This is a genomic window from Streptomyces aquilus, from assembly GCF_003955715.1.
In the GTDB taxonomy this organism is placed as follows: Bacteria; Actinomycetota; Actinomycetes; order Streptomycetales; family Streptomycetaceae; genus Streptomyces; species Streptomyces aquilus.
This window is the reverse complement of the sequence record NZ_CP034463.1, coordinates 9,505,340-9,617,814: the sequence shown is the minus strand read 5'-3', so window position 1 is coordinate 9,617,814 and position 112,475 is coordinate 9,505,340. Positions and strand designations below refer to the sequence as shown.

At 71.0% G+C, this 112,475-nt stretch carries 105 protein-coding genes, 3 pseudogenes and 1 riboswitch (2 of these 109 running past the window's edge); of the genes and pseudogenes, 67 read left to right on the top strand and 41 right to left on the bottom strand.

What is annotated here, in order from left to right; genetic code table 11:
• The 6 genes from EJC51_RS44095 to EJC51_RS44070 all read left to right on the top strand — a co-directional run.
• Positions 1–399: the end of a carbohydrate ABC transporter permease gene (locus EJC51_RS44095; protein ID WP_126276255.1), read on the top strand. The gene continues 582 nt to the left of window position 1, outside the view; the window shows 399 of its 981 coding nt (coding positions 583–981); its start codon lies off the left edge, out of view; it ends in the stop codon at positions 397–399.
• Positions 396–1,283, top strand: coding sequence for a carbohydrate ABC transporter permease (locus EJC51_RS44090; RefSeq protein WP_126276254.1), 888 nt, complete (start codon positions 396–398; stop codon positions 1,281–1,283). Before EJC51_RS44095 ends, EJC51_RS44090 begins: the two co-directional genes overlap by 4 nt.
• A gap of 570 nt (positions 1,284–1,853) precedes the next feature.
• Positions 1,854–3,275 (top strand): non-reducing end alpha-L-arabinofuranosidase family hydrolase, encoded by a 1,422-nt coding sequence (locus EJC51_RS44085; RefSeq protein WP_126276253.1) that lies wholly within the window; start codon positions 1,854–1,856, stop codon positions 3,273–3,275.
• A gap of 147 nt (positions 3,276–3,422) precedes the next feature.
• Entirely contained in the window at positions 3,423–4,304 is an 882-nt protein-coding gene (locus EJC51_RS44080; protein ID WP_126276252.1) for a TIGR03619 family F420-dependent LLM class oxidoreductase, read from the top strand.
• 112 nt (positions 4,305–4,416) lie between these two features.
• Positions 4,417–7,131 carry an ATP-binding protein gene (locus EJC51_RS44075; RefSeq protein ID WP_126276251.1) on the top strand — a complete coding sequence of 905 codons (2,715 nt, stop codon included), beginning with the start codon at positions 4,417–4,419 and terminating at the stop codon, positions 7,129–7,131.
• Between the two features lie 83 nt (positions 7,132–7,214).
• Positions 7,215–10,001, top strand: a complete 2,787-nt coding sequence (locus EJC51_RS44070) for a helix-turn-helix transcriptional regulator (RefSeq protein WP_126276250.1) — start codon at positions 7,215–7,217, stop codon at positions 9,999–10,001.
• Positions 10,002–10,019: 18 nt separating this feature from the next.
• Here the strand turns inward: EJC51_RS44070 and EJC51_RS44065 are convergent, their stop codons facing one another.
• The 3 genes from EJC51_RS44065 to EJC51_RS44055 form a co-directional block, all read right to left on the bottom strand.
• Positions 10,020–10,853, bottom strand: coding sequence for an alpha/beta fold hydrolase (locus EJC51_RS44065; RefSeq protein WP_126276249.1), 834 nt, complete (start codon positions 10,851–10,853; stop codon positions 10,020–10,022).
• Positions 10,854–10,936: 83 nt separating this feature from the next.
• Positions 10,937–11,764, bottom strand: coding sequence for an SDR family NAD(P)-dependent oxidoreductase (locus tag EJC51_RS44060; RefSeq protein ID WP_126277391.1), 828 nt, complete (start codon positions 11,762–11,764; stop codon positions 10,937–10,939).
• Positions 11,761–12,570 carry an alpha/beta hydrolase gene (locus EJC51_RS44055; protein WP_126276248.1) on the bottom strand — a complete coding sequence of 270 codons (810 nt, stop codon included), beginning with the start codon at positions 12,568–12,570 and terminating at the stop codon, positions 11,761–11,763. The genes EJC51_RS44060 and EJC51_RS44055 overlap by 4 nt, the downstream gene beginning before the upstream one ends.
• A gap of 214 nt (positions 12,571–12,784) precedes the next feature.
• On the opposite strand from EJC51_RS44055, the gene EJC51_RS44050 reads away from it, so the two are divergent.
• Both EJC51_RS44050 and EJC51_RS44045 read left to right on the top strand, forming a co-directional pair.
• Positions 12,785–13,615 (top strand): PP2C family protein-serine/threonine phosphatase, encoded by an 831-nt coding sequence (locus EJC51_RS44050; protein WP_126276247.1) that lies wholly within the window; start codon positions 12,785–12,787, stop codon positions 13,613–13,615.
• 59 nt (positions 13,616–13,674) lie between these two features.
• Positions 13,675–14,691, top strand: a complete 1,017-nt coding sequence (locus EJC51_RS44045) for an MASE1 domain-containing protein (RefSeq protein WP_126276246.1) — start codon at positions 13,675–13,677, stop codon at positions 14,689–14,691.
• Between the two features lie 75 nt (positions 14,692–14,766).
• On the opposite strand, the gene EJC51_RS44040 is transcribed toward EJC51_RS44045, so the two are convergent.
• On the bottom strand, positions 14,767–15,471 hold the full coding sequence (locus EJC51_RS44040) for a GntR family transcriptional regulator (protein ID WP_126276245.1): 705 nt from the start codon (positions 15,469–15,471) through the stop codon (positions 14,767–14,769).
• Positions 15,472–15,581: 110 nt separating this feature from the next.
• Here EJC51_RS44040 and EJC51_RS44035 point away from each other — a divergent pair, with 110 nt between their 5' ends.
• Positions 15,582–16,121 (top strand): YbhB/YbcL family Raf kinase inhibitor-like protein, encoded by a 540-nt coding sequence (locus EJC51_RS44035; RefSeq protein ID WP_126276244.1) that lies wholly within the window; start codon positions 15,582–15,584, stop codon positions 16,119–16,121.
• A gap of 8 nt (positions 16,122–16,129) precedes the next feature.
• Positions 16,130–16,828: an iron-dependent transcriptional repressor DtxR gene (locus EJC51_RS44030; RefSeq protein ID WP_126276243.1), complete on the top strand. Its 699-nt coding sequence runs from the start codon at positions 16,130–16,132 to the stop codon at positions 16,826–16,828.
• 88 nt (positions 16,829–16,916) lie between these two features.
• On the opposite strand, the gene EJC51_RS44025 is transcribed toward EJC51_RS44030, so the two are convergent.
• A complete protein-coding gene (locus EJC51_RS44025) occupies positions 16,917–17,384 on the bottom strand; it encodes an MFS transporter (protein WP_126276242.1) in 468 nt (155 codons plus the stop codon).
• A gap of 26 nt (positions 17,385–17,410) precedes the next feature.
• On the opposite strand from EJC51_RS44025, the gene EJC51_RS44020 reads away from it, so the two are divergent.
• The gene (locus EJC51_RS44020) at positions 17,411–18,136 is read left to right on the top strand and encodes an IS5 family transposase (protein WP_425276827.1); all 726 of its coding nucleotides are present in this window, start codon (positions 17,411–17,413) and stop codon (positions 18,134–18,136) included.
• A gap of 149 nt (positions 18,137–18,285) precedes the next feature.
• Here EJC51_RS44020 and EJC51_RS44015 read toward each other — a convergent pair whose 3' ends face one another.
• Positions 18,286–19,533, bottom strand: coding sequence for a hydroxymethylcytosylglucuronate/cytosylglucuronate synthase (locus EJC51_RS44015; RefSeq protein WP_126276241.1), 1,248 nt, complete (start codon positions 19,531–19,533; stop codon positions 18,286–18,288).
• A 262-nt stretch (positions 19,534–19,795) separates the two neighbouring features.
• On the opposite strand from EJC51_RS44015, the gene EJC51_RS44010 reads away from it, so the two are divergent.
• On the top strand, positions 19,796–21,340 hold the full coding sequence (locus tag EJC51_RS44010; protein ID WP_244363168.1) for a TIGR00730 family Rossman fold protein: 1,545 nt from the start codon (positions 19,796–19,798) through the stop codon (positions 21,338–21,340).
• A 241-nt stretch (positions 21,341–21,581) separates the two neighbouring features.
• On the opposite strand, the gene EJC51_RS44005 is transcribed toward EJC51_RS44010, so the two are convergent.
• Complete coding sequence (locus tag EJC51_RS44005) at positions 21,582–23,849, bottom strand: M4 family metallopeptidase (RefSeq protein WP_126276239.1); 2,268 nt, start codon at positions 23,847–23,849, stop codon at positions 21,582–21,584.
• A gap of 379 nt (positions 23,850–24,228) precedes the next feature.
• Here EJC51_RS44005 and EJC51_RS49300 point away from each other — a divergent pair, with 379 nt between their 5' ends.
• Positions 24,229–24,360: a hypothetical protein gene (locus tag EJC51_RS49300; protein WP_279631405.1), complete on the top strand. Its 132-nt coding sequence runs from the start codon at positions 24,229–24,231 to the stop codon at positions 24,358–24,360.
• A 145-nt stretch (positions 24,361–24,505) separates the two neighbouring features.
• Here the strand turns inward: EJC51_RS49300 and EJC51_RS43995 are convergent, their stop codons facing one another.
• Positions 24,506–26,266 (bottom strand): S8 family peptidase, encoded by a 1,761-nt coding sequence (locus tag EJC51_RS43995; protein WP_126276238.1) that lies wholly within the window; start codon positions 26,264–26,266, stop codon positions 24,506–24,508.
• A 412-nt stretch (positions 26,267–26,678) separates the two neighbouring features.
• Between EJC51_RS43995 and EJC51_RS43990 the strand changes: the two genes are divergently transcribed.
• Complete coding sequence (locus EJC51_RS43990; RefSeq protein WP_126276237.1) at positions 26,679–27,446, top strand: GNAT family N-acetyltransferase; 768 nt, start codon at positions 26,679–26,681, stop codon at positions 27,444–27,446.
• A 77-nt stretch (positions 27,447–27,523) separates the two neighbouring features.
• Here EJC51_RS43990 and EJC51_RS43985 read toward each other — a convergent pair whose 3' ends face one another.
• Positions 27,524–28,327, bottom strand: coding sequence for a DUF427 domain-containing protein (locus EJC51_RS43985; RefSeq protein WP_126276236.1), 804 nt, complete (start codon positions 28,325–28,327; stop codon positions 27,524–27,526).
• 22 nt (positions 28,328–28,349) lie between these two features.
• Positions 28,350–28,547, bottom strand: a complete 198-nt coding sequence (locus tag EJC51_RS43980; protein WP_126276235.1) for a hypothetical protein — start codon at positions 28,545–28,547, stop codon at positions 28,350–28,352.
• A 108-nt stretch (positions 28,548–28,655) separates the two neighbouring features.
• Between EJC51_RS43980 and EJC51_RS43975 the strand changes: the two genes are divergently transcribed.
• The 7 genes from EJC51_RS43975 (at position 28,656) to EJC51_RS43950 (ending at position 36,538) form a co-directional block, all read left to right on the top strand.
• A complete protein-coding gene (locus tag EJC51_RS43975) occupies positions 28,656–29,579 on the top strand; it encodes an LLM class F420-dependent oxidoreductase (protein WP_126276234.1) in 924 nt (307 codons plus the stop codon).
• Between the two features lie 219 nt (positions 29,580–29,798).
• Positions 29,799–29,912: riboswitch (SAM riboswitch) on the top strand.
• Positions 29,913–29,946: 34 nt separating this feature from the next.
• Positions 29,947–30,066: a putative leader peptide gene (locus EJC51_RS49450; RefSeq protein ID WP_341870712.1), complete on the top strand. Its 120-nt coding sequence runs from the start codon at positions 29,947–29,949 to the stop codon at positions 30,064–30,066.
• Between the two features lie 221 nt (positions 30,067–30,287).
• Positions 30,288–31,913, top strand: coding sequence for an ABC transporter substrate-binding protein (locus EJC51_RS43970; protein ID WP_126276233.1), 1,626 nt, complete (start codon positions 30,288–30,290; stop codon positions 31,911–31,913).
• A gap of 3 nt (positions 31,914–31,916) precedes the next feature.
• Entirely contained in the window at positions 31,917–32,876 is a 960-nt protein-coding gene (locus tag EJC51_RS43965) for an ABC transporter permease (RefSeq protein ID WP_126276232.1), read from the top strand.
• Complete coding sequence (locus EJC51_RS43960) at positions 32,873–33,802, top strand: ABC transporter permease (protein WP_126276231.1); 930 nt, start codon at positions 32,873–32,875, stop codon at positions 33,800–33,802. The genes EJC51_RS43965 and EJC51_RS43960 overlap by 4 nt, the downstream gene beginning before the upstream one ends.
• Positions 33,799–35,481, top strand: coding sequence for a dipeptide ABC transporter ATP-binding protein (locus EJC51_RS43955; RefSeq protein ID WP_126276230.1), 1,683 nt, complete (start codon positions 33,799–33,801; stop codon positions 35,479–35,481). The genes EJC51_RS43960 and EJC51_RS43955 overlap by 4 nt, the downstream gene beginning before the upstream one ends.
• Before the next feature lie 7 nt (positions 35,482–35,488).
• Positions 35,489–36,538: an LLM class flavin-dependent oxidoreductase gene (locus EJC51_RS43950; protein ID WP_126276229.1), complete on the top strand. Its 1,050-nt coding sequence runs from the start codon at positions 35,489–35,491 to the stop codon at positions 36,536–36,538.
• A gap of 91 nt (positions 36,539–36,629) precedes the next feature.
• Here EJC51_RS43950 and EJC51_RS43945 read toward each other — a convergent pair whose 3' ends face one another.
• A complete protein-coding gene (locus tag EJC51_RS43945; RefSeq protein WP_126276228.1) occupies positions 36,630–37,598 on the bottom strand; it encodes an SDR family oxidoreductase in 969 nt (322 codons plus the stop codon).
• 199 nt (positions 37,599–37,797) lie between these two features.
• Here EJC51_RS43945 and EJC51_RS43940 point away from each other — a divergent pair, with 199 nt between their 5' ends.
• Positions 37,798–38,643 (top strand): helix-turn-helix transcriptional regulator, encoded by an 846-nt coding sequence (locus tag EJC51_RS43940; protein WP_126276227.1) that lies wholly within the window; start codon positions 37,798–37,800, stop codon positions 38,641–38,643.
• On the opposite strand, the gene EJC51_RS43935 is transcribed toward EJC51_RS43940, so the two are convergent.
• Positions 38,612–39,547, bottom strand: coding sequence for an alpha/beta hydrolase (locus EJC51_RS43935; RefSeq protein WP_126276226.1), 936 nt, complete (start codon positions 39,545–39,547; stop codon positions 38,612–38,614). The two genes, EJC51_RS43940 and EJC51_RS43935, sit on opposite strands and share 32 nt — an antisense overlap.
• 67 nt (positions 39,548–39,614) lie before the next feature.
• On the opposite strand from EJC51_RS43935, the gene EJC51_RS43930 reads away from it, so the two are divergent.
• Positions 39,615–40,091 (top strand): MarR family winged helix-turn-helix transcriptional regulator, encoded by a 477-nt coding sequence (locus tag EJC51_RS43930; protein ID WP_126276225.1) that lies wholly within the window; start codon positions 39,615–39,617, stop codon positions 40,089–40,091.
• A 63-nt stretch (positions 40,092–40,154) separates the two neighbouring features.
• On the opposite strand, the gene EJC51_RS43925 is transcribed toward EJC51_RS43930, so the two are convergent.
• Complete coding sequence (locus EJC51_RS43925; protein WP_126276224.1) at positions 40,155–40,847, bottom strand: response regulator; 693 nt, start codon at positions 40,845–40,847, stop codon at positions 40,155–40,157.
• Complete coding sequence (locus EJC51_RS43920; RefSeq protein WP_126276223.1) at positions 40,844–42,493, bottom strand: sensor histidine kinase; 1,650 nt, start codon at positions 42,491–42,493, stop codon at positions 40,844–40,846. Before EJC51_RS43920 ends, EJC51_RS43925 begins: the two co-directional genes overlap by 4 nt.
• A 98-nt stretch (positions 42,494–42,591) precedes the next feature.
• On the opposite strand from EJC51_RS43920, the gene EJC51_RS43915 reads away from it, so the two are divergent.
• The 3 genes and pseudogenes from EJC51_RS43915 to EJC51_RS48315 form a co-directional block, all read left to right on the top strand.
• On the top strand, positions 42,592–43,578 hold the full coding sequence (locus EJC51_RS43915) for a Bug family tripartite tricarboxylate transporter substrate binding protein (protein ID WP_126276222.1): 987 nt from the start codon (positions 42,592–42,594) through the stop codon (positions 43,576–43,578).
• 102 nt (positions 43,579–43,680) lie between these two features.
• The gene (locus EJC51_RS43910) at positions 43,681–45,126 is read left to right on the top strand and encodes a GntP family permease (RefSeq protein ID WP_126276221.1); all 1,446 of its coding nucleotides are present in this window, start codon (positions 43,681–43,683) and stop codon (positions 45,124–45,126) included.
• 326 nt (positions 45,127–45,452) lie between these two features.
• Positions 45,453–46,226: pseudogene (locus EJC51_RS48315) on the top strand (helix-turn-helix transcriptional regulator); the annotation flags it as partial.
• 90 nt (positions 46,227–46,316) lie between these two features.
• Here the strand turns inward: EJC51_RS48315 and EJC51_RS48965 are convergent.
• Genes EJC51_RS48965 through EJC51_RS43890 form a run of 3 tightly spaced genes read right to left on the bottom strand, consistent with a single transcriptional unit; the run spans position 46,317 to position 49,835 of the window.
• Positions 46,317–47,828 carry an FAD-binding oxidoreductase gene (locus EJC51_RS48965; protein ID WP_244363165.1) on the bottom strand — a complete coding sequence of 504 codons (1,512 nt, stop codon included), beginning with the start codon at positions 47,826–47,828 and terminating at the stop codon, positions 46,317–46,319.
• 16 nt (positions 47,829–47,844) lie between these two features.
• Positions 47,845–49,113, bottom strand: coding sequence for an MFS transporter (locus tag EJC51_RS43895; protein WP_126276219.1), 1,269 nt, complete (start codon positions 49,111–49,113; stop codon positions 47,845–47,847).
• Positions 49,110–49,835 (bottom strand): SDR family oxidoreductase, encoded by a 726-nt coding sequence (locus tag EJC51_RS43890; protein WP_132796408.1) that lies wholly within the window; start codon positions 49,833–49,835, stop codon positions 49,110–49,112. The genes EJC51_RS43895 and EJC51_RS43890 overlap by 4 nt, the downstream gene beginning before the upstream one ends.
• 234 nt (positions 49,836–50,069) lie before the next feature.
• Between EJC51_RS43890 and EJC51_RS43885 the strand changes: the two genes are divergently transcribed.
• Genes EJC51_RS43885 through EJC51_RS43875 form a run of 3 tightly spaced genes read left to right on the top strand, consistent with a single transcriptional unit; the run spans position 50,070 to position 52,298 of the window.
• A complete protein-coding gene (locus EJC51_RS43885) occupies positions 50,070–51,104 on the top strand; it encodes a phosphotriesterase family protein (RefSeq protein ID WP_165951080.1) in 1,035 nt (344 codons plus the stop codon).
• A complete protein-coding gene (locus EJC51_RS43880; RefSeq protein ID WP_126276216.1) occupies positions 51,094–51,435 on the top strand; it encodes a cupin domain-containing protein in 342 nt (113 codons plus the stop codon). Before EJC51_RS43885 ends, EJC51_RS43880 begins: the two co-directional genes overlap by 11 nt.
• Positions 51,432–52,298 (top strand): SDR family NAD(P)-dependent oxidoreductase, encoded by an 867-nt coding sequence (locus EJC51_RS43875; RefSeq protein WP_126276215.1) that lies wholly within the window; start codon positions 51,432–51,434, stop codon positions 52,296–52,298. Before EJC51_RS43880 ends, EJC51_RS43875 begins: the two co-directional genes overlap by 4 nt.
• A gap of 63 nt (positions 52,299–52,361) precedes the next feature.
• Here the strand turns inward: EJC51_RS43875 and EJC51_RS43870 are convergent, their stop codons facing one another.
• Complete coding sequence (locus EJC51_RS43870) at positions 52,362–53,360, bottom strand: aldo/keto reductase (RefSeq protein WP_126276214.1); 999 nt, start codon at positions 53,358–53,360, stop codon at positions 52,362–52,364.
• A gap of 16 nt (positions 53,361–53,376) precedes the next feature.
• Positions 53,377–54,867, bottom strand: a complete 1,491-nt coding sequence (locus EJC51_RS43865; RefSeq protein WP_126276213.1) for an FAD-dependent monooxygenase — start codon at positions 54,865–54,867, stop codon at positions 53,377–53,379.
• A 433-nt stretch (positions 54,868–55,300) separates the two neighbouring features.
• On the opposite strand from EJC51_RS43865, the gene EJC51_RS43860 reads away from it, so the two are divergent.
• The 16 genes from EJC51_RS43860 (at position 55,301) to EJC51_RS43785 (ending at position 72,407) form a co-directional block, all read left to right on the top strand.
• Positions 55,301–56,269, top strand: coding sequence for an AfsA-related hotdog domain-containing protein (locus EJC51_RS43860; protein WP_126276212.1), 969 nt, complete (start codon positions 55,301–55,303; stop codon positions 56,267–56,269).
• Entirely contained in the window at positions 56,269–56,970 is a 702-nt protein-coding gene (locus EJC51_RS43855) for an HAD family hydrolase (RefSeq protein WP_166682963.1), read from the top strand. Before EJC51_RS43860 ends, EJC51_RS43855 begins: the two co-directional genes overlap by 1 nt.
• On the top strand, positions 56,967–57,965 hold the full coding sequence (locus EJC51_RS43850) for a beta-ketoacyl-ACP synthase III (protein ID WP_279631404.1): 999 nt from the start codon (positions 56,967–56,969) through the stop codon (positions 57,963–57,965). The genes EJC51_RS43855 and EJC51_RS43850 overlap by 4 nt, the downstream gene beginning before the upstream one ends.
• Positions 57,966–58,159: 194 nt before the next feature.
• A complete protein-coding gene (locus EJC51_RS43845) occupies positions 58,160–58,411 on the top strand; it encodes an acyl carrier protein (protein WP_126276211.1) in 252 nt (83 codons plus the stop codon).
• A complete protein-coding gene (locus EJC51_RS43840; RefSeq protein ID WP_207924673.1) occupies positions 58,411–59,658 on the top strand; it encodes a beta-ketoacyl-[acyl-carrier-protein] synthase family protein in 1,248 nt (415 codons plus the stop codon). The genes EJC51_RS43845 and EJC51_RS43840 overlap by 1 nt, the downstream gene beginning before the upstream one ends.
• A complete protein-coding gene (locus tag EJC51_RS43835; RefSeq protein ID WP_126276210.1) occupies positions 59,655–60,365 on the top strand; it encodes an SDR family oxidoreductase in 711 nt (236 codons plus the stop codon). Before EJC51_RS43840 ends, EJC51_RS43835 begins: the two co-directional genes overlap by 4 nt.
• Positions 60,362–61,201 (top strand): enoyl-ACP reductase FabI, encoded by an 840-nt coding sequence (gene fabI / locus EJC51_RS43830; protein ID WP_126276209.1) that lies wholly within the window; start codon positions 60,362–60,364, stop codon positions 61,199–61,201. Before EJC51_RS43835 ends, fabI begins: the two co-directional genes overlap by 4 nt.
• Before the next feature lie 224 nt (positions 61,202–61,425).
• A complete protein-coding gene (locus tag EJC51_RS43825; RefSeq protein ID WP_126276208.1) occupies positions 61,426–62,724 on the top strand; it encodes an extracellular solute-binding protein in 1,299 nt (432 codons plus the stop codon).
• Between the two features lie 7 nt (positions 62,725–62,731).
• Positions 62,732–63,649, top strand: a complete 918-nt coding sequence (locus EJC51_RS43820; protein WP_126276207.1) for a carbohydrate ABC transporter permease — start codon at positions 62,732–62,734, stop codon at positions 63,647–63,649.
• A complete protein-coding gene (locus tag EJC51_RS43815) occupies positions 63,646–64,545 on the top strand; it encodes a carbohydrate ABC transporter permease (RefSeq protein ID WP_399577427.1) in 900 nt (299 codons plus the stop codon). Before EJC51_RS43820 ends, EJC51_RS43815 begins: the two co-directional genes overlap by 4 nt.
• Positions 64,542–65,978, top strand: a complete 1,437-nt coding sequence (locus EJC51_RS43810; protein ID WP_126276206.1) for a carboxylesterase family protein — start codon at positions 64,542–64,544, stop codon at positions 65,976–65,978. Before EJC51_RS43815 ends, EJC51_RS43810 begins: the two co-directional genes overlap by 4 nt.
• Positions 65,975–67,141, top strand: coding sequence for an ROK family transcriptional regulator (locus tag EJC51_RS43805; protein ID WP_244363162.1), 1,167 nt, complete (start codon positions 65,975–65,977; stop codon positions 67,139–67,141). The genes EJC51_RS43810 and EJC51_RS43805 overlap by 4 nt, the downstream gene beginning before the upstream one ends.
• A gap of 46 nt (positions 67,142–67,187) precedes the next feature.
• On the top strand, positions 67,188–68,762 hold the full coding sequence (locus tag EJC51_RS43800; RefSeq protein WP_126276205.1) for a GMC oxidoreductase: 1,575 nt from the start codon (positions 67,188–67,190) through the stop codon (positions 68,760–68,762).
• Positions 68,763–68,778: 16 nt separating this feature from the next.
• On the top strand, positions 68,779–69,387 hold the full coding sequence (locus EJC51_RS43795) for a nucleoside deaminase (RefSeq protein ID WP_126276204.1): 609 nt from the start codon (positions 68,779–68,781) through the stop codon (positions 69,385–69,387).
• Positions 69,384–70,340, top strand: a complete 957-nt coding sequence (locus EJC51_RS43790) for a sugar phosphate isomerase/epimerase family protein (RefSeq protein WP_126276203.1) — start codon at positions 69,384–69,386, stop codon at positions 70,338–70,340. Before EJC51_RS43795 ends, EJC51_RS43790 begins: the two co-directional genes overlap by 4 nt.
• Positions 70,341–70,796: 456 nt before the next feature.
• Positions 70,797–72,407 (top strand): flavin monoamine oxidase family protein, encoded by a 1,611-nt coding sequence (locus EJC51_RS43785; protein ID WP_126276202.1) that lies wholly within the window; start codon positions 70,797–70,799, stop codon positions 72,405–72,407.
• Positions 72,408–72,512: 105 nt separating this feature from the next.
• Here EJC51_RS43785 and EJC51_RS43780 read toward each other — a convergent pair whose 3' ends face one another.
• Complete coding sequence (locus tag EJC51_RS43780; protein WP_126276201.1) at positions 72,513–73,403, bottom strand: NAD(P)-dependent oxidoreductase; 891 nt, start codon at positions 73,401–73,403, stop codon at positions 72,513–72,515.
• A 169-nt stretch (positions 73,404–73,572) separates the two neighbouring features.
• Here EJC51_RS43780 and EJC51_RS43775 point away from each other — a divergent pair, with 169 nt between their 5' ends.
• The 3 genes from EJC51_RS43775 (at position 73,573) to EJC51_RS43765 (ending at position 74,944) form a co-directional block, all read left to right on the top strand.
• Entirely contained in the window at positions 73,573–73,947 is a 375-nt protein-coding gene (locus EJC51_RS43775) for a winged helix-turn-helix transcriptional regulator (protein WP_126276200.1), read from the top strand.
• Between the two features lie 180 nt (positions 73,948–74,127).
• The gene (locus EJC51_RS43770) at positions 74,128–74,553 is read left to right on the top strand and encodes a DUF6325 family protein (protein WP_126277384.1); all 426 of its coding nucleotides are present in this window, start codon (positions 74,128–74,130) and stop codon (positions 74,551–74,553) included.
• Positions 74,554–74,641: 88 nt separating this feature from the next.
• Entirely contained in the window at positions 74,642–74,944 is a 303-nt protein-coding gene (locus EJC51_RS43765; protein WP_126276199.1) for an SHOCT domain-containing protein, read from the top strand.
• A 67-nt stretch (positions 74,945–75,011) separates the two neighbouring features.
• Here the strand turns inward: EJC51_RS43765 and EJC51_RS43760 are convergent, their stop codons facing one another.
• A complete protein-coding gene (locus EJC51_RS43760; RefSeq protein ID WP_126276198.1) occupies positions 75,012–75,266 on the bottom strand; it encodes an amphi-Trp domain-containing protein in 255 nt (84 codons plus the stop codon).
• A gap of 301 nt (positions 75,267–75,567) precedes the next feature.
• Here EJC51_RS43760 and EJC51_RS43755 point away from each other — a divergent pair, with 301 nt between their 5' ends.
• Positions 75,568–76,173: a dihydrofolate reductase family protein gene (locus tag EJC51_RS43755; protein ID WP_126276197.1), complete on the top strand. Its 606-nt coding sequence runs from the start codon at positions 75,568–75,570 to the stop codon at positions 76,171–76,173.
• Positions 76,170–77,051 carry an alpha/beta hydrolase gene (locus tag EJC51_RS43750; RefSeq protein ID WP_244363159.1) on the top strand — a complete coding sequence of 294 codons (882 nt, stop codon included), beginning with the start codon at positions 76,170–76,172 and terminating at the stop codon, positions 77,049–77,051. Before EJC51_RS43755 ends, EJC51_RS43750 begins: the two co-directional genes overlap by 4 nt.
• Positions 77,052–77,081: 30 nt before the next feature.
• On the opposite strand, the gene EJC51_RS43745 is transcribed toward EJC51_RS43750, so the two are convergent.
• Both EJC51_RS43745 and EJC51_RS43740 read right to left on the bottom strand, forming a co-directional pair.
• Positions 77,082–77,618 (bottom strand): hypothetical protein, encoded by a 537-nt coding sequence (locus EJC51_RS43745; RefSeq protein ID WP_126276196.1) that lies wholly within the window; start codon positions 77,616–77,618, stop codon positions 77,082–77,084.
• A gap of 393 nt (positions 77,619–78,011) precedes the next feature.
• Positions 78,012–78,749 (bottom strand): SDR family oxidoreductase, encoded by a 738-nt coding sequence (locus EJC51_RS43740; RefSeq protein WP_126276195.1) that lies wholly within the window; start codon positions 78,747–78,749, stop codon positions 78,012–78,014.
• Positions 78,750–78,842: 93 nt separating this feature from the next.
• Here EJC51_RS43740 and EJC51_RS43735 point away from each other — a divergent pair, with 93 nt between their 5' ends.
• Positions 78,843–79,706, top strand: coding sequence for a LysR family transcriptional regulator (locus EJC51_RS43735; protein ID WP_126276194.1), 864 nt, complete (start codon positions 78,843–78,845; stop codon positions 79,704–79,706).
• Positions 79,707–79,915: 209 nt separating this feature from the next.
• Here EJC51_RS43735 and EJC51_RS43730 read toward each other — a convergent pair whose 3' ends face one another.
• The 3 genes and pseudogenes from EJC51_RS43730 to EJC51_RS43720 form a co-directional block, all read right to left on the bottom strand.
• Positions 79,916–80,389, bottom strand: a complete 474-nt coding sequence (locus EJC51_RS43730; RefSeq protein ID WP_126277382.1) for a GNAT family N-acetyltransferase — start codon at positions 80,387–80,389, stop codon at positions 79,916–79,918.
• 26 nt (positions 80,390–80,415) lie between these two features.
• A pseudogene (locus EJC51_RS43725) lies at positions 80,416–80,634 on the bottom strand (low molecular weight phosphatase family protein); the annotation flags it as partial.
• 71 nt (positions 80,635–80,705) lie between these two features.
• Positions 80,706–81,092 (bottom strand): ArsR/SmtB family transcription factor, encoded by a 387-nt coding sequence (locus EJC51_RS43720; RefSeq protein WP_126276193.1) that lies wholly within the window; start codon positions 81,090–81,092, stop codon positions 80,706–80,708.
• A 109-nt stretch (positions 81,093–81,201) separates the two neighbouring features.
• On the opposite strand from EJC51_RS43720, the gene EJC51_RS43715 reads away from it, so the two are divergent.
• The 6 genes from EJC51_RS43715 to EJC51_RS43690 all read left to right on the top strand — a co-directional run bounded on the left by EJC51_RS43715 (position 81,202) and on the right by EJC51_RS43690 (position 88,997).
• Positions 81,202–81,657: an ArsI/CadI family heavy metal resistance metalloenzyme gene (locus tag EJC51_RS43715; RefSeq protein ID WP_126276192.1), complete on the top strand. Its 456-nt coding sequence runs from the start codon at positions 81,202–81,204 to the stop codon at positions 81,655–81,657.
• Positions 81,658–81,990: 333 nt separating this feature from the next.
• Entirely contained in the window at positions 81,991–82,692 is a 702-nt protein-coding gene (locus EJC51_RS43710) for a DUF4232 domain-containing protein (RefSeq protein WP_208870786.1), read from the top strand.
• Between the two features lie 190 nt (positions 82,693–82,882).
• A complete protein-coding gene (locus tag EJC51_RS43705) occupies positions 82,883–83,272 on the top strand; it encodes a hypothetical protein (RefSeq protein WP_126276191.1) in 390 nt (129 codons plus the stop codon).
• A gap of 225 nt (positions 83,273–83,497) precedes the next feature.
• Positions 83,498–85,249 carry a serine/threonine-protein kinase gene (locus EJC51_RS43700; RefSeq protein WP_244363155.1) on the top strand — a complete coding sequence of 584 codons (1,752 nt, stop codon included), beginning with the start codon at positions 83,498–83,500 and terminating at the stop codon, positions 85,247–85,249.
• A gap of 97 nt (positions 85,250–85,346) precedes the next feature.
• On the top strand, positions 85,347–87,428 hold the full coding sequence (locus tag EJC51_RS43695; RefSeq protein WP_126276190.1) for a DUF4139 domain-containing protein: 2,082 nt from the start codon (positions 85,347–85,349) through the stop codon (positions 87,426–87,428).
• A gap of 6 nt (positions 87,429–87,434) precedes the next feature.
• Entirely contained in the window at positions 87,435–88,997 is a 1,563-nt protein-coding gene (locus EJC51_RS43690) for a mucoidy inhibitor MuiA family protein (protein WP_126276189.1), read from the top strand.
• 247 nt (positions 88,998–89,244) lie between these two features.
• Here EJC51_RS43690 and EJC51_RS43685 read toward each other — a convergent pair whose 3' ends face one another.
• Together EJC51_RS43685 and EJC51_RS43680 are read right to left on the bottom strand one after the other, a co-directional pair.
• Positions 89,245–89,913 carry a GNAT family N-acetyltransferase gene (locus EJC51_RS43685; RefSeq protein WP_126276188.1) on the bottom strand — a complete coding sequence of 223 codons (669 nt, stop codon included), beginning with the start codon at positions 89,911–89,913 and terminating at the stop codon, positions 89,245–89,247.
• Positions 89,914–90,041: 128 nt separating this feature from the next.
• The gene (locus EJC51_RS43680; protein ID WP_126276187.1) at positions 90,042–91,049 is read right to left on the bottom strand and encodes an NADP-dependent oxidoreductase; all 1,008 of its coding nucleotides are present in this window, start codon (positions 91,047–91,049) and stop codon (positions 90,042–90,044) included.
• A 121-nt stretch (positions 91,050–91,170) separates the two neighbouring features.
• On the opposite strand from EJC51_RS43680, the gene EJC51_RS43675 reads away from it, so the two are divergent.
• A complete protein-coding gene (locus EJC51_RS43675; protein ID WP_126276186.1) occupies positions 91,171–92,046 on the top strand; it encodes a LysR family transcriptional regulator in 876 nt (291 codons plus the stop codon).
• Between the two features lie 63 nt (positions 92,047–92,109).
• Here EJC51_RS43675 and EJC51_RS43670 read toward each other — a convergent pair whose 3' ends face one another.
• The 3 genes from EJC51_RS43670 to EJC51_RS43660 all read right to left on the bottom strand — a co-directional run bounded on the left by EJC51_RS43670 (position 92,110) and on the right by EJC51_RS43660 (position 94,297).
• Complete coding sequence (locus tag EJC51_RS43670; protein ID WP_126276185.1) at positions 92,110–92,928, bottom strand: SAM-dependent methyltransferase; 819 nt, start codon at positions 92,926–92,928, stop codon at positions 92,110–92,112.
• Positions 92,929–92,999: 71 nt separating this feature from the next.
• Positions 93,000–93,650 (bottom strand): DUF2461 family protein, encoded by a 651-nt coding sequence (locus tag EJC51_RS43665; RefSeq protein ID WP_126276184.1) that lies wholly within the window; start codon positions 93,648–93,650, stop codon positions 93,000–93,002.
• A gap of 5 nt (positions 93,651–93,655) precedes the next feature.
• A complete protein-coding gene (locus EJC51_RS43660) occupies positions 93,656–94,297 on the bottom strand; it encodes a TetR/AcrR family transcriptional regulator (RefSeq protein ID WP_208870785.1) in 642 nt (213 codons plus the stop codon).
• Between the two features lie 61 nt (positions 94,298–94,358).
• Here EJC51_RS43660 and EJC51_RS43655 point away from each other — a divergent pair, with 61 nt between their 5' ends.
• Positions 94,359–95,189 carry a class I SAM-dependent methyltransferase gene (locus EJC51_RS43655; RefSeq protein WP_207924675.1) on the top strand — a complete coding sequence of 277 codons (831 nt, stop codon included), beginning with the start codon at positions 94,359–94,361 and terminating at the stop codon, positions 95,187–95,189.
• 18 nt (positions 95,190–95,207) lie between these two features.
• Here the strand turns inward: EJC51_RS43655 and EJC51_RS43650 are convergent, their stop codons facing one another.
• Positions 95,208–95,816 (bottom strand): TetR/AcrR family transcriptional regulator, encoded by a 609-nt coding sequence (locus tag EJC51_RS43650; RefSeq protein ID WP_244363152.1) that lies wholly within the window; start codon positions 95,814–95,816, stop codon positions 95,208–95,210.
• Positions 95,817–95,900: 84 nt separating this feature from the next.
• Here EJC51_RS43650 and EJC51_RS43645 point away from each other — a divergent pair, with 84 nt between their 5' ends.
• Positions 95,901–96,419, top strand: a complete 519-nt coding sequence (locus tag EJC51_RS43645) for a cupin domain-containing protein (RefSeq protein ID WP_126276183.1) — start codon at positions 95,901–95,903, stop codon at positions 96,417–96,419.
• Positions 96,420–96,476: 57 nt separating this feature from the next.
• Here EJC51_RS43645 and EJC51_RS43640 read toward each other — a convergent pair whose 3' ends face one another.
• Positions 96,477–96,692, bottom strand: a complete 216-nt coding sequence (locus tag EJC51_RS43640; RefSeq protein WP_126276182.1) for a hypothetical protein — start codon at positions 96,690–96,692, stop codon at positions 96,477–96,479.
• A gap of 182 nt (positions 96,693–96,874) precedes the next feature.
• Here EJC51_RS43640 and EJC51_RS43635 point away from each other — a divergent pair.
• A pseudogene (locus tag EJC51_RS43635) lies at positions 96,875–97,054 on the top strand (TSUP family transporter); the annotation flags it as partial.
• Positions 97,055–97,205: 151 nt separating this feature from the next.
• On the opposite strand, the gene EJC51_RS43630 reads toward EJC51_RS43635, so the two are convergent.
• From EJC51_RS43630 to EJC51_RS43615, 4 genes are all read right to left on the bottom strand, one after another.
• Positions 97,206–97,997 (bottom strand): MBL fold metallo-hydrolase, encoded by a 792-nt coding sequence (locus tag EJC51_RS43630; protein WP_126276181.1) that lies wholly within the window; start codon positions 97,995–97,997, stop codon positions 97,206–97,208.
• Between the two features lie 61 nt (positions 97,998–98,058).
• The gene (locus EJC51_RS43625; RefSeq protein ID WP_126276180.1) at positions 98,059–98,853 is read right to left on the bottom strand and encodes an alpha/beta hydrolase; all 795 of its coding nucleotides are present in this window, start codon (positions 98,851–98,853) and stop codon (positions 98,059–98,061) included.
• A gap of 11 nt (positions 98,854–98,864) precedes the next feature.
• Positions 98,865–99,704, bottom strand: a complete 840-nt coding sequence (locus tag EJC51_RS43620) for an alpha/beta fold hydrolase (RefSeq protein WP_126276179.1) — start codon at positions 99,702–99,704, stop codon at positions 98,865–98,867.
• Positions 99,705–99,764: 60 nt separating this feature from the next.
• Complete coding sequence (locus EJC51_RS43615; protein WP_126276178.1) at positions 99,765–100,589, bottom strand: alpha/beta fold hydrolase; 825 nt, start codon at positions 100,587–100,589, stop codon at positions 99,765–99,767.
• Between the two features lie 311 nt (positions 100,590–100,900).
• On the opposite strand from EJC51_RS43615, the gene EJC51_RS43610 reads away from it, so the two are divergent.
• Entirely contained in the window at positions 100,901–101,878 is a 978-nt protein-coding gene (locus EJC51_RS43610; protein WP_126276177.1) for a helix-turn-helix domain-containing protein, read from the top strand.
• 46 nt (positions 101,879–101,924) lie between these two features.
• Here the strand turns inward: EJC51_RS43610 and EJC51_RS43605 are convergent, their stop codons facing one another.
• Entirely contained in the window at positions 101,925–102,221 is a 297-nt protein-coding gene (locus tag EJC51_RS43605) for a winged helix-turn-helix transcriptional regulator (RefSeq protein ID WP_126276176.1), read from the bottom strand.
• Positions 102,222–102,389: 168 nt separating this feature from the next.
• On the opposite strand from EJC51_RS43605, the gene EJC51_RS43600 reads away from it, so the two are divergent.
• Together EJC51_RS43600 and EJC51_RS43595 are read left to right on the top strand one after the other, a co-directional pair.
• The gene (locus EJC51_RS43600) at positions 102,390–102,719 is read left to right on the top strand and encodes an EthD family reductase (RefSeq protein WP_126276175.1); all 330 of its coding nucleotides are present in this window, start codon (positions 102,390–102,392) and stop codon (positions 102,717–102,719) included.
• A gap of 44 nt (positions 102,720–102,763) precedes the next feature.
• Positions 102,764–103,612, top strand: coding sequence for a PhzF family phenazine biosynthesis protein (locus EJC51_RS43595; protein ID WP_126277376.1), 849 nt, complete (start codon positions 102,764–102,766; stop codon positions 103,610–103,612).
• A gap of 22 nt (positions 103,613–103,634) precedes the next feature.
• On the opposite strand, the gene htpG is transcribed toward EJC51_RS43595, so the two are convergent.
• Together htpG and EJC51_RS43585 are read right to left on the bottom strand one after the other, a co-directional pair.
• Positions 103,635–105,539, bottom strand: a complete 1,905-nt coding sequence (gene htpG, locus EJC51_RS43590) for a molecular chaperone HtpG (protein ID WP_126276174.1) — start codon at positions 105,537–105,539, stop codon at positions 103,635–103,637.
• A gap of 105 nt (positions 105,540–105,644) precedes the next feature.
• Positions 105,645–106,397 carry a DUF4097 family beta strand repeat-containing protein gene (locus EJC51_RS43585; RefSeq protein ID WP_126276173.1) on the bottom strand — a complete coding sequence of 251 codons (753 nt, stop codon included), beginning with the start codon at positions 106,395–106,397 and terminating at the stop codon, positions 105,645–105,647.
• Between the two features lie 152 nt (positions 106,398–106,549).
• Between EJC51_RS43585 and EJC51_RS43580 the strand changes: the two genes are divergently transcribed.
• Complete coding sequence (locus EJC51_RS43580) at positions 106,550–107,209, top strand: VOC family protein (protein WP_126277375.1); 660 nt, start codon at positions 106,550–106,552, stop codon at positions 107,207–107,209.
• Between the two features lie 57 nt (positions 107,210–107,266).
• Positions 107,267–108,643, top strand: coding sequence for a HEAT repeat domain-containing protein (locus EJC51_RS43575; protein ID WP_126276172.1), 1,377 nt, complete (start codon positions 107,267–107,269; stop codon positions 108,641–108,643).
• Here the strand turns inward: EJC51_RS43575 and EJC51_RS43570 are convergent.
• Positions 108,629–109,897: an acyltransferase family protein gene (locus EJC51_RS43570; protein ID WP_126276171.1), complete on the bottom strand. Its 1,269-nt coding sequence runs from the start codon at positions 109,895–109,897 to the stop codon at positions 108,629–108,631. The two genes, EJC51_RS43575 and EJC51_RS43570, sit on opposite strands and share 15 nt — an antisense overlap.
• Positions 109,898–110,129: 232 nt before the next feature.
• On the opposite strand from EJC51_RS43570, the gene EJC51_RS43565 reads away from it, so the two are divergent.
• Positions 110,130–112,475: the 5' portion of an nSTAND1 domain-containing NTPase gene (locus EJC51_RS43565; protein ID WP_126276170.1), read on the top strand. Its footprint extends 1,389 nt past the window's final position; 2,346 of the gene's 3,735 nt are visible here — the first part of the coding sequence; its start codon is at positions 110,130–110,132; the stop codon falls past the right edge of the window.

The window sequence follows — 112,475 nt, the reverse complement described above, 5'->3', positions numbered from 1 at the left end:
ATGATCACGTGGGGCTGGACCGGCTACAACATGCTGATCATCTACTCCGCGCTCCAGACGATCCCCGCCGAGGTGACAGAGGCCGCCGCGCTCGACGGCTGCACCGGATGGCGCCTGGCGTGGGCGGTGAAGATCCCGCTGGTACGTCCCGCGCTGGTGCTGACCACGGTCTTCTCCATCATCGGAACGGCACAGATGTACACCGAGCCGGCGGTGCTGGTCGGTGCGCGCATCCCGGGCGTCGACCCGAAGTTCACCCCCATCATGAACACGACCCTGGGCATGGACGTGGGCGGCCAGAACCTGGCCGCTGCCGAGTCCGTCGTGCTCGCGCTGATCACTCTCGTGCTCTCGTTCGGGTTTCTCAAGTTCAACCAGCGCAAGGGAGCGATGGAATGAGCGTGATCCGTGCCGACCGGCCGATCCGGCCGACCCGACCGGCCCTTCGCGGCACCGACATCGCGAGCAAGGTCGTCGTCAACGGCGTGCTGGGCCTGATGGCCCTGTACACGCTGATCCCGCTGTGGTGGCTGTTCGTCTCCTCGACCAAGGCCTCGGGCTACCTCTACACGGGTACGCCGCTGTGGTTCTCCCACTTCGACCTGGTCACCAACATCAAAGACGTGTTCAGCTTCGAGGACGGCATCTTCTCCACCTGGCTCGCCAACAGCGCCCTGTACAGCCTCGCCGGCGCCACCGTCGGCACCCTGCTGTCCGCGATGGCCGGCTACGCGCTGTCCAAGTTCAGCTTCCGCGGCCGCGAAAGCGTGTTCAACGTCATCCTCGCCTCGGTTCTCATCCCGGCGCCGATGTTCGCCCTGCCGTTGTTCCTGCTCATGGCCAAGCTGGACATCACCAACTCCTACTGGTCGGTGCTGCTGCCCAGCTGTGTCAGTCCGTTCGGCGTCTACCTGTGCCGGATCTTCGCCGCGGCGTCCATGCCGGACGAACTCCTTGAGGCCGCACGGCTCGACGGAGCAGGCGAACAGCGCACCTTCTTCCGGATCGCCCTGCCGCTGATGTCCCCGGCGCTGGTCACCGTCTTCCTGTTCCAGTTCGTCGGCATCTGGAACAACTACCTGCTGCCCTCACTCATGCTGAACACCCCCTCACTACAGCCCGTCACCGTGGGCCTGGTGCAGTGGCGCTCGGAGTTCGCCAACGGAGTGCCGCCGCTGCTGCCGATCACCGGTGCGTTCCTGTCGCTGATCCCGCTGCTCGTCGCCTTCGTCAGTCTCCAGCGGTTCTGGCGCAAGGGCCTGACCGCGGGCTCCGTCAAGTAACGCACGGAGAGGCACAGACCCGGCCTGATGAGACAGGCCCCCGGAGCACAAGTACGGCTCTGGCGCGGCCGTGGTCTGTGCCTCGCCGGTCGGCGATGGAACCCGTTGTCGTCCAGCACCTTGCCGCTGCGCACCGACACCAGCCGGTCACAGGCATCGCCCTCGACCGTCGCGGGGTTGTTCATGAAGGGGGTTCTCCTTGCAGGCCGTTCACGAGGTCCGCGGATCCGGGCGGCGGAGCTGGCCGGTTCCGCCCCCTTGTCGTCACAGGCCACGCCAAGGGTTGCCGCGCGCAGGGAACTTTCTTTTCCCCAGGTCCCCGACATGCCAGGGCGGTTGGGGAGCCCGGAGGTGTGACCCCTCCGCGGCGCAAGCCCCGTAAAAGTTGCTGGTCGCGAATCCTGTGCGAAGTATTGACGCCGCCCGCAGGTTCTCCCATGATCCCGTCTGCTCGATATTCCGATCCCCATTCGGGATATCGAACGCACGCCAGGGTCGCACCACGTCGGCAGTCACCCAGCCTCCGACAGCGCCCGCCAGAACCACCTACTCGAGGATGATGAGGTCCCCATGCGCAGACGTGGTTCCAGCCGCAGACGGCTGTTTGCGATGTTTGCAGTCCCCGTTGCGGTCATGGCCTCGTTGGCGGCGATGCTCGTCGCCACCCCGGCTCAGGCCGCAACCACCAGCGCCGTGCGAGGCGTTGCCTCCGGCCGATGTCTCGATGTGTCGGGGGCCGCCCAGAGCGACGGCACCAACGTGCAGATCTGGGACTGCAATGGCGGCACCAACCAGCAGTGGACGCTGACCGACAGCAGCCAGCTGACCGTGTACGGCAACAAGTGCCTCGACGTACCCGGCCACGCCACCACGGCCGGCACCCGGCCGGTGATCTGGTCCTGCAACGGCGGGACCAACCAGCAGTGGCGGGTCAACTCCGACGGCACGATCGTCGCCGTGGAGTCCGGGCTGTGCCTGGACGTGTCGGGCGGCGCCACCGCCAACGGCACGGCGGTACAGCTCTGGAACTGCAGCGGCGGCAACAACCAGAAGTGGACCGGCCTGTCCGGCTCGTCCAACTCGTGCTCTCTGCCGTCGACGTACCGGTGGAGCTCGACCGGCCCGCTGGCGCAGCCGGCCAACGGGTGGCTCTCGCTGAAGGACTTCACCACCACGACGTACAACGGCAAGCACCTCGTCTACGCGACCTACTCCGACGGCAACTGGCACTCGATGGGCTTCGCCCCCTTCACCAACTGGTCGGACATGTCCACGACCACCCAGACCGCGATGAACTCGTCCGCGGTGGCGCCCCAGGTGTTCTACTTCGCGCCCAAGAACATCTGGGTGATGGCCTCTCTGGGGTGGGGTACCGCCTGGCCCTTCACCTACCGCACGTCCAGCGACCCCACCAACCCCAACGGCTGGTCCGCGCCGCAGGCGCTGTTCACCGGCAGCCTCCCCAGCGGCGGCCCGATCGACCCGACCCTGATCGCCGACGACCAGAACATGTACCTGTTCTTCGCCAACGACAAGGGCGGCATCTTCAAGTCGACCCTGCCGCTCGGGAACTTCCCGGGCAGCTTCGGCTCGTCGTACACCACGGTCATGACCGACACGGAGAAGAACCTGTTCGAGGCGCCGCAGGTCTACAAGGTCCAGGGCCAGAACCAGTACCTCATGATCGTCGAGGCTCGGGGGGTGAACGAGGACCGCTTCTTCCGTTCGTTCACGGCCACCAGCCTGAACGGCCCGTGGACCCCGCAGGCCGCCACCGAGTCCAACCCCTTCGCGGGCAAGGCCAACAGCGGTGCCACCTGGACCAACAGCATCAGTCACGGTGACCTGGTCCGCAACAACCCCGACCAGACCATGACCATCGACCCCTGCAACCTCCAGTTCCTCTACCAGGGCCTGGACCCCAACACACCGTCGGGCACCGCCTACGAGAAGCTGCCGTACCGGCCGGGCCTGCTCACCCTGCAGCGCTAGCGCCGACCCCCTGATCCACGGAACCCCAGCCGCACACCGGCTGGGGTTCCGTCGGGATGAAACAGGGGCCGTGCCGGAGTTGGGTGTGTCGACAGGGCGGTCGCCGATCGCCGTGTCGCCATCGGACCGCCGTCGAAAGGCAATCCCATGCCCCTGCGCCTCGGTGTTTCCCTTCAGCCGCGCTGGCCGGTCGACGACGGAGCCGCCGTGCTCCGCGCCGCACGCCATGCCGAAGACCTGGGCTTCGATCACGTCGCGGTCGGCAACCGCCTGTTGGACAGCGGTTTCGGCCTCGACACGGATCCGCTGGTGCTGCTCTCGGCCGTGGCGGGGGCGACGACGCGCCTGCGGCTGCTGACGTCCGTGCTCGTCGCGCCGTTCTACCCGGCGGTGGTGCTCGCCAACCAGGCGGCCACGCTGGATGTCGTGTCCGGAGGCCGCTTGCTCCTGGGCGTCGGCACCGGCTGGAATCCCGACGAATTCGCCGCCGTCGGTGTACCCGCCCGTGAGCGTGGTGCGCGTACCGACGACCACCTCGCCGCGGCCAAGGCCCTGTGGGCGCAGCGCCCCGCGGACTTCGACGGGCCGTTCACCACCCTGCGCCGAGCGCGGTTGGGAGTGCCTCCGGTCACCGCCGGCGGTCCGCCCGTGTGGGTCGGCGGACACAGTGACGCCGCCCTGCGCCGGGCGCTGCGTTTCGGTGACGGCTGGTACGGCACAGGTGTCGACGCCGCGGAGGTCACCGACGTGCGGCGCCGCCTGAGTGACCTCGGCGGCGCGAAGGACGCCGACCGGCTGACGCTCGCTTCGGCCGTATTCCTCACTCCCCCTGGTGTCCCCGCGGTGACAACGCCACCGGGACGGCCGCTCGGCGGCACCACTCCCAGCGCGGCGAGTGTCGCCGACGACCTGGGGCGGCTCGCCGAAGCAGGGCTCACCGCCTGCACCTTGTGGCTGCCCATCGCGGCTGAACACGTCGAGAAGGCCATGGAGTGGGTCGCCTCCGAGGTGGCGCCGCAACTCACCTGACGCCGGAAGCGGAGCCGTCGCGGCCCGGGCCGTTCTTCAGATCGTCGGACGCGGCACAGTACCCTGACCGTCGACCAGGCCGGGTCCGGCGACCCGGTCTGATGGGGGGAACGTGGAGCTCATCGGTCGGGACGATCAGTTGCAGCTGCTGCGCCGGCTGCTGGCCGAACCGCGCGGCCACGGAGCCGCGGTGCTCGTCCGGGGGGCGCCCGGCATCGGGAAGACGGCGCTGCTCACCCGGACCGCCGTCCTCGCCGAGGAACTCGGCTACCAGGTCCTGCGGACCAGCGGTGCCGAAGCCGAGAGCGACATCGCCTACGCCGGTCTACAGCTCGTCCTGCGGCCACTCGCCACCGGAGCCGCCGACCTCGCCGCATCGGACCGGCAGGCACTGGACGCCGCTCTCGGACACGCCGAGACCGGTGTCCCCGACGTCTGCTTGGTCGGTCTGGCGGTGCTCAACCTCCTGGCCGACGCCGCCGCGACCGCACCGGTGCTGGTCCTGATCGACGATGCCCAGTGGCTCGACGACGCCACCGCCAGTGTCCTTGCCTTCGTGGCGCGAAGGGTCGGCACGGAGCCGGTGGTCCTGGTGGGTGCCGCCCGCGACGGCTACCGGTCACGGCTCAACTCCGACGAACTCACCTCCGTATCCCTCAGTCCGCTCACGGACGCCCAGGCCACGCAGCTTTTGGCGGACCATGCACCACAGCTGCGGCCGACCGCGCATCGCCGCCTGCTGGCGGAGGCGGCCGGGAATCCTCTGGCGCTGACCGAACTCTCCCGCACCCTGGGCGCGTCGGCCGATCCGCACGTGTCCCAGCTGCCGCTCACCGAGCGCCTCGAACGGGCCTTCACCGACCGGCTGGAATCCCTTCCCGAGATCACCCGCAGTCTGCTGCGGATCGCGGCGCTCAACGACAGCCCGTCGCTCCCCGAGATCTACCGCGCGGCCCGGCAGCTGACCGGCAGGGCAGCGGGAACCGCGGAACTCGACCCGGCCGTACACGCCCGGCTCGTCCAGGTCGTGGGCGCGGAGCTGCGCTTCGGGCATCCGCTGATGCGGTCGGCGATCCACCAGACCATGCCCGCCGAGGTGCGCCAGGCCGCTCACGCCGCGCTCGCCGCCGCACTCCACGAACAGCCGGACCGGCAGTTGCGGCACCGGGCCGCCGCGGCCGACGACCCGGACGAGAGCGTCGCCGTGGCGTTGGAGGACGCGGCTCACCGGGCCGCACACCGTGGCGGCATCGCGGCCGCCGTCACCACCCTCGAACAGGCGGCCGCGCTCAGCGAGGACACCGAGCGCCGGACCGAACGGCTGTTGCGTGCCGCCGACTTCGCCGTCGAACTCGGCCGGCCCGAGACGGTGAACCGGCTGCTGGACCAGGCGCTCACCGGGCCGCTGTCGCGGCGGCAGCACGCCAGGGTCGTCTGGCTGCGCGGCAGCTTCGACGAGGGGCTGCACAGCCACGCCTCGGGCACCCACTCGCTGGTGGCCCTCGCCCAGGAGATGGCCGCGGAGGACCGTGAACTGGCGCTGCGGATCCTGTGGAGTGCCGCGCAGTTGTGCTTCTGGTCCGAACCCGGCCCGGCGGGGCGCCGCACGGTCCTGCGGGCCGTGGAGCGCATGGGCCTCGACGAACTCGACCCGTGGCGCCTGGCCATCTGCGCCTACGCCGCACCGGTCGAACGCGGCACGTTCGTCCTGGAACGGGCCCGGCGCGTCGCCCTGAAGGAGGGCGACGACGGCCGCGCCTACCGGATGCTCAGCACCGCCTCGCTCCTTGTCGGCGGTTTCGATCTGGCTCGGGCGTTCTCGGCGGCCGGCGGCGTGCCGCTGCGCGCCCAGGGACGCCTGGGGCTGCTGGCCCGGACGGTGGGCGCGGACGCGTGGAGCGCTCTCGTGGTCGGCGATCTCGGCGCGGCGATCACCGCGACGGAGGAGGCGCGACGGCTGGCGCGCGAAACCAGCCAGACGACGATGTACGCGTTGATGACCGCCACCGCGGCCAAGCTGGCCGCCCTGCGCGGTGAGGAGGATGCCGCCTCGGCGCTGGCCGAGGAGGCGGAGAGGATCGGGCTGCCGGTCGGGGCCCGCCCGGTGCTGGCTACCGCGTCGATGGCCCGCGGACTGGCCGCGCTCGGCGCGGGCCGGTTCGAGGAGGCCTTGGGACATTTCCGCCGACTGCACGATCCGGCCGACCCCGCCTACCAGGTCGCCCTGCGGCTGACGGTCGTGGGCGACCTGGTCGACGCGGCCACGCGCTGCGGGCGGCTGGAGACCGTGCTCGGTGTCGTGACGGAACTGGAGGAGGTCGCCACGGTGACCTCCGCGCCGGTCCTGCACGCCGAACTGCGCCTGGTCCGGGCGCTGTTGGCCGCCGACGAGGACGCCGACCCGCTCTTCCGGGGCGCGTTGAGCGCCGATCTCGGCGCCTGGCCCCTGATCAGGGCCCGTACGCATCTGGCGTACGGCGAATGGCTGCGGCGCCGACGGCGCAGTGTCGAGTCCCGCGACCATCTCCGGGCCGCCCGGGACATGTTCGACGCACTCGGCGCGATCCCCTGGGGTGAGCGGGCCCGCCGCGAGCTGCGGGCCTCGGGTGAGACCAGCCGCCGCCGCGCCCCGGACGCCCGGGACCGGCTGACCGCCCATGAACTCCAGATCGTCCAGCTCGCCGCCGACGGTCTGACCAACCGCGAGATAGGCCAGCGGCTCTACCTGTCGCACCGGACCGTCAGCTCACATCTCCACCGCATCTTCCCCAAACTGGGCGTGGTCTCGCGCGCCGAGCTGCGCACGGTGGTCGGCTCACTGCGCTGACCACCGTCACATGACGCTCGCCACCGCCCGCGCGGCGTTCCTAGCGTTGCCCCGTCAGCACATCGACAGGGGGGGATCGGTTCATGGCGTGGAACGACGTCCACCGTGCATCTGGGCCACCGATGGTCGGCCGCCACACCGAACGCGCGGCCATCGGCCGTCTGCTCGACGCCGTGCGCGACGGCCTCGGCGCCGTCCTCGTGCTGAGCGGCGAGGCCGGGATCGGCAAGACCCGGCTGCTGGAGTACGCCGCTGAACAGGCCACGGAACTCCACGTGATCCGCCTGATCCCGGTCGAGGCCGAGACCGGTCTCGGCTTCAGCGCACTGCACCGGTTGCTACGGCCGTTCCTGAACCGGGCGGACCGGCTGCCCGGGCCACAGCGGGCCGCGCTGGACGCGGCCCTGGGCGTGGTGTCGGGGCCGCCCGCGGACCGCTATCTGGTCGGACTGGCGACACTGACGCTGCTGTCGGACGCCGCCGCCGAGCAGCCGCTGTTGTTGCTGGTGGACGACGCTCACTGGCTGGACCGCGAGTCGGCCGAGGCGCTCGCCTTCACCGCGCGCCGCCTGCATGCCGACTCCCTGGGCGTGGTCATCGCTCTGAGGGACGGACCCGAGGACAACGGACTGTTCGAGGCACTGAGCGCGCACCGCGTGACCGGTCTGCCGGAGACGGAAGCCAAGGCCCTGCTCTCCTTCGCCACCCGCCGGGTGGACACGGCGGTGGCCGAGCGCATCGTCGTCGGCACCGGCGGCAATCCGCTCGCCCTGCTGGAGCTGACCGACGCCCTCGCCACCGAACAGCTCGCCGGAATCGCGCCGTTGCCCGATCCCCTGCCGGTCAGCCGGCTGCTCGAAGGCCATTTCCGACGCCTGGTCCACGCCATGCCGCCCGACACCACGACCCTGTTGCTGCTCCTCGCCACGGTCCCGGCGGGCGACACGGCGACGGTGTGGCGGGCCGCCGGACGGCTGGGGCTGTCGGCCCGCGCCGTGCAGCCGGCGATCGCCGCCGGCATCCTCGGCCGCGACACGCCACCGGCCTTCCGCCATCCCCTGATCCGCTCGACGCTGTACGCCGGAGCCCGGCCGGAGGAGCTGCGCCGGGCGCACGCGGCACTCGCCGCGGCCTGCGACCCCGTACACGACGCCGACCGCCGCGCCTGGCACCGGGCCGAGGCCACCGAGGGCCTGGACGACGCCGTCGCCGACGCGCTCGAAGCGGTTTCCGAGCGGGCCCGCTCCCGCGGCGGCTACTCCCAGCAAGCCCTGTTCCTGTCCCGCGCCGCGGCCTTCACCAAGGCCCCCACCACACGAGCCGAGCGGCTGCTCGACGCGGCGCAGGCGCATCTGATGTCCGGCGACCCGGCGGCGGCGCAGACCGCGCTGGATCTCGCGGCCTACGACATCCGCGGCCCGGTGCTGGGCGCACGCGAGCTGCGCATCCGGGCGACCGTACAGATGTTCAGGATCGCCGTGGCCGACGTCCCCGCGATGCTCATGGACGCGGTGACCAGGCTCGGCCCCCAGGACCCGGGGCTGTCCTGGGAACTGCTCTGCGAGGCCCTCCACGCCGTGCTGGTCGCCCACGACTGCACGCACGGCACCTCGCCCGCCGAGGTCGCGGCGGCCGCCGTCGCCGCGCGGCAGCACACCGCGGACGCCTCCGTGGACGGCCGCGCGCTTCTGATGGAGGCATTGGCCCGCCGCGTGGCCGACGGCTACGAAAGCGGCGCGCCCGCACTGCGCACCGCACTGAACGGGTTGCGGCGCGGCGGCGCGATCGGGGACGCGAACAGTCCCTTCGCGGTGATGCTGGCCATGGCCTGCGACGATCTGTGGGAGGTCCAGGCCGGCCGTGACCTCGCCGACCGCCTGGCGTCGGCCGACCGCGGCACCGGCGCACTGTACGCGCTGGGCATGACGCTGCTCGTCCAGGCGCACTACGACCTCTTGGACGGGCGCTTCAGGGAGGCGGAGGTCCGCTACGCCGAGTTCGACGACATCGCCGCCGACACCGGCTTCCCCGGCGGCGGGGACATCAACCGCCTCCACCTGTTCGCCCTGACCGGCCGGCAGGAGGAGCTGCGCTCGGCGGTGCGGCGGACCGCGGAGATGCGGAGCCTTGGCCACGGCGTGCTCCACCTCCTGGCGCAGCAGGCCCTGACCCTGTTCGAGCTGGGCCAGGGCCGCTACCGGCAGGCGCTGAAGCACGCCCGGACGGTCTTCGAGCAGGACTCACCGGCCTGTGGCAACCTCATCCTGACGCCCCTGGTCGAGGCCTGTGTCCGTACCGGCGACCGAGCCGGCGCGAGCGAAGCCCTGACCCGGCTGGAGGAACGCGCCCCGCTCGCCGCCACCCCGTGGGCCCTGGGCAGCCTGGCCCTGGGCCGGGCTCTGACAGCCGACGGCGACGACGCGGAGAAGCTCTACCAGGAGTCGCTCGACCTACTCGATCAGAGTCCCCTGGCCCTGGAACGAGCCCGCGCGCGACTCCTGTTCGGCGAGTGGCTGCGCCGCGGCAAGCGGCGCTCGGACGCAAGGACGCAGTTGCGTGCCGCGTACGAGAGCTTCGACGCCTTCGGTGCCCTGCCGTACGCCGAGCGTGCCCGGCTCGAACTGCTCGCCACCGGCGCGACGGCCCGCAGGAGGTCCGACGAGACCCGGTTCGATCTCACCCCGCGGGAACGGCAGGTGGCCTCCATGGCCGCCGCCGGGCTGACCAACGCGGAGATCGCGACCAGGTTGTTCGTCACGGCGTCGACCGTCGAGTTCCACCTCAGCAGGGTCTTCCGCAAGCTCGGCATCACCTCCCGCAAGCGGATCCCCCACGCGATCGGCGAACAGGGCCCGGCGACCGAAGGCTGACTCTCCCTCAGGCCGGCGTCACTTGCTCAGGAAGGCCAGCAGCGCGGCGTTCACCTCCTCGGCGTGCGTCCACAGCAGACCGTGCGGGGCGCCCTCGACCTCGACGTACTGGGCCGAAGGCAGCAGCGCGTGGAAGGGACGGCCGGTGGCGTCGACCGGCAGGATGCGGTCTGCCGTGCCGTGCAGGATCAACGTCGGTACGTCGATCCTGGCGACGTCGGCGCGGAAGTCGGTGAGCCAGGTGGGCACGCATTCCACCGACGCGTACGCCGACGCTCCCGCCGCCACGTTCCAGCTCGCCCGCACGGCCTCCTCGCTGATGCGGCTGCCGAGCGTCTCGTCGAGGTTGTAGAACGCCTCGTAGAAACCGGTGAAGTAGGCGTAGCGATCCTTGGTGACCGCGGCCAGGATTCCGTCGAAGACGGACTGGTCGACACCGCTCGGGTTGTCGTCGGTCTTCAGCAGGAAGGGTTCGAGCGAGGCCAGGAAGGCGGCCTTCGCGACGCGCTGGGATCCGTACGTGCCGAGGTAGCGGCCGACTTCTCCCGTGCCCATGGAGAATCCGACGAGTACCGCGTCCGTGAGGTCGAGCTCGGTCAGCAGGGTGTCGAGGTCGGCGGCGAAGGTGTCGTAGTCGTAGCCCGTGGTCGGCTGCGAGGACCGGCCGAAGCCGCGCCGGTCGTAGGTGATGACCCGGTGGCCGGCGTCGAGCAGGGCCGGGAGCTGCTTCTCCCAGGAGTGGCCGTCGAGCGGGTAGCCGTGGATCAGGACGACGGGTTGTCCGCTTCCATGGTCCTCGTAGTACAGCTCGATGTCGGTGGAGTTCTCCTGTCCGACAGTGATGTAGGCCATGTCGGTTCCCTTCGGAGCTTGACGGATGAGAGGGGTGCCGGAGGGGGTGATTCCGTGGTGGCGGCCCGTGCTCTGACGGCAGGTCAGAGGGATTCGACGAGGCCGCCGTCGATGACGAAGTCGGCGCCGGTGATGTTCGCCGCCGCAGGACCGGCGAGATACAGGACGAGGTCGGCCACCTCGTCCGGACGGGTGAAGCGGCCGGTCAGCGACTGGCCCGCCGCGCCACGGGCCACCTCTCGGGGATCGACGCCCCGGGACTCGGCGACCGTGGCGGCGACACCGTCGGCGCCCTGCCACAGTGCCGTCTCCACCGGTCCGGGACCGATGGTGTTCACCCGCACGCCCTGCGGTCCCACCTCCTTGGACAGAGCCTTGCAGAAATTGGTCAACGCCGCCTTGGCCGCGCCGTAGTCGATGACCAGCGGGTCCGGCAGCCTGGCGTTGACGGACGAGACGGTGACGATGCGCCCCGCGCCGGTGGCGAGCAGGTGGGGCAGGGCGGCCCGGGTGGTGCGGACGGCGGCCATGAGGTTGACCGTGAGCGTCCACTCCCAGTCCTCGTCCGTCACGCTCAGGAAGCCGTCGACCCGCGGTCGTACCGCGCCGACGTTGTTCACGAGGACGTCCACACCGCCGTGGACCGCCACGGCTTCGGCGACCAGCGCGGCCGGACCGTCGGAGGTCGCCAGGTCGACCTCCACGACGGTGAGTTCGGCGCCCTGTTTCACCAGTGCGTCCAGGGCTTCGGTGCGTTCCCTCGATCCGGCGACGACGCGGGATCCGGCCGCGAGGAAGGCCTCGACCACGGCCAGTCCGATGCCGCGCCCGGCACCGGTGACCACGACGGTCCGTCCGGCGAGACCCGCGTCGGCACCGGGGTGTGCGGCACCCCGGGAGGCCGACGTCATCGTGCCGTCTCCGGACCGTGCTGCCGCAGCCATCGCAGAACGGTGTCCGCGACCTCGCGCCAGCCGCCGTCGATCGTCAGGGAGTGCCCACGGTCGGGGAAGTTGATGATGTCGGTGACGGCCTCGGAGTGCCGGTACTGCTTGAGGGTGGCCCGGGTGACGACCTCGGGGACGGTGTGATCCTTGCCGCCGGAGATGAGCAGCAGGGGGCCGCGTCCGCTGTTGTCCGTGTCGACCTTCGCGGGCGAGTGGGGGTTGAAGTTCGCGGCGGCGGCCTCGTAGAGCGGCTTGCCCGGCGCGGGGATGGTCCAGCGCTCGTACAGGGCCGCCGATTCCTCCTCCGCGATGGCGTTGCCGAAGGCGAACCGGAACTGTTCCTGGGTCAGGGAGACCGACCGGCGCTTGTTGGCCGGGTTCTTGAAGACCGGGAGCGTCGCTTTCAGCGCGGACAGCGGCAGTGGCAGCACGCCCTTGATCTGTGCGGCGTCGATCGCGACCGCGGCGGCGGCGCGGTCCTGGCCAAGCAGTTTCTGGGCGATCATCCCGCCGAAGGAGTGACCGATCACGAGGGGCCGGGCGGGCAGGGTCTCGAACAGGGCCGCGTAGTGTTCCACGACGTCGTCGATGCCGTATCCGGCGAGACTCTCCGGGTTCTGACGTGCTTCCTCGACGGTGTCGGGGTCGCCGGGCCACCCGGGTGCGGAGGGGTCGTAGCCCTCCGCGCGGAACAGCTCGATCCACGGTTGCCAGGAGGTGCTGTGCAGCCAAAGCCCGTGGATGAAGACCACGGGAAGCGGGACGGTCATGGGCGGGCCCCTCTCGTGTGGGTGCGCTGACCCGGCATGCGCCCACGAAACCCGAAACGCGCCGCCCTCGCACCGGGGTGACACCCCAGTGCGCGGGCAAGGCCGGACGGGGCGGTACGGCTCGCGTTCCGGCACATCACGGCGCCGCTATCATCCAATATGAGTAATTTGTGTCGAGCACCCTGAAAACGGTGCGGATCCTTCGGAGCGGTCCATGTCCCGCAAGGGCCCGGCGCACGACGGCGACGAGCTGCTGGCCAGACTCAGCTCGCTGACGGCGCAGGCGCGTGAGCAGGCGGAGCTGCAGCGGTCCCAGGTCGAGCTGGCCATCGCCCTGCAGCGCGGCATGCTGCCCGCGGAGATGCCCACGGTGCCCCGCTACGACCTGGCGGTGCGCTACGTACCGGCGCACCACGGCCTCAATGTGGGCGGCGACTGGTACGACGCCTTTCACCTGCCGGACGGCCGGATAGGGCTGTCCATCGGGGACGTACAGGGCCACAACATCGAGGCCGCCGCCTTCATGGGGCAGGTGCGTGTCTGTCTGCGCGCACTCGCCTCCGTGACGAGCGAGCCCGGCGAACTCCTCGCACAGACCAACGATCTCCTCCTGTCCCTCGGCGCCGACCTGTTCGCCACCTGCACCTTCATGCGCCTCGACCCGTCCACCGGGGTACTGGAGAGCGCCCGCGCCGGCCACGTCCCCTGTGTGTGGGCGACGGCAGACGGAAAGTCCGGCGTCGGCAGCGACGAGGGCGGTCCGCCGCTGGGTGTCGGGGCCGGCATGACCTACCCCGTGACCCGGTACCAGCTCACGACCGGCGGAGTGTTCGTCCTGCTCACGGACGGCGTCGTCGAGGGACCCTCGATGGAGGTCGACCAGGGCCTGGACCAGGTCGTACGACTGGCCGGCATCGCCGCCGTGGCCGGCATGGACGCGGGAGCGCTCGCCACCGCCGTGATCCGGGGCGCCGACCAGGTGGGCCACGAGGACGACGCCGCCGTACTGGTCGTCGGCCACGAAGGAACCGAACCTCAGCTGTAAGGCGGCATGCCGCCGCTCCCACGTAGCCGGAACGGCCATGCCAGTGTCTGATGGCTTGTGTGGTGGGTACCGAGAATCTGCGCCGGACCGGCGTCGTCGCCCTCCAGGTGCTGGCCGTCGCCGGCTGCTACTACGCCGCGGGGCGGCTCGGGCTCCTGCGCAATCTGGCCGTCGAAGGGGCGGTGTTCACCCCCATCTGGCCGCCGACCGGTATCGCGGTCGCCGCCCTGCTGATCTTCGGGCTGCGTGTCTGGCCCGGCATCACACTCGGCTCCTTGCTCGTCATCATGCACCTCACCTCGCTGCAACCCCAGGTGCTCGGCAATCTGGTGGGCAACACGGCCGCGCCCGTCTGTGCCTGCCTCATGCTCCGTGCGGTGGACTTCCGTACCGACCTCAGCCGGTTCCGGGACGGCCTGGCCCTGGTGTTCCTCGGGGCCCTGACCGGCATGCTGATCAGCGCCTCGGTGGGCGTCGGCATGCTCGTGATCACCGACCGGCTCCATGGTCACGGCCTCTGGGAGGTGTGGCTGGCGTGGTGGGTGGGGGACGCGATGGGGGTCCTGATCATCACGCCACTCCTGCTGGCGCTCCATGGGGCACGCTGGCCCCCACCCCTGTCCCGCTGGCAGGAGGCCACAGGGCTCGCTCTCATCACATGCGGCTCCGTATTACTGGTCACGTTCAGCAGCCTCAGTGTGCTGTTCCTCGTCTATCCGCTGCTGATCTGGACGGCCCTGCGCTTCCAACTGGTCGGCAGCATGCTCTGCGCGCTCGTCACGTCCGTCATGGCCACCGTCGCCGCCACGGAGAGGGCCGGCCCTTTCGAGGGCCTGGACCGGATCGAAGTGATGCTCAAACTTCAGGCGTTCAACGGCACCATGGCCCTCACCGCCCTGCTGCTCTCGGCCGTGATCACCGAGCAGCGCAACACCCGGCGCTCGGTGGAACGGGCCTGCCAGGAGCTGGTCGAGGTGCTCGGGCATCTCACCGCGGGCAATACGCCACCGGGCGGGCCGACACGGCCGGACGGGGAGGCCGGGGACAGGGCGGGCCAGAAGGAGACGGGCCGTTGAGGCACGCCGCCCGGGCGACCTGACCATCCCGCTCCTTGGAGACCGCGGGCCGTCCCGCCGGGTTCGTGGGGCGCGTCAGGCGTCCGTCGTGAATTCGGGGTGGGTACGGCCGGTGAGTGCGGCCGGGGTCTGGGTGAGGTGCTGGGCCAGGAGGTCGGCCGCGGTGTCGGCGTCGCGGGCCAGCGCGGCCTCCTCCAGCCGGCGGTGCTCGTCGATGCCCACCTGTTCGGCGATGCGGAGCGCCGCCCAGCGGCGGGCGAGCTCACTCGCGGTCCACATCCGGTCGAAGGTCTCCAGCAGCACGGAATTGCCACACCCCTCCAGCAGGGTGCGGTGGAAGACCCGGTGGGCCTCGGACCATGCGCTGCTGTAATACGCCCCCTCCTCCGGCCCGTATGCCGGAGTGCGGGCCAGACGGTGGTGTGCGGCGCGTACGCGGGCCTCCCAGTCGACGTCGCCGCGCTCGACGGACATGCGCAGCACGACCGGTTCGACCGTCCGGCGGGCCTCGGCGATCTCCTGCCAGCGGTGGTCGGAGAGGGCCGGGACGGCAAAGCCCCGGTTGGGCAGCCGGTCCGCGAGGCCCTCGCCGACCACCCGCACCAGCGCCTCGCGCACGACGGCCAGGCTCACGCCCTGTTCCTTGGCGAGATCCTGCGGCTTGAGGGCGTCACCGGGAGCGTAGTCGCCGCGCATGATCGCGTCCCGCAGGTGTGCGTAGACCTGCTCGGAGAGCATCTGCTTCCCCGGCGAGGCCGAGGTGGGGGCCGTCTGAGTCATGCCGCCATCATAGACGATGCAGTGAATAATCGATTATTCGTGTTATCGTCGATTCAGAGGGCTGCCAGCGAAAGCCCCCAGCCCCGGCACATCCGGAAAGGAACGACGCGATGAGCGCCAACGACCCCTTCGCCCGCCTCCCCGAGGCGGCCTCCTTCACCGTTTCCAGCACCACCGTCGGCGACGGCGCCCCCTGGCCGCCCGAGCAGTTCTCCGGCATCTTCGGCGTCCCCGGCGGGAAAGACCTCTCCCCCCAGCTGTCCTGGAGCGGTGCGCCGGAGGGCACCAAGAGCTACGCCGTCACCGTCTACGACCCCGATGCCCCCACCGGGTCCGGGTTCTGGCACTGGGCGGTCGCCGACATCCCCGCCACCGTCACCGAGCTGCCCGAGGGCGCCGGCGACGACACCGGCTCGGGCCTGCCCGAGGGCGCGTTCCAGCTGCCCAACGACGCCCGCGCGGCCCGGTTCATCGGTGCCGCCCCGCCCCCCGGCCACGGCCCGCACCGCTACTTCATCGTGGTGCACGCCCTCGCCGTCGAATCCATAGGCGTCCCGACCGACGCCACCCCGGCCGTCCTGGGCTTCACCATGGCCGGTCACATCCTCGGCCGCGCGGTCCTGACCGCCACCGCGGAAACCCTCGCCTGAGACACGGCATGTCCCGACTCATCGACACCACCGAGATGTATCTCCGCACCGTCCTGGAGCTAGAGGAGGAAGGCGTGGCCCCGCTGCGCGCCCGTATCGCCGAGCGCCTGAACCACAGCGGCCCCACCGTCAGCCAGACCGCCGCCCGCATGGAGCGCGACGGCCTGCTGCGCGTCGCCGCCGACCGGCACCTGGAACTGACCGAGGAGGGGCGGCAGATGGCCGTCCGCGTCATGCGCAAGCACCGGCTCGCCGAATGCCTGCTCATCGACGTGATCGGGCTGGAGTGGGAGCAGGTCCATGCCGAGGCCTGCCGCTGGGAGCACGTGATGAGCGAGGCCGTCGAACGCCGCATCCTCACGCTGCTGCGGCACCCGACACAGTCGCCGTACGGCAACCCTATTCCGGGCCTGGAGGAGCTCGGCGAGAAGCCCACCGCGGATCCGGTCCCGGACGAGAGCATGGTCAGCCTCAACGACCTGGAGCGGGGGCCCGGCAGCGCGAGCGCGGTCGTGCGACGCATCGGCGAGCCGCTCCAGGCCGATCCCGAGCTGATGCACACCCTGCGGCACGCCGGAGTGCGGCCCGGCGCTGTCGTGAGGGTGACGTCGTCACCCGGCGGCGTGACGGTCGGCAGCGGCGGCCGGACGGCCGAACTCCCCGCGCGGACCGCCGCGCACGTCCTGGTGGCCAAGCAAGGGCTGTGAGAGTCCGGGGCTTCAGCATGGCAATTGACTGCCCCCGCTGGGGAACGCGATGGCGACAGCTCGCTCTGTCACCACCCGCCACCGTGCATCACGCGTCGGGGAGGGTGCGGTCAGGTACCCGCACCAAGGCGTGCACCAGCGCCGCCAGCATCACCACAGCCCCGAGCAGGAAGGCGGTATGCAGCGCATCGGCGTAGCCCTCCCGGAAGGGGCGGACCAGCAGGGCGTCCAGACGAGCGAGGGCTGAGGAGTCCCGGAGCTCGCCGTGGCCGCCCGGTCCGAGCAGCGAGGTGATCACCCGCGCGTTGCCGGGCTGCTCGGCAAGGTCATGGAACCGGGCGTTTCTCGACGCGGCCGAGATCCGCTCGTGGATGTGGGACGCGGCGGACGAGAAGACGACGGAGAGGAAGACCGCGGTGCCGACGGTGCCGCCGCTGGTGCGGAAGAAGTTCACCGCGGCCGTCGCGACCCCCGTGTCGGGTCGCGGTGCCCCGGACTGCGCCAGCGTCGTCATCGTCTGCATCGCGGCACCCATGCCCGCGCCCAGCAGCACCAAGTCGTTGGCTCGTTGGTCTGTTCGTGGTGCGTCGTCGTGAACTGACCGATGAGTCCTGGGCGGTGATCGAGCCGTTGCTGGCGCCCGCAAGGATGGGGCGTCCGGTGCGGGACCGGCGGCAGGTCGCCAACGGGATCCTGTGGAAGCTGTCGACCGGGGCGGCCTGGCGGGATTTGCCCGAACGCTTTGGCCCGTGCAAGACGGTCTACGAACGCTTTCACCGCTGGTCGGCCGATGGCACCTGGGACCGCCTGCCGGCCCACGTCCAGCAGTATTCCGATGCCGTGGGCGCCGTCGACTGGTCGATCGTGTGTGTCGACTCCACGACCGTGCGGGCCCACCAGCATGCGGCCGGGACCCCGCACCGCCGGGAACGTCAACGACTGCACCCAGTTCGAGGCGGTCATGGCCCGCATCAGGATCGCGCGAGGCGGGCCGGGCCGTCCCCGGACCAGACCGGAGCAGGTAGCCGCGGACAAGGGCTACTCTCGTCCGTGAAGCTCCGCGCCTACCTGCGCAGGCGCGGCATCAAGGCGGCCATCCCGGAACGGATCGACCAGATCAACGGCCGTATCCGGCGCGGTGAGCGACGCAGCCACCTCGACCGTGCTGCCTACCGGCGCCGCAACGTCGTCGAACGCTGCTTCAACAAGCTCAAGCACCACAAGGCCCTGGCCACCCGCTACGACAAACGCGCCCGCCACTACCCAGCCATGGTCACCCTCGCCTGCCTACAACTCTGGCTCCCCTGACTTTGCGGACACGACCTAGGGCCGACAGGAACAGCCCCAGCATGACGCTTGTCAGGACAGTCTTCCTGCGACGGTGCGACAGGCGCACGACCGGCTCGAAGGAGGCGTCGGTCTCCGGGCTCGGCTGGTTCCTCACCCCGCGCGGCCCGTCATTCACCGGACGGTCCGACGGCGGCGAGGATCTCCTCGGCGACCTGCGCCGCTCCCTCCTTACCCATGGCCGTGGCCAGTCCCCGCCAGTCCACGTCCGCGCCCCCCGCTCGTCGGACCGCGATCACGACCCGTGACCGTAACTCGTCCTGGAGCGGTGCCAGGAGACGGGACGCCTGGGCCATCCCCCCGTGGACGACAGCGTGGGCGGCGGCCTCGCCCTGTCTGCGTGCCTCTATCACGGCCTCCTCGTCGAACACGTGGACCGGCCAGGCGAGCCTGGTGTCCGAGCCCGTCGCCTCTTGGTGGAAGCGGGCGTTGAAGATCTGGCTGACGTTCTGCGGGGGCAGGGTGACGGTCGGGACGCCGTACGTACTCGCTTCCAGCAGCGTGGTCAGGCCCGGCGAGGTGAGGAGCAGGTCGCTGCGGTCCATGGTCGCGACGAAGTCGTCGTGGACGAGGGGGCCGAACTCCACGGCGAGCCCCTCGGGTACCTGAGCGGCCAGTTCGTCGATCATGTCGGGGGTGAGGTTGCCGGCCACCCGCACCGCGGCCGCCTCGCAGTCGGCGAGTGCCCGCAGCACAGCGGGGATCACGGCCCGCGGGTAGGTGCGCCACTCCGGCAGACCGGGGGCCTGCATCCAGCCGAGGCTCACCAGCGCCTTGCGCGGCCGACCCGGCGTGCGGGTCCCTTCCCGTTCCGCCGTCCTCACCGCCGCCGCCTGCGACGGTCCGTCAGCCGTGCGCTCCGCCGGACCGATCGGCGGCACGACCGCGTCGACCCACCGCAGCCGCTTCGCCGACTCGACCACCGCCCGGCTCTCCTCCCCCATCCGCGGGGACCGTTGAGCGCAATAGGCGGCGGCTTCGAGGGGCAGCCAGGCCAGATCTCCCTCGGACCACAAGAAGGGCAGGCTGTCGAGGAACACCGCCGGGACGCCCGCGGTCTCCAGCGACTTGGCGGTCGGCCCGTCGAGCACGCACAACCCCGCCCGTATCCCCTCCGCTCGGACAATCTCCGCGATCCGCGCGGTGTCGGTCCCCTTCACCTCGTACCAGCGGTCGATGCCGGATCCGGCCAGCAGGGGGCGGCCGAGGTCCGTGCTCAGCCCGACGACGCGTGGCGGCACGGGGCACAGTGCGCGCAGCGCCCGCAGAACGGAGTCGATCTTTCCCGCACTGCCCCAGCCGAACGAGACGCCGGCAACGGCCAGCACCAGCGGTCGGCCCACGGAACGGGTATTCATATCGCCCTCGATTTCGTCGAGAATCGGCAAAATAATTCGACACACGCTTCAAGCAGCCAAAGCCGCAGTAAACAATCGACAAGCCATTGCGGGAATCTTCTCGCGTGCTTCAGTGTAGAAACAGAAGCGCATCGAATTAACTGCTTGACGCCTTTCTTACGTCCTTGACACTTCCTTACCTCAGCGGAAATCGAGGTGTTTTCCCGCTCGTGAGCCTGAATAAGTCATGCGCCTGTAGGGCTGAGGGGTACGCACTGTGACCGTGACCAGCGTGACCGTGTTCTGCGGATCCTCGCCGGGCCGGCGTCCCGGCCATCTGCGCATGGCCGGGGAGCTGGGCCGCGCGCTGGCCGAGGCGGGACTGCGCCTGGTGTACGGCGGTGCCCGCACCGGCCTCATGGGCGCGGTGGCCGACGGGGCCCTGGGCGCCGGGGGGTCGGTTACCGGCGTCGTACCGAGCCGCATGCTGCCGTACGAGATCGCGCACACGGAACTGACGGAGCTGGAGGTGGTGACGGACATCCACGCGCGCAAAGCGCGCATGGCCGAGCTGGGAGACGCCTTTGTGGCACTGCCCGGCGGTCTGGGGACGGCGGAGGAACTACTGGAGGCGCTGTCCTGGGCGCAGTTGCACATTCACCGCAAGCCCTGCGTTCTCCTGGATCCGGACGATTTCTACGCCCACCTGCTGCGCTTTCTGGAGCACGCCGAGAACGAGGGATTCCTGCGCGCGCGGGACCTGGAGCGGATCGTGGTGTGCAGGTCGACGCAGGAGGTGATCGAACAGCTCGTGGGCACGGCGTCGGTGGCTCCTCCTCCGTCGTCGCCGCCCGAGGTGCTCCCCCGGGGCCGGACGGCCTTCCTGTTCTCCGGGGCCGGATCGCAGCAGGCCGGCATGGGCCGCGAACTCCAGGCCGCCTTCCCCGTCTTCGCCTCCGCTCTCGACGAGGTCTGCACCCTGCTCGACCCGTATCTCGAACTGCCCCTGCGGGACGTGATGTTCGCCGAGGCCGGAACCCGGACCTCCGCGCTGCTCGACCGGATCACGTACGGGAACCCCGCCATTTTCGCCCTCCAGGTGGCGCAGTTCCGGCTGCTGGAGAGCTGGGGCCTACGGCCGGACGTGGTGTTCGGGTACTCGGCGGGCCGCATGGCCGCCGCACACGTCGCGGGCGTCTTCTCGCTGCCGGACGCCTGCCGGGCCGTCGGCGCCCTGTCCCAGCTGATGGCCACGCTGCCGGAGACGGGCGCCATGGCGGCCCTGGAGGCCGCACCGGCAGAACTGCCCGCGATCGACGGGGTGGTGATCGCGGCGGTCAACGGCCCACGCGCCGTGGTCATCTCCGGCGACCGGGACGCGGTGACCGCCCTGCACGACGCATGGGTGGCACGTGGACGGCGCGGCCGCTTCCTTCGGGTGAGCCTGGCGATGCACTCACCGCATCTCGACCCGCTGCTGGACGACTACGCCGAAGTCCTGCGCGGCATGAGGCTGAAGGTGCCGCACACACCTCTGGTCTCCGACATCACGGCGCGACCCGTCCACACCGAGGCCACCACACCCGAGTTCTGGATCCGGGAGCTGCGCGAACCCGTCCGCTTCACCGACGCGGTCGACCGACTGCGCCGGGACGGTGTGACCACCGCTCTCGAACTGGGCCCGGGCGAGGTGCTGTCCGGCATGCTCGACGACTGTCGTCCCGACACGGGCCAGGGAATCAGGGCCTTGGCGATGTGCCGGGACTGGCCGGCCGTGCACAGAGGCGCCGAGGGGGCCGGAGCACTCGCCAACTCCACCACCAAGTGAAGGAGGTTCACGCGTCCGGCAGACGCCCCGGGCTTCGCCGGCTGGTGGCCTTCGAACTCACACCCGCCGTGGCTACCGAGGCGACGAACCAGGCCTGATGAACATCGGCGCCCCGCACCGGATCCACCGCGGCCGGATCACCGACCCGTCCGCCCAAGCCTTCGAACACCTCGGCCGACGTTCCTCATGGCGCCGCCCGGGTCCTCAGGACCCGGGCGGCGTCGTTAGGTCGGCCTGCATGTCAGGGGGTCAGCTGCCAGCGGGCGATGTACCCGACGTCGATGGCTGCCCAGTCCTGCACACGTAGGGTCCAGGTGCCGTTGAGCGGCTGTGCGGAGGCGTCGACGGTGAAGGTCTGGTCGACGTTGTCGGCGGAGCCGCCGCTGCGGTTGAGGAGGGAGTAGACGGTGCCGTTCGGGCCGACGAGGTCGACGGTGAGGTCACCGCGGTAGGTGTGGACGATGTTGACGTAGACCGAGGTGGCCGCGGAGGCGTTGCCGTCCCGGCCGGTGATGGTCAGCGGCGACTCCACGGCGGCCCCGACGTCGGGGATGTCGACGCGGGTGGTGTTGGCGTAGACGTAGCCGATCTTCCAGGTGAAGGTGTCCGACGCGGTCGCCCCGGTGCTGTCGGTCACGGTGATCGTGACGTCACTGGTGCCGAGGGTCGTCGGGGTGCCGCTGATCAGACCGGTCGGGCTGATGCCGAGGCCGGCGGGCAGTCCGGTGGCCTCGTAGGTCAGGGCGGAACCGGTGTTGGTGGTGTAGGCGTCGAGCTGGAGGCTGACGTCCTGGTTGACGCCGCTGATCTGGTCGGCGGTCGGGGCGAGGTTGACGCCGAGGGCGATGCGGTTGCCGACGTTGATCGCGGCCCAGGCGTCGGCGACGGCGAGGTAGGTCGGGCTGTAGGCGCCGAACAGGTCGCTCGCGGCCGACAAGGTGGCGGTGCGGGCGCCGGCGTAGTTGGTCGTGGAGGTCATGTACGTCGTCAGCGCGCGGTACCAGATCGCGGCGGCGTTCTGGATGCCGATACCGGTGACGGACTGCCCGTCGTACGTCGGGCTGTCGTAGGCCACGCCGTTGACGGTCTTGGCGCCGCTGCCCTCGGAGAGCAGATAGAAGAAGTGGTTCGCGGGGCCCGAGGAGTAGTGGACGTCGATGCCGCCGAGGGTCGAGCTCCAACTGTCGCGGGAGTCGCCGTCCTTGGAGGGCTTGTCCATGTAACGCAGCGGTGTGCCGTCACCGTTGATGTCGATCTTCTCGCCGACGAGGTAGTCGCCGGGGTCGGCCGGAAGGTTCTCGTAGAACTCGACGGCGGCGGCGAATATGTCGGAGGTCGCCTCGTTGAGCCCGCCGGACTCCCCCGAGTAGACCAGGCCCGCGGTGGCGGCCGTGACGCCGTGGCTCATCTCGTGGGCGGCCACGTCGAGTGCGGTCAGCGGATGGGTGTTGCCCGAGCCGTCGCCGTACGTCATGCAGAAGCAGGAGTCCTGCCAGAAGGCGTTGACGTAGTTGCTGCCGTAGTGGGCGCGGCTGTAGGCGGCGACACCGTCGTTGCGGATGCCGTTGCGGCCGTAGGTGTCCTTGTAGTAGTCCCAGGTGGCCGCGGCGCCGAACGCCACGTCGACACCGGCGGTCTGACGGTTGGACGGCAGGCCGTTGCCCCAGACATCGTTGTCGTCCGTGAACAGAGTGCCCGTGCCCGAGGTGCCCTGGTTGAGGTCGTACGTCCGCTGCCCGGCACGGCCGGGGTCGACGAGCTGGTACGTCGAACCGGACAGGGTGGTACCGAGGGGGACCTCGCCGGCGTACTGACCGGTGCCGGAGCCGGTGTGGACGTGCTCGGCGGCCAGGAGTTCCTTGCCGGTGGCGGCGTCGGTGACGACCTGGAGTTCGCTGGGGGTGCCGTCCTTCTGGACGCCCTCGACGAGGGTCTCCCAGGCCAGCACGGGCTTGCCGGTCCCGGCCCAGACCACCAGGCGGGGCGCCCGCTCCGTCCCGGCCCCCTTGACCTTGGCCTGCTTCGAGATGCCGAGGGCCTTGGTGGCGGCACCGGCGGAGCTGAGCTTCGGGCGGAGCGAGGGGACCCGGAGTCGGTTGGGGTTGGCCTTGGTGACGGTCGTACGACCGCTCTTGTCGTGGACGACCAGGTCACCGCCGAGGACGGGCAACCCCGCGTAGGTGCGCTCGTAACGGGTGTGCGTGGTGCCGTCGGCGTCCTTGAGGACGTCCTTGACGACGAGCTTCTCCTGGGCGCCGAGGCCGATCCGGTCCGCCGTACGGGGTGCTGCGGACCGGGCGCTCTTGATCAGGGCGGCGCGGCGGGCGGGCGTCAGGGACGGCTGGGCGGCACCGGCCCTGGGGGTGGCGGTGATCTTCGTGGAGCCCGGGTCCGCCGGGACCGCGGTGGCGAGAGAGGGGGCGGCGAGAGCGAGCAGGGAGCCTATCGCCGTGAAGGCGAGGACGGTCGTGTGTCTGCGCCCGATGAGAGCGCGGCGTCGCTGGGGCAACGGGTTCTCCTTCGATACAACGGACGGCCCGTGGTGGGGGGTCGTGGCGGTGACGGAGCGGCGGGGTGTGCCGGTCCGGAGTGCTGCACGGCATGCGGGTTGAAGGAGGTGGGGGGTGGAGGGCGGAGAGTCGCTCCGTGTGGGGATTCCGTCAAGGAACGGTGAACTTCCGCAGAAGAGTGGCACTGCGCACACAGCTTTGTCATGGGAATGTCAAAGCAACGGCTGGAATTGACCTTGCCGGGCGGGCATATCGGCACAGACGGCGTCGGTTTTCGGCCTCACCCCACGGGGAGGGCTCCGTGGGGTGTCCCTCGGGCTTCCCCTGAAGCCTTCGTGGGACATTAGTGCCTCAAGTTCCAACCAACGGGAGGCAGTTGTGACCAAACTCGTGCGGGCCCTCGCCATCGCGGCCGGGATCGTCATCGCGGTCGCGGGCGCCGGGACCGCGGTCGCCGCGGGCGACGGCGACACCGTGACGGTGGCCATCGTGGCGGGCGCCTACAAGTAGTCCACCAGCGCGGCCCGCTCTTCGTGGGCGGGCCGCGGCGGATGTGACCCGGCGCGAGGGCCGCATGGTTGCCCCGGCTGCGGCGTCCACCGCCACCGAGGCCCATGTTCCCTTCTCCGCCCGGCAGTTCGTACCCGGGCCTGCGCTAGAAGGTCAGGTTCCAGGCGTCGATCTTGCCCGTGTCGGAGGCGGCGTTGTCGTTGACACGCAGCTTCCAGGTGCCGTTCGCGACCTCCGAGGAGGCGTCCACGGTGTAGGTCTGGGCGATGTTGTCGGCGCTGCCGCCCGCACGGTTGTGCAGCGTGTAGACGGTGCCGTCCGGCGCCACCAGGTCGACCTTCAGGTCGCCGATGTAGGTGTGCTTGATGTCCACACCCACCTTGAGGCCGGCCGGGGCGTTGCCGGTCACACCCGTTACGGCGATCGGGCTCTCCACGGTCGCGTTGTCGTTGACGGCGAAGTCCGCGAGGTTCTCGAAGTACTTGCCGGGCGGCGGAGTGGCCCCGACCGCCTTGAGGGCGTCGACCTGTCCCTCGCCGAAGAACGAGTTGTTGGCCGTCGTGCCCGTGCAGCGGCTGTCCGAGGGGCAGGCGATGTCATTGGCCTGCTCGGCCAGTTTGGCGCGGAGCTGCGCCGGGGTGATGCCCGGGTTGGCGCTGGCGATGAGCGCCGCGACGCCGACCACGTGCGGGGTGGCCATCGAGGTGCCGCTCTTGCTGCCGTAGCCGCCGCCGGGGACGGTGGAGTACACGTTGCTGCCCGGCGCCGCGACGTCGATGACGCCCTGACCGTAGTTGGAGAACGACGCCTTGGTGACGCCGGTGCCGTTGGCCGCGACCGTGACCACGCCCGGCAGCTCGGTCGGGATGTCGAGGCAGGCGTTGGTGATGGTGCGGGTGACCGGCGTCGAGTCGTTCGGGCTCGCCGAGTCGGTCGTCTTGTGGGCGAGGTCGTAGTTCTCGTTGCCCGCGGCGGCGATCTGGAGGGAGCCCTTGCTCTCGGCGTACTCCTGGGCGCGCTTGACGCCCTCGATGATGGCGGCCTGGTCGATGTTGTCCGGGCAGTTGAACTGCCACGGGTCCGTGTAATAGCTGTTGTTGGTGACCTTGAAGCCGTGGTCACCGGCCCAGACGAAGCCGCAGATGGTGTTCTCGGCGAAGAAGAAGGAGTTGCCCGGCTCGGCGACCCGGACCGCGGCGATCTTCACCCCGGGGGCCACGCCGACGACGCCCTTGCCGTTCTTGGCGGCGGCGACGGTGCCCGCCACGTGGGTGCCGTGCGTGTCGACGTCGCGCCAGGCGCCGGCACGGGTGTCCGGCTTGCCGTAGGCGCAGGAGACCGAGTCGGCCGCGTCGAAGTTGGGCGCCAGGTCCTGGTGCTGGTCGTCCACACCGGTGTCCAGGATGCCGACCTTGACGGAGGCGGAGCCGGGGTTCACGGCCCAGGCCTGGTCGGCCTTGATCTGGCTCATGTCGGCCCGTACCGGTTCTCCGGCCGGGGTCGAGGCCTGGGCCGGATTGGGCGGGAGCGCCGGGTCGTAGGCGGCGGCCGGGACGTCCGAGGTACGCGTGGCGCCGACCTGCTGCACGCCCGCGACGCCGCGCATGGTGGCGGCGAAGGTGCTGGACGCCGAGTGGGCGACGATCACACCGATGGCGTCGAAGCTCGAGAAGACGGTGCCGCCGTTGGCCGCGATCGCGGAGCGGACCGCCGAAGTGTCACCGGGGGCGGTGATCACGAGGTAGGCACGCGTGCCGGCCACCCAGGCCGCACTCTGCGAAGCCGTCTTGGCGACCGGCGTGTGGGCCTTGGCGGCCGGCGCGGTGGAGGGGACGACCGGGAGCGTACCGGCGAGGGCGCCCGGGGCGCCGAACGCGAGGGCGGCGCCGAGTGTGGCCGCGAGCACCAAGGTGCGTCTCGGTCGGCTGGATCTGTGGGGTATCAATGCGTCCTCCGAAGACGGCCCGGCCGCGCTTATGGCACCGGCCGGACCGTACGAAACGAGTGGTGGCTGCAAGATGTCAGGTGCATGCCCCTCTGCGGAAGTACCTTTCCGTACAGGGAGGCCGTATCGGCATGGCTGAAAACCGACGCACCGTGTTCCAGCGTGGCGGCGCGGGCTCAGGGGCCGTCGCGGAGGGGATGCCGGGCGGTTCACGGCGGGGGCGGGCTGCGGAAGCGCGGACCGAAATCGTCCGGCTCAACCAGGCAGCGCCGACCACGGACGACCCGAAATCGCATGCGATCCACACCCAGCCATGCTGGGATCAGTCGCTATGAATGATCATTTCCTCGATCAAGCCGACTTGCCGGACAGGATGGAACGGAATCTGGCAGAACACGCCTGTCACCTGCACCGGGGCATGACCGGTGCGACCGTCACTGAGGTTGATGACCTGCTGATCGCCGACAGCGGCCTGGATGACGACACGTTCAACATCGTTGCCGCGGCCCGCTTCACCGCCGTCGACGCTTCGACACGTATCACCGAAACCACCGAGGCGCTGACCCGCACCGGCCGCCCCTTCTCCTGGTGGGTGGGGCCCGCCTCGACACCCACGGACCTCACCACCCGCCTGACGGCCGCAGGCCTGCCGCCTTCCGAACGCGAGACGGCGATGTGGGCCGAACTGAACGACACCCCCCTCCCGTCTCCTGCCACCCGGAGCCTGGACATCCAGAGGGTGACCACGCCCGAGCAGCTCGCCGACTACGCCACGGTCGTGGCCGCGAACTGGGATCCGCCCGCCGCCACCGTCCGCCGCTTCTTCGCCCAGGCCGCCCCTCAAGCACTGGCCGCGCACTGCCCCGCCCACTATCTGGTCGGCTACGTGGACCGCCGTCCGGTCTGTTCCGCCGAGGTGTTCCACCATGCGGGAGTCGCAGGTGTCTACAACATCTGCACCCTGGCCACCCACCGCCGCCGGGGCTACGGCGGAGCCATGACGCTCGCGGCACTGCGCGCGGCCCGCAACCGAGACCACCGCATCGCGGTCCTGCAAGCGTCAGCCGACGGCGAGCCCGTCTACCGCCGCCTGGGGTTCCGCCCCTGCGGCCAGTTCACCGAACACGCCATCACCCCCTGAACTGCCTCCATTCCACCGCACCGGCCGTCCCGGACCTGGCGCCCCTGATCAGCACTACCGGCGGCTTGTCCTCACCCTTACGTCGTGAGCGTCCTGCTGAAGTGGGTGACCGGGCGCTCAAGGCGTTCGCCGTCGACGGTGATGTCGACCGCCTCGTTGTAGAAGGCCAGCAGCCCTTGGACGGCGCCGACCGCCGGCAGGGGTTCCGGGTAGCTCCAGACGAGGTTCGGCGGGATGTCCGTCCCGCCCTGCCATGACCAGTACTCGGCGGTCCCCTTGTAGGGACAGCCGGAGTGGTGCTCGGTGGCGGTCAGCAGGTCGAGGCGGACGTCCTCGCGCGGGATGTAGTAGCGCGTGGGCAGACCGGTCTCGAAGAGCAGCACGGGGCGGTGGGTGTCCGCGACGACCGTGCCGTCGATCTCGACCACGACGTGGCGGCTGCTCGGGACGGCGTCCACGCGTTTGTGCGGGTCGCGGGGGTGGATGAAGATCTCTTCCTCCTCCTCGTACCAGTGGTCGAGGCCCCGGCCGACGCGCCGGAACCACTCGAAGGCGATGTGGTCGGCGAGGTCGGCGGCCGGGAAGGTCCAGGCGGCGTTCTCCAGCAGGTCGCCGCCGACGTCGAGGTCGTAGAAGATCCGTGAGCCGGTGTGCGTGCCGGTCGGAGGGTTCTTCGCGGGGCGGAGCAGGTCCTCGCGGACCTCGGTGCGCGGGAAGGCGTACAGCGGGACGGGGACGCCCGGCTCCCAGACCAGGACGGGGTGCCGGCTGTCGACGACCGTCACCTCGCCCTTGCGGCCGCGGACCCAGCGCTCGCTGGGCTCCCACAGGAGGCCTTCCGGGGTGGTCCGCACGGCCTGTGCGGTGGGGAACGTGGTCATGAGCGGCTCTCCTCCTGCTGACTCACGCGGTGACTTCCACGACGTAGGAGCGGGTCTCGCGCCAGGCCGCGAGCTGCTCGGGGCGGCCGAGCACGCGCAGGTACTCCTCCTCGACGGTACCGCCGGCTCGCTCCCTCACGGAGACGGGACCGAAGGCGGAGCCGTCCGGGTCGGCGACCTCGGGCAGCGGTGCGACCACCGTGTCCAGGCCCGGGAACACGGCGCTTCACCCAGATCAAGAACGCGGGTGGCCTGCCCCGCAGAGCTGACATGAAGCTGTCACACACGGACCGGAATACGGCTTCGCCGAGCAGCTGTTCTGCCAGGCATGACCTTAGGAGTGGCACTCAACGCGTCCGACGCGCCGAACCAGGTCGACGCCACCGTGGAACTGGCGCGCGAGGCCGCGGCTGCCGGCCTGCGGTCGGCCTGGTTCGGGCAGACCTTCGGCGCGGACTCACCGCAACTCGCGGCGATCGTCGGGCGGGAGGTACCCGGACTGCAAGTGGGCACCTCGGCGATCCCCGTCTTCGGCCGGCATCCGCTGCTGGTCTCCAGCCAGGCCCAGACCGCCCAGGCCGCCACGCACGGCCGCTACCACCTCGGTCTCGCCCTGGGCACGAAGCTGCTGACGGAGGGCGCCTTCGGCGTGCCCTTCGAGCGTCCCATCGCCCGCCTGCGTGAATTCCTCACCGCCCTACGGCAGTTGACCGAGTCCGGCACGGCGGACTTCCATGGTGAACTACTCACCGCCACCACGCCGATCCCGGCACGCGTACCCGGCGCCGAGAACGGCGTCCCCGTGCTGGTCGCCGCGATGGGTCCGCAGGCACTGCGCGTCAGCGGTGAGTTGGCGGACGGGATCTTGCCCTACCTTGCGGGACCACGCGCCCTGGCGGAGCACATCGTTCCCGCCGTGACCGCCGCGGCCGAGGCCGCCGGTCGTCCCGCGCCCCGGATCGTGGCTCTGGTGCCCGGCGTGGTCACGGACGATGTGGACGCGGTGCGGGCGCGGGCCACGGAGAACCTGGCGTTCTACGAGCAGATCCCGTCCTACGCACGCGTCATCGAACTCTCCGGCGGTCGGCGGGCCGCCGACCTGGCCGTGATCGGCGGAGAGAAGGAGGTCGAAGCCGAGGTACGGCGTTACCGCGACGCCGGCGCCACCGAGGTCGTGTTCTCGGGCACCGAGCTGGCCGGAGAAGAGGACCGCCGACGCACCTGGGCACTCCTCGGCGAACTGGCCCATTGAGGGTGCTGGACGGGCAGCCGTGCGGGGGGCGAGCCCTTGGTGAAGCCGACCGACTCTCCGGACGGTCGGCTTCGATTTGCCTGGCTTCGTGATCCCGAGGGCCACCGTGTGAAGTTCGTGCAGGAACGCGGCTGATCCCTGCCCCGAGCAGCGATCAGGCAGGGGTCGTCCCGGTTGCGGCATTGACGTACGACAAACCCGCTCCGTACGATCACGAACGGCATTGAGTGTCAGCGTCAAGCCCTGGCTCGCTGACCGGCAACCCTCCCGCGCGGTGGGGTGCTCCAGGTGAAAGCCCGGCGGGATCACCGACGATCCCCGCAAGCGCGTGGCCCCTTGAGCGGGGCCGGAGACGGGGAGGACCGGCATGCGGTGTCACAGCGATGACCTCAGTGCCTCCTTCGCCGTGGCCGTGGTGTTCTCCCGGCTCTCGCGCCGCCGGCACATCGATCTGAAGCGTTCGACCAGCTGCCTGTGTCAGGTCTGACGGTCATTCCTGCCGCTGGTCGACGTCCGGCGCCGGTCGTCGCCGCGTTCCTCTCCGTCTGATCCCGCTCTTCTGCCGGATCCCCCTTTTTCCCGTTGATCTCTGCCTGCCCAGCGCTCCCCCGTCACCGGCACCGCGTCGGCGGGGGCCGCACTCCCCTGCACGCCCGTGCCCCGTAGGGCACCCCCGTGCCTGGTGACACCCATGAGGAGAACCACCCCGTGACAGCATTTCCGGATACCAGAACCTCCCGATGGGCGGCGCTGACCGCCCTTCTCACGACCGGCGTGCTGCTGACCGCCTGCGGATCCGGCTCCGACGGGGGCGGCTCCGGCAACGACAGCGGCACGCCGAAGTCCGGCGGCACCCTGACCTTCGCGGTCGGTTCGGATGCGGGCTGCGTGGACCCGCAGCAGGTCGGCAGCAACGAGAGCATCTACTCGGTACGCCAGACCGTGGACTCCCTGACCGACCAGGACCCCGAGACCGGCAAGATCGTGCCGTGGCTGGCCAAGAGCTGGGACATCAACTCCGACGCCACCCAGTTCACGTTCCATCTGCGCCCGGGTGTCACCTTCAGCGACGGCTCCGAGCTGACCGCGCAGGTCGTCAAGGACAACTTCGACGCGGTGCCGAAGCTCGGCGCCCTGGGCGTCCTCGCCCAGGGTTATCTGAGCAGCGTCAAGAGCACCACCGCGGTGGACCCGCTCACCGTCAAGGTGACCTTCAAGGAGCCCAACGCCCAGTTCCTCCAGGCGACTTCGACGCACTCGCTGGGCATCGAGTCGTCGGCGAGCGTGCGGAAGACCCCGCAGCAGAAGTGCAGTGACGGTGTCATCGGGTCCGGGCCGTTCGTGCTGAAGCAGTACGTGCAGAACCAGTCGATCACGCTGGCCAAGCGCACCGGGTACGACTGGGGCTCCTCGCTGTGGTCCAAGAAGGGTGAGGCCTACCTGGACAAGGTCGTGTTCAAGGTCGTGCCCGAGGCGGGGGTGCGGGCCGGCAGTCTCCAGTCCGGTCAGGTGGACGCGATCAGCAGCGTCGGCAAGGCCAACGAGGCGGCGCTCAAGGGCGGCCAGGTCACCCTCCTGCACCGGGCCAACCCGGGCGTGGTGTTCGGGCTGGGCGTCAACAACTCGCGGCCCGTCCTGAAGGACGTGAAGGTGCGTCAGGCGATCCTGGCCGCCCTCGACCGCAAGGAGGTCGCCGACACCGTGTTCCCGACCGGCACCAAGCCGGCGACCAGCGTCCTGGCGCACACCACGCCCGACTACACGGACCTCTCCGCGGATCTCGCCTTCGACGCGGCCAAGGCCACGTCCCTTCTGGACGAGGCGGGTTGGAAGGCGGGCAGTGACGGCATCCGGGCCAAGGGCGGCAAGAAGCTCAGCCTGGTCATCAGCTGGTTCCCCAACGCGGCCACCAACCAGCCCGCTCTGGAGCTCGTCCAGCAGCAGCTAAAGGCCGTCGGGATCGACGTGACGCTCAAGCAGGGCCAGGTCAGCCAGTTCGCCACCACCCTCCAGGGCGGCGACTTCGACCTGGTGTGGGGCAACGTGACCCGCGCCGACCCCGACATCCTGCGCAGCTCCTTCTCCAGCAAGCTGGCCAACTTCTACCGGCTGCCCGCCAGTTCGCTGGACACGGTGCTGGCCGGGCAGGCCGCGACCACCGACACGGCCCAGCGCAAGCAGCTGGTGGCCGAGGCGCAGCAGCTCATCGTGCGGAACGCGTACGACGTGCCCGTGGTGGAGCTTCAGACCCAGCTGGCCGTGACGAACAAGGTGCACGACCTCGCCTTCGACTCGGGCAGCCGCGTCCAGCTGCACGACACCTGGATCGGCTGACGCGTGCGCCGCTATGTGATCAAGCGTCTGGCGCAGGCGGTCGGGGTGCTGTGGGCGGCGTACACGGTGTCGTTCCTGGTGCTGGACTTCCTGCCCGGTGACCCGGTCACCGCGATGGCCGGTGCCGGGGTGGACTCGGGGGACGTCGACCCGGCCCGGCTGGCCGCGCTGCGGCACGAGTACGGCTTCGACCAGCCGATCCTGGCGCAGTACGCCGACTATCTGGGCAGGGCGGTGCGCGGGGACTTCGGCGACGCGGTCTCCACCGGCCGCCCGGTGACCTCCACGCTGGCCGACGCGCTGCCCCAGACCCTCCAACTGACCGGTGCCGCACTGCTGTTGGCGGTGCTGCTCGGCGGGGGTCTCGCGGTCGTGGCGACGTACACCTCGCAGCGGTGGCTGCGGCAGCTCCTGCTGTCGCTGCCCCCGCTGGGGGTGTCGGTCCCTACGTTCTGGGTGGGACTGCTGCTCGTGGAGGTGTTCTCCTTCCGGCTGCACTGGTTCCCGGCGTTCGGCAACGACGGGCTGCGAGGACTGGTGCTGCCCGCCCTGACGCTGGCGATCCCGACCGGCGCGCTGGTCGCCCAGGTGCTGGCCAAGAGCCTGCTCACCGCGCTGGACCAGGCGTACGTGGAGACCGCCCGGGCCAAGGGCGCCGGCCGGTGGCGGGTGCATCTGCGGCATGCGCTGCGCAACGCGTCCCTGCCCGCGCTGACGGTCGTCGGCCTGCTGGTGGGGCAGCTGATCGCCGGTTCGGTGGTCGTCGAGACGGTGTTCTCCCGCGACGGCCTCGGCCGGGTGACCGCGGCGGCGGTCACGGTGCAGGACATCCCGGTGGTCCAGGGGGTGGTGGTGTTCGGGGCGCTGATCTTCGTGGCGACGAACCTGCTCGTCGACCTGGTCTACCCGCTGCTCGACCCGCGGATCGTGGTGGCCTCGGACAGAAGGGCGAGTTTCGTATGAGTCAGAGCCTTGTCGACGACGTCGACGACCCGGCCGAGGCCGCCCTCGGCCTCGCCCGGCCGGTCGAGACGGGACCGGAACCGCCCTCGGTGCCGGGCCGCCGTGCGGGCATACGGCGGTTTCTGCTGCGCCGCCCCGGTCTGCCGCTGTCGGGAGCCGTCCTCGTCCTGGTGGTGCTGGCCTCTTTCTGGCCGGACCTGTTCACCTCGCAGGACCCGTTGAAGGGGGTGCCCTCCGAGAACTTCCGTGCCCCGAGCGGCAGTCACTGGTTCGGTACCGACGAACTGGGCCGGGATGTCTTCTCCCGTGTCGTCCATGGTGCCCAGCTCTCCCTCAAGGCGACGATCATCGCGGTCCTGGTCGCGTTCGTGGTCGGCGGGCTGCTGGGCGTGGTCGCCGGGTTCGTGGGCCGGTGGGTGGACGACGTGCTGATGCGGTTCGTCGACGTCCTCCTCTCCATCCCCGCGCTGTTCCTGTCCCTGGCCCTCGTCACCGCGCTCGGCTACGGGACGGTGAAGGTGGCCGTCGCGGTCGGCATCGCCAGCGTCGCCTCGTTCGCGCGGGTGGCGCGCGCCGAGGTGCTGCGGGTGCGGCAGGCGGTGTTCGTCGAGGCGTCGCGCGCGAGCGGGGCCCGCTGGTATTCAGTCCTGGGCCGGCATGTGCTGCCGAACGCCGCGGGCCCCGTGATCGTCCTGGCCACCTTGGACTTCGGCGCCTCCATCCTGGCCGTGTCGGCACTGAGCTTCCTCGGCTACGGCGCGCCGCCGCCCGCCCCGGAGTGGGGGACGTTGATCTCCGACGGCCGCAACTACCTGGCCAACGCCTGGTGGTTGACGGCGCTGCCCGGACTGGCGATCGCCGCGACCGTACTGGCCACCAACCGCATCGCCCGCGCGCTGGACGGCGAATGGTCCCGGCAGCGATGACCGACGAACGTGAGAACGGTGAGGACGTGACCCCACCCCTGCTGGAGATACGCGGCCTGTCCGTGTCGTACCGCACCCGCGGCGGCACGGTCCCGGCCGTCCGAGGCGTGGACCTCGACGTCCTGCCGGGACAAGTGACCGCCGTGGTCGGCGAGTCCGGCTCCGGCAAGAGCACGACCGCGCACGCCGTCACCCGCCTGCTCGCGGCCAACGGCACCATCGACGCGGGCACCGTCCGCTTCGGCCGCCACGACCTGGCCACCCTGTCGGAGGCGGAGCTGCGCACGGTGCGCGGAGCGCGGATCGGACTGGTCCCCCAGGACCCCACGGTCTCCCTCAACCCGGTCAAGCGGATCGGCGAGCAGGTCGCCGAGGTGCTGCGCATCCACGGACTGGCGACCCGCCACTCGGCCCCGGTCGAGGCGATCGCCGTCCTGGACCGGGCCGGACTTCCCGACGCGGCCGTCCGGGCCCGGCAGTACCCGCACGAACTCTCCGGCGGCATGCGGCAACGCGCCCTGATCGCCATCGCCATCGCGGCCCGGCCCGAGCTGATCATCGCCGACGAGCCCACCAGCGCGCTCGACGTGACCGTGCAACGCGTCATCCTCGACCATCTCCAGCACCTCACCGAGGAGTCGGGCACGGCGGTCCTGCTCGTCACCCACGACCTCGGGGTCGCCGCCGACCGGGCACAGCGCCTGGTGGTCATGGAGCAGGGCCGGGTCGTGGAAGCGGGCCCGACCCGCGCCATCCTCGCCGACCCCCAGCACGAGTACACCCGCCGACTGCTGGCCAGCGCACCGCGCTTGACCGCCGCCCGGCCCCGCACCCCGGCCGCCGCGCCGAAGGCCGATGCGGTCCCCCTGGTCGAAGTGCGCCATCTGGTCAAGGAGTTCCGCCTGCCCCGCACCGGGGGCGGACCTCAGGTGCTGCGCGCGGTCGACGACGTCAGCTTCACGCTGCACCGCGGTCAGACCCTGGCGCTGGTCGGCGAGTCCGGATCGGGCAAGTCCACCACCGCCCGCCTGGCACTCCGGCTCACCGACGCGAGCGCCGGACACATCCTGTTCGACGGCACCGACATCACCACCGCGCGCGGCGCCCGGGCCAGAGAGCTGCGCCGCCGCGCCCAGCTGATCTACCAGAACCCGTACGCCTCCCTCGACCCGCGCTTCTCCATCGGCGAGGTGATCACCGAGCCGCTGCGCGCCTTCAAGGTCGGCGACCGCGCCTCCCGCCTCGCCCGGGCCCGCGACCTGCTCGACCGGGTGGCACTTCCCGCCACCACGCTGGAGCGCCGTCCGGCGGAGTTGTCGGGTGGTCAGCGGCAGCGCGTGGCGATCGCCCGCGCCCTCGCCCTCTCCCCCGACCTGGTGGTGTGCGACGAGCCGGTCTCCGCGCTCGACGTGTCAGTGCAGGCCCAAGTCCTGGAGCTGCTGGCCGAGTTGCAGGCCGACACAGGGGTGGCGTACCTCTTCATCTCCCACGACCTGGCCGTCGTACGGCAGATCGCAGACCAGGTCGCCGTCATGCGGGCCGGCCGGATCGTCGAGACAGGCCCGCCGGAGGACCTGTTCACCAGCCCCCGCCACGCATACACCCGCGAGCTGCTCGCGGCGATCCTCGGCGGCCGCGCCCCCTCCCCCGCCGCCACCGTCGAATCCACCACGAGCTGAGGGCCGTATGAGCACTCCCAGCACTCCCAGCATCACGTCACTGGCCTTCCTCACCCCCGGCAACTTCGCCGACGACGACCCGTACCCGGGCCTGGAGGAGACGCTCCAACTCTTCGAGTACAGCGAACGGTTGGGATTCGACGGAGCCTGGATCAGGCAGCGCCACCTCGAACACGGCGTCGGATCGGCCGCGGTGTTCCTCGCCGCGGCCGGCCAGCGCACCGAGCGGATCGAACTGGGCACCGCCGTCATCCCGATCGGCTACGAGAACCCCTTCCGCCTCGCCGAGGACCTCGCGCTGGCCGACGTCCTGTCCCGGGGGCGCCTCCAGGTCGGCTTCAGCACCGGAATGCCGCACGCCGACCTGCTCGGCGACCTCGTGCACGACGGGGACTGGCGCGGCTTCGACCTGTCGTACGGCAGGATCGCCCGCGTCCTCGACAACCTGCGCGGCGACTTCCTCGGCGGCCCGGACACGGTCATCCATTCGCCGGGCAACGTCCAGCGCCCGCGGCTGCAACCGCACAACCCCGCGCTGGCGCACCGCATCTGGTACGGCGGCGGCAGCCTGCGTTCGGTCCGCTGGGCCGCCGAGAACGGGCTGAGCCTGCTGTCCGGCAACATCGTCACCGGCGAGGGCACCGACGACTTCACCACGGCCCAGCTGAACCTGCTGGCCGAGTACCGTCGCACGCTCTCCGCGGGCACTGCGGCCCGGGTCGCGCTCGGCCGGGTCATCGTGCCCTTCGACAGTGCCGACGCGGCCGGCCGGGCCCGCTACCGCGCCTACGCGGCCGGCCGCCACGAACGGACCCTGGCACCGCAGGGTCCGAAACGGACGCTGTTCGCCCCGGACGTGGTCGGCACCGCCGAGCAGATCCTCGAACAGCTCACCGCCGATCCGGTCCTCGCGCAGGTGTCGGAGCTGCGGCTGGAGCTGCCGTACGAGTTCCACCGCGAGGAGTACGAACAGATCCTCCACGACGTACGGCACCTGATCGCACCGGAGTTGGGCTGGCACCCCGACGCCGTGGCGGCCCAGGGGGCAGCGGTTTGACGAGTCCCCTTCCGTAACCGTCCGTCCGGCGTCGACATCCTGCGGCCGGTCAGCGAGGGGGCCGGCCCACCGCTCGGAACTGGCGGTTCGCCTACCTGTCGCCCTTGGGATCGGCGCCGGACAGCGCCGGGAAGGTGGTGCGGGTGAGCTCTTCGGAGATCTCCCAGACGCGCCGGGCCTCCTCCTCATTGCGGAGCCGGGAGTAGAGGGGCTGTTCGGCGGGCGGGCCGGACAGGTGCTGGAAGCCGCTGGGCCCGTAGAACCGGCCCCCGCGTGCGTCCGGGGAGGTGGCGGCGTACAGGGCCGGCAGTGCCGCGCTGTCCACCGTGCCGAGGATGCCGCGGCGGGACAGCATGCGGATCATGCGTACGGCTGTGGTGTCCCTTGCCCGGCCGACCTCGGGGCGGGCGGCCAGCAGGCTGGTCGGTGCGATACCGGGATGGGAGATGTTGCTGGTGATTCCCCAGTCTTCGGTCCGGCTACGGAGGTCCAGTTCGAGTGCGAACAGACCGAACGCGATCTTCGACTGGCTGTACGCGCGGCGGCCGTCGTAGGACCGGTCCCAGTTCAGGTCGTCCCAGTTGATGAAGCCCTCGTTGGCGGCGACGCTGAGCTGACTGGTCACCCGCGCACGGCCTGCGCGCAGCAGCGGCAGCAGGTGGCGGACCAGGGCGAAGTGACCCAGATGATTGCTGCCAAACTGCAGTTCGAACCCGTCCGCGGTGGTCTGCCGGTCCGGTGGCGTCATCACGCCGGCGTTGTTGACCAGGATGTGGATCGGACGGTCCTCGGCGACCAGGGCGGCGCCCAACGCGGCGACCGAGCTCAACGACGACAGGTCGAGGTCGCGCAGCGACAGGATCGCCTGCGGATGCTCCCGCTTGACCTTCGCGATCGCCGCCTCGCCCTTGCGACGGTTGCGGACGGGCATGACGACCTCGGCACCGGCGGCGGCCAGCCGGCCGGCCAGCGCCAGTCCGACGCCGTCGCTGGCGCCGGTGACAACGGCCAGCTTCCCGGAAAGGTCCGGAACGGTGATGTCCGGTCGGGTACGTGCCATGCGTCTTCCTCGCTCTTCTTGTCGATCCGTACGGCGATGTGATTCAAAGCTGCACCTGATCAGCGCGGCTATCCACGGCCTCTCGATCCGAGGCTCGCCTGGCCGAGGAGGGCCGCCAAAGGGGGATCGACAGGCCCAGGCTCCGGTTCGGCACAGGTGGTAGAACGAAAGAGCACGGGCACTCAGGGAGGACGAAGCCGTGATCGATCGAGGCGGGCTCGCCGAATTCCTGCGTCGCCGCCGGGAGTCACTACAGCCCGAGGACGTCGGCCTTCCGCGTGGCAGGCGGCGCCGGACAGCCGGTCTGCGCCGGGAGGAGGTCGCCGCGATCTGCCACATCTCCGCCGACTACTACAGCCGGCTGGAGCGGGAGCGCGGGCCGCGCCCGTCCGAGCAGATGATCGCCTCGATCGCACAGGGTCTGCATCTTTCCCTCGACGAACGCGACCACCTGTTTCGCCTCGCCGGGCACAACCCGCCCACCAGAGGCTCCGCCAGCGAACACATCAATCCCGGCCTGCTGCGCATCTTCGACCGGCTCACCGACACGCCCGCCGAAATCGTCACCGAGCTCGGCGAGACACTCCGGCAGACCCCGCTCGCCGTCGCCCTGACCGGCGGCCTCACCCACTACACCGGCCCGGCCCGCAGCATCGGCTACCGGTGGTTCACCGACCCCGCCGTCCGCACCCTGTACCACCCCGACGACCACGCGCTGCACTCCCGCGTCTTCGCCTCCGGGCTACGCCGGCTCGTGACCCTGCGCGGACCCGAGTCGCCGGCCGCTCACCTCCAGCAGCTGCTGATGGCCCGCAGCGAAGAATTCCGTGCTGTCTGGAACGAGCACGAAGTCGGTATCCGCTACAACGACACCAAGCGATACGTGCACCCTGACATCGGCGATCTCGAACTCAGTTGCCAGGCGCTTGTCGACCCCGACCAGTCACACATGCTTCTGGTCTACACAGCCGTCCCCGGCAGCGAAAGCCATGAGAAGCTTCGCCTTCTCTCCGTCATCGGAGATCAACAGATCTTCCGGGCGTGACACTGCCCTTGGTGCGGAGGCGCTGACCGAGAAAGAGCGCGGCGCGGTCCAGTGCCTCGTCGGCTTCGTCCAGAACGCCGGCGAACGCCTGGAAGACATGGGGAACGTCAGCGGTGACGTCAAGGATGACGTCCACCCCGGCGTCCCTCGCGCGCGTGGCCATGCGCGTGGAGTCGTCCAGGAGCATCTCGTTGGTGCCCGCCTGGAGCAGGACCGGAGGGAAGCCGGTCAGGTCGGCGCAGATGGCCGGGCTGAGCATGGGCTGGTGCGGGTCCTGTCCCGCGAGGTACATGGCCCCGGTGTGGGCCATGCCCTCACGTGTGAAGAACGGATCGATGCCCGCCTTGCTGTCCATGCTCTCGCCCGTCCGGGTCATGTCGAGTCCGGGAGAGAACGCCACGATCGCGGCGGGCACGGGCAGGCCCGCGTCACGAGCGGCGAGGCAGACGGCGACAGTGAGGCCGCCACCGGCGGAGTCACCGGCGAACGCGATCGCCGAAGGGTCTTCGCCGCTGTCGAGGAGTGCGCGGTAGGCGCTGAGCCCGTCCTCGATCGCGGCGGGGAACGGGTGTTCAGGGGCAAGCCGGTAATCCACCGAGAACGCCCTGAATCCAGTTCTGGTCACCAGGTTCCCGGTCAGCGACATCGCCGTCTCCGGTGAGCCGACCACGTAGGAGCCGCCGTGGAAGTAGAGGATCGTCCCGGCCTTCGGAGTGCCGGCCGGCTCGACGAGCACCGCGGGCCGCTCGCCGAGCGTCGTGGCCCGGGTTCGGATCCCGGCCGGGACGATCATTTCGGCCATCATCGCCCTGAACCCGGCGCGGAGCTCCTCCACCGACCCGGAGCCCTCGGGCCGGGGCCGCCGAACCATCGCGTCGAGCTCCGCGCGCTGTTGCCTGCTCATGGTCGCCTCCATCGCAAGTAAATGCCAAGGAACTATATGCCCAGGCATGTACACTAAGATATATGCCATGGCATCCAAGTCAAGCGGTGGCCGGATCGACCTCCCCGGTTTCTTCGACGACCTCGTCCGTTGTGAGACGCGCCTCTACAACGCGCTCAACGACCGTCTTCGCGAGCGGCACGGGATCGTCACCTCGCAGTTCGAGTCCCTGCGCTTCCTGCGCGACCACCCCGGGTCCCGGGTGGCGGACCTCGCCGCCGGGTTCGCCATCGGGATCGGTGCGACGAGCAAGGGCATCGACCGCCTGGAGAAGCAGGCATGGGTCGTACGGCGAACCAATCCATCGGATCGCCGCTCATCCCTGCTGGACCTGACCGATGCCGGTCTGCAACTCGTCGAGGCGGCGGAGGCGACCTTCACCGAAACGCTGACCGAGCTGACCGCGGGCATCCTCGACGGCCCCTCAGGCGTGGCCGCCGTACAGGTCTTCTCGGAGCTCCGCTCCGTCCTCGAACGCGACCGGATCGGCCTGCCCACAGGCTGACCGGCATATCCATCCAGCCCCGTTCGCCGTCGTCAGCCACCCGGCCCCAGCGGCACCCCTCTCTCAGTCCCGCCAGGCGTAGCGCCGCTCGGGCCGGCCGGCGGCGCCGTACCGCAGGGAGACATCCGCCGTGCCGGTGGTGTGGAAGTGCTCCAGGTAACGGCGGGCGCTGACACGGGAGATACCGGTGGCGGCCGCGCATTCGGCGGCCGACAGGGTGCCGTCCGCATCGCGGAGCGTGCGCTCGACGAGGTCGGCGGTCTCCACGCTCAGGCCCTTCGGGAGCCGGGCGACAGCAGCGGGGACAGATCCTGCGGACAGAGCCCGGTCGATGTCGGCCTGGCCGCGCACCACCGTGGTGAGAAGCCGGCCGCGCCGTGCGGCGTACCGGTCCAGGCGGGGTTTGAGGTCCTCGTGGTCGAAGGGTTTGAGCAGGTAGTCCACGACACCGTGGCGGACCGCGCCGCGCACGGTGTCGGCCTCGCGCGCGGCACTGATGACCATGATGTCGCAGTCGTGTCCCGCGGCGCGCAGCCGCGGGATGACGTCCAGGCCGAAGACATCGGGCAGATAGAGGTCGAGGAGGACCAGGTCCGGGCGCAGTTCGTCGACTGCGGTGACGGCCTGCTCACCCGTGCCCGCGGTGCCGACGACCCTGAACGGAGGCACTCTCTCGACGAAGGTGCGGTGGACCCGGGCCACCATGAAGTCGTCGTCGACGACGAGGACGTCGATCGTGCCGGAGGGGTCCCTCATGGCGCTGCTCCTTCCTCGACCGCTTCCGCGGAACGGCTCACGGACATACGGGCCGTGAACCGGGCGCCGTCGGCGGTGTTGGTCACCTTGATCTCCCCGCCACGCCGTTCACAGACGAGCTGGGTGAGGGCCAGGCCGATGCCCCGCTCGCCCTCCGTGGCGGCCTTGGTCGTGAAGCCGTGGTGGAAGACCTCTCGGGCGAGCTCGGGGGCCACGCCGGGGCCCGAGTCGCACACCACGATCTCCACGCTGGAGGCGTCCTGCCGGAGTTCGACCTCGACCCAGGGTTCCTGGCCGTCTGGGCCGCTTCCGGCGGCGGCGTCGATGGCGTTGTCGACCAGGTTGCCGACCACGGTGGCCACGTCGGCGGCGTCCTCCGAGGGGAGCCGGCCGAGGGAGGTGTCGTCCGAGATCCTCAGGGTGATCCTGCGTTCGGCCGCGAGGGAGTCCTTCGCCATGAGGAGGGCGGCGATGGCGGGGTCGTGGACGCGGCGGCCGATGGTCATGTCCAGGGACTGGCGGCGCCGGGTGAGCGCGCGGACGTAGCGGACGACCTCGTCCTGCTCGCCGATCTGGATGAGTCCGGAGATGGTGTGCAGTTGGTTGGCGAACTCGTGCGTCTGGGCCCGTAGCAGCTCGGACGTGCTGCGGAAGGAGCCGATCTCGCGTTCCAGCCGGGCCAGTTCGGTGCGGTCCCGCAGCGTGGTGACCGAGCCGAGCAGGCGGTCGTTCTTCGTGACGGTCATCCGGTTCATCACCAGCACGCGACCGTGCCGTATGACCACTTCGTCGGGTCCGTGCTCCGCTTCGGGCCGGGTGCCGGTGAGCACGTCGTGCAGACGGCCGTCGATACCGAGGTCGTCCAGCGTCCGGCCCACACACTCCTCGGGCAGGTCGAGCAGCTGTCTGCCCATCTCGTTCACCAGGGTGAGGCGCTGCTGGGGGTCCAGGGCGACCACGCCCTCGGCGATCCCGTAGAGCATGGCCTCGCGGTGTTCGGCGAGGCCGGTGATCTCTCGCGGCTCCAGACCGAGCGTCTGCCGTTTGACCCGTCGGGCCAGCAGCCAGGAGCCGGCGAGGCCCAGTCCGCTGGCGATGCCCAGGTAGGCGAGGAGATAGGAAGACGCACCACTGAGACGCTGCCACACCGTCGGGGACGCTTCCCCGATCATGACGATGCCCAGGGTCCGTCCCAGGTCACCGCCGGCCGCGCCGAGCACCGGCACCTGCGCCACCAGTTCGCGGCTGCCGTCCCAGGTGAGCGAGCCGGACCAGCCTCGTCCACGGGACACCCCCGGTCCGAGCCGCAGCCGGTCACCGAGGACCGTCGGGTTGGTCGAACTGACGACGCGACCGGAGGAGTCGGTGATCGTCACGGAGGTGACCCCGGACTGCACCAGCGTGGAATGCGTCAGTGGGGCCAGCGTCTCCTCCGGCGCCGGACGCGGGAGTTGGCCCCGTACCAGCGGGTTGGCGGCCAACTGCTCGGCCAGCGCGCTGACGCGGCGGCCCTCGACCCGGTTGAAGGTGGCCTCCGACTGGGCGAGCGAGAGCGCCGCGACCGCCAGCAGCACGACCACGACGATCGCGAGCTGCAACGCCAGCATCTCGCCCGCGAGGGTGTGGCGGCGAAAACTGGTGACCACAACGAACTCAATCTCTACTGCTGACACAAAGTGGGCGGCTCCCACCACGGGCTGCACAATCATGACGTCCATCCCGACGGCTGTGGAAGAGAGGTGCCATGAGAGGTCGCTCGCACGCCCTCCGCGGCGCCCTCCTCGCGCTGTCACTGTTTCTCGTCACCGGGTGCCAGATGCTGCCCGACGGGGAACCGGCCGACCCGGGGCTGCGGATCATGGTTCCGAACACCCCCGGTGGCGGCTACGACACCACCGCCCGGACCGTGGCCCGCGTGCTGCAGGAGACCGGCGTGGACTCCGGCGTGCAGGTCTTCAACCTGCCGGGAGCAGGCGGCACGGTCGGCCTCCAGCGCGTCGTGAACGAGCGGGGCAACGGCAGGCTCGTCCTGCAGATGGGCCTGGGAGTGATCGGCGCGTCGCACGTGGCCCACACGAAGGCGTCCATCAGTGAAACCACTCCACTGGCCCGGCTGGTCGAGGAGGCGGGCGCGGTGGTCGTGCGCCGTGACGCGCCCTACCGGTCGATCGACGATCTGATCGCCGCCTGGAAAGGGAACCCCGCGCGCTTGAAGGTCGGGGGCGGATCCTCACTCGGCGGACCGGACCACCTGCTGGCCGTGGAGCTGGCCAAGGCCGTCGGTATCGGCCCGCACCGGGTCGGCTACGTCGCCTACGACGGCGGTGGCGGCGACCTGCTGCCCGCTCTCCTCGACGGCGAGGTCGACTTCGCCACCACCGGCTTCGGCGAGTTCCTCGACCAGATCGACGCCAGTCAGCTCAGGGTCCTCGCGGTGACCAGCCCCCGACCGATCGACGCACTGCCCGGAGTACCGACCCTCAAGGCGTCCGGCATCGACCTGGTCTTCAGCAACTGGCGGGGAGTCGTGGCGCCACCCGGCATCCGAGACGCCGACCGGAAGCGCTGGATCGACGCGCTGACAGCGATGCACCGGTCCCGGCAATGGAAAGCCGAACTCCGCCGCCATGGCTGGACCGACGCGTTCACCACCGGCGACGCCTTCGCCGCGTACCTGTCCGAACAGGACACCTCAGTGGCCCGTCTCGTCAGGGATCTCGGACTGGACTGACCGGGCCACCGCCCACCCCTCCTGACACCAGCCGCACCACCACCCCTCTGCGCCGCGGCTCACTTCGCCATGCCCCTCACCTGTCCGTCGAAAGGCACCCGCATGACCACGCACACCTGGTGGTTGCTGCTCATCCTCACCATCGCGATCACCGCCCTGATCTACCTCATCAACTCCCGCCTGCGCATCCATCCGTTCGTCGCGCTCATCGTCGTCGCCGTCGGCACCGGCCTCGCCGCCGGAGAGCCCGCCGCGAAACTGGTGGAGTCCCTCGAGGACGGTGCCGGCGGCACCCTCGGGGACGTGGGCGTCACCCTGGCCCTGGGCGCCATGCTCGGACGCCTGCTGTCCGACTCGGGCGCCACCGACGCCCTCGCCCACGCCCTGATCGACCGCTCGAGCGCCCGCAGGCTGCCCTGGCTGGTCACGGCCGCGGCGTTCGTGATCGGCATCCCGATGTTCTTCGAGGTGGGCCTGATCGTGCTGCTGCCGCTGATCTTCAGCGTGGCGCGCCGGCTGGAGGCCCAGGGCGGCACGAAGGGCTCCCCGTACGTCCTGCTCGGCGTACCGGCCATCGCCGCGCTGTCCACCCTGCACGGCATGCTGCCGCCGCACCCGGGGCCGCTCACCGCCATGACCGGTCTCCATGCCGACCTGGGTCTCACCATGGTCGTCGGCTTGGTCTGCGCCGTCCCCACCGTGATCCTGGCCGGCCCGGTCTACGCCCGGTGGATCGCGCCGCGCCTTGCCGAGGTCCGCCCGGACGAGGCTCTGGTCGCGCAGTTCACGGGTGCGTCGCGGGCCGTCCGGGAGAAGTCGCCCGTCAGCGTGACGGCCGGCGCTCCGAACGCGTCATCGGTGGATACGGACGTCACGTCCGGTTCCCGGATACCGACCGGGTTGGCCGTCACCGCGGTGCTCGTCCCCGTCGGCCTCATGCTGCTGCGTACCCTCGCCGAAACGGTGCTGGACGAGACGAGCACGGTGGGTTCCGCGCTGACGTTCCTGGGCGAGCCCGTCATGGCGATGCTCGCCGGGCTGCTCTTCGCCCTCGGCGTGACCGCTCTTGGCACGGACCGTACCGGCGAGGAGGTCCGCGCCTCCCTGACGGACAGCCTGAAGTCCATCGCCGCCATCCTGCTCATCATCGGCGGCGGCGGTGCGTTCAAGCAGGTTCTCCAGGACTCCGGCATCGGCGACGCGATCGCCGCCGCCGCCAAGGGGGCGCATCTGAACGTCATCGTGCTGGGCTGGCTGATCGCCCTCCTGCTGTCGCTGACCACCGGTTCCGCCACCGTCGGCATCGTCTCCGCCACCGGCATCATCGCCCCCATGGTCAGCGGAGGCGGCCTGGAGGCATCGCTGCTCGTGGTGGCCATCGGAGCGGGCTCCCTCGGGCTGAACTACGTGAACCACGCCGGCTTCTGGCTGGTCAAGGAATCCTTCGGCATGGATCTCACGCAGGCCACGAAGACACAGACCGTGGTGCAGACGCTGGTGAGCGTGCTCGGCCTCGGAATGGCGCTCCTCCTGTCCGTGTTCGCCTGACAGCCCGATGGGGGGTCAGCGGTTGCGGCCGGCGGCGCATGGGCACTGGCTCGGTCACCAGTCCCGCGTGCGTAAAATCTGGCCCCCCATCTCGAACGCGGATCATCCCGGGCGAGAATCGAAGACGTCAAGAGCGTTAAGGCGGAGTTTCACAGGAGTCGCAAGCTAAAAACCTTCAAAAAAGCCTGCAAACGTGGGGTGTTCGCCGGAGCGTTGCGATCGATGCCTGTTGCACTCATGTAACGCTGAACGGGGTAAGGTCGAGGTGCCCCGTTGTGATCCGATGGGGTCCGGCGGGGCCGCACCACGTTGAGGGGGAGTACACCATGGCAATTACCGAGCAGCAACGAAAAGAGCTCGCTGCCTTCCTTCGCAACCGACGCGAGCGGGTTGCGCCGGAAGCCGTCGGCATCAAGAACTCGTACGGACGCCGTCGCACGCCGGGGCTGCGCAGAGAGGAACTCGCGCAGCTCGCCGGCGTGAGTGTGACGTGGTACACGTGGCTCGAACAGGCCCGCAGGATCAGGGTGTCGAGCCAGGTTCTGAACGGTCTCGCGCGAGCCCTGCAACTCGACACGACGGAGACCGGACATCTGTTCCGGCTGGCCGGTGAGTTACCGCCGACGGAGCGGGTGCCGTGCTCGCGGGAGCACGTTCCGGAGCAGTATCTGACCTTCCTCGAATTCCAGGATCCGCTGCCCGCCTTCATCGTGAACCATCGGTTCGATGTGTTGGCGTGGAATCAGGGATTCTGCGCGCTTTTTCCTTATTTCGAATCCCTGGAGCACTGCCGTCGCAACACGCTCGTGATGATGTTCGACGAACGGGCCCGGGAAATGCACCCGAATTGGGAGCAGGACGCCCTGGAAGCGGCGGCCCTTTTCCGCGCACAGGCCGCCGACCAGCTCGCCCATCCCGCATACGCGAAGATGATCGAAGCCCTGAAGGCCGAGCACCCGGAATTCCAGGAACTGTGGGAGCGGCTCGACCTGGCTCCGTCCGTGCCGTCCGTCCGTTGCTTCGACCACCCGACGCTGGGCCGGATCGAACTCGGGTATGTGAAGCTGCGGCTCGCGGGCGTGGACGCCACCCTCGTCGTCTACCAGCCCGTTCTGGACAGCCGGCTGATCGACCGCTTCCGCGATCTGGTCGAGGCGCGGATCCGGGTGCGGCTCCGCTCGTCCGGTGGCTCAGTCGGACGCCCGTACCGACAGAGCGTGCCGGAAGACATTCCGCGGATCCCAGACGGCCTTGACCCGCTGGAGTCGGGGGTAATTCCCTTTGAAGTACAGCGTGTTCCAGGGAACGCCTGAGGTGTTCCAGCGCGGATCGGCCAGATCCACGTCCGGATAGTTGATGTACGAGCCGTCGGTGCGTGCGTCGGAGACGGGTACTCCGCCTGTCTCCGCGTACAAGTCCCGGTAGAGCTCCCGGAGTCTGCGGATGTGCCGCTCGTCGTCGGCGGGATCGGTCCAATAGGTGCCCAGATAGCTCTTGAGGACCGAATCCCGCTGCGCGACCGCGGTGGCCGCGGGGTCCACGGTGTTGACCTTCCGGCCGTAGGAGAACAGCACCACCGTGGTATGACCGTCGTAGTCCGGGGCGGAGAGATACCGGAAGAGCAGCTCCGTCTCGGCGGCCGCGTACGGCCTGCGCAGATAGGCACCCTTGCTCTTGGAGCGGGTCAGCTCTCCCCTGTTCTCCACGTCCCGCTGCGTAGCCCGCAGCCAGGGCATCTGCGTGTAGGTGATCCGGCACGGGGCCCCTACGCCGCTGCCCACGGCGGCGACGTACTCCTCCAGCCGGCCGCGGGCGCCGGGATCCGAGGCGTCCAGCTGCGCGCTGAGGGTGATCCGGCCGACCGCACGCTGGTTGAGGTACAGCGCGCTGTACAGACTCTCGTACGTGGGGTCCGTGACGTCCTCCGTGCTGTGCCAGTCGCCGTGGTTGCGGACGAGCGTGGCGAAGTCCCGCTCGCTCAGCGACTCCCAGGGCCACTCCGCCGAAGCGAACAGGACCGTCTTCGGAGGCCGGGGCAGCACATCCCGCGGGGCGTCCGAGTCCGCCTGCGGGGAGCGGAACCAATAGCGGGTGACCACACCGAAGTTGCCGCCGCCGGCGCCGGTGTGCGCCCACCACAGATCGTGGTACGGGTCGGAGGGCGACCGGGAGGCGACCACCGTGCGGGCCTCCCCCGCGCTGTCGGCGACGACGACCTCCACCGCCTCCAAGTGGTCGACGATCAGCCCGTGCTGTCGGCACAGCGCGCCGAAGCCTCCGCCCTGGACATAACCGCCGAGTCCGACCGAGGGGCAGGTGCCACCGGGCAGGGCCACACCCCAGTTCAGGTACAGGGAGCGGTAGACGGAGCCGAGCAGCGCGCCCGCGCCGACACCGAAGGCCGCCCGGCCCTCGTCGTACGTGATGTCGTCGAGCTCGGACAGGTCGATGAGGGTGCGCACCGCCGGATCGTCCACCAGGCCCTCCAGACCGTGGCCGCCGCCGCGCACCGCGAGCCGCGCCCCGTCGCGGACGGCGGCGGCCACGGCCCGGCGCACCTCTTCGGCGGTACGCGGCACATGGACCCGGTCCGGCCGGCCGGTGAAGCGCGTGTTGCGTGAGCGCGTGGTGAGGGACAGGTAGCGGGGGTCGGCGGGGGTGATCGCCGAGATGCCCTGGTCCGGGATTACGGGTACAGCCACGACGGGATCGGATATGTCAGTCATCGATGGCCGCCATCGCCTTTCGTGAGGTCGCCGTGCGGCGCACCGCCGCGCGGCCGAGGAGCAGGAGCAGGGCGCAGGCGCCCGCGGCACTGCCGAGCAGGGCGGTGTCCCGCCAACCGCCGTGCGCCCAGAGGGGACCCGTCAGCGCGGAGCCCGCTGCCCCGCCGAGGAAGTAGCAGGTCATGTAGACGGTCGTGACGCGGCTGCGCATCTCGTCGCCGACCTGGGCGAAGACCGTCGTCTGGTTGGAGATGTGCGCGGCCTGGACCGCGAAGTCGATCAGGAGGATCGCCGTGCCGAGCATGAGCAGCGAGGACGACAGCACCGACACCACGGCGAACGACACCGTGATGAGCGCGAACGCGGCGGCACTGACGGTCCGCTGACGCCCCCGGTCGGCGAACCGGCCCGCCAGGTTGGCGCCGAGGGCGCCCCCCGCACCGAGCAGCCCCATCGCGCCGATCGCGGCCGAGCCGTAGTGATAGGGCCCCTGGATCAGGCGGAGCGGCACGGCGGTCCACAGCACGGTGAAGGCGGCGAATCCCAGGGCGCCGTACAGGCAGCGCTCCACGATCACCGGCCGTGCCCGGAGCAGGGAGAACAGCGAGCCGATGAGCACCGCGTACCCGCGCACGGTCAGCGGTGTCCCGGCGGGCTGCGGGGGCAGGATGCGGCGCAGCATCACGCCCACCCCGAGCATCAGGGCCGACGCCCCCCAGAACACGGCCCGCCAGTCCACGAGTTCGGCCACCACGCCGGCGAAGGTCCGGCACAGCAGCGCGCCGAGGATGACACCGGTCATCACGGTGCCCACCACCTGCCCGCGCCGCTCCGGCGGTGCCATGCCCGCGGCCTGCGGAACGATCACCATGGCGGCGACGCTCACCAGGCCGAGCAGGAAGAACAGGCCCACGAGGAGCCCGCCGTCGGCGCAGGGAATCACCGCGAGCACCGCGGCCGCCGTGGCCACCAGAGCGGTGAGCAGCCGTCTGCGGTCGACGGCGTCGCCCAGCGGTACCAACGCGAACAGGCCGAGGGCGTAACCGAACTGAGTGGCCGACACGGACGAGGTGAGCGAGCCGGGCGTGCGGTGCAGCGAGGCCGCGAGCTCGGGCAGGATCGGCTGGAGGTAGTAGAGGTTGGCCACGCACAGACCGCACGCGGCCGCGAGCAGCAGCACGGTGATCCGGCCGACCGGCGGCCGCGGCGGCGCGACGGGCCCTGCCAGGCCCGTCGCGCCGCCGTGCGCCGCCTCGCTCACAGCGTGCCGCCGCCGTCGACGTGCAGCACCGCGCCGGTCACGAAGGTGTTCTCCAGCAGGTGCAGCACCGTCGCCGCGACGTCGTCGGGCTGTCCGACGCGGCCCACCGGGGTGCTCTGCGCGGTCTGCTCGAAGAGGCCCGCGCGGGCGTCCTCGGGCAGGAAGGACCACAGCGGGGTGTCGATCAGACCGCCGACGACGACGTTGACGCGCACCGGGGCGAGTTCCACGGCGAGGGAGCGGCCCATGCCGCCGATGCCCGCGTTGGCGGCGGCGGTCGCGCTCATGTCGGCGTACGACTTGAAGCCGGCCGCACCGGCGATCAGCACGATCGAACCCTGGCCCGAGATCTTCTTGCCGGCGTGCCGGACGCTCAGCAGCTGACCGACGATCTTGGTGTCGAGGGCGGCGCGCACCGAGTCGAGGGACACGTCGTAGACGGAGCCGACGGCCATGTCGCCGGGGCAGACGACGAGGTGGTCGAGGGAGTCGATGCCCGCGAAGAAGGCGGCGACGCTCTCCTCGTCGGTCACGTCCACGACACCGGTGGTGATGCCGTCGATCTCCTTGGCGGTCTGCTCCAGCTTGTCCTGGGAGCGGGAGCCGACGACAACCTGCGCGCCCGCGGCGGCGGCCTGCCGGGCCACCGCCTTGCCGATGCCGGACGAGCCGCCGATCACCACGACACGGGCACCGGAAAGGGAAGAGGGGGAAGTGGACAAGGCTGTCTCCTGGTGACGAGCGAACGGGATGCGTAGCGGCCGGCGGAGATGACCGCCCGGCCTGAAACGAGGCTGTCAGCCGACGCCAGAGGCAGGGAGACGAAGTTTCATGCTAGTTGGAACACCACCTGGTTAGGCCTTCGCGAGCGGGCCACCATGGATTGCTGTCGGGTGCATCGACCTGCCCGGCGCCCTTCCGGTTGTTCCGATATTCCGAGGCGGTTGTCTGTGCGTATGGAAAGTCCCCTCCCGCACGACCCGGTACCGACGGTGCGCGGGCCGGTCGCCGCGGCGGACCTGGGTGTCACGCTCGCGCACGAGCATCTGTTCGTGCTGAGTTCCGAATTCCAGTCGAATTTCCCCCACTTGTGGGACCGTGAGGCCGGAGTGCGCGAGGCCGTGCGCCAATTGGAGGAGGCCTACGCGGCCGGGGTGCGGACCCTGGTGGACATGACGGTGCTCGGACAGGGCCGCGACATCAACCTGGTGCGTGCGGTCGCCGAGCGCACCGCGGTGAACATCGTGCTCGCCACCGGTGTCTACAGCGTCGACGGCATACCGCTCTTCGCCCGCTTCCGGGGCCCCGGCGCCGCCATCGAGGCGGAGGACCCGCTGATCGAGCTGCTGCTGCGGGACGTCACCACCGGCATCGCGGATAGCGGAGTCCGGGCGGGCCTGGTGAAGTTCGCCTGCGAGCGCACCCCGCCGGACGCGTCGGCGCACCGGATGGCCGCCGTCGTCGCCGAGGTGCACCGGCACACCGGCGTACCCGTGGTGGTGCACTGCGACCCGTTCGAGGGCAACGGCGTCCACCTGGTGCGGCTCCTGGAGAAGGAGGGCGTCGCGGCGGGTTCCGTGGTCGTCGCGCATGCCGGGGACTCGGCCGACCTCAACGGCCTGCGCGCCCTCGCGGACACCGGCTGCGTCCTCGGCTACGACCGCTACGGCATGACCCCGTTCGCCCCCGACGAGCAGCGCAACGCCACCCTGGCCGCGCTCGTCCGGGCGGGCCACACGGCCCAGTTGCTCGTCTCGCAGGATCACCCCGTGCACATCGACTACCTGACGGTCGAGCAGCGCGAACGCACCTACCCGGGCTGGAGCTACGTGCATCTCTTCGAGCGCGTCCTGCCCCTCCTGCTCAAAGAGCCGGGCGTCGACGAGGGGACCGTGCGCACCCTGCTGGTCGACAACCCCCGGCGGCTGCTCTCGCGGATCGCCGCGCCCCGCCCCGCCGACGCGCGGACGGAGGCGCGGGATGCCGCTTGAGCCCTGGGAGGAGCTGGGGGCCGAGCTGCTCATCGACGACGAGCACGTCAAGTGCTGGGTGGAGACCGTGCCCCCCGGCGAGCAGCGGCCCGCCCACACCCACCGCCACCCCTGGGTGACCGTCGTGCTCTCCGGGGCGCACGGTGAATCCCTGGACGAGAACGGCGAGTTGATCAAAGCGGTGTCGCTGGAGACCGGACAGGTCGTGCACAACCGCGGCGAACACCTGCCCATGCGGCACTACGTCCACAACCTTTCCGACCGGACTCTCGTCATGGTCGCCATCGAACTCCGTACGCCCAGCGCGCCGGAGGAAGGACCGAACTCATGAGCCGACACGAGCGCTCAGCACGACAGCTGCCGCCGAGCGCCCCCGCCCTGGTCACCGGGGCCACCTCCGGTCTCGGCCGGAGCCTCGCGCGGGCCCTCGCCGACCGGGGCTGGACCGTTCTGGTGCACGGCAGGGACGAGAACAAGTGCGCCACCGTCGTCGACGAGCTGCGCGCGGCGGGCGGCACGGCCCATCCGTACGTCGCGGACCTCGCCTCGCTGGAGGAGGCCGCCGAACTGGGCCGGCGGGTGGCCGCCGACCACCCCTCGCTGGGACTGCTCGTCAACAACGCGGGCGTGGGCGCGGGGCGTGACGCACGCCGCCGCGAACTGAGCCGGGACGGCTACGAACTGCGGTTGGCCGTCAATTACCTGGCGCCGGTGGTCCTCACCCGCGCGCTGCGCTCACCCCTGCGGGCGGCGGGTACGGCCCAGGTGCTCAACATCGGTTCGATCGGGCAGAGCCCCGTCGACCCGGACGACGTCCAGTTCACCCGGCGCTACGACGGCATGGAGGCGTACACCCGCAGCAAGTTCGCACTGGCCGCCTTCACGTTCACCATCGCGGAGGAGTACGCCCGCGACGGCATCGGGGTCAACTGCGTGCACCCCGCGAACTACATGGACACCACGATGGTCCTGGAGGCCGGGGTGCGCCCCTGGTCCTCGGTGGCCGAGGGAACAGCGGCCGTACTGCACGCCCTCGACGAGGGCGCACGGGGCGCGAGCGGCCAGTACTACAACGAGAGCCGGCGGGCCAAGGCTCACCGTCTCGCCTACAGCGCCGACATTCAGCAGCGGCTCACCTCCCTCACCGACCAGCTCATCGCGCCCGCGGAACGGGCGGGCGGCACGTCCTGGTGACGGACGACGGACACGAGGAAGGGGCCCGGTGCGCCGATCGCACCGGGCCCCTTCCTCGTGTTCTCAGTCCTCCTGGACCATGGCGAGCAGGTGCTCGGGGAACCGCTCGCCGGCGAAGGCACCGGGCGGCGCGATCTCGTCGGCCTCCCGCAGCACTTCGGGGGTCGGGGTGACGGCTCCGGCGGAGGCGTTCTCGTTCATGTGCGTGCGCTTCTGAGCCCCCGGGATCGGTACGACCCCCTGCGCGACCAGCCACGCGAGCGCGAACTGCGCCGGGGAGCAGCCCAGTCGGGACGCCAGCTCGCCGATCCTGGCGACCAGCCGCTGGTTGACGTCGAGGTTGTCCTCGGAGAACCGGGGCAGACCGCGCCGCATGTCGTCCGGGGCCAGCTCGGCCCCGGAGAGCTCGCCGGACAGCAGCCCGCGGCTGAAGGGGCTGTAGGCGACGAAGCCGATGCCGAGTTCCCTGACCGTGGGCAGCACCGAGCGCTCGGGGTTGCGGCTGGCGAGGGAGTACTCCGTCTGTACCGCCGTGATGGGGTGCACGGCGTGCGCGGCGCGGATCGTCTTGGAACCGGCCTCGGAGAGCCCCAGGTGCCGGACCTTCCCGGCGGCGACGAGCTGCGCCATGGCGCCGACCGACTCCTCCACGGGCACCTGCGGGTCGACCCGGTGCAGGTAGTACAGGTCGATGTGGTCGGTGCCCAGGCGCTTGAGGCTGGCATCGATGGCCTGGGCGATGTGCCGAGGGCTGCCGTCGACCCGTACGCCGTCGGGGGTCCTGATCAGACCGCATTTGGTGGCGAGCGTGACCCGGTCGCGCCGGCCGCCGGCCAGCGCGCGGCCGACGATCTCCTCGCTCAGGCCGGCGCCGTACATGTCCGCCGTGTCGAGGAAGTCCATGCCCCGGTCCAGGGCTGCATGGATGGTGCGGATCGACTCGGCTTCGTCGCGGTCGCCGTAGAACTCGGCCATGCCCATGCAGCCGAGGCCGATCGCGGACACCTCAAGGCGGCCGCCGAGCAAAACGCGGCCGAGGATGTGCGGTGTGGTGGTGGTCATGCCTTCTCCTCGTGGGCTACGGGTGATGGGTCGAGGTGGTGGTCCCGGAGCCGCCCTGGCGGGCGGGCAGGAGCTGTTCGAGACGACGCAGGGCGGTGGGGTCGGCGAGGGCGGCGGCCGCGGCGACGACGCCGTCGGGACGTACGAGCACGGCTCCCGGGCGGCGTACGCCCAGGGCGCGCGCGGTCCGCGCGTCCAGATGCGCGCAGACGGGTACGTCCCGCTCGGCGAAGGGGGTGTGCCCCGCGAGGACGAGCAGCGCGTGCCGCCCTTCGCGCAGCAGGTCGTGGGTGCGGCCGCCGGACGGAAGGGGGATGTCCGGCAGCCGCGTTCCGGGGCCGAGGGGCCCGAGTGCGGGGCCCTCGGCGGGATAGCGCAGGTCCATCTGCGCGAAGCGGGACGGCAGGACACGGTCGAGGACACCGCTGCGCTCGGCGGCCGACGCCGCGAGGTCGCGGGCCCGCTCGCGCCAGCCGCCCCAGGTCCACAGCCGGGTCTGCCGGTCGGTGTCGGTGACCACGGCTCGCGCGACATGCATGCGCTCGCGCTCCCACGCCCCGAGCGCGGTCTCCGGCAGCCGGCCGCGGATCACGTCGGCGAGGCGCCAGGCCGCTTCGTGCGCGTCCTGGATGCTGGTGTTCAGACCCTGCCCGCCCGCCGGGCTGTGCACATGCGCGGCGTCGCCCGCCAGCAGCACCCGCCCCTGGCGGAACCGGTCGGCCATCTTGCGGTGCACCCGGAAGTGCCCCGCGCCGGCGACGGAGGCCAGCCGCAGCGGGACCGGGCTGCGCTCGGCGGCGATCGCCCGGACGGTCTCCTCGACGTTCTCCTCGCCGGCGCCCTCGGGGGCGCTGCCGAAGACACGTATGAGGCCACCGGGGAGACCGACGACGACCAGCACGCCCGCGGGGCCCATGAAGTAGTGCGCCTCGGCAGGGGCGAGCGGGGTCTCCCACTCCCCGTCGACGAGGACGAACGACTGGGGGTAGGTCGGCCCCGTGAAAGCGACACCGAGCTGCTCGCGGACCGCGCTGTAGGCACCGTCGCAGCCGAGCAGCCGGCCCGTGCGGTGGGCGGTCCCCGACAGGTCGGCCGCCACGCTGTCGGCGTCCTGCGTCAGGCCTGTCAGCCGGTGTCCGTACTCGACCCGGCCGCCCGCTTCGTGCAGCGCTTCGAGCAGCAGTCCCTCGGTCTCGTTCTGCGGGAGGGAGAGGGGGGTGCCGAAGCGACTGCCCTTCAGGCCGCGGAAGTTGATACGGGCGACGCGGCGGCCGCGGGTGTAGTAGTTGGCGGCGACGAGCGGCAGGGCCGCGTCGCGGATGCGTTCTTCCAGGCCGAGGCGGGCCATCACCTCCAGCGCGCGCGGCTGGAGGACAATCGCCTTTGCATGGGGGTTCCTTCGGGCCGCGCGATCGACGATTCTGGTGTCGATCCCGCGGCGGAGCAGCTCGGTGGCCATCATCAGGCCGGTCGGCCCTGCGCCGACGACCAGTGCTTCGCTGTCCACGGTGAGCGTCACACCTCCTGCGTTCGGGGGAACGGGCGTGCGGGGTAGGGGTGTACGGGTGTGGGGTGAGGGAGAAGAAGGCGCTCCGTCGGCTCATGGGGCCGGTGCACGCCGGATGACCATCGTGCACGAAATCAAAGGGTGGGGCGTGGTGGGTGTGATACCCCTGAGCCCTGCACCACCCTGACGTGACTTCCGGTGGCGGCTCCGGTCGCCGGCAGCCGTCTGTCCCGCCGCCGAGGTGTCGTCGACAGGACGCGGGGATCTGTCAACGGGCGCAAAGCAGGGCGGAGCGGGCGTTTCACCCCCGGGTAACTGGTACCGATTTCAAGGGTATGAGCCGCACAGGTGGCAGAACGCTCTGGCTGACGGCTGTCCGGCGTTCGAAGAATGTGAGCCACGAGCCCGGCCACTGCCCAAGGAGCAGCACACGATGCCCCTCCCCCAGAGCGCCCTCGCCCCGGACGCGGCCACCGCCGCTCCGACCCTCTCCTACCGACGCACGGTCGACCGCGCGGACGTCCACCGCTGGGCGGTCAGCGAGGTCTTCCTCACCGACTACGCCGACCGGTCCGCGGACACCTACCTGGCAGCGGCCCAACTGCCGCCCGCACACTACTACTTCGGCGACCACACAGGCCCGGCCGCCGACCGCCCCGACAGCATGCTCCTGCTGGAGTGCTGCCGGCAGTTCGCCACCTGCATCGCCCACCGCGGCCTCGACGTCGCCAGGGACAGCGCCTTCCACGTCACCGAATGGACGCTCGCCCTCACCGGCGACACCCCGCTCCCGCCCCATGACCGGCCCCGCGAGCTGGACATCAAGGCCGCGGTCACCCGCAGCCAGGTCCGCTCCGGGACGGTACGGGCCGCACGGTACGTCATGGAGCTCTCGCTCGGTGACACGTTCCTCGGCCGCTGCGACATCTCCGCCCGCTACTCGCCCGCGGAGGAGGCGGAGCTCGTCCGCCGCTACCACCGCAGGTCGGCGCCCCCGCTGTCCGATGCGCTGCCCGCCGTGCCGCCCGGCACCCCCGTGCCGCCCGCCGACGTGGCCCGCCGCGATCCCGCCAACGTGGCACTCGCCGACGCCCGCCACGTGGCCGGCGGGGTGTCCGCCGTGGTGGCGGTGCCGTCCGGGCACCGTACGCACTTCGATCACCCGCAGGACCACTACACGGCGATGATCCTCATGGAGGCCGCCCGGCAGGCCGCGCTCCTCGCGGCGGGCACCGGCGTGCGGATCACCGGCTACCGGTCGAGGTTCGCCCGGTTCGCCGAACTCGACGCCCCGGTCCGGGTCGCCGCCGTGCGCCACAGCTGCGACGAGGTCGCCGTGCGCTTCCGGCAGGACGGCATCGTCGTCAGCGAGATCGCCGTCGGCATCGCGGAGGAGCACTGATGGCGCCCTCGACCGGGCCGGTGCGCGCGGTCTGGACCGACTACGGCGGCGTGCTGACCCCGCCGGTGGCCGAGACGCTGGAGCCCTTCTGCGCCCGGCTCGGAGTGCCCTCGGCCACGCTCCTCGCCGCGATGCGTCAGGTGGCCCGCGACTGCGGGGCCGGTGACGACGTCATGGCACCCCTCGACACCCCGCTGCTCACCCAGGAGACCTGGGAACGCCGGATGGAGGAGGTACTCGCGACGCACAGCGGCATCCACGTCGACCTCAGCGACTACCCCGCCCGCTGGTTCGCCGACCGCGCGGTCAACCAGCCCTGGCTGGACACCCTGCACCGGCTGCGCCGGCAGGGAGTGTTCGTCGGGCTGCTGTCCAACATGCCGCCCGCCTGGGACCGGCATTGGCGGCTGGCCGTGCCGCCCGAGGGACTCTTCGACGCGGTGGTGCTGTCGTACGAGTCCGGCTGCCGCAAGCCCGAGCAGGAGATCTTCCGCAGGGCCGCCGAGCGGGCCGGGGTGCCCGGCGAGCAGTGTGTGCTCGTCGACGATCTCGCGGTCAACTGCGCGGGCGCCGCGCAGGCCGGCTGGCACGCCGTGCTCTTCACCGACGCCGCGGACGTCACGGCGAGGGTCGAGGCGCTGATCACCGCGGGCGCGGCAAGCACCGGCCCGGCCGTCGTCGCCCCGGGAGGCCGCCCGTGACCGCGGCCGTCATCAGCGGCATCGGCGCCTGGCTGCCGCCCGACATGGTCGGCAACGACGACCTCGCCGCCCGTATGGACACCTCCGACGAATGGATCCGCACCCGCACCGGCATCCGTACCCGGCACTTCGTCTCCGCCGGCATGCCCACCTCCCTCCTCGCCGCCGAGGCCGGGGCGCGGGCCCTCCAGTCGGCGGGCACCGCGGACGTCGACGCGGTGGTGCTCGCCACCACCACGCCCGACCGCCCCTGTCCGGCCACCGCCCCCGAGGTGGCCCGCCGCCTCGGCCTCACCGGACGCCCGGCCTTCGACGTCTCCGCCGTCTGCACGGGCTTCCTCTACGCACTCACCACCGCCGCCGGAATGATCGCGTCCGGGGCCGCCGAACAGGTCCTCGTCATCGGCGCCGAGGCCTTCAGCACCCTCATCGACCCGCAGGACCGCTCCAGCGCCGTCGTGTTCGGCGACGGTGCGGGCGCCGTGGTACTGCGCGCCGGTGAGCCCGGTGAGCCCGGCGCCCTCGGCCGGATCGTGCTCGGCAGCGACGGTTCGCTCGCCGACCTGATCACGGTGCGGGCCGGCGGCTCCGAGCAACCCCGCCCGCATCCCGACGCCGATCCGGCCGACCGTTACTTCTCCATGCGCGGCCGGGAGGTGTTCGGGCACGCGGTGACCCGGATGACCGAATCGGCACGCGCCGCCCTCGCCCACACCGGATGGCAGCCGGACGACGTCGACCGGCTGGTCGGCCACCAGGCCAACCTGCGCATCCTGCACGCTGTCGCGGAGCAGCTGGACATCCCCGTGGAGCGGCTGGTGATCCATCTGGACCGGGTCGGCAACACGGCGGCGGCCTCCATCCCGCTCGCCCTGGCCCACGCACACGAGACCGGAGAGCTCACCCCCGGCGCCCGTGTCGTCCTGGCCGCCTTCGGAGGCGGCGCCACCTGGGGAGCCACGGCACTGACCTGGCCCGCGCTGAAGTCCGCGTAGCCGACGGCACGTCGACATCGGACGCGGTCAACGCCCCGGTCGCACCAGCACGTCGACACCGGGAGCGGTCAACGCCCCCGTCACGCCAGCACATCGACACCGGGAGCAGTCAACGCCCCCGTCACACCAGCACGTTCACACCCTCACCCCGGCCCGCCCGAGCCGGGTGCCCCCACCCGAAAGGCACCTTCACCATGAGCACCTTCGTGCCCCCCACCTTCGAGATCCTCTCCCAGGTCCTGGAAGAGAAGTTCGGCGTCCTGCGCGACGACATCAAGCCCGACACCGTTCTCGAGGACATCGAACTGGACTCGCTCGCGCTCATCGAGGTCGCGCTGACCCTGCAGAAGCAGCTCGGTGTGGTGATACCGACCGAGGACCTCAACAGCAGCGGCACCGTCTCGGACCTCTTCGAGCTGGTGAACACGGCGGCGGGGAACGCCTGATGGCCGAGCTCGCCGGACGGGACGCACCCGTCGCGATCACGGGCATCGGACTCGTCACCCCGGCCGGCATCGGGGTGACGGCGAACTGGGAGCGGCTGCTGTCGGGCCGCCCCACCGCACAGCGGGACCCGGCGCTCGCCGGACTCCCGGTGGACATCTCCTGCCGGGTTCCCGGCTTCGACGCCAACGCCCTGCTCGGCCGCTCCACCGCCTGGCGCCTGGACCGGGTCAGCCAACTCGCCCTGGTGGCCGCCCAGGAAGCCCTGTCCGACGCCGGCCTCGACCCGGACCGGTGGGACGGCGCCCGGGTCGGCGTGGTCATGGGCAACGCGCTGGGCGGCACCGCCTCCTACGAGGACGCCCACACCGCGTACCACCGGGAGGGCCCCGACCAGGTCTCACCGCTGGTGATGGTGAACTGGCCGGTCAACATGATCTCCGGATACCTCGCCATGCACTGCCGGGCGCTCGGCCCGAACCTCGTGGTGGCCACGGCCTGCGCCTCCGGCGTCACGGCGATCGGCACCGCACGGCAGATGTTGCAGTCCGGCATGTGCGACATCGTGCTCGCCGGTGCCTCCGAGGCACCGCTCAGCCCCACCCCGATGGCCGCCTACCACCGCATGGGCGCACTGTCGCGGCGGACCGAGGACCCGGCGGGAGCGTCGCGCCCCTTCGACGCGGACCGCGGCGGCTTCGTGGCCGCGGAGGCGGCTGCCGTGCTGGTCCTGGAGCGCGAGCGGGACGCGACAGCGCGAGGCGGCACGGTCCGTGCGCTGGTCGCGGGCTTCGGGGCCAGCGCCGACGGGCATCATGCCTCCGCGCCGGACCCGGCGGGCGCGGGCGTGGAACGCGCCCTACGCTCGGCGCTCGCCGACGCGGACGTCGCCCCCGAGGCCGTCGACCACGTCAACGCCCATGGCACCTCGACCAAGTTGAACGACCTGATGGAGTCCCAGCTGATCAACCGGGTCCTGGTCGGCCGGCCGTCGGTGACCTCCACCAAGGGCGTCACGGGGCACGCGCTCGGTGCCGCGGGCGCCATCGAGGTGGCGTACACGGCCCTGACCGTCGAGCACGGTCTGGTGCCGCCCACCGCCAACCTCGACAAGCTCGACCCCCAGATCGACCTCGACGTCGTCAGCGGCGCACCGCGTGAGCAGCGCGTCGAGACCGCGACGAGCCATTCCTTCGGGTTCGGCGGGCAGAACGCCGTCCTCGTCCTCCAGAAAGCAGGCACACGATGACCGAAGGCCGGTCCGTCTTCGTCACCGGGGCCAACCGCGGCATCGGTCTCGCCATCGCCCGCGCCTTCGCCGCGCAGGGCGACCGGGTCGCCGTCGGACACCGGTCGGGCGAGCCTCCCGAGGGCTTCTTCGGCGTGCGCTGCGACGTCACCGATGCCGGGTCGCTGGACACCGCGTACGAGAAGATCGAGGCCGAGCACGGTCCCGTGCAGGTCCTGGTGGCGAACGCCGGGATCATGCGGGACAAGCTCGCCCTCCAGACCAGCGACGAGGATTTCCTGGAACTCCTCGACACCAATCTGGTGGGCGCGTTCCGGTCGGCGCGGCGCGCCGTCCCCGGGATGCTGGAAGGCCGATGGGGCCGGCTCGTGTTCATCTCGTCCTTCTCCGGAATGCTCGGCTCCCCGGGGCAGGCCAACTACGCGGCCTCCAAGACGGGTCTCACCGGCCTGGCCCGCTCGCTCGCCCGGGAGCTGGGGCGGCGCGGCATCACGGCCAATGTGGTGGCGCCCGGGTTCATCGACACCGACATGGTGGCGGCCGTCAGCCCGAAGCGGCGTGCCGAGTACCTCTCCATGACGGCGCTCGGCCGCCCCGGCACTCCCGAGGAGGTGGCGAACGTGGTGCGCTTCCTCGCCAGTGCGGACGCGTCGTACATCACCGGCGCGTTCATCCCCGTCAGCGGCGGTCTCGGGATGGGCGTATGAGCACGGCGGCACCGGACACCAGGGCCGAGGACGGCGCCGACCCGTCGACCGGGGCCGCCCGGCCGACGGGCGGGCTGCTCGCCGGGAAGCGGCTGCTGGTCACCGGGGTGCTCTCCGACACCTCGATCGCCTTCCACGTGGCGCGGATCGCCCAGCAGGAGGGTGCCAGAGTGGTGCTGACCTCCTTCGGGCGGGCCCTGCCCATCACGGAGGCGATGGCGGAGCGGCTGCCGATGCCCGCGCCCGTGCTCCGTCTCGACGTCACCGAGCGCGGGGATCTCGACACGCTGCGGGACGCGGTCGCCGGCCACCTGGGCGGTCTCGACGGCGTCGTGCACTCGATCGCGTTCGCCCCCCGGTCCGCGCTCGGCGGCGCCTTCCTCGACACCTCGTGGCCGGACGCGGCGACGGCGCTGGAGGTGTCGGCGTACTCCCTCAAGGCCCTGGTCACGGCGTGCCTTCCGCTGATGGAGGAAGGCTCGTCCGTGGTGGGCCTCGACTTCGACGCGGCGCTGGCCTGGCCCGGCTACGACTGGATGGGCGTCTCCAAGGCCGCACTCGAGTCCGTCACCCGCTACCTGGCCCTGTACCTCGGCGAACGCCGCATCCGCGTCAATCTGGTCGCCGCGGGCATGGTCCGCACCCTGGCCGCGCGTTCGATCCCCGGCGTGGATCGCATGGAGCAGATCTGGCGAACCCGCCCGCCGCTCGCCTGGGACGTCCACGACCCGGAGCCGACGGCGAAGGCCTGCGCGGTGCTCCTGTCGGACTGGCTGCCGGCCACCACCGGCGAGATCCTGCATGTCGACGGAGGGCTGCACGCGGTCATGACATGAGGCACCAGCCTCACGGCGGAGGCGGTACGACACACCTGTGTCGTACCGCCTCCGGTTTGCGTGCCCACCAGGATGACGACGGATTTCGCTACAAGTTCCGAAATTATCGAGGCCGGTTCCGGCCATGCGGCCGAAACACCCCCTTCCTACCGTCACTGTCAGCCGCACCGACCGCCCCCAGGCCGGGCGAGCCCCTCAGCACCTTCGTGAGGCAGGAGCCCAGAGTGTCCAACATGTCCAGACGCAGCGCCCTCCAGCTGACCAGCGGCATGGCCGTCCTCGGTACCCTCGCCCTGGCCGGCTGCGGACGCGGCGACGACACCGCTGCGACCGCCTCCGCCAAGCCCGTCGACAGCTCCCCGGCCAAAGGCACCGTCAAGGTCTGGGCCCCCCAGGGCGATGCCGACGTGCTCGCGAAGGTCATCAAGCCGTTCAAGGCCGCGAACCCCGACCTCGACGTGAAGTTCACGCTGATCCCGAACGCCGAGTACTACACCAAGCTCCAGTCGGCGATCGCCGCGGGCAAGGGACCCGACCTGGCCCAGTTCTTCCCCGAGGCGCAGGCGCAGTTCCTCGATCCGTCGATCCTCCGGCCCGTTCCGGACGGCCTCGTCGAACCGGACAGCTTCTTCAAGAGCCTCTGGGACGCCGGCGTCGTCAAGGACGTCGCCTACACCGTGCCCTGGTACGCGTACACCTACGCGCTCGTCTACCGCTCCGACCTCGCCGAGAAGGCGGGCGTGAAGGCGCCGACCACCTGGGCCGCGACGGTGCCGTTCCTGAAGGCGCTCCAGGACGCGGGCGCCGCGCACGGCCTCGGGGCCGACATCGGCTGGGACATCTTCAACGGCCAGGACGTCGCGATGTACGCCTGGCAGGCCGGTGGCTCGCTGCGTTCCGCCGACGGCAAGTGGACGCTCGACACTCCGGCGACGGTAGACGCGCTCAAGTTCAACGCGTCGTTCTTCACCTCCGGCACCGCCGACCCGAGCGGGCCCACGTTCCTCGACGCCCAGCCGTACTTCGTCTCCGGCAGGACCGCCTGCATGATCACCGGCCCGTGGGTCGTCGGCCAGCTCGACACGGCCGCGAAGAAGACCGGCTGGACGACGTCCCACGTCGCCACCGCACCGCTGCCGGCCGGGTCGTCGGGCAGCACGTCCTTCGCCGGCGGAGGCACCTGGGGTGTCCTCGCGAGCAGCGGCAACGCGGACGCTTCGTGGAAGCTCGTCCGGCACCTCGCGACGCCGAGCACCCAGGTCGCGCAGTACAAGGCGTACAGCTCGCTGCCGGCCGTCGTGTCCGCCTGGGACGACCCGGCCATCGCCGACCAGCCGCTGCTGGACGCCTTTCTCACGCAGATGAAGACCACCCGGGCCTTCCCGCAGGTGAGCACCTGGCAGCAGGTCGCGACCCGGCTGGGCAAGGAGATGGAGGGCGTGGCCAAGGGCACCCAGAGCGCCGAGAAGGCGGCCGCGAAGGTTCAGGCGTACGCCGAGAGCCTCGGCTCGGGTACGGAGTGACTCCCCGATGACCTCCGTTGTTCCGGCATCGCCCCGCAAGGACCGGCGGCCCCGGGGTGCCCGCCGTACGGCTGTGGCGTGGCTGTTCCTCGCACCGTTCACCCTCGTGTTCCTGCTGTACACGGCGGTTCCCACCGTCGCCGCGCTCGGGTTCAGCCTGACCGACCTGCGGGGCATGGATCTGCGTCATCCCTTCGCCGTCGACCTCGTCGGCTTCGACAACTACCTGCGGCTGTTCCGGGACGACAGCTTCCTGCGGGACCTCCTCAACACGGGCCTGTTCGTGGCCGTCGGAGTGCCGCTGACCATGGGGATCGGGCTGGCGCTGGCGCTCGCGCTTGACTCCGGCATCCGGCGGCTGCGCGGCGTGTTCCGTACGGTCTTCTTCGCACCGGTCGTCACGAACATCGTGGCGGTCGCGTTGATCTGGCAGTACGCCTTCCACGCGAACGGCACCGTCAACGAGGTGTTCGGCGCCGTCGGCTTCGCCGGACCCAACTGGCTGGACGACCCCGATCTCGCCATGCCCGTGGTCATCCTGCTCGGAATCTGGCGCAACTTCGGCTACGCGATGGTGTTGTTCCTCGCCGGACTCCAAGCGGTTCCACGGGACGTGTACGAGGCGGCCGCCATCGACGGGGCCGGCCGGTGGCGGCAGCTGAGGCACATCACCCTGCCCCTCCTGGTGCCCACCACCCTCGTGGTGACAGTGCTGCTGACCGTCTTCTACCTCCAGGTGTTCGACGAGCCGTACCTGCTCACCAACGGCGGCCCGCTGGGCTCCACCGAATCGGTGGCGCTGTACACCTACCGCCAGTTCGGCGCCGGCGAGTTCGGGGTCTCCTCGGCCGCTTCCTTCGTGACGCTCCTGCTCATAGGCCTGGTGAGCGTCGTCCAGTTCCGACTGCTGAGGCCCCGCACATGACCGACGTAGCGACGTTGAAGAAGCCCGAGTCGATGAGCGCCGGCACGACCGACGCCGACCGGATCGCCGTGCGCCACCGGTCCCTCGCCCGGCCCTTGCTGTACGCCGCCCTGGTGCTGTGCGCCCTGCTCACCCTGCTGCCGTTCCTCTGGGTGATCAGCGGATCGCTGCGCAGCCTCGACGAGATCCGCTCCGATCCGGGTGCCTGGCTTCCGCACGACGTCACCCTCGACAACTTCACCCGGCTGTTCGCCACCGAGGGCTTCGGCCGGTTCCTGGTCAACAGCATCGTGGTCGCCGCGATCGTGGTGATCGGCAACATCGTGGCCGCCTCGGCCGCCGGTTACGCGCTCGCGAAGCTCGACTTCGCGGGCAAGCGGATCGCGTTCGGCACGGTCATGGCCGCGCTGATGGTGCCGTTCACCGCGGTGTTCGTCCCCCAGTTCGTGATCACCGTGGACCTGGGTCTGGCGGACACCCTCACCGGTATCGCGCTGCCCGCCATGGCGTTGCCGCTGTCGGTCTTCATCATGCGGCAGTACGCGCTGTCGATCCCCGACGAACTGCTGGAGGCGGCCCGGATCGACGGCGCGGGCGAGTTCCGGATCTTCTTCCGGATCTTCCTTCCGCTGGCCGGTCCCGCGGTCGCGACGGTCACGATCATGTCGTTCCTGTTCTCGTGGAACAACTTCATCTGGCCGCTCATCGTCGCCCAGAGCACGTCCAGCTACACGCTGCCGGTGGGCCTCGCCGCCACCAGTCAGGCCGCGGCGCACGTCACCGACTACGGGCTGATGCTCGCCGGCGCGATCGTGGTGATGCTGCCCGTGCTGGTGCTCTTCCTCTTCCTGCAACGTCACTTCGTGCGGGGCATCGCCGGAACGGGCATGCGGTGACCGCGTCGCACGACCGGACGACCTCACTCGACGCGCCCGGCGAGCCGGTCACCGTGCACACTCCCGCCGGAACCGTCGTCGGCCGTGGCACCGGACGGACACGGCGCTTCCTCGGCATCCCCTACGCCGAACCACCCACCGGCCCACGCCGGTTCGCGGCGCCGGTGCGACGCGGCCGCTTCGAGGAACCGTACGACGCCTCCCGGCACGGCCCCACCGCGCAGCAGGTGCCGCTGTTCCCGACGACCACCGTGCCGGAACCGTCGATCCCGGGCGAGGACGTGCTGAACCTCTCCGTCGTCGCGCCGGCCGCGCCCGACGACCGCGCGCCCTTCCCGGTCATGGTGTGGATCCACGGCGGCGCCTTCCTGGCGGGGAGCCCGGCCAGTCCGTGGTACGACGGCCGCGCGTTCGCCCGCGACGGGGTCGTCTGCGTCGCCGTGGGCTATCGGCTGGGCGTCGAAGGATTCGCCCCGCTGGCCGGCGTCCCCACCAACCTCGGCCTGCGCGACCTGCTGCTCGCGCTGGACTGGGTGCGGGAGAACATCGCCGCGTTCGGCGGCGACCCGGACCGGGTGACCGTCGCCGGTCAGTCGGCCGGGGGCGCGGCGGTGCTCGCGCTGCTCTCGTCGCCCCTGGCCGACGGTCGCTTCCAGCGCGCCGTCAGTGTGTCCGGTGGCCTCTTCGACGTCGGCGAGGAGGTCGCACGCGACGTCCTGGAGCGGCTCGCGAGCAGCCTGGGTGTGCCGTCGACGCGCACCGGATTCGGCAGCCGCACGGTGGGGCGCATCCAGCAGGCCGTCGGCGACCTGCGCACCGAGTCCGGTGACGGCGCGCTCGTCCTCGGCCCGCTCGTCGGCGACGACGTCCTGCCCCGGGCCGTCACCGACGGACTCGCCCGGCACGGGCACCGCGTACCTGTGCTGCTCGGCGCGACAGGCGACGAGTTCGACGGTGGCGCCACCCCTGAGAGCCCCCACCCGAGCCACGTCGCCCCCGCCGAACGCGCCGCCGCCCGCGCGGTGGGCACACGTGTGAGCGACACCCTGTTCCGCGCCGCCTGCCCGCGCGTGGCGGCCGCCCGGCGTACCGCCGCCGCCGGCAGCTGGCTGTACTCCTTCGAGTGGCCCTCTCCGGTGCTCGGCGGGGCCACCCACTGCGTCGACATCCCGTACTTCTTCGACGTGCTCGACGCACCGGGCGTCGCGGAGGCACTGGGCCCCGACCCGTCCGCAGAGCTGGCCACACTCATGCACTCCGACCTGGTCGGTTTCGTCGTGGGCCGGGAGCCGGCCTGGGCCAGGGCGACCGGGAGGCCCGGCGATCCGGCTCGCGAGTACGGCCGCCCCGGGGCAGCGCTCGCGGCCGACACCACCGGCGTGTTCGACCCCGTGGTGCGGGCCGTGTACGAGCGGGCGGAGGTGCGCCGATGACCCGAACGAACGGCACCTCCCGCATGAACGGGATGAACCAGAGCGCCGTCCGACGCGTCAACACCTCGGTCATCCTGCGCGCACTGGCCGTGTCGGCCGGGCCGACGACCCTGACGGCGCTCGCGGCCCAGGTCGGCCTCTCCCGCCGTACCATCGAACTCGTCCTGGACTCGCTCGTCGCGGCAGGCTGGGTGACCGAGCTGGAGCGCGTGCCGACCAGCGGCTGCGCGGGGCGCCCCGCCCGCCGTTATGAACTACGGGCCGAGAACGCGCTGTTGGCCGCCGTGTGCATCACCACCTCGGACGTCTCCGCGGTCGTCGCCGATGTCCGCGGCCGCGTCCTCGGCCGGGCGCACCGGCGGCTGCGCGCCTACCAGGATCCGCACGCCACCCTCGACGACGCCGCGGCACTGGTCCTCGACGCGCTCGACGACGCGGGCGGCTCGACGGACCGGCTGCGCGCCGGCGCGGTCGCGAACGGCGGCGCGATCGACGACGACGGAGTCGTACGGCGCCTGGTCCACACCACGCGCTGGGAGGGTGTGCACCTGCCCGAACAGCTCGCGCGGCGGATCCGGATGCCCTGGTTCGCGGACAACGACGCCAACCTCGGCGCGCTGGCGGAGCATTGGCGGGGCGTCGGCGGTGATCACGACAACCTCGTGTGGGCGGTGCTCGGGAACCGGACGGGCCTCGGCGTCCTCATCCGCGGAACCGTGCACCGCGGCCTCGACGGCGCCGCGGGTGAGATCGTCGAGGCCCGGTCGATAGCGACCGGCCCGATCGAGGACCGCCCCGTGGCGTGGCTGACCTCCCCGGAACCGGACCTCCGGCGCGTCGCGCTCGACCGCTTCGACGCGGCCCGGGCCGGCGACCCGAGCGCACTCGCGGAGGTCGACGAGTTCGTCGAGAACATCGCGTCGATCCTCACCACGTTGTCGTGGACCGTCGCCCCCTCGCTCATCGTGCTCGGCGGCGGCCTGGAGGACGCGGCCGACGTACTGCTGCCCCGGGTGCGCGAGGCCCTGCGCGACGCCCGCACCCCCGCGGTCGAGGTGCGTGCCACCGGTCTGGGACACGACGCCGCGCTCATCGGCGCCGTGAAGCTGGCCCTCGACCGCATGGACACCGAACTGTTCGGCCCGCTGGTCCCCCGCGCGTGACCCCCGCACACATCCGCCCCAGTGGCGTCCCCCATGGAGTTTCCTCGTGACCGACACCCCCCGCACCGGCGTCCTCATCGTGGGCAGCGGCATCATGGGCTCCGTCGTGGCCCGACTGCTGCGCGACGCCGATCCCACGCTCCGCCTCACCATGGTCGACGGCGGATCGGCGATCGGTGAGACCCCCGGCCTGCACCTGCACGACCTCGACGACCCGGTTCTCTGGTCCCGCTACAACGAACAGGTCGCCACCGGCATCCAAGGCATGTACACGGGCGCCGAGGTGGTCCGTGACGTCCCGGAGAACCTGGCCGATCTGACGCCCGGCATGTTCCACGCACTCGCTTTCGGCCACGCCGCCGAGGCGATGCCCGCGACCGCGCTCGCGTGGAACGCGGGCGGCATGGGCGTGCACTGGACCGCCGCGACACCCTGGCCCGCCGGGGACGAGGTGTTCGACTTCGGTGACCCGGACCGCTGGGCGGCGGACCTGGACACCGCCCGCCGGCTGCTCGCGGTCACGCCCCGCGCGATCGGCCCCACCGAGGTCGGCCGGACGGTCCTCGACGTCCTGCGCCGCCGCTACGCCGGTGTCGGGCCGGACGACCGGCACCCGCAGCCGATGCCCATGGCGGTCACTACGACGGCATCGGGCCCCATGCCGCGCACCGGCCCAGGGACGATCTTCACCGCCATCGCGACCGGCGGGGACCCGGCATTCACCCTCATGACCGGAACACTCGCGACATCGCTCATCGTCCGCGACGACGGCCGGGTCGCCGGTGTCCGCCTGCGCCGCACAGCCGACGGCGCCGAGTCGGAACTCCTCGCGGACACCGTGGTGGTCTGCGCCGACGCGCTGCGCACCCCCCAGCTGCTGTTCGCCTCCGGGATCCGGCCCGAAGCGCTGGGCCGGTACCTCAACGAGCACGCCTTCGTCACCGCCCGCGTCCTGCTCGACCTCGACCGGTTCGGCCTCGACGTGAGCGCCCTGCCCCTGCCGCGCCCCGGCGAGTTCAGCACGGACTCGCTGTGGCTGCCCCGCAACGGAGCGGCCCAGCCGTTCCACGGCCAGATCATGAACCGCACCTACGTGGACGAGGCCGGCCACCCCCTGGCCCACTCGGTGGGCCTGTCGCTGTACGTCCCCGTCGAGTCGCGCCCGGAGAACCGGCTCGTGTTCTCGCCGACGGAAACAGACCTCGCCGGGATGCCACGCATCGGTATCGAGTTCGACTACTCGGCCACGGACCGGGCACTCATCCGGCGGGCACTCGACGAAGTCGCGTCACTCGCCGAGGCGTTCGGCCCGTTCGATCCCGCCACCGAACGCGCCGTACTGCCACCCGGCTCGTCCCTGCACCAGACGGGCACCGTCCGGTCAGGCACCACCGACGACGGCACCAGCGTGTGCGGCCCGGACGGCCGGGTGTGGGGGTACGACAACCTGTACCTCGCCGGGAACGGCGTCATCCCGACCGCGATGGCGGCCAACGTCACCCTGACCGGTGCGGTGACGGCCGTTCGCGCCGCCCGCGCCGTCGTCGAACGGTCCCGCGCCCTCGCCGCTCATGGCCTCACCACTTCCGGACTCACCGCTCACGGACTCACCGCTCACTGAGAGGAAACCCCACCCCGTGCTGGACATCCCCAAGGAGTACCGCGTGGCACTGCCCGCGTGGATCGACGACGAACTCGCCGACGTGCCCGCCGTCGTCCCCGGCCGCGACGACCGGATGCGCCTCGTCCACCGACTCGCCGACCGCAACTGGCGTGAGGGCAACGGCGGTCCGTTCGCGGCCCTCGTCGCCGAGCGGGACACCGGCCGGATCGTCTCGGCGGGCGTGAACGTCGTCCTCGCCTCCGGCGTCTCCAGCGCGCACGCCGAGGTCGTCGCGCTCTCACTGGCCCAGACGGCGGCGGGCGGCTGGGACCTCGGCGGCGACGGAATGCCGGCCCACGAACTCGTCGTGAACTGGCGTCCGTGCGTCCAGTGCTACGGCGCGACGATGTGGTCCGGGGTGCGCGCTCTGGTGGTCGCCGGCGAGGGCCCGGAACTGGAGGAGATCACCACGTTCGACGAGGGCCCGCTCGGCGCGGACTGGGCCGAGCAGTTCCAGGCGCGCGGCATCGAGGTCGCCGGGGACGTGCTCCGCGAGGAGGCGCTCGCCGTGTTCCGCGGCTACCGCAAAGCCGTCGACGCCGACGGCACGGTCGTCTACAACGCCCGCGCAGGTGCCGCGTGACCCGACCGACCCCGCAGACGCACGCCGCGCAACCACGCTTCGCCACCGACATCGTCACCTTCTACCACCCGGAGTTCTGGGGGCTGGATTCCGCCGACGCCTTCCGCGACTGGGCCGCCAAGAACCCCGAGCGGTTCTGGGAACGGGTGCTGGACGCGCTGACCGAGGCCGGGGTCACCGGCATCGAGCTGACTTTCGCGCCCGGTGACATCGACTCGGTCCTTCGGACCTTCGGCGACGCCCCGGCGTTCCGCCGCGACCTCGCGGCCCGCGGCCTGTCCGTCGTGAGTGCCTTCATCGCGGCGAGCGAAAGCCCCGACTGGCGCGACGGCTCGAATCTGCCCGCGATCGTCGCCGACGCCGAGCGACGCGCGGCCTTCCTCGCCGAAGTCGGGGCGGACATTCTCGTCGCCGGACTGCCCATGCGGGCCACGTTCGGCACGCGTCCCCCTTTCTTCGTCGACGCCGCGTACATGACCCGCATGGCCGGCATCGCCCACGTGGTGGGAGAGGCCGTCGCCCAGTACGGAGTGCGCCTGGCCTTCCACACCGAGTCCAACAGCACGCTCTGGTACGAGAGGGACATCGACCTGTTCATGGCCCTGACCGACCCGCGCTACGTCTGGCTCTGCCCCGACTCCTGTCACATCGCGCTCGGCGGAGGCGACCCCGTCGCCGTCGCGCGCCGCCATTCCCAGCGCATCGCGCTGGCGCACTGGAAGGACGCGGTCAGGCCGATCGACGTCGAACTCACCATCGACGAGACGGTCTTCGCGCAGCAACAGCCCTACATGACGCAACTGGGCACGGGCATCGTGGACTTCACCGCATGGGCCGCAGAGATGGCGCGAACTCCCGGCGCCGCCACCGTGCTCATCGAGCTCGATGAGGCATCCGATCCGGTTGCCGCGCTCCAGTCGGGGATAGCCGTGGCACGCACTGCACGAGCATGACGCCCTCGCCCGACCATCCGACGCGACAAAGCCGCCCGCCGGTTTCCCCCGTGACGGGCGGCCTGCGCCGTGGTGTTCAGAGATCAAGATCGGCGGCGGCGACGTAAGCGTCCTGGGCCGCTGGACGACACCGGCCGGAAGCCGGCGACGGGATTCGAACCCGCGTTGCTCTCTTTGCAGGAGAAGTAGCCGCAACCTGCGCACCTGAACGGGGTTCACCGTAATACGGCAGTCCTGGATGAGCACCTGAATTACGCGTGCCCGTTCCTTCCTCGCGGCCCGCGGCTCACGGCTCGGACCGGTTACGTCAGTGGCATGGCGCTGTAACAGTCCTGACGGAGGCTCATGGCGACGCACCTCCGGTCCCCTCAGCAACTCACCCCCCACGTGACCGGGTTGACCGACCGACCGCACCCCGGGCGGCGCGCGTGCCGGGGTTCGGATGAGGAGGAATTGATGGCTCCAGAGCAATCCCCCGCGTCCCGCCGTGACTTCCTGAGATCCGTCGGTGCCGCGGGCGGCGCCGGAGTGCTGTACTCGACGATGGGCGCACTCGGGCTCGCCCCGGTGCCCGACGTACGGGCGGACGAGTACCGGGCGCCCCGGCAAAGCGACTTCGCGCTCACCGGGCGCAGCGGCAAGAAGGTGCTCGTGCTCGGCGGCGGCATAGCCGGCCTGGCGACGGCGTACGAGCTGGGCAAGGCCGGTTACGACTGCCGCATCCTGGAGGCGAACGACCGTCCCGGGGGCCGCAATTGGACGGTCCGCGGCGGCACCGAGCTGACCGACCTCGACGGCCGCACGCAGACGGCGTCGTTCACCAAGGGCCAGTACATGAACGCGGGCCCGGCCCGGCTGCCGCAGTCCCACGTCACCCTCGAGTACTGCCGCGAACTCGGCGTCGAACTCCAGGTGTTCACCAACCAGAACGCCAACGCGTACATCTACCACGAGAACAGCGCCGCCCTCGCGGGCAAGCCCATGCGCTGGCGCACGGCGAAGGCCGACGTCTACGGCTACCTCTCCGAACTGCTCGCCAAGGCCACCAACCAGGGCGCCCTTGACGCACGGCTCACCGCGCAGGACAAGGAACGGCTGATCGCGTTCCTGCAGAGCTTCGGCGCCATCAAAGGCAAGGCCGACGGCTACGCCTACACCGGCAGCGACCGCCGAGGCTACTCCGTCGAACCCGGCGCGGCCTTCGAGGAGGGCACGGTCCTCGGCCCGGTGCCAACGTTGTCGGATGTCGTGGCCAGCGGCGTGGGGCAGCGCTTCGCCTTCGAATTCGGCTACGACCAGGCCATGTTGATGTTCCAGCCGGTGGGCGGCATGGACGCCATCCCGTACGCCCTGGCCAAGGCGATCGGCCGGCACCGCATCACCTATGGCGCCACGGTGCTGGAGGTCAAGGACCTGCCGGACGGCGCCGAGGTCACGTACAAGGACACCGGCGGCCACAACCGCACCCAGCGCGCCGACTTCGTCGTCGCGGCCATGCCGCCGATGGTCATGGCCCGCCTCAAGCACAACCTGGGCACGAACGTCACCGCCGCGCTGAAGTACGCCTCCCCGACGCCTGTCGGCAAGGTGGGGCTCGAGTACCGCAGCCGCTGGTGGGAGACGGACGAGCACATCTACGGCGGCATCACGCCGACCGACACGGACCTGGCGACCATCTGGTACCCCTCGTACGGCTACCAGGGCCGCCGCGGCACACTCATCGGCTACTACAACTTCGGTGCCAGCGCCGTCGCCTACAGCGATCTGCCGCACGCTGAGCGCGTCGCGCGGGCGGTGAGCCGGGGTGTGAAGATCCACGGTGACAAGTACCGCACCGAACTCGATCACTCCTTCAGCGTGGCCTGGCATCGCACGCCTCACATCGAGGCGGGCTGGGTGGGCTGGCCCTCGCAGAGCGGTCCCGAGTACAAGCTGCTCAACCAGCCGGCCGGGCACGTCTACTTCGCCGGCGACTGGCTCAGCCATGTCATCGCCTGGCAGCACGGCGCGTTCAGCTCGGCCCGCAAGGTCGTGACCGACATCCACGAAAGAGTCATGGCCGTATGAAGCGGCGGTCGGACTTGTTCTCGCCGACCTGATCAACGCGGGCACGGCGACCGTCTCGACACCGCTGTACTCGGCGGCACGCAAGGTCCCCGCCGAGGACAGCGCTCAGGCCTCCGGGTGCGGTGTGCGGATGCCGTCGATGATGCGGGTCCAGTTGTCGCCGCCGTGCCCGTCGGCGATCGCGCGGGCGTAATGGCGCTGCACCGCGCGAGGCAGGGCGAGATCGATGCCCGCCTGCTCACTCGCCGCGACGATGTGGTCGGCGGTGGCTCCCATCATCGTCGCGGTGCTCAGGTTGCCCGGGTGTTCACCGGCGTCGATCTGGGCGGCAGGATTCCGGCCCGCCTCCAGCATGGCCGGGATGCCGACCAGCGTCGGCATCAGCTCCGGGAAGACGTCGCTCGCCTTGAGGCCCTCCGACTGCAGCAGCGCGACGGCGTGCGTCAGCGACGACAGCGTGGTGAGGAACACGTCGAGATGCGCCAGGTACATGAGCTGGGCCAGGCCGGGGTCCTCGCCGAGATAGCGCGGCGTCCCGATCCGGGCGAGTGTCTCCCGATGCCGGTCCATCGCCTCACGGGGTCCGCTGTAGTACGCGTACGCCGCCTCGGTGCCGACCATCGGGGCCGGCACCATCACACCGCCGGTCAGGAACGTCGCTCCGTGGCCGGCCGCCCATACCGCGGCCTCACGGGTGCGGTCCGGGGTGTCGGAGCTGAGATTGACCAAGGTCCGCCCCCGTAGAGACGCCGTCGCGCCGCCCAGGGTGTCCCACATCGCCTGGTAGTCGGTCAGGCTGAGGATGCTGAGGTCACCGGCGGCGACGGCCTGCGCGGGGGTGGCGGCGAGCTGTGCCCCTGCCGCGACCACCTCCTCGGCGCGACCTGGCGTGCGGTTCCACACCGTGACCGGGTGTCCGGCTCGCATGAGGGAGCGGGCCATTGCCTGGCCCATCGGCCCGAGACCGAGCACGGTGACAGGTGAGCGAGTGGTCATGCGCGAAACTCCTTGAAGACGCTGGGGTTTGATCTCTGGATCTCTAGATCCCTTGATCACTTGTCGACCAGCTTCGCCTTCACCACCGTCCCCCGGAAGTACCGACTAAATAGTGGGGTACACACCAATTGGTAAGTACCCCCACCCAACCGAACCGAACGAGGTGCCCATGCCTGCCCGTCGAGGTCCCTACATCTGCGGAATCGATGCCGCACTCGATGTCGTGAGCGGAAAGTGGAAGGGCCTCATCCTCTGGGAGTTGCATGCCCACGGCACCCGCCGCTTCGCCGAGTTGCGTCGAGCGCTCCCCGGAGTGAGCGAGAAGATGCTCACCCAGCACCTTCGCCAGATGGAGGAGGACGGGCTCATCCACCGCGAGGTCTACGCAGAGGTGCCGCCGAAGGTCGAGTACTCACTCACGGAGGCAGGTGCCGCGCTCAACGAGGCACTGCGCCCGCTCGGCGCTTGGGGAAGCGAGCGACTTCGCCAGAACGGCCTCGCCGTCGTGGTTCCCCCGCCGTCGAAGGACCCGACAACGGCCTGAGCCCGGTCATGCCGCCCCCGGCCCCGCATGAGGTGCGGGGCCGCCCGCCCGATGCTGCAATGGGCTGACAGGAGTCACCCTCGCGGTCGCCGACGTGCCGGCCCAGGTGCACTTGCTCCGGACGCCACGATGGACCGAATCCGCTTGTGGGGAGTGGTCGTGAACACAGAGCTGGAAGACATGGGACCTGTCGACTACCTGGTCCTCGAATTCCCCGGCAACCGCATGACGGGACAGGGTTTTCCCCTGCTCCTCGACCTCGTCGACCGCGGCATCATCCGCATCCTCGACCTGGTGTTCGTCCGTAAGGAAGCGGACGGCTCGGTGGCCGCGCTGGAGCTTCAGGACATCGGCGAGGGGGTCGACCTGACCGTGTTCGAAGGAGCCTCCTCAGGCCTCCTCGACCACAGCGACCTCCAGGACGCAGCCGCGGCACTGGAGGCGGACACCTCGGCCGCGATCCTGGTGTACGAGAACACCTGGGCCGCACCGCTGGCCCGCGAGCTGCGACGCGGCGGCGCCCAGATGGTGGCCGGCGGCAGAATCCCGGTGCAGGCCCTCCTCGCGTCGCTGGACGCCCTCGAGCAGACCACCCCGTCGAGCTGACCGGTGAAGGTCTGACGCAGGCCCCTCCCGGCTCCCCTGGGAGCCCCGAATCCCCGTTCCTGACCGCGTACAACACCAAGGACACACCATGCCGGGACTTCTTCGAGGCGTCGCACGGACCGCCGTGATCTCAGGCACTGCCACAGCGGTGTCCAACCGTGTCTCCAGGCGTCAGGCCGGCCGCTGGGCACAGCAGGAGCAGCGGCAGCCCTCTTACGAACAGCCGGCCGCCGCGCCACCGCCCGCCCCGGCCCAGCCAGCGGCACCGTCCTCCACCGGCGACGACATGTCCAACAAGATCGACCAGCTCAAGCAGCTCGCCGACCTCAAGGCCCAGGGAATCCTGACCGACGAGGAGATGCAGGCCCAGAAGCGCCGGATCCTCGGCTGAGCGTCTTCACGGATCGGATCACGGAACGCCTCCGGCCCTCCCCCGTCAGTCCTCGTCCCCTCCCCCGTCAGTCCTCGTCCGCCGCGCGGCCGGCCTGCGGCGTCCGCCAGGACAGCTCGATCTCCAGGTCGATCTCGCCGTCCTCCAGCTCGACCTCAAGCTCGGTGCGCAGCTCGTCCGGGATGCGCACCGTCAGCCGGCCGGGGCCGATGTCCAGCTCCGCCTGCCCACCGCGTCTGAGCGCGGCCGCCACGGCCTCCAGCTGGTCGGCCGCCTCGACACGCGACAGCGTCCGCTTCTGTTCGAACTCGAGATCACTCACGGTGCCTCCCAGATCCTGAGCAGCCGCCGTCTCTCATTGTCACGCCGCGACGCCACATCGGCCCGGTGAGGCAGCCGTCGCCCGGAGTGGCGGAGGTCGGCGGGCCTGGGACGCTGGACGGAGACTCATCCCGTGTCCACGCCCCCCGCAACAGGCCCGGCTCCGGCGCAGCCTGGACCAGGCACGACAGACGGACAGCAACAAGGCGTCATGGGCTTTTCTCGTTGCTCCCCGGCACGGCCGATGAGTTCGCGGCTCCCGCCCGGTCCAAGCTCGTGACACCTCACGAAAGGACGCTGTCATGTCGGAGCTTCTCGTCGACTTCATCACCTCTCTGGACGGCTACGCCTCGGGAGAGGGCTGGCCCGGGTTCTGGGGCCTGGAGGGCCCGGAGTACCTCGCATGGCTCGGTGAACAGCCCGAGGTCACGTACCTGATGGGAGCGAACACCTACCGCCTGATGTCGGGCTTCGCCGCAGGCGAGATCCCCGCCGGCCAAGACGAGTTCCGTCCGGAGGAAGAAGCCTCCGTCGACCAACTCACGCAGGCATCCAAGGTGGTGTTCTCCGCCACCCTCGAAGAGCCCCTGAAGTGGGCCAACTCCACGCTCGTCCGCGACGACGCCGTTGAGGCGGTCCGCGCCATGAAGTCGACCGGCTCGGGCCTCCTCAGCACCATCGGCAGCCTCAGCCTGTCCCGCTCCCTGCTCCGAGCCGGACTCGTCGACCGCTTCCGCGTCGTGATGTTCCCGGTGATCACCGGGGCCACGGGCGAGGAACGCATTTACGACGGCTATCCGGACGTGGCCCTGGAGATGACCGACCACCGCACGTTCGACGGCCGCATCCAGCTGGTCGAGTACAAACCCCGCGTCCTCGACCACCCCCCACTCGGCACCTCGGCATGACGCCGACCGACCAGCAGGAGGAAGTCGTGTCCCCGGCCCGGCACACCTATCAGGTCCTGCCGACCAGACGGACGCAGGGGACCGACGTGCCCTGGCCGCACGATGTGCACATCGCGCTCCCCCCGTCGTACGAGCACGATGACCGCAGCTACCCGGTCCTGTGGGTGACAGACGCCTCCCTCAGCTTCCCGCTGACCGTCGGCCTGTTGAACTGGCTCCACACCGTGCAGGAAGTCGCCGAGCTCATCGTGATCGGCGTCGGTGCTCCCGACGACAGCGATCCCGCCGAGTTCGGCTCGCGTAGAACACACGACTTCTATCCGAGGCCGAGATGGGTCAACGCAGGGCCCGGCGGCGCACACATGGAAGCACAGTCCGGCGACCTGCCGAGGGGCGGCGGCGCCGAGGCGTTTCTGTCGTTCCTGGTGGACGAGTTGCGCCCGCGGTTGGCGCGCGAGTTCCGGTTCGACGACCACCACGGTCTCGTGGGGTTCTCCGGCGGCGGACACTTCGTCGGCTTCGCCCTGCTGTCCCGCCCGGCGGCCTTCGGCGGCTATCTGGCCAGCAGCCCTGCGCTCAGCGGATGCGAGGATCTGCTGTTCACGCTGGAAGCCGAATACGCCGCGACCCACGACGACCTGGCGGCGAAGGTGTTCCTCGGCGCGGGCGAGGCGGAGCTGACCGATCCCTATCTGGCCGCCGTCGACATCCTCGGGTCGATGACCCGCATGGCGCAGTTGCTGCGGCTGCGCGACTACCCGTCCCTGGAGCTCACCTCCCGCCTGTACCCGAGGCAGACGCACGGGTCGGCGTTGCCGTACGCGTTGAACGAGGGCCTGCGCACGCTGTACCCCCGCACCGCCCCCGGCGTCGGATGACGCAGCTCCACAGCTGGAGGAGGTGAGAACTCAGGACGCCGGGCTGAGCGGGGCGTCGGCAGTGGCGATGAGGCGCTCCGCTTCGGGGAGGAAGTCCTTGAGGTCGGCCCGGTCCTGCCCTTCGATCCCGACGGCGAGCAGATGATTCCTGCCCCCGTACTCGACGTCCGACAGATAGAGCCGCAGTACCGCGGGCTCCGCGATGCCATAGACATTGTCGCCGGCGTTCGGCCAGGTCAGGAAGTCCGCGCAGGCCCGCACCGGGCAGTCGGCGGCCTCGTTGACCGCCGCGCTGGAGATCGCGATGTCGACGACCTTCGCCGGCAGAGGAGCCTTGCCGATGCTGCCGCTCCGCGGTGTGGAGACGTGCAGGTTCGGCCGAGTTCCCAGCCAGGCCACGAGCTCCGAGGCGGTACTGGCCACGCCTGCGGCACGTTTGCGATCCTTGCCCACCGGGATCAGGTCGGACCAGAACAGGACCCGGTGCACATCCCAGCTGCCCTCCGGTGCCACGGAGAACTCGACGGGCTGGTCCTCATGGCTCTCCCACCGCCCGGTGAAGGCCACCGTCAGCTGCCCATTGAGGAAGTGGGACGTCCGATGTGAACCCGCAGGCAGGGTGCCGGGATCCGAACCGCCTGAGAGGCACTCCGGCGCGCAGCCGGGAATCCCCGCCGATACGGTGCTCGTCGGCGTCCTGGATGAAACACCGGCGTCACCCGAACCGCTGGAGCTGCCGCACCCGGCGACAAGTGCCGCGGCCAGCGGGACCGCGAAGAGCCGGAGCGAGGTTTGCATGACGGACCCCCGTTGCGACGGGACACCCGATGTGCCCGAAATCCTCCCAGAATGTATTGCACCGGCACAGCCGCCGGTGCGGGCGGCACACCGACGCAAGGAAGAGAGGAAGCCACGGCGGCTCGCGGTGGCGGCGTGGGCGCGGTTGAGGGCAGATCGTGGTCACCAGGGGACGACGCCGTCGTCCTCGAAGAACGACCCGCTCGGGCCGCCGTCGGGCAGTGTGGCGAGCCGGATCGGTGTGGCCGCGCCCTGTTCGGGGGTGCGGGGTCCGTGGAAGCCTGTGAAGTCGGTGGCGACCAGGCCCGGGCAGGCGGCGTTGATCAGGATGTTCGTCCCGGTGAACTGTCGGGCGTACTGGACGGTGAGGGCGTTGAGGAAGGACTTCGACGGCGCGTAGGCCGCCATGATCGGGCCGATCTCGGTGTCGGGGTCCGCCTGCCGGGTCAGGGAGCCGACGCTGCTGGAGACGTTGACGATGCGGGGCGAGGCCGAGCGTCGCAGCAGCGGCAGCATCGCGTTGGTCACCCGGACGACACCCATGACGTTGGTGTCCACGACCGTGCGGAGCACCTCCAGATCGAGCACGGTCGGGTCCTGCTCCCACCCCGGGCCCATCTCGCCCGAGACACCGGCATTGTTGACCAGGGCGTCCAAGCGCCCGGCCAGCCGTTCGACCAGCTCCGCGGCATCGGTCACGCTCCGGTCGTCGGTCACGTCCAGCGGCACCCCGAACGCGTCCACGCCGAGGGCGCGCAGCTTCCCGACAGCGGTGTCGCGTCGGGCCTCGTCACGGGCTCCCACGCCCACGCGGTATCCGAGGCTGCCCAGCCCGGCCGCGATCTCGTACCCGATTCCCTTGTTCGCGCCGGTCACCAGCGCGATCATCGTTTCGCTCATGCTGATCATGGTGGCCCTCGGACGAACAGCGCGGCCAACACCGATACGGTGGCCTGTCATACCTAGCAGGTATCACCCACGTATGCTGCGGCCGTGGACACCTTGGAAACCCGCGAGTTGAGGTACTTCGTGGCCGTCGCCGAGGAACTGCACTTCGGGCGGGCCGCCGAGCGCCTCGGCATGGCCCAGCCGCCGCTGTCGCGGGCTATCCAGCAGCTCGAACGGCGCCTCGGGGTCCGCCTGCTGGAGCGCAACCGTCGCGGTGTCCGCCTGACCGGTGCCGGAGAGGTGCTGCTCCAGGAGGGACGGGCGGCCCTCGACGCGACGGCCGCCGCCGCTCGCCGCACCCGGCGCGCCGGCGGTGCCGACAGCTTCGGCGGCTCCCGCGAACGGCTGGTCCTCGCGGTGAAGGCCGCCGCCTCCCACGACCTGCTGCGCAAGCTCCTCGACGCCTACGCGGCCGAGCCCGACAGCGCCGAGATCGAGGTGCTGCCGTGCAGCATCAACGAGCAGGAAGAACTGCTGCGCGACGGACGCGCCGACGTCGCGCTCATGCACACGCCGTGGAACTCCCTCGCCGGGTTCGACAGCGAGCCCCTGACGACCGAGGGGCAGGTCGCCGTCCTGCCGACCGGGCACCCCCTGGCCGCCCACGAAACCTTGTCCCTCGCCGATGTCAGGGACATCCCCGGTCTGCCGCTCGCCCGCTGGCCCACGCGCGGCACCTACCCACCCGGCCCTGGCCCGGAGATCCACAACCAGACACAACTGGCCCAGCTCATCGCCCTCGGACGCACCGTGGCGATCGTCCCCGACTCCGCCCGCTCCTGGCTGTGGACCGAGCACACGGCCGTCCCTTTGGCCGACGCATCGCCGATCGTGACTCATATCGCCTGGCCTGCCCACAGCCGCTCCCTCACCCTGGCCGGCCTGATCCGCACGGCCGTACGGCTCTGACCAGGTCCCGCATGTGAGACAGCGACCGGATCGCCTGGCACGGGACACGACGGCGATGCCCCTGGCAGCCTGAACCACGTCGTCCCGTCGTCACGCCGTCACGCCGTCACGCCGTCACGCCGTCACGCCGTCACGTCGTCACGCCGTCAGGACGCTGGACTCCCCGGCTTGCTGCCGGTTGATCCACCCGCGCTCGCCGCCGGGCCGGTTCAGGCGACGGCGGGGCTGCGGCGCTCGACGAGGACGACGTCGCGCCAGCGACCGCGGTGCCGGCCGAGCCGTTCGCGGGTGCCGACAACGCGGAAGCCGGCCTTCATGTGCAGGGCGAGGCTGGCGGTGTTCTCCGGGAAGATGCCGGACTGGACGGTCCAGATCCCGGCCGCGTCCGTGGAGGCCAGCAGTGCCTGGAGCAGGGCGAGGCCGACGCCGCGCCCTCGGGCGCCGGGATCGACGTAGACGGAGTGCTCGACCACCCCGGCATACACACACCGGTCGGAGACCGGGACCGCGGCGGCCCAGCCGAGCACCCGGCCGTCGCCGTCGAGGGCGGCGAGGCGGTGCTCGGCGAGCCGGGTGGCGTCGAAGACCTCCCAGGTGGGGGCGGTTTCCTCGAAGGTGGCGTCGCCGCCGTCGATCCCGGCCTGGTAGATCGCCAGGACCTGCTCGGCGTGTTCGGGGAGCATCGCGGTGACGGTCACCGCTGCGGCGGTCACGGGGTGACCTCGATGTCGAGCTCGGCGAGCAGGCCGCGGATCCGCTGCTCGATCCGGTCGCGGAGGGGGCGGACGGCGCCCGCGCCCTGGGCGGCCGGGTCGTCCGGCTGCCAGTCCAGGTACCGCTCGCCGGGGAAGGAGGGGCAGGCGTCGCCGCAGCCCCTGGTGATGACGACGTCGGAGGACCGGACCGCCTCGGTGGTGCGGCCAGGCGGCCGGCATGACCACAAGGTCGAAGTGCGCGCCCGTCCTCGACGACCTCCGCGGCCGAGCACCGCTCCCCCGGTCACCTCGCCGCTCCCGCACTCGCGCCGGCCGGGGCCTGGAGCAGGGAGGAGAGCCTGGCCAGGGCGGCGGGCAGGACCCAGTAGTAGACCCAGGTGCCGCGCCGCTCGCAGCCGACGAGCCCGGCCTCGCGCAGCACCTTGAGGTGGTGGGAGATGGTCGGCTGGGAGACGTCGAACGGGCCGGTCAGGTCGCAGACGCACGCCTCGCCGCCTTCATGGGAGGCGATCAGCGACAGCAGCCGCAGCCGGACCGGGTCCGCCAGCGCCTTGAACATCTTCGCCAGTTGGACGGCGGCTTCCCCGTCGAGCGGCTCGTGGACCATCGGCGAGCAGCACGCGGCCGCCTCCGCGTCCTGGCCGAGCACCTTCAGCTCCAGATTCGACATACGTCTATGTTGACAGCCGCCTAATCAGAGAGGCAAGCTCCCTGTATCGACAGACATCGAAACAACACGCAACAGACATCGAACCAACACTCCGATCAGGGAGCCCGCCATGTCCCGCGTTCAGCTCGCCCTGCGCGTCGCCGACCTCGAAGCCTCGATCGCCTTCTACGCCAAGCTGTTCGGCACCGAGCCGGCCAAACTCCGCCCCGGCTACGCGAACTTCGCCATCACCGAGCCCCCGCTCAAGCTCGTCCTGATCGAGGGCGAGGCCGGCGAGGACACCCGCCTCGACCACCTCGGCGTCGAGGTCGACACCACCGACCAGGTCACCGCCGCAACCGCCCGGCTCCAGCAGGCGGGCCTGGCCACCTCCGAGGAGAACGACACCTCCTGCTGCTACGCCGTCCAGGACAAGACCTGGGTGACCGGCCCGGGCCAGGAACCCTGGGAGGTCTACGTCGTCAAGGCCGACGCCGACACACTCGGCAAGAGCACGGCAGCCGCACCGAACGCCTGCTGCGGCACCACCGCGGGCTGCGCCTGCGACGGTGCGGCGGCACGGTAGGCATTTCCCGCTTTGCCCCGTGGGCAGGAGTCGGATCGTACGGATCAGCCGCAGCGACCGGGAGACCACCCCGCGCAGGTCCGCGACCCGCATCCCCCAGCCCTGCGCTGAACAGCATCGCCGCCAACAGCACCATCGCCACCGTCACAGCTCTGCCACCCGCGGAGATCGGCAGCGCCGGTCCCCGGGGCCTTCCACCGTGGTTATGGCCGAACTTCGTCACCAGTGGGTCACAGGCCGGAGTGCGGCAGAACTGACCAGCGCCACGGTTCTGTCTGGTTCGACGGAGCGGCGAAGAGCCGGGCTCCGGACGACTGGGATACGGGGGACAGCATGCGGTACGTGAACGCGGTGCGCGGTTCGGCGATGGCGGTCATCGTGACGTCAGCGGCGCTGGCGATGTCGGGATGTCAGCCCGACGGGGGCGGTACGGACAACGGATCGAGCGGCGCCACCCCGTCCGGGGCCGTCAGCTCGGCGGCCCCCTCCACACCCGACACCCCGAAACCCGCCGACTCCGCTCCCGGTGCCTCTACGCCTTCCGCCTCCCAGCCCGCGCCCACCGCCTCCGCACCCGCTCCGGGCGGGTCGGCGGCGACCTGTTCCGCCGGCAGCCTCAAGGCGACCGCACGTCAGGCCGCCGTGCGGCCGGCCGGTACGGGAACCGGGGCGGCCGTCGTCGAGTTCACCAACGTGTCCGGACGGACCTGCGCCCTCAAGGGGCACCCCACGGTGGCCGGCGCCGGAAACGGCTCTCCCGAGATGAACGTGCCTCTCACCGTCAAGCCGACCGGAGCCACGGCGTCAGTGAACGTGGCCCCCGGCGGCAAGGCGTGGGTGAAGCTGACGTTCGTACAGGTGCAGGGAGAGGCCGACGGATACTGCGTGTCCGGTTCAGCGCCCGTGGTGTATCCCACGATGGTCGTCGGACTGCCGGGATCCGGGGCGCACCAGGTGGCCCTGGACGACGGGCAGTTCGCCGAGTGCGACGACACGGTGACCGTCACCGCCGTATCGGCGGTCGAGCCGTCGTGACCGGTGCAAGGCGGCAGCGGGCCGGCAGTGCCACCCGCACCTGCTCCACGGGCCGTTGAAAGAGCCTCCGGCGTCTCACAGTTCCGCGGCACCCGCCGATGAACAGACCTCACCCCCCACGCCAACGGCCGTGCGATCGCAGCGATGTTCGGGCCGCTACGATGTGATCTTCGCCTGGGGGGATGAGCCGATGTCCGACGTGCCTGAACGCGTGATGCCCACACCGCTGCGAGCCGTCCAGATCCTGCTGCTGACGCTCGCCCTCGCCGGCATCGTCTCGATGCTCGCGCTCTCCGACAGCCTCACCGCTTACGGCCAGGGCGAGATGATGGCGCCCTGGCTGCTGGTGTGGGTCAGCGCGGCGCTCTGCCTCACCTACGACGGAAGCGCACGCGGCGGGGTACGGACGACGACCCTCGTGCTGATGGCGCTCGTGGTGCTGCCGACCGTCACACGCCTGGGCGAGGCGGCGTCGCCCGGGCCGTTCCTCGACGCGGCGGTGCGGATCCTGCTCGGGGTGCCGGTGATCGTGCTGTTGTTCCTGCCCGAGTCGACGGCCTGGTTCGACCGCGAGCGGTGACCCGTCAAGCGCGAACGGCGGCGCGACATTCACGGCTGCCGCTTCGTAGGTCACGGGCGTCGCGGGCCCCTTCCTCCGTTCCCCCGGGAAGCGCGGCAGACTCGGTGCCCGGAGCCTCCACGGCATCGAAGTCGTCGATTCGCTGAACGCGCGGGCGGGCTGGGTTAGCCTCCTCTTCCACCACATACGAACTGGCGTACGCCGAAAGCAACTTCGGGGGATTTCTTGTCCGGACAGCGGCCGGAGCCTACGGACGACGCGGGTACCGCGCTGCGGCGGACCGGTGCCTCGCCCCTGCGGCCCGGCGACCCGCGACGGGTCGGCCCCTGGGTGCCCGTGGCGCTGCTCGGCAGCGGCGGTATGGGACGGGTCTATCTGGCGCGCCCCGCGCACGACGGCCCCGGGCTGGTCGCGGCCAAGGTGATCAGGCCGGAGTACGCGGAGGACCCCAGATTCCGGCGCCGCTTCGAACGGGAAGCGGCGGTTCACGCCCGTCTGCGCATGCCGTACGCGCCCCGGTTGTGCGGCACTGGCTTCGACGACGACCTGCTGTGGATGGCGACCGACTACATCCCCGGCTTCGACCTGGCCGAGACCGTACGCGAGGACGCGCCCCTGACGACGGACTCCGTCTGGCGCCTGGTGGCCGACCTCGGGCAGGCCCTGGCGGGGCTCGGTGCCGAGGACATCGTGCACCGGGACCTGAAGCCGTCCAACGTACTGCTGTCCGTCCACGGCGCCCATGTGATCGACTTCGGGGTCTCCAAGGCCGCCGACGCCAGTGCCATCACCGGTACGGGCAATCGCGTCGGGACTCCCGCGTACATGTCGCCCGAGCACCTCAAGGAGGGCCGCTCCGACATCCGGTCAGATGTGTTCTCGCTGGCCGGGACCCTGGTCTACGCGGCCACCGGACGCGCGCCGTTCGGCGACGGCACGGGCGTCGACGTCATGCACCGGGTGGCGTACGAGAACGCGAACCCCGAGGTCCTCGGCGAGATCGCGGCGGCGGACCCGGACCTCGGCCGCTTGCTGACCGCCTGCCTGGCCAAGGAGCCCGCGGAGCGGCCCACCCCGCAGGAACTGATCGACGCCGCCGCGGCGCGTACGGTGCCGGCCGCCTGGCCCGAGCCGCTGGGCGCCAACCTGCTTGACCGGCAACAGGCTTACGAGACCCTGCGCCGCCTGCCCGTGTCGGCCCTGACCCGCCCGCCCTCGCCGGTCCTCCCCGCCGCGCGCCTCTCCGCGCGCGTCCCCAGCCCTGTTCCGTCACCCGTGGCACGACCGGTACCGGTCGAACCCGGCCCGCAGCCGGCGCCGTCGGGGCCGCCTGACCGGGCCGGGACGTCGTCCCCGCGCGGCAGACGGGCGTTATGGATCGCCGCCGCCTCCCTCTCGGCCTGCGTCCTGGCTGCGGCGACCTACTGGAGCCTCCCCGAGGAGCGGCCCGCGACCGCCGACGCCCCGGAAACCGGCACCCGCTCCGGCAGCACCATCTCCACCCTGCCCGGAGGCCGTACGCCCGCCCCCGCGCCCTCGGGCACCAGCGGCCTGACCCGCCCGGACGTCGACGGCGCCGCAGACAAGGGCGTCAACGACGGCACGGAGACGGCCACTTCGCCGACCGAGGCCCAGCCCTCCGCCGACGCCGACCCGAGCCACACCGCTCCGGCTCCCACGGCCTCCCCCACCCTCACCCCCTCCCCCACCGCGTCCACCGGCACCGCCCCGTGGCTCTCCGAGTGCACCTACTACGCCGGCAACGGACGCACCCGCCTCGGTGACAGCGGCAAACGCGTACAACAGGTGCAGTGCATGCTGACCAAGCGCGGATACAGCGTCGGAAGCACAGGCGTCGACGGGGAGTTCGGGACCGGCACCCAGGCCGCGGTGGAAGCGTTCCAGAGCGACCGGGGCCTGCAAGCCGACGGAGTGGTGGCACACGACACCTGGGGCGCCCTGCGCGACACCGACTGACTCCCCGGGCAGGACCACGACCGTGACGGTCTGCCCAGCTCGCCGGCCGGCACGGGCGCTAGGCTTCGCCCGCACGGACATGACGGGGGTTGAGTGCATGAAGTCCGAAGGGGTGCCGCGGTGGGCGTCGGCTCTGGACGCGGTGGTGGTCTACGCGCAGGGCGCGCTGTGCAGCCGACTGGCGCGGGGGACGGTTCCGCCCGACGGCCGTGTGCTGGTGACGGGGCTGCCCCGCACGGTGGACCCGGGTTCCGTGCGGGCCCGCGTCACGGGTGACTCCGGTGCGCGGGTCACCTCGGTACGCGTCGTGGTGGAGGCCGAGCCCGCCGACGGGGAATCCGCCGACGGGCTGCGGCAGGAGAGGGAACGGCTGGAAGATGCCTGCGCCGCGGCCCGGGAGCGGCACGAGCGGCTCCTGGTCCGGATCAAGGAGATCACCGAGCTCCGTCCGGTTCCGCCGCCGCGCAAGCGCGATGATCCCGATCACCACCGCCGTACTCCTGCCGAGGCGTGGTTGACGCTCGCGGACTTCGTCGACGAGCGGCTCACCCGCCTGCACGAGCGCCTCGCCGAGTCCGAGGAGGAGCTGCGCCGCCTGGAGCACGACCTGGCCATCGCCGTGGACCGCTGCGAACGTGCTTCCACCGCCGCACCGTCCGGGCAGGTTCTCACCACGGTCTGCGCGGCCGTGACCCTCGACGGCGGAACCGGTGAGGTGGACCTGGAGATCGAGTACGGCGTCCCGGGCGCCGTGTGGGTGCCGGCCTACCGCCTGACCTGCCGTCAGGCCGACGACAGCGGCACCCTCGTACTGCGGGCCGCCGTGGCCCAACGCACCGGTGAGGACTGGACCGGCGTACGGATCGCGCTGGCCACCGCCGACCTGGGGCGCGCCACGGAACTGCCGCGGCTGCGCTCGCTGCGGATCGGCCGCCGCCAGCCCGCCCCCGAGCCGTCCGGCTGGCGTGAGCCACCCGCCGGGCTCGCCGACCTCTTCACGGCGTACGACGCCGCGGGTCCCCGCCCGGCTCCGCTCTCCGCGCCGGTCCACGTCGGCGCCGTTCCCCGCTCCCCCGACGTGTACGGCGCCGCCCTCCCGCCCGTACCTCCCTCCGTGAGCGCCGCCGATGCTCCCGTCCCGCCCGCCCCTCCGGCGTACGGCGGCAGGCCCTCGGCACCCGCAGCACCTGGCGGCCTCCCGGCACCGGTCGCGTCCGCGCGAGCGGCGCAGCCGAGGATGGCGGCCCTCCACGCCGCGCCCCAGGCCGCCCCCGCGGCCGCACCAGCGGCGCCCTCCGGGGGGATGGCCCCGCCGCCGGCGCCACCCGCCCCACCCGTCGGCCCACCGCAGCCCAGCAGCGCCGAACTCGACTACGCCGCGCTCGTCCTCAACGGCCCCGCCGAACCGGCGGCCCGCAGGGGAAGGCTGTTCCCCGCCCCGTCCTTCGACCCGGTGGCCGTGGAGCACCGCCGACGGGCCGAGGCGGTCGCCGCGCTGCCGCTGCCCGCACACGCCGTGCGGCCCCGCGCGTCGGCGGGCTCCTTCGACCACCGCTACGACGCCGTCGCCCGCGCCGACGTTCCCTCGGACGGCACCTGGCACACCGTCACCGTCGGCCGGATCCCGGTCGGTCTGCGGACCGAGTACGTCTGTGTGCCGGCGGTGGAGCAGCGGGTGTACGCGACTCTGGTGCTGTCGAACGCCACCGATCAGGCGCTCCTGGCCGGTCCCGTCGAGGTCCGGGTGGACGACGACTTCGTGGTCGCTGCCGCGCTGCCCACCCTCGCCCCGGGCGGCGCCCGGCGGATGGGCCTCGGGCCGGCCGAGAGCATCCGGGTCACCCGCCGCACCAGCCTCAAGGAGTCGACGGCCGGACTGCGCAACAACGTGACCGTGCTCGCCCACGGCGTCCATGTGGAGCTGGCCAACACCCTTGGCGGGCCCGTCACCGTCGAAGTCCGCGAACAGGTCCCGACCACGACCGAGGCGGACATCCGCATCGAGGAACAGGCCGACTGGACCGTCCCCGACGACACCGCTTCCGCCGACCACCCCGACCCCGGCACGCGCGTGTGGCGCGTGGACCTGCCCGCCGGAGGCACCGCCACCCGCAGCGGCGGCTACGAGATCCGCATCCCGGCCGCGAAGGCCCTGGTCGGCGGCAACCGCAGGAGCTGACACACCATGTCCACCGACCTCGACCCGATCCCGCTGCCCGTCACCGCCGTCACCTGCCTGGAGGACCGGGCCCAGATCGAACGGTCCGTCACCCTCGAACTCCAGGCCGGCGTGCAGCGGCTGCGCCTCGGACCGGTCAGCGCTCTGGCGGTCGACCCGACCCTCCACGCCGAAGTGACCACCGCCGAAGGCGAGGCGACCGTCCTCGACGCCAAGATCGTCCGCGCCTGGACACCACGCGGGCCGCTGCCCGACGCCGACGACTCCGCTCTGCGTCTGCGCGTCCACGCCATCGAGGAGGAACGCTCGGCGCTCGAACGGCAGCGCGACCGGCTGCGTGCCCGCCTCGACCTGCTCTCCCGCCTCGCCGCCGACCTGCTGCGGGAGATCGGCGAGGGCGCCGGTCACGGCGAGACCGACACCGCGCGGTGGACGGCGGAACTGGACCGGGTGGACGACGAACGTGACGCGCACGGCGAGCACGTGCGCACCGTCGAGGCCCGGCTGAAGGCCCTCGCCACCGAGCTCCATCAGGCGGAGCACGCCATCGAGTTGTCGGAACGGCGCCAGGCCGAACTGGTCGGCCACGTCGAGCTGACCGTGCAGGCCGCCACCGCCGGCCCCGCCCGGCTGCGGCTGAGTCACCTCACCGCGTGTGCCCTGTGGCGCCCCGCCTACCGGGCCGTGCTCGACGGCGAGCACCTCAGCCTGGAGACCGACGCCATGGTCTGGCAGTGCACCGGCGAGGACTGGACCGACGTACGCCTGGCGTTGTCCACGGCCCGCTCGGCGCTGGCCACCGAACCGCCGCACCTCACGCCGGACCGGCTGACGCTCACCGACCGCTCCCCCGCGGAGCGCCGCACGGTCGCCGTCGAACTGCGCGAGGAGGAGATCGCCGAGCTGGGCCCCGCCCCGGTGCTCGGCCTGCCAGGAGTGGACGACGGCGGCCGCACCCAGGTCCTGCGCTCCCCCACTCCCGTCTCCGTCCCCGCCGACGGCCGCGCCCACCGCATCCCGCTGTCGGCAGCCGACGCGGTCGCACGCAGCGAGTACGCCTGCTCGCCCGAACTGTCCCCCCTCGTCACGCACGTCGTGCGCTGCGACAACCCCGCGGGGCACGCGCTGTTGGCGGGCCCGGTGGACCTGGTCGGAGCAGGCGGCTTCGGCGGCCGTGGGACGCTGGGCTTCACAGCTCCCGGCGCTCCCCTGGAGCTGGCCTTCGGCAGTCACGACGACTACCGGGTGCTGCGCGAGGTGGAGGAGTCCCGTGACTCCTCCGCGCTCTCCCAGCGCACCACCGTCACGCGCACGGTTCGGGTGCACCTCTCCCGCTTCTCCGCCCCGGGTGAAGCAGGCGAGCGGGTGGTGACCGTACGGGAGCGCATCCCGGTCTCCGAGGTCTCGGCGGTGGAGGTACGGATCCGCGAGGACGCCTGCTCCCCGGCTCCGGACACGGTCGACGCCGAGGGCATCGCCCGCTGGGACACCCCCCTCCCACCGAACGGCCGCCGCACGCTCACCCTCGTCTACGACATCTCGGCGAGCGGCAAGGTGACCGGGCTCTGAGACAGGCGCAACGCGCGCCTCAGCCGGAGAAGGTCAGCTGTTTCCGTACCGATGCCGCGCAGCCCAGCCGTTGTCCTGCCGGTCAGCGGCCAGGGCCGGTGGGTCACAAGGGCGTTTCGTCCCTCGTTGGGCATGTCGGCAGCGAAGGGACCGCGAAACAGAAGGCTCGCCAGAACGGCGGAACTGGTGTGGCCGACAACGCGCGTTGGTAGGCGTCACCCCCTGTCTCTGCTCTGCCGCTGCTACCTCAAGGTCTCGCGCACACGGACGCGGCGCCCTCGTGCCGGTACCAGACGCTGTCCATCTCTCGGCCGTCGGGGAGGGTGTGGCGGGGCGGGCCGGGGGCCGGGACGAAGCCGGCGCGTTCCAGGGCGCGGCGGCAGGCGAGGTTCTCCGTCGCTGTTCCCGCCCGTACCGTCGGCAGACCTGCGTGGCTGTGGGCGAACTCCGCGCCCGCCAGGAACAGTTCGGAGCCGAGGCCCTGGCCTCGATGGTCGGGGGCGAGATTGCCGCCGATCTCCGCGCTGTCCGGGTGGAGTTCGAGGTACCCGGCGTAGCGCCCGCTGTCGCGGTGTACGCAGACCATGAACTCGGGCAATTCCGGGCTGGGTTCGAAGGGCTCGGCCAGCTCGGGGTTGGACCGGATGAACCAACGGGGGGTTGCGCCGGCCGGGCCCATGCCCAGCAGGGTCCGTCTGGTGTCGGCGTCCGGTACGACCTGGTCCATCTGGTTCCCCTGCCAGTGCTGGGCATCGGGGTCCGCGCCCGCGGCGATGGCCGCCAACGCGTCGAGCTTGGTCACCGGGGTGTAGAACAGCAGGTGCCGGGTGGCCAGAGCGTGCCGGCCGGGCGTGCACGCGTCCGGGATCGCGGAGCCCGAGCCCGCTCGGTGACGTCGCAGGAGCGACCGGATCATGGCGTTCCCCGTTGTGTTCGTACTGGTGTGTTCGTACTGGTGTGTCCGCCCGCACCTGCCGGGCCTTGCGGCCCAACGTACCGGCAAGAAGGAACGCGGTACGCCTGTCCCCGACCGATGGGGTCACGTCAGCGGTGACGAGGCGCCACCGTCAGCACGATCTTCCCCTGGATGTGGCCCTGCGCGGCTCGGGTGTGGGCGCTGGCCGCTTCGGACAGCGGGTAGGTGCTGTCCACCCCGACCTGGAGTTGGCCCTCGTCGAACAGGCGCGAGATCTCGGCGAGCTGGGGGCCGTTGGAACGCACCTGGATGTTCGACACGGTGATGCCCAGACGCGCCGTCACCTCCGGGTCGTACTCGGCGAAGAACACCGGAAGCATGGTGCCGCCGCGCCTGAGCACGCTCAGGAAGCGTGCGCTGTCCGGGCCGCCCACGGTGTCGATCACCAGGTCGACGCCGCTGACCACGTCCGCGGCCCGTGTCGTGGTGTAGTCGATGAACTCATCGGCGCCGAGCTTGCGCAGGAACGGCTCGTGCCGACCCGAGGCCACCGCGATGACGTGGGCCCCCTTCCATTTCGCCAGCTGCACCGCGAAGTGCCCCACGCCGCCCGCGGCACCGTTGACCAGCACGGTCATCCCTGGCGTGATCGGCACCGGCTGGTGCACCTGGCCGGTGAAGGGGGACGGCACGTCGTGGCCGAGGTCGACCAGGTACTGCCAGGCTGTCAGCAGGGCCATCGGCGCACCGGCCGCCTCGACGTGGTCGATACCGGCCGGCTTGTGCGCCAGGTCAGAGGCCGGTGCCGCCACGTACTCGGCGTACGTCCGGCCGTCGAATCCGGGGAACCGCAGCATGCCGAAGACCTCGTCCCCGACGGTGAACCCCCGCACGTCCGGGGCGACCGCCTCGACCACGCCCGACATGTCCGTTCCAGGGGTCAGGGGGAACTCCAGCACCGGCCTCATCTCGGCCGGCATGACCTTCATCCCCTCACGCAGATACCAGTCGGGCGGATTGATGCCCGCCGCGTGCACCCGGACGAGCACCTCGCCCGGGCCGACCTCGGGAACCGGCACCTCTTCGTACCGCAGAACTTCCGGCCCGCCCGCCTCGTGGAACTGGATCGCCTTCATCGCGCCTGTCGCTTTCTCAGGGAAACGTTGCTCCTTCAGTCAAGGCGCTGGACGGTCCGGCCGTCCAAGACCTCTTCGGCAACCGGTCATTCCGAAACGGCATGGCACGTACCCTGCAAGGGTGAACGATCTCGGACAGGACCTGGAACTGCGGCTGGTGCGCTACTTCACCGTGGTGGCGGCGCACCAGCACTTCGGCCGAGCCGCCGCCGACCTGCACGTGGCCCAGCCGGCGCTGAGCCGCCAGGTCCAACGGCTCGAGAAGTACCTCGGCACACGACTGCTGGACCGCACCCCCCAGGGCACCCGGCTCACGCCGGCGGGCCAGACGTTCCTCCCCCGGGCCCAAGCCCTGCTCCAGGCCGCCCGCCAGGCCGAACTGGCGGTACGTGAACAAGCCCAGACCGCACGCATCACCATCGGTTACGTCGAAGACCTGCTGATCACTGCCGCCGTACGGGAACTGCGCCACCGCCACCCGGACGCCGAGATCGCCACCCGGCATCTGAGCTGCAGCGACGTCGGCGCGCTGGCCGACAAGCACGTCGACGCCCTGATCGCGCGGACCCCGCTGCCGCTCGCCGCCGACGAGGTGGTCACCACCCCGCTGTACGAGGAGCCCCGGATGCTCGTGGTCCCCCACGACCATCCGCTGGCCGACCGCGCGTCGGTGACCGCGGACGAACTGGCCGACGAAGAGGTGGCGCCGTGCGCGTTCGAGACCGCGGACTGGCCTTCCTACCGGATCCTCGGGGCCGGCGTGCCGCCGATCGAGAGCTATGAGGACAAGCTGGAACTCGTCGCGAGCGGCGGGGCGATCGCCGTCCTGCCGGTCGGCGACCGACGCAGCTCACTGCGTCCCGGCCTCGTCACCGTCCCGGTCGAGGGTGCTCCCCCCAGCCAGGTCGCCCTGGTCAGCCGCAAGGGCGACCCGAATCCGATGATCAGGCAGCTGCGGCTGGCCGCCAAGGCCGTCCTGGCCGCCCCGCCGTCCTGACCGGAACCGGGCCGGGCGCTACCGAAGGGACCCGCCCTACGCCTTCCGGCGAAGGGACCCGCCCTACGCCTTCCGGGCCAGGCCGGCGGCAATGAGGTGTTCCCAGACCGTGAGTTCGCGCCTCTGCCCGATGTCCATGGCGTCGTCGTTCTCGTCGGGACGCCACAGGGACGCGGGGACGATCCCCGGGTCGAGGATCTCCAGACCGTCCAGCAGGGAGGCGATCTCCGCGTCGGTCCGCCACCGGCCACGGCCGAACGTCTGCTGCAGCACCGCCTCCGCTTCCACGGTCTCCGGGTTGTTGCCGGAGCGGAAGTGACTCATGAAGAAGTAGCTGCCCGACGCCACGTGGTCGCGCCAGTAACGGACGATGCCGGCCGGGTCCTCGTCATCGTTGACGTGATGGAGGATGGCACTGAAGATCACAGCGACCGGACGGTCGAAGTCGATCATCTCAACGGTGTCGGGGTGTGTCCGGATGCCCTCGGGATCGCGCACATCGACCGCGACGACACGGGTCAGGTCGTTGTCCTCCAGCAGCGCGCGCCCGTGAACGAGCACCTGGGGATCGATGTCGACGTAGACCACCCGGGACTCGGGAGCGTGCCGTTGCGCGACCTGATGGACGTTGTCGGCGGTCGGCAGGCCGCTCCCCAGGTCCACGAACTGCCGGATGCCGGTGGTCCTCGCGATCTCCCTGACCGCCCGGGTCAGAGCCGCGCGGTTGGCAAAGGCGATGGCCACCGATCCGGGCAGGTCACGCTTGAAGACGTCCCCGATCTCACGGTCCACGGCGTAGTTGTCCTTGCCACCGAGCAGATAGTCGTAGACCCGGGCGATGCTGGGCTTGGACGGGTCGATGGCGGAGCCTTTGTACGTCATGGCGGTCATTCTGCCCAACAACATCGCCGGTGCGCCCCCGAGTTGAGCCCCGTCGGCCTCGACGAACCCCGCTAGTCCGAGATCGCCGGTGGAACGCAAGCGGCTACGTGAGTGGTCAGCCAGGTGAGCAGCGGCCTGAGTTCCCCGTACGTGGCCAGCACCCGGTCCACGACCTCCGGCGTGTGCAGCCGTTCGTCGCTGCCGAGGTGTCGCACGGCGAGCAGCGATCGGTGGCGCAGCAGCGCTGCCCGAGGATGGTCGGCGGGGTATTCCCGGGGTACACGCTTCAGAAGGTCCCCGGTGATCTCGAAGCCCCTGCCGCGCAGTTCCGCCACCACATCGACCAGTACGCGGCCGCTTGCCTCAGCGGCGACCGCCGCCCTGAACCTGCTGATCTGCTCGGAGTCGGCGTACCACCACGCGCCCTGCACCCGCAGACCGTCCAGATTGAAGCGCAGCCCGATCTCGATGTTCCGGGCGACGCGTGCCACGGCGGACTGGTTCTGCCACCACCACGGGGTCTTCCCGTAACGCCACACGGAGTGGTCCTCGAACGCGGGATCTTCCCATGCCAGGTCATGCAGGAGCGAGACCATCGGTTGCCGTACGAGACGTTCGCGGTCCTTGCGGGTCTCTCGCATCACCTCTTGTGACGGCTCGCCGTCGAGACGCAGCAACACGTCGAACGCCGACTCGTCCCAACCGGCGAACTGCCTGGGCATGTCCATCAACTCCGGTCTTCTCTTCCGTCACCTGTCCGGCGCTCGTCCTGCGAAGGAGGGGGTCGCAGGGCGCCGGCGATGACGGTGGTCACCATCTTGCGGACGGCGGCCGGCTGCGGCGGTGCGCTTGCCCGGTCGGCGAACAGCAGGTGCCCGGCTCCGACCAGGGTGGGGGCGAGGGTGTCGATGTCGGCGGCCGGGGCCAGGCGCCCCGACTCCCGCTCGGCCGTGAGATAGGCGGCGATCATGGAGGCGCCCTGCACCACCAGGGGAAGGCCGGTCAGCCCCGTCTCGCGCAGCCGGGCGCGCAGGCCGTCGCGGAAGGTGATGAGCGCGACGATGGCCACCGTGACCGGCACGAACAGGTCCTGTAGCGCGTCGGCGACGTTGCCCACCACGCTCCCGGTCCCGGCGGCCGCGCACAGAGTCGTGGTCCGCTCCTCGATGCCCCGGATGCGGTCGAGGACCAGTTCCGCCAGGAAGGCATCGAAGTCGGTGAAGTGCCGGTGCAGTACACCCTTGGCACAGTGCGCCTCGTCCGTGACCGCCCGGCTGGTCAGCGCGGCGGGTCCGTCCCGGAGCAGGACGCGCTCGGCTGCTTCGAACAGCTGGCCGCGCACGTTGTGGATGTGCACCCCTGACGGCATCGTCTTCCTTTCCAGGTCGCCCCGTCTTACCAAGTGGGCAACTGCCCACTAGGGTGGGCGCATGCCCACTTTAACGCAGGGACAGCCCGGCGGCTCCGGACCCGAGCCCCACCGTCACCGGCAGACAGCCGAGTCGTTCGGCGTGGACCCCGAACGCTACGACCGCGCCCGACCGCCCTATCCCCAGGCCTTGGTGGACCGGATCATCGCGGCAAGCCCCGGCCGGCACGTCCTCGACGTAGGAGCCGGGACCGGCATCGAGGCCCGCCAATTCCAGGCGGCCGGCTGCACGGTGCTCGGTGTCGAGCCCGACGCACGCATGGCCGCCTTCGCGCGACGCAGCCGCATCGAGGTCGAGGTCTCCAGGTTCGAGGACTGGCAGCCAGCCGGGCGGCAGTTCGACGCGGTCATCGCCGGCACCGCCTGGCACTGGGTGGACCCCGTCGCCGGCGCGGCCAAGGCGGCCCAGGCGCTGCGGCCCGGCGGCCGCCTCGCCCCCTTCCACCACGTCCCGCAGCTCCCGGCCGAGCTGATCGCCGCCCTCACCGAAGCCCTTCAACGCGTCGCCCCCGACTCCCCGTTCAACCCCGGCCTGCTGCAAGGCTCGGCTCTGGACGCCTACCAGCCGCTGTTCGCGAAAATCGCCGACGGCATCCGTCGGACCGGCCGGTTCAGCGAGCCGGAACAGTGGCACTTCACCTGGGAGCGCACGTACACCCGAGAGGAGTGGCTCGACCAGCTCCCCACGTTCGGCGGCCTCACCCAACTCCCCGCCGACAAAATGGCCGACGTCCTGGACAGCGCCGGAACCGCGATCGACAGGCTCGGTGGCCACGCCACCATGCCCTACACCTCCGTCGTGATCACCTCGACCCGCTCCCCCACCACCTGAAGAGCACGTCCTCTGACCTCAGCGGTCGGTGCCGACCGCTTCCGCCAACGTGACCATGACCTCGACCGCGTCGCGATCCGTGAGGCCCTGCTCCCGGCACAGGGAACGCCACGTCGAGAACGCCACGGCATGGCCGATGACCGCCCGCCGGACGGGGTCGTCGGCCTCCGCCCCTCCAGCGACCAGCACCTCGACGTACTCCCTGGTCATCTCCTCCCAGGCCGCGCGGACCGGCTCGGGCACGGCGTGCTGGTCGCGCATGCCCAGCGTCAGCATCTGCTCGCCCGCGCGATAAAAGCGGTAGATGTCAGCGAGCCCGGCCGTCAGCCTCTCCAGGGGATTCTCGATCGCGCCCCACGCCTCGGGCCGAGGCCGCCTCTGCTGGGACAGCCAGTGACTGGAGCACGCCTCGAACAGCGCCGTCTCATCCGGGAAATGCCGGTAGACGGTCAGCCGAGTGACCCCGGCGCGCTCGGCGATCGCCGAGATGCTCGTCAATGCCGGGCCGGCGGTGCCGTGAAGATGCACGGCGGCCTCGACGATGCGCTGCCGTGTCCGCCGCACATCCTCGGCACGTTTGCGCATCTCGTAGCCGCGCGAATTCGACGAACGTCTCTGTTCACTCAATTCTTGACGCCTCGGGTGCCGCGACGGAGACTCCTTTTAGGAGAACACCAGCGTATCCCCAAAATACGCCGAGGAGTGATCACCATGACAGAGTCGCCGGCCCCACCGCTCACTGTCGTCCGTCCAGGCGAGGGGGCCGAGGGCTTCCTCGGTTCCATCGGCGTCGCCTTCAAGCTGTGGGGTGCCGATACCGGTGGAGCGCTCTCCGTCGTCGAGCACCCGTTCCCCGTCGGGGCGTTGGTGCCGCCGCACCTGCACACCCGGGAGGACGAGTACTCGATCGTCACCGAGGGCGAGATCGGTTTCCGTTCCGGCGACCGTGAAACCGTCCTGGGGCCCGGTGGCTACATCACCAAGCCACGTGGAGAGCTGCACGCGATGTGGAACGCGGGCCCCGTTCCGGCCCGCATGATCGAGATCATCAGTCCGGCCGGATTCGAGCACTGCTTCCGCGAGATCGCCGACATGCTCGCCGACGGACCGCCGCCGACCGAGGATGCGGTGGCGGTGCTCGCAGCCAAGTACGGGCTCGAGTTCGGGCGGCCCGCCTGGCTGCCGGACGTCATCGCACGCTTCGACCTCACGCCGCCGCCCGGCGTCTGACCGGGGTCCGGCCGGCCCACCCGGCCTGGACGCAGCGTCGCATCAGAACTCCAGGCGTCAGGGCGCCCACGCATCCGGGCCAGCGCCCCGCCACTCGATCAGCGACGACTGGACCACGTCCATCTCGTCCCAGTCCTGAAGGCCGGCCTCCTGCACGAAGGCCACGACGTCGAGCAGGCCGTAAGCAATCCCGATGAAATGCCCATCGATGCGAACGCGGCGCCCACCGTCTTCCGCGGGCGGGTAGATGACGACGGGCTGGTCGGTAGCCATGATCTCAGCGTGGGGCCGGGGCCCGTCGCGCGCATCCGGGCGGCCTCTGCGGCTCTTCAACCAGGCCGCCCCGCAGGCACTGGCCGCGCACTGCCCCGCCCAATACCGGAACGGGACGTGTGCGGGCCATGTATCTCAAGGCTCGCGCCGGCGACCCGCACCGGCCCCGAGCACCTCCTCACATGCTGGGCACACACGCCGGCACAGGAGCCGGCACGATCAACACCATCGTCGGCTCCGGCACCCTGATCACCTTCCCGGTACTGCTCGCCACCGGGCTGCCGCCGATCACCGCCAACGTCTCCAACGCCCTGGGCCTCGTGCCCGGCTCCGTCAGCGGAGCCATCGGCTACCGCACCGAACACAGATCGGCCCCAAGGTCGGCCGGCGCCTCCCGCCCGCCGCCATGCGTAGTGTGATCGTCGTCGTCGGCGTCATCGCGGTCGTGCAGTTCCTGGTGCGCTGACGCGCCGCTACCGCCATTGCCGTGGCTGAGGGGGTGTGGACGCCGGATCAGGCGGTGATGTCCGTGGCTGTTCCGGTGGGTAGCCAGCGGAAGCGGTCGCGGACGTCCGCGGGTGCGCGGGCGAGCTCTCGCTCGATGGCGTCGCGGCCTTCGTGGAAGTGGTGCCAGCCCTCGTAGTGGACGGGGATGGCGGTGCGGGGGCGCAGCAGGCGGCACAGGTGGACGGCCTGGGCGGCGGTCATGGTGTAGCGGACCGGTCCGGTGATCGGGAAGCGCACACCGCCTACATGCAGCAGGGCGGTGCCCACGGCCAGGCGCCTGGCCACCTCGCGCGCGCCGCCGTACAGGACCGTGTCCCCGGAGATCCACAGGGCGCCGTGCTGCTGGCCCTCCCAGGTGAGGGCGAAGCCGGTGACGTGTCCGGTCAGCGGCCGGGACAGGGGCGGGCCGTGGCGGGCCGGGGTGGCGGTGACGGTCAGGGTGGGGCGGCCCGGCGCGTGCAGGCGGGTCACGGTCCACGGGGCGAGGCCGTGAGCCCCCCGGCCGAGGCGGCGGGCGCCGGCCGGGGTGGTCAGGACGGTCGGGGCGGTACGCAGGACGTCGCGTCCGGTGCGGTCGAGGTTGTCGCCGTGCTGGTCGTGGCTGAGCAGGACGGCGTCGATCGGCGGCAGGTCGGAGGCGGCGAGGGCGGGGCCGGCGGACTTGTGGGAGGCGGTGCCCCAGCCGAAGCGGTAGCGCTGTCCGGGCGGGTCGAAGGTGGGGTCGGTCAACAGCCGCCAACCGCCCGTCTCGATGAGGGCGGTGGGACCGCCGATGTGGGTGAGCCGCAGGTCGCTCATGAGGTTGCCTTCTTCCGGGCCCGGGACGGGCGACGCACGTCCCGGGCTGGCCGATGAGGGCTCAGGCGTGGGCCAGGGCCCAGTCCAGGGCGTGGTCGGCGACCTCTTCCCAGCCGTCCTGGGCGGGCATCAGATGGGAGCGGCCGGGGAACACCGTGACCTCGGTGACGGTGCCCTCGGCCTTGTAGTGCTTGGCGTTGGACTGCTGCACCTTGGGCGGCATGAGGTGGTCGTTCTCTCCCGAGCAGAACAGCAGCGGCGCCCGGCCCGCGTTGTGGTAGTCGACGTAGGTGTCGGTGTGGCCGGGGTGGATGTTGGCCAGGGCGCTGCCCCAGACGATGCTGCCGGGGGCGGGGATGTGGTAGCGCTCGTACGTGGCGTGGGCCTGCTCCTCGGGGAAGGTGTTGGTGAAGGCGTAGCGCCAGTGGTCGTAGTCGAAGCCGACGGCGCGGTGGCGGTTGGCCGGGTTCTTCAGCACCGGGAAGGTCGAGCGGACCTGGGACAGCGGTACGACGGCCACGCCTTCGGTGGGTGCGGAGTTGATCGCCACTCCGGCCGCGCCGAAGCCGCGGTCGAGCAGGATCTGGGTGAACGCGCCGCCGGCGGAGTGCCCCATGATGACGGGCGGCCGGTCCAGCTCGGTGATGACCTTCTCCAGGCCGGAGATGATGGCGGGCACGGTCACGGCCTCGATCGGGGTCGGGTCGGCGTTGAGTGCCTCGACCTCCGCCTCGAAGCCGGGGTAAGGCGGCGCGATGACCCTGAAGCCCTTGTCCTGGTAGTGGGCGATCCAGCTCTCCCAGGCGCGCGGTGTCACCCAGAAGCCGTGGACGAGAACGATGGTGTCGGGTTGCATCGGTGTGCTCCTCAGCGGGTGGCCTGGTGGGCAGCCTGGATCTGGCGGACCACGATGTCGGGGTGGGACATCATCACGACGTGGGACGAGCCCTTGACCTCGACGGTGCGGCTCTGGGCGCGCTCGGCCATGAAGCGCTGCGCGGCGGCCGGGATGACGTGGTCCGCGGTGGGGATGACGTACCAGGACGGCAGGTCCTTCCATGCCGGTGCGCCGCTCGGGCCGGCCAACCCGCCCACGCTGCCGGGACGTTGCGCGGCCGCCATCAGCCGGGTCCGGGAAGAGGGCAGGTCGGCGGCGAACACGTCGCGGAACTTGGCCGGATCGATGTAGCCGTCCTGGCCCGTGCTGCCGTCCGGTAGCGGGTAGTCGCGGGCGATCAGCGCGTCCGGCAGCTTGCTGCCGGGGAACTTGCCGGCCAGTTGCAGCGCGCTCTCGCCCTGGTCGGGGGCGAACGCGGCGACGTAGACGAGGGCCTTGACGTTGCTGTGGCCGCGGGCGGCGTTGGTGATGACCTCGCCGCCGTAGGAGTGGCCGACCAGGATGACCGGGCCGTCGATGCTGTCGAGGATGCTGGAGACGTAGGCCGAGTCGCCGCCCAGGTCGCGCAGCGGGTTGGCCGGGGCGATGACCGGGTAGCCGGCCTTCTGAAGGGCGGCGATGGTCTGGTACCAGCCGGAGGCGTCGGCGAACACGCCGTGGACGAGCACGACGGTCGGCTTGGGGCCGCTCGGGTGCGCCGTGGTGGCGGAGACGGGGGCGACCGCGCCGCCCACGCCGGCCACGAGCGCGGCGGCGAGCAGGCAGGCGCTGACGGTACGGCGGCGAGGCCGCTGACCGCTGAGGATCATGTGTGGGCTCCTGTGCTCGGGCGTCCCCGCAGGGCGGCCGGGGACGCGGGTGTGAGTGCGTCAGGAATTGAGGAACTCCAGCAGATCGGCGCCGAGCTGCTCTTTGTGGGTGTCGGTGATGCCGTGCGGGGCGCCCGGGTAGACCTTCAGCGTCGCGTTCTTGATGCGGGCCGCCGACGCCTTGCCCCCGACCTCGAAGGGCACGACCTGGTCGTCGTCGCCGTGGATGACCAGCGTGGGGACGTCGATGGCGTCCAGGTCGGTGCGGAAGTCGGTCGCGGAGAAGGCCGCGATGCACTCGTAGGCGGCCCGGTGCCCGGCCTGCATGCTCTGGAGCCAGAACGCCTCGCGGATGCCCGGGGAGACGTCGGCGCCGGGCCGGTTGTTGCCGAAGAACGGCCCGTCGGCCAGGTCGTGGTACAGCTGCGAGCGGTCGGCGAGCGATCCGGCCCGGATCGCGTCGAAGGTCTCGATCGGGACGCCGCCGGGGTTGTCGTCGGTCCGGAGCATGAACGGTGGGACCGCGGAGACGAGCACGACCTGGGCGACCCGGGCGGTGCCGTGGCGGCCGACATAGCGGGCGACCTCGCCGCCACCGGTGGAGAACCCGACCAGGGTGGCGTCACGCAGGTCCAGGGTGTCGATGAGCGTGGCCAGGTCGTCGGCGTAGGTGTCCATCTCGTTGCCGTTCCACGTCTGGGTGGAGCGGCCGTGGCCGCGCCGGTCGTGCGCGATGACGCGGTAGCCGTGGCCGGCCAGGAACAGCTGCTGGGCCTCCCAGCTGTCGGAGTTCAGCGGCCAGCCGTGGCTGAGGACGACCGGGCGACCCGTTCCCCAGTCCTTGTAGTGGATCCGGGCGTCGTCGGATGCGGTGACGTAGGGCATGGGCTTCTCCCAACCGGTGGCCGGGGCGCCGCAAGAACCCGTCCTCCCTGCCGCACCCCGTAGTTGTGAAGGACTTGTGCGTGAGCGTGGCACGGGCGCCACCGGCCGGCTTGACCCTGCCTGCCAGAGCCTGTCCCCTGCGTGCCACGGATCGGGCCGCGCAGGACACCCGTGCACCTGCGGCATCGCCAGTCACAGCAGACATGTACGCATACCGGTGCGCTGTACACGCACCTTTGCCCGGAAAGCTCCGCGCGGCGGACACTCGCACCCTGGGCGGCGGCCTGGCGCCGTCCGGAACGGGAGGCGCCGTGCTCGTCCTCGACACCAACGACCTGCGGGTCGGTGACCGGATCGCGACCTTCGAGGCGGTGGCCGCCGGTGAAGGCGGCGTCTCCTCCGTCCAGGAGGAGCAGGACGAGGCCACGACCTGGAAACGGCTCGAACTCTGGCACCTCGGCCCGCTCACGCTCTTCCACACCCAGGGCACGGGGATGCGCATCACCCGCTCACTCCGGCAGGCGCGGCGCGATGTGATGGACACCGTCGCGATCAACATCCACCAGCAGGGAGTCGGCGGGTTCGCCTGGGCCGACCATCGCCGGCGCATCGGCCCGAACAGCGCGACCATGCACCACATGCCCGCCGGGTACGAGTACTGGTGGTCCGGCCTCGGCAGCACGCTGGCCCTGATGTTCGACACCGAACGCCTCGGCCTGCCCGAAGAGACGATCCGCGCCTCCATCCCGACGCTCGAGCACAGCCCCGTCGGACGGCTGCTGATCAACCACGTGCTCGGCCTGCACCGCATCGCCGACGAGATCGACATCGGCCCCGAAGCCGACGCCCTCGCCTCCGCCACCGTGGAACTCGTCCGAGCCTGGGTGGTGTCCGTCGCCGGCGACGACCTCACCCGCCGGGCTGTGGGCAGGGAAACCCTCCTCACCCGTGTCCTGGCCTACGCCCGCACCCATCTCAGGGAACCCGACCTCACCCCCCAGCGGATCGCCTGGGCACACAACACCTCCGTGCGGACGCTGTACCGGTTGTGCGACGACGGCGGAGTCAGCCTCGAAAAGTGGATCGTCCGCCGCCGGCTGGAGGGAGCCCGTGCCGACCTGGCAGCCCCCCGGCACGCGCACCGCACGATCGACACCGTCGCCCGCAGCTGGGGTTTCACCAACCCCGCGTTCTTCTCCCGGCGCTTCCGCCAGACCTACGGCACCACCCCCAGCCGGTGGCGAAGACTCTCCCAGCAGGGCCGCCTCCTGCTCCCACCGGACGACTGACGCCTGCCGGCACCGCTTGACCACACCGTCCGGTCGGACGTGACCCTCACGTCTCCGTGGGCTGCTGATCGTCGCGTTCCTGCTCCTTCGCCCACACGCTCGCCCATTCGTCGAGCGGACGGAGGGCATCACGGAGGGCTGTCCCCAGCGGGGTCAGCTCGTAGCCATCGGCCGAGGGCGCGATGATCCCGCTCGCCACGAGTTCGCGGAGCCGCTGGTAGAGGACGCTGGACGACAGTCCTTCGCACCGTGCCAGCAGCGCGCGGGCGCCGAGCGGCCCCGCACGCAGTTCCCAGAGAATGCGCAGCGCCCACCTGCGGCCGAACAGGTCCAACGCGGCCATGAGGGGACGGCCGGTCGTCGATCCACGAACCGGTGTTCCTGGGCGCGGTGTCGACATGACCCTCCTTGCGTTTCGTTATTCGAAACACTAGCATCAACCCCGGTGTTTCTGATTTCGAAACGAACTCGGCGGGAGAGCCGATGCCCACGTCTCTTGACGGAGGTCGTCATGCACAAGTTGGTGGTCCTGTATGCCGAACCCGACGACCCTGACCACTTCCGCGACTACTACGTGACCAACCACCTTCCGCTGGTCGCGAATTGGCCCGGCGTGCTTGCGTGGCGCTACAGCTTCGACGTGGCGGCCGTCTCTCCGGGGTCCGCGACCAAGGGCGAAACGCCGTATTTCGCGGTCTTCGAAGCCGACTTCGCCGACGCCGACGCCATGGCCGCGGCGCGGGCGTCGGCGCACGGCCAGCGCCTGGCCGCCGATGTCGCCAACTACGCCACCGGCGGCGCGGTCGTCATCCACTATCCGGCGCAGGGCGGCACCGGTTGAGACAGGCCGGCAAGGGCAGGCCATTGTCCTGGCCGGATGTGACGATGGTCGATGCGTGCGTACGGCGCGACGGCCGGGGCGGCAGTCCCACGGCCGTCACCGACGACGACCCGGCGGCGACGGACGCGGACCGGCGTGCGGTCGCCGCCGCGGCCGGCACCTCGCACGCGGCGTTCCTCGGCTCGGCGCGGGCGCCGGACGGCGGCTGGCCGGTCCGGTTCTTCACCGCCGGCGCCGAACTGTCCGGCTGCGGCCACGGCACCGTTGCCGCGCAGGCCGTCCGGTTGACCCGCACCGCGCTGGACGAGCTGAACGACCACCAGCACACCGGCGGGCGCACGTTCGACACCACCGCCATCCGCCGCCCCCACGGCATAGAGGTGTGGTTCGACCAAGGCCTCGTCGCACTGCGTCACCCGGCACCGGACGAGCGTGCCGCGATCGTCGCCGCGCTCGGGCTGACCGCGGACGATCCGCATCCGACCGACGCGCCACGGATCGCCGCGCCCGGCGCACCACGCATGCTGGTACCGGTCCGCGACCGGTCGGCGCTGCTCCGGGTCCGCCCCCACCTCGGCAGGCTGGCAGCGGCAAGCCGGCGGTACGGGCTCCTCGGCTGTTTCGTGTACGTACCGCCGGTGGACGACCGACCGGGCGCGGCGCGGATGTTCGCGCCGGCGATCGGTGTCGACGAGGACGTCGCCAACGCCAACAGCACCGGCTGCCTGGCCGCCCACCTGCTCGACACGACAGGAGCGCGGACGGTCGAGATCGAGGTGGAGCAGGGCGACGCCCTCGGCCGACCGGCCGGCGTGCTCGCCTCGGCCCGACGCGGACCGACGGGCATCACGACCCGGGTCGGCGGGTTGGCGGTGGTCCGCGACGGACACTGAGGCGACGACCAGCCCCTCCTCGTCAGCGCAGCGTGCGCTCCAGCCGTTCCGCGACCAGCTTGACGAACCGGGCAGGCTCCTTGGGCTGTCCGCCTTCCGCGAGCACGGCGAGTCCGTGCAGCAGTTGGGCGGTCTCGGCGAGCTCCGCCCGGTCCTTCCCCTGCTCCGCGTAGGTCTGCCGCAGGCCACGGACGAGCGCGTGATCAGGGTTGAGTTCGAGAATCCGCTGGGTGACCGGCACCTCCTGGCCCATCGCCCGGTACATGTTCTCCAGCGCCGGGGTGAGGTCGTGGGCATCGGAGACCACACACGCAGGTGAGACGGTCAGCCGGGTCGACAGCCGGACGTCCTTGACCTCCTCCCCCAGCTGCTCCTTCATCCACTCCAGCAGGCCGGCATAGCTCTCGTCCTGCTCCTCACGTGCGCCGTCCTGCTGGTCGCCGCCCTGCACGTCGAGCTCGATCTCGCCCTTCGCGACGGACCGCAGTTGCTTGCCCTCGAACTCGCCCACGGCGTCGACCCACACCTCGTCGACGGGGTCGGTCAGCAGCAGGACTTCCACGCCCCGGGCCTTGAACACCTCCATGTGCGGGGAGTTCTCGATGCTCTGCCGGGACTCGCCGGTCAGGTAGTAGATGTGCTCCTGGCCGTCCTTCATCCGCTCCACATACTGCTGGAGCGTCGTCGGCTCGTCCCCTTCACGGGTGCTGGCGAAGGACGCGACCGCGAGGATGGCGTCGCGGTTGTCCGGGTCGCCGAGCAGCCCCTCCTTCAGCACGGCACCGAACTCACGCCAGAACGTGGCGTACTTCTCGGCGTCGTTGGCCTTCATCTCCTTGACCGACGACAGGACCTTCTTGGTCAGCCGTCGCTGGATCATCCTGATGTGGCGGTCCTGCTGGAGGATCTCCCGGGAGACGTTGAGCGACAGGTCCTGCGCGTCGACGACACCCTTCACGAAGCGGAGGTACGGCGGCAGCAGCGCCTCGCAGTCGTCCATGATCAGCACACGTCGGACGTAGAGCTGCAGACCGCGCCGGAAGTCCCGGGTGAACAGGTCGTGCGGGGCGTGGGCCGGCAGGAACAGCAGTGCCTGGTACTCGAAGGTGCCCTCGGCCTGGAGCCGGATCGTCTCCAGAGGGTCGCGCCAGTCGTGGCTGACGTGCTTGTACAGCTCGTGGTACTCGTCCGCCGAGACCTCCTCGCGCGAGCGCGCCCACAGGGCCTTGCGCGAGTTGAGCGTCTCCGGCTCGGCCGCCTCCTCGCCGTCACCGGGCTGCGGGACGAGACGGATCGGCCAGGTGATGAAGTCCGAGTACCGCTTGACGATCTCCCTGATCTTCCAGGGGGACGTGTAGTCGTGCAGCTGGTTCTCGGGGTCGGCGGGCTTGAGATGGAGCGTCACGGACGTGCCCTGCGGCGCGTCCTCGACCTTCTCCAGCGAGTACGTGCCCTCACCGCGGGACGACCAGCGCGTGCCGCCGCTCTCGCCGAGGCGCCGGGTCACCAGGGTCATCTCGTCGGCCACCATGAAGCCGGCGTAGAACCCGATGCCGAACCGGCCGATCAGCCCCTCCGCGCCGGCCTCGTCCTGGGCCTCCTCCAGCTCCTTGAGGAGGGCGGCCGTACCGGAGTTGGCGATGGTGCCGATCAACGTGCCGACCTCGTCGTACGACATCCCGATACCGTTGTCCCGCACGGTGAGCGTACGGGCCTCCGGGTCCACGTCGATCTGGATGTGCAGGTCGGAGAGGTCCGCGCCGAGGCTGTCGTCGCGCAGGGCGGCCAGGCGCAGCTTGTCGAGCGCGTCCGAGGCGTTGGAGACGAGCTCCCGCAAGAAGACGTCCTTGTTCGAGTAGACCGAATGGATCATCAGCTGAAGCAGCTGACGGGCCTCTACCTGAAACTCAAACGTTTCGGTGGACATGATTCGCGTGTCCCTCACAGGTCCCTGAGTCGCGGAAAACTAGCGACAGTCACTTTAAAACACCACGTCAGGGTGTTTCACGTGAAACTGACACCTAGTCACGCCTCAGTCCCGGCGGGCCGTGACGTCACCGTTGATCGTGGACAGCGTCATCCGGCGGTTTCGGTCAGCGTTCTGAGCGTGGACATCGGTCGTCGTGCGCCCGTTGTCGGTACTCATCGTGACGCGGTAGGCCGGGGCACCGCGGGGGACGGTGACGTCGACCGAGCCGTTGACGGTCCTCGCGGTCACGCTCGCGGGCGCGGCAGCGCACTGCATCACCACGTCACCGTTGACGGTGCTCGCGTGCAGCCGGTCGGCCTCAAGGGACGTCGCGCGCACCGAACCATTGCGGGTGGACAGCCGCGACGGGGCGTCCTGCTGACCGGAGTGGGTCACCGTCACGTCCCCGTTGACGGTCGTGACGTCCAGCGCGGCGGCGACGTCCACCACGTCGACGCCGGCGTTGCGGGCGGTGACGGTGATCTTCGAGCCGTCAGGGATCTTGACGTACGGCATCCGTGGACAGCCGTGGCCGTCGCGGTCGGCGCAGTCCAGATCCAGGGTCCAGCGGTCGCCGTGGTGGGACCAGTGCCCGTCGATCCGGTCGTCCACGGTGACGCGGTCGCCGTCGGCCGGGCGCAGCCGCAGTCCGTTGTCGGTGCTGATCAGCACTTCGTCCCCGGACGCGGCCGCACGCAGCGCGTTGTCGGCCCGGGAGGCGCCGGTGCCGCCGCCGTCGCAGGACGCCGCGAACGGCAGGGCCAGCAGCAGCAACAACGTCGTAGGCATGAGGTGCCGTTGGGGCGTCAGCTTCATGCCTCAACGGTTTCCCCGCATCGCCGCGGCCATGGCCGCGGAAGCGGAGTCGACAGGCCGGCGCCACGAGTCGTTCCGTGGCGGTGAGGGCGGCCTCTGGCAGGACCGGTCAGGATCGGAGAAGCCCCGGGACCCGTGCCGGTCCTAGCGTGATGGTCATGGCAACCAAGACTTCCACCGCAGCCGGTATCTCCCTCACGTCCGTCACCCTGGAGGTGAACGACCTGGCCGCCGCCCGCACGTTCTACCGCGCTTTCGGCGTGGACGCGTACGTACGCCTCCAGACGTCCCAGGCGCCGACCACCGGGTTCCGCGGCTGCACGGTCGCGCTCACGGTCTCCCAACCGGCCACCGTCGACGGCTTCGTCGGTGCCGCCGTGGAGGCCGGCGCCACCGTGCTGAAGGCCGCCTCGAAATCGTTCTGGGGCTATGGCGGCGTCGTCCAGGCGCCGGACGGCACGATCTGGAAGATCGCGACCTCGGCGAAGAAGGACACCGGACCCGACACCCGCACGATCGACGAAGTGGTCCTTCTCCTCGGCGTCGAGGACGTGAAGGCCACCAAGCAGTGCTACGTCGGTCAGGGCCTGAGCGTGGCGAAGAGCTTCGGCGGCAAGTACGTCGAGTTCGCCCCCGCCGGAAACAGCCCCGTGAAGCTGGCGCTGTACAAGCGTGCGGCCCTGGCCAAGGACCTCGGTGTCCCGGCCGACGGCACCGGCTCCCATCGCATCGTCCTCGGCGGCGCCACCGACGGCTTCACCGACCCGGACGGCTTCGTGTGGGAGGCCGCACCGCCGGCCGCCAAGCCGTGAGCGGGTCCGTCGACGCAACCTCCCGTCAGTTCGCCGGTCTTACTTCCCGGGGTGCTCATGACGACGGACCATCAGGTTGCCTTCTTCCTCAAGGAACTGGAGACGGGCGACACCTGGCGACGGGCGGCGGCGGCGAAGGGGCTCGGGAAACTCGGTGACATCGAGCACGCCGCAGTGCTGACGCGGGCGGCCGCCGACCCCGCGCCCGAGGTCCGGGAAGGCGCGGCGGTGGGCCTGGGCAGGCTGGGAGTCCACGCAGCCGGGGCCAAGGTCCTGCCCGCGCTGATGGACGACGACGATCCGTGGGTGCGCAGGCAGGCCTCGCTGGCGTCTCTTCGGCTGGGGCTGCGCGACCGTGAGGTCGTGGACGCCTATGGGCGGCTGCTCAGCGACCCGGACCATCACCTGCGGATCAACGCCCTGGACGGGTTGTGGGAGTTGGGCGTGCCCGGTGATGTCCCCGCGCTGCTGCGGCTGCTGGGTGATCCTCACCCTGACGTCTGGGGTCGGGCGCGGGCCGTGGTCTCCTTGTGCAAGGCGGACCCGGACGTCGAGGCGGAGCTGGTGCGTACGGCCCGGTGGGGGGCGGACGCCGCCCGTGTGCCCGCCCTATGGATGCTGCCGGACCGGCACATCGACCCTCTGCTGCCCTCGTTGGTGAGGGATCTGGCCGGCGGCCCTTCGTCCGAGGTGCGCTGCGCCGTGGCTTTCCGGCTGGCACATGTGGATCGCCCACAGGCGCGGGACGCGCTTTTCACTGCCCTGGCAGCGGAACGGGACCCGCGGGTGGCGACAGAGCTGCTGTCTCAGCTCGCACGATCGGGTGACGATCGGCTGCTGGAGCCGGCCTCGCGCTGGCTGGGCGACGAGCGGGCGGGGCCGTCGGCCGCCGCTGCTCTGGCATCCGTCGGCGGCAAGGCCGCCGCGAGGCTCCTGCGGGCTCGTCTCACCGACCCGGCAACGCCCGCCCCCACCCTCGCGGCGGCAGCGACGGCGTACGGCGACCTGGGCAGATGGGATGCCGTGTGGTTGCTGCTCCCCCTGCTGGACCATGCCGCGCCCGAGGTGTACGAAGGTGCGCTGCGCGGCCTCGACGCCCTGGCGGACACCGGATTCCGACCGTGGGAACGCGCGGCGGTCGCCCGGGCGCTGGTGCCCCGTCTCGGCGCCCACTCCAACCTGGTCGGGGTGGCGGAGAGGGTCCTCACCGGCCTGGCGGAAGCCCTGCCCGGCCTGCGGCAGCTGGTGGACGATACCCCCTCCCCTTTGGTCCGGGCCACCGCGCTGTCGCTCTTGGACCCGCACCTTGCGACGGACGCCGACACTCCGCACGATCTGCCGCTCTTCGCGCGGCACTTGGACGACGCGGATGCGTCGGTGCGCCAGGCCGCCGCCCGAGGGATCGCGAACAGGACTGACTCAACGCCGAGTTAGCGCGTACCTGCGTCCCCAGGCCTGGCTCGGCGCTTCGATGCAGCGGTGGGTCAGAGCACACAACGGCAGCAGTACGAGGAAGAACGCCGCCAACAGTGTGGGGCTGTCCCGCTGTTGCCGGCCGAGGGTGTGGTCGATCACCGCCAGCAGGACCGGGTGCACCAGATAGACGGAGTAGCTGATGGTTCCCAGCGCGGTGAGCGGGCGGGGGATGCCCCGGTGGCGCAACGCCAGTGCGGCGCCGAAGGTGAGGACGGCGAGTACGAAGGCCGCGATCCAGCCGCGCCGTGTGAAGTGGTCACCGTCGCCGAACCGGTACGCGCTGCCCACGGCACAGGCGATGACGACGACCGCGGTGCCGGTCGCGAGCCGCCGGCTGATCTGTTGCTTCTCGGCGCGGTAGACGGCCGTACCGAGGAACATCACGGCGAGGATCACCAGGCCTTCCCAGGTCGGGACCGTGCCGTTGAGCACGACCAGGACGAGCGCCAGCAGCCCGCCCAGCAATCCCCCGAATCTCCGCAGCACGGGTGAGCCGGCACTCGCGCAGCAGACGGCGACCGCCACGGCGATCGCTGCGGCAACGGCCGTCGGGCCGGTGCCGGCGGTGGCGGACAGCGCGGAGGGCCGCAGCACCGTCTGCGCTGCCACGCTCACGGCGGCGAGCACGGCCAACGTGACGGCGAGGGCGGCGGATTGCTGGTGCCGGCGGACCGTGAAGAGCGCGACGACCAGGAGATAGAACGCCATCTCGTACGAGAGGGTCCACAGGGTGAGCAGGAGGCTCGGTGTGCCCAGCAGCTCCTGGAGCATGGTGACGTGGGCGACGGCCACCGTGGCGGCGCTGAGCCCGCCGAGGTCCGGCAGCCTGGCCAGTCCCATGAGGTTCATGGCGACGAGCGCCGCGACGGCTGCCGCCCCCATCGGGTACATGCGGAAGAACCGTCCGGTCCAGAACGTGCGGACGCAGCCCCGGCGTTCCAGCGACGCGGGGATGATGTAGCCGCTGACCAGGAAGAACACCATGATGCCGTAGCGGCTGGTGTTGAACTGCGGCATCAGCTCCCGCCGGAAGTCCGCCATGAACGTGTACGACGCGTGGTCGAAGACCACGACGAGTGCGGCGAGGCCGCGCAACGCGTCCAGCCATCCCAGCCGCGACTGCCCCGCGGTCGCGGCGGCGGCTCTCGGTGATGTTTCCGGGGCGGACGGTGCGGGTGCGGGTGAAGCGGGGGCGGGGGGCGGTGATTCCATGCCGGGGCAGCGTCCTCTTCGGTGACGTGGGGGCGGAGTGCGGATGAGGTGCGGGCGGGTGCCGTCCGTTCCGGGGGCAGGGGCGCCACGCACGTCAACGAGTTCAGTCGCCGGGGCGTTGTTCGGCAGCACCGTTTTGGCGATCGAACAATGACGGGCCGTATATGTCCTCGTAGAGGTGTGCGGGCTGGCCGCCTGCCGTGGTGCGGTGCGGTGCGAGGAGGTGGACGGGGTGGCGGGGCGTCGTGAGGTGCCGGTGGACCCGGCGGCGGGTCCGGTGCAGCGGTTCGCGTTCGAGTTACGTCGGCTGCGGGCGGAGGCGGGTGGGGTGACCTACCGGGCGCTGGCCTCGCGCGCGGGCTATTCCGTGACGACGCTGTCGCAGGCGGCAGCGGGTGAGCAGTTGCCGACGCTGCCGGTGGTGCTGGCCTATGTACGGGGCTGCGGCGGTGATGCCGTCCAATGGGAAGCCCGGTGGCAGCAGGCCGTGCGGGAGTGCGCCGACGGCGCGCCTGGGAAGGAGCACGGGGCCCTTGCGCCGTACCGGGGCCTGGCACGATTCGAGCCCCATGACAGCCATCTCTTCTACGGCCGGGAACGGCTCACGGCCGACCTGGTCGACCTGATGCGCCGTCGACGTGTCGCCGCGCTCTTCGGCCCGTCCGGCAGCGGCAAGTCCTCCCTGCTGCGGGCCGGGCTGATACCCGCCCTGCGACGCCCCGGCCCGCCGGACCCGCCCGCGGCCGCGATCCGGATCCTGACGCCGGGCGAGCGCCCCGCCCGCACCCACGCACCCCTGCTCACCCCGGCCGACAGCCCGGACGCCGATGCCGACACGTTCGTCATCGTCGACCAGTTCGAGGAGGTCTTCACCCTCTGCCACGACCCGGCGGAGCGCGCCCGCTTCATCGACCTGCTCCTCAGCGCCCGGCAGCCCGAGCACCGCATGCGGGTGCTGCTCGCGGTGCGCGGCGACTTCTACGGCCGCTGCGCCGAGCACCGCGACCTGGCCGACGCGCTGCGCGACGCCAACCTGCTGGTCGGCGCGATGACCCCGGCGGAACTGCGGCACGCCGTCGTCAAGCCGGCCACGCACGCCGGACTGAAGGTGGAACGCGCCCTGACCGCCCGGCTGGTCGAGGACGTCGCCGACGCGCCGGGCGGGCTGCCGCTGCTGTCCCACGCGCTCCTGGAGACCTGGCGCCGACGACGCGGCAAGACCCTCACCCTGGCGGGCTACGAGGCGGCCGGATGCCTGGACGGCGCGATCGCGCAGAGCGCCGAGCAGTTGTACGACCGTTTCACCGCCGACCAGGCAGCGGCCTGCCGCCGGATCCTGCTGCGCCTGATCGCCCCGGGGGACGGCACCCCCGACACCCGCCGTCCCGTCGAGCGCGCCGAACTGCGCGGCACCGAAGCGGGCGACAGCGCCGAGGTGCTGGAGGCGCTGGCCGCCACCCGGCTGCTCACCCTGGACGGTGAAAGGGTCGAGCTGGCCCACGAGGCCCTGATCACGGCCTGGCCCCGGTTGCGCGGCTGGATCGAGGAGGGCCGCGAACGCCTGCGCGTGCACCGGGGCCTCACCGAGGCGGCCCACGCCTGGCTGGAACTGGACCGCGACCCGGGCGCCTTGTACCGAGGCAGTCGGCTCGCCCTCGCCCGGGAAACCCTCGGCACCGCGCCGCACGGGGAGTTGACCGACCTGGAGCGTGCCTTCCTCGACGCCAGCCGCGCCCATGCGCACAAGGGGCGCCGCCGCCATCGGCTGCTGCTCGGCGCCGTCACGACCGCCCTGTGCCTCGCCCTCATCGCCGCCGGCCTCGCGGTCAGACAGTGGCACAGCGCGGTCAGCGCCCAACAGCTGGCCCAGTCGCGGCAGTTGGCCGCCCAGTCCCGCGCCCTGCTGGACACCGAACCCGACCTCGCCGCACTGCTCGCCGTCCACGCCTACCGCACCAGCCCGAGCCGCGAAGCCAGCGCCGCCCTGTATGCCGCCGCCGCGCTACCGCTGCCCCAACGGTTGACCGCGGGCACCGCACCCGTGCAGTCCCTCGCCCTCAGCCCGGACGGAGACACCCTCGCCACCCAGAGCGCGGACGGCACCGTACGGATATGGAACCTGCCCGAGGGCAGGCTCCTGCGCACGCTCACCGACCACCGCATCACGTCCGTCGCGGCGTTCAGTCCCGACGGACACACCCTGGCCACGACTGCCGAGGGCAGGACCGGCCAGGTCATGCTGTGGGATGCGGAAGCGGGCCGGAAGCTCGCCACCTTCGCCGTACCCGACAATCCGGTACGCGCCGTCGCCTTCAGCCCCGACGGCCACAACATCGCGGCCGCCTCCCACACGGGCGTACGGATCTGGGACGTCGTCACCGGCCATACCCGCCACCACTTCACCGGCCTGCCCGACCCGGAGGCGGTTGCCTTCGGTCCAGGCGGACACACCCTCGCCACGGTCGCCCTCGACGGGCGCACGCGGGTGTGGGACACAGCCACCGGCCGGACCCGCACCACCGGCGGCCACCGCATGCCTCCCTACACGTACACGGCGGTCTTCAGTCCTGACAGCCGG

Excerpts from the sequence above, each read along its gene's own strand:
- EJC51_RS43695 (WP_126276190.1), top strand. The coding sequence starts at position 85,347 with ATGAAGTCCGAAGGGGTGCCGCGGTGGGCGTCGGCTCTGGACGCGGTG.
- EJC51_RS43880 (WP_126276216.1), top strand. The coding sequence starts at position 51,094 with ATGCCGCTTGAGCCCTGGGAGGAGCTGGGGGCCGAGCTGCTCATCGAC.
- EJC51_RS43730 (WP_126277382.1), bottom strand. The coding sequence starts at position 80,389 with ATGCTCCCCGAACACGCCGAGCAGGTCCTGGCGATCTACCAGGCCGGG.
- EJC51_RS43630 (WP_126276181.1), bottom strand. The coding sequence starts at position 97,997 with ATGAGCGACCTGCGGCTCACCCACATCGGCGGTCCCACCGCCCTCATC.
- EJC51_RS44065 (WP_126276249.1), bottom strand. The coding sequence starts at position 10,853 with ATGGCCTACATCACTGTCGGACAGGAGAACTCCACCGACATCGAGCTG.
- EJC51_RS44040 (WP_126276245.1), bottom strand. The coding sequence starts at position 15,471 with ATGACTCAGACGGCCCCCACCTCGGCCTCGCCGGGGAAGCAGATGCTC.
- EJC51_RS44085 (WP_126276253.1), top strand. The coding sequence starts at position 1,854 with ATGCGCAGACGTGGTTCCAGCCGCAGACGGCTGTTTGCGATGTTTGCA.
- EJC51_RS43975 (WP_126276234.1), top strand. The coding sequence starts at position 28,656 with ATGACCTTAGGAGTGGCACTCAACGCGTCCGACGCGCCGAACCAGGTC.
- EJC51_RS43950 (WP_126276229.1), top strand. The coding sequence starts at position 35,489 with ATGAGCACTCCCAGCACTCCCAGCATCACGTCACTGGCCTTCCTCACC.
- EJC51_RS43625 (WP_126276180.1), bottom strand. The coding sequence starts at position 98,853 with ATGCAACCCGACACCATCGTTCTCGTCCACGGCTTCTGGGTGACACCG.
- EJC51_RS43860 (WP_126276212.1), top strand. The coding sequence starts at position 55,301 with ATGCCCCTCCCCCAGAGCGCCCTCGCCCCGGACGCGGCCACCGCCGCT.
- EJC51_RS43765 (WP_126276199.1), top strand. The coding sequence starts at position 74,642 with ATGCCGGGACTTCTTCGAGGCGTCGCACGGACCGCCGTGATCTCAGGC.
- EJC51_RS43665 (WP_126276184.1), bottom strand. The coding sequence starts at position 93,650 with ATGCCCAGGCAGTTCGCCGGTTGGGACGAGTCGGCGTTCGACGTGTTG.
- EJC51_RS43805 (WP_244363162.1), top strand. The coding sequence starts at position 65,975 with ATGACCCGAACGAACGGCACCTCCCGCATGAACGGGATGAACCAGAGC.
- EJC51_RS43580 (WP_126277375.1), top strand. The coding sequence starts at position 106,550 with ATGGTCATGGCAACCAAGACTTCCACCGCAGCCGGTATCTCCCTCACG.
- EJC51_RS43605 (WP_126276176.1), bottom strand. The coding sequence starts at position 102,221 with ATGGCCGCGTTGGACCTGTTCGGCCGCAGGTGGGCGCTGCGCATTCTC.
- EJC51_RS43660 (WP_208870785.1), bottom strand. The coding sequence starts at position 94,297 with ATGCCGTCAGGGGTGCACATCCACAACGTGCGCGGCCAGCTGTTCGAA.
- EJC51_RS44090 (WP_126276254.1), top strand. The coding sequence starts at position 396 with ATGAGCGTGATCCGTGCCGACCGGCCGATCCGGCCGACCCGACCGGCC.
- EJC51_RS43990 (WP_126276237.1), top strand. The coding sequence starts at position 26,679 with ATGGAACGGAATCTGGCAGAACACGCCTGTCACCTGCACCGGGGCATG.
- EJC51_RS43575 (WP_126276172.1), top strand. The coding sequence starts at position 107,267 with ATGACGACGGACCATCAGGTTGCCTTCTTCCTCAAGGAACTGGAGACG.
- EJC51_RS43740 (WP_126276195.1), bottom strand. The coding sequence starts at position 78,749 with ATGAGCGAAACGATGATCGCGCTGGTGACCGGCGCGAACAAGGGAATC.
- EJC51_RS43645 (WP_126276183.1), top strand. The coding sequence starts at position 95,901 with ATGACAGAGTCGCCGGCCCCACCGCTCACTGTCGTCCGTCCAGGCGAG.
- EJC51_RS43655 (WP_207924675.1), top strand. The coding sequence starts at position 94,359 with ATGCCCACTTTAACGCAGGGACAGCCCGGCGGCTCCGGACCCGAGCCC.
- EJC51_RS43935 (WP_126276226.1), bottom strand. The coding sequence starts at position 39,547 with ATGAGCAGGCAACAGCGCGCGGAGCTCGACGCGATGGTTCGGCGGCCC.
- EJC51_RS43820 (WP_126276207.1), top strand. The coding sequence starts at position 62,732 with ATGACCTCCGTTGTTCCGGCATCGCCCCGCAAGGACCGGCGGCCCCGG.
- EJC51_RS49450 (WP_341870712.1), top strand. The coding sequence starts at position 29,947 with ATGCGGTGTCACAGCGATGACCTCAGTGCCTCCTTCGCCGTGGCCGTG.
- EJC51_RS43770 (WP_126277384.1), top strand. The coding sequence starts at position 74,128 with ATGGGACCTGTCGACTACCTGGTCCTCGAATTCCCCGGCAACCGCATG.
- EJC51_RS43930 (WP_126276225.1), top strand. The coding sequence starts at position 39,615 with ATGGCATCCAAGTCAAGCGGTGGCCGGATCGACCTCCCCGGTTTCTTC.
- EJC51_RS44050 (WP_126276247.1), top strand. The coding sequence starts at position 12,785 with ATGTCCCGCAAGGGCCCGGCGCACGACGGCGACGAGCTGCTGGCCAGA.
- EJC51_RS43815 (WP_399577427.1), top strand. The coding sequence starts at position 63,646 with ATGACCGACGTAGCGACGTTGAAGAAGCCCGAGTCGATGAGCGCCGGC.
- EJC51_RS43945 (WP_126276228.1), bottom strand. The coding sequence starts at position 37,598 with ATGGCACGTACCCGACCGGACATCACCGTTCCGGACCTTTCCGGGAAG.
- EJC51_RS43600 (WP_126276175.1), top strand. The coding sequence starts at position 102,390 with ATGCACAAGTTGGTGGTCCTGTATGCCGAACCCGACGACCCTGACCAC.
- EJC51_RS43755 (WP_126276197.1), top strand. The coding sequence starts at position 75,568 with ATGTCGGAGCTTCTCGTCGACTTCATCACCTCTCTGGACGGCTACGCC.
- EJC51_RS43750 (WP_244363159.1), top strand. The coding sequence starts at position 76,170 with ATGACGCCGACCGACCAGCAGGAGGAAGTCGTGTCCCCGGCCCGGCAC.
- EJC51_RS43960 (WP_126276231.1), top strand. The coding sequence starts at position 32,873 with ATGAGTCAGAGCCTTGTCGACGACGTCGACGACCCGGCCGAGGCCGCC.
- EJC51_RS43785 (WP_126276202.1), top strand. The coding sequence starts at position 70,797 with ATGGCTCCAGAGCAATCCCCCGCGTCCCGCCGTGACTTCCTGAGATCC.
- EJC51_RS43835 (WP_126276210.1), top strand. The coding sequence starts at position 59,655 with ATGACCGAAGGCCGGTCCGTCTTCGTCACCGGGGCCAACCGCGGCATC.
- EJC51_RS43615 (WP_126276178.1), bottom strand. The coding sequence starts at position 100,589 with ATGCCCTACGTCACCGCATCCGACGACGCCCGGATCCACTACAAGGAC.
- EJC51_RS43720 (WP_126276193.1), bottom strand. The coding sequence starts at position 81,092 with ATGTCGAATCTGGAGCTGAAGGTGCTCGGCCAGGACGCGGAGGCGGCC.
- EJC51_RS43705 (WP_126276191.1), top strand. The coding sequence starts at position 82,883 with ATGTCCGACGTGCCTGAACGCGTGATGCCCACACCGCTGCGAGCCGTC.
- EJC51_RS43915 (WP_126276222.1), top strand. The coding sequence starts at position 42,592 with ATGAGAGGTCGCTCGCACGCCCTCCGCGGCGCCCTCCTCGCGCTGTCA.
- EJC51_RS43870 (WP_126276214.1), bottom strand. The coding sequence starts at position 53,360 with ATGACCACCACCACACCGCACATCCTCGGCCGCGTTTTGCTCGGCGGC.
- EJC51_RS43710 (WP_208870786.1), top strand. The coding sequence starts at position 81,991 with ATGCGGTACGTGAACGCGGTGCGCGGTTCGGCGATGGCGGTCATCGTG.
- EJC51_RS43715 (WP_126276192.1), top strand. The coding sequence starts at position 81,202 with ATGTCCCGCGTTCAGCTCGCCCTGCGCGTCGCCGACCTCGAAGCCTCG.
- EJC51_RS43910 (WP_126276221.1), top strand. The coding sequence starts at position 43,681 with ATGACCACGCACACCTGGTGGTTGCTGCTCATCCTCACCATCGCGATC.
- EJC51_RS43925 (WP_126276224.1), bottom strand. The coding sequence starts at position 40,847 with ATGAGGGACCCCTCCGGCACGATCGACGTCCTCGTCGTCGACGACGAC.
- EJC51_RS44035 (WP_126276244.1), top strand. The coding sequence starts at position 15,582 with ATGAGCGCCAACGACCCCTTCGCCCGCCTCCCCGAGGCGGCCTCCTTC.
- EJC51_RS43985 (WP_126276236.1), bottom strand. The coding sequence starts at position 28,327 with ATGACCACGTTCCCCACCGCACAGGCCGTGCGGACCACCCCGGAAGGC.
- EJC51_RS43775 (WP_126276200.1), top strand. The coding sequence starts at position 73,573 with ATGCCTGCCCGTCGAGGTCCCTACATCTGCGGAATCGATGCCGCACTC.
- EJC51_RS43840 (WP_207924673.1), top strand. The coding sequence starts at position 58,411 with ATGGCCGAGCTCGCCGGACGGGACGCACCCGTCGCGATCACGGGCATC.
- EJC51_RS43640 (WP_126276182.1), bottom strand. The coding sequence starts at position 96,692 with ATGGCTACCGACCAGCCCGTCGTCATCTACCCGCCCGCGGAAGACGGT.
- EJC51_RS43845 (WP_126276211.1), top strand. The coding sequence starts at position 58,160 with ATGAGCACCTTCGTGCCCCCCACCTTCGAGATCCTCTCCCAGGTCCTG.
- EJC51_RS43620 (WP_126276179.1), bottom strand. The coding sequence starts at position 99,704 with ATGATCCTCAGCGGTCAGCGGCCTCGCCGCCGTACCGTCAGCGCCTGC.
- EJC51_RS43690 (WP_126276189.1), top strand. The coding sequence starts at position 87,435 with ATGTCCACCGACCTCGACCCGATCCCGCTGCCCGTCACCGCCGTCACC.
- EJC51_RS44060 (WP_126277391.1), bottom strand. The coding sequence starts at position 11,764 with ATGACGTCGGCCTCCCGGGGTGCCGCACACCCCGGTGCCGACGCGGGT.
- EJC51_RS43955 (WP_126276230.1), top strand. The coding sequence starts at position 33,799 with ATGACCGACGAACGTGAGAACGGTGAGGACGTGACCCCACCCCTGCTG.
- EJC51_RS43670 (WP_126276185.1), bottom strand. The coding sequence starts at position 92,928 with ATGACGTACAAAGGCTCCGCCATCGACCCGTCCAAGCCCAGCATCGCC.
- EJC51_RS43685 (WP_126276188.1), bottom strand. The coding sequence starts at position 89,913 with ATGATCCGGTCGCTCCTGCGACGTCACCGAGCGGGCTCGGGCTCCGCG.
- EJC51_RS44080 (WP_126276252.1), top strand. The coding sequence starts at position 3,423 with ATGCCCCTGCGCCTCGGTGTTTCCCTTCAGCCGCGCTGGCCGGTCGAC.
- EJC51_RS43570 (WP_126276171.1), bottom strand. The coding sequence starts at position 109,897 with ATGGAATCACCGCCCCCCGCCCCCGCTTCACCCGCACCCGCACCGTCC.
- EJC51_RS43855 (WP_166682963.1), top strand. The coding sequence starts at position 56,269 with ATGGCGCCCTCGACCGGGCCGGTGCGCGCGGTCTGGACCGACTACGGC.
- EJC51_RS43875 (WP_126276215.1), top strand. The coding sequence starts at position 51,432 with ATGAGCCGACACGAGCGCTCAGCACGACAGCTGCCGCCGAGCGCCCCC.
- fabI (WP_126276209.1), top strand. The coding sequence starts at position 60,362 with ATGAGCACGGCGGCACCGGACACCAGGGCCGAGGACGGCGCCGACCCG.
- EJC51_RS44070 (WP_126276250.1), top strand. The coding sequence starts at position 7,215 with ATGGCGTGGAACGACGTCCACCGTGCATCTGGGCCACCGATGGTCGGC.
- EJC51_RS44015 (WP_126276241.1), bottom strand. The coding sequence starts at position 19,533 with ATGAATACCCGTTCCGTGGGCCGACCGCTGGTGCTGGCCGTTGCCGGC.
- EJC51_RS44030 (WP_126276243.1), top strand. The coding sequence starts at position 16,130 with ATGTCCCGACTCATCGACACCACCGAGATGTATCTCCGCACCGTCCTG.
- EJC51_RS43885 (WP_165951080.1), top strand. The coding sequence starts at position 50,070 with ATGGAAAGTCCCCTCCCGCACGACCCGGTACCGACGGTGCGCGGGCCG.
- htpG (WP_126276174.1), bottom strand. The coding sequence starts at position 105,539 with ATGTCCACCGAAACGTTTGAGTTTCAGGTAGAGGCCCGTCAGCTGCTT.
- EJC51_RS43585 (WP_126276173.1), bottom strand. The coding sequence starts at position 106,397 with ATGAAGCTGACGCCCCAACGGCACCTCATGCCTACGACGTTGTTGCTG.
- EJC51_RS43680 (WP_126276187.1), bottom strand. The coding sequence starts at position 91,049 with ATGAAGGCGATCCAGTTCCACGAGGCGGGCGGGCCGGAAGTTCTGCGG.
- EJC51_RS43780 (WP_126276201.1), bottom strand. The coding sequence starts at position 73,403 with ATGACCACTCGCTCACCTGTCACCGTGCTCGGTCTCGGGCCGATGGGC.
- EJC51_RS43595 (WP_126277376.1), top strand. The coding sequence starts at position 102,764 with ATGGTCGATGCGTGCGTACGGCGCGACGGCCGGGGCGGCAGTCCCACG.
- EJC51_RS44055 (WP_126276248.1), bottom strand. The coding sequence starts at position 12,570 with ATGACCGTCCCGCTTCCCGTGGTCTTCATCCACGGGCTTTGGCTGCAC.